Origin of the sequence: Variovorax sp. LG9.2, assembly GCF_035018885.1 — a bacterium.
Taxonomy (GTDB): Bacteria; Pseudomonadota; Gammaproteobacteria; order Burkholderiales; family Burkholderiaceae_C; genus Variovorax.
Genome location: NZ_JASJXB010000015.1, coordinates 1 through 112,861, shown reverse-complemented (window position 1 = coordinate 112,861; position 112,861 = coordinate 1). Strand labels below are relative to the sequence as shown.

The following is a 112,861-nucleotide window of genomic DNA, read 5'->3' as shown; positions in this document are numbered from 1 at the left end:
AAACCTGGCCTGCGCATGGAGGCACCTCCGGTTAAAAGAAGACGCTAGTGCAATGACGGTAGCACGCTTTGTGCCGCCTTGCATTCGTTCGGGCATCATCGGCCGATGGCTCTTTTCATTGATACCCATTGCCATCTGGATGCAGCTGAATTCGGGATCGATGAGCCGGCAGTGCGCGCTCGCGCAGCCGCCAAAAACGTACGGCTGTGTGTTATTCCGGCGGTGGCGGCGTTCAACTTCGCGACCGTGCGCGACCTGGCCCACGCGCAGGGTGACGCCTATGCGCTGGGCATCCATCCCCTCTGCACCGGCGACGCGAAGGACGATGATCTCGACTTGCTGGACGCCGAGCTTGCGGCCCGCATCGACGACCCTCGCCTGGTCGCTGTGGGTGAGATCGGGCTCGATTACTTCGTCGAGGGTCTGGACGACGAACGACAGCAGCATTTCTTTCATGCCCAGCTGGTGCTGGCCCGAAAGTACGATTTGCCGGTGGTTATCCATGTGCGACGTTCGGTCGACAAGGTGCTCAAGCATCTGCGCCAAGTCGCTGCCGGGCGCCCGTGGCAGGGCATCGCGCACGCTTTCAATGGCAGCGAACAGCAGGCGAACGCTTGTATCTCGCTCGGGCTCAAGCTGGGCTTTGGCGGCGCTGTGACCTTCGAGCGGGCCCTCCAGTTGCGGCGCCTTGCCGCCAGCCTGCCGCTCGACGCGCTGGTCATGGAAACAGATTCGCCGGACATTCAGCCGCACTGGCTCTATCGAACCGCAGAGCAGCGTCAGGACGGCTCGCCGCAGGCTCGCAATGAGCCCGGTGAACTGCCGCGCATCGCCGAAGTGGTGGCGAGCCTGCGCGGCATGTCGATAGATGCATTGGCGGAGGCGACAACCCGAAACGCCATCGCATCACTTCCCAAGCTGGGCCCTCTGATCAATTCGCTGATCGACTTGTCGGTTCGGAACCACGAGGCCGCGTAGGCAAACGCCCCGACTTCGAAGCTTGTCTTCAACGTCAAGTTCTTTGGTGTCATCCTTGAAGCACCGTGGTTCGTTAGATCCACACAGTGACAAGTTCGTCACTTCAACTTTCAAGGAGATTCTTCATGAACGCATCTTTCATTCGCACCGTCCCGGCCGTGCTCGCCCTTGCCTTTGCATCGATCGGCCTGTCGGCTCAAGCGCAGACGCCCGCTCCTGCTACGGCACCAGCCGTGGCTCCCGCACCGACGGTGACCGAGCGCGCCAAGGAAGCCACCAAGGACGCTGTCGACGCGACCAAGAGCGGCACCAAGAAGGCCTACAACGCGACCAAGCGCGGCACCAAGAAGGCTTACCACGCGACCAAGCGCGTCGCCAAGAAGGGCGCTAACGTCGTCGAAGACGCAGGCCACAGCACCGCCAACGGCATGCGTGCCGCAGGCGCCAAGATCGGTGAAAAGATTCCCGGCACCGCAGAGAATGCAGCTGCCAAGAAGCAGTGAACCTGAACTGATCGTCGGCTGATCGATTGCCGATCGGCCGCTTGGTTCGACTTAACGAAAAACCCGCCGTGGCGGGTTTTTTGTCGTTCGGATGGCATCATCCGCACCCGCATGGCCACTAAAACGATGTCCCTCCCTGAAGTCAATTTTTCCGATTGGGGCGACGTGCGCTACCTGCACCTGGGCACGGAGTGGGTCCAGGGGTCGATGAAGATCGATGCTCCTTTTGAGATTGAGCTTGAATATGTGCAGCGCATGATGGCCTGGCTGTTGTTCGTCGAGCCCACGAGCGTGGCCAGCAGACATGCGATGCAGCTCGGGCTCGGCGCCGCGACGCTGACCAAGTTCAGCCGCAAGACATTGCGCATGCGAACCACTGCCGTCGAACTCAATCCACAAGTCGTGGCCGCCTGCCGTGGCTGGTTCAAGTTGCCGGCCGACGACGCCAAGCTGCAAATCGTCATCGCCGATGCCGCGGTCGAAATCAAGAAGCCGAAATGGCATGGCACCGTCGATGCGTTGCAGGTCGATTTGTACGACCACGAGGCCGCCGCGCCGGTACTCGACAGCGAAGACTTCTATGCGGACTGCCGCGCTCTGCTGACCGAGGACGGCTGCATGACGGTCAACCTGTTCGGTCGCTCGTCGAGCTATGAGAAAAGTCTGGAAAAGATCAGTGCGGCGTTCGGTGTCGGCGCGGTGTGGGCCTACAAGCCGACCCGCGAAGGCAACACCGTGGTGCTGGCCCAGCGCACGGCCAGTGAACCCAAGCGCGCCGCGCTTGCCGACCGGGCGCAAACCATACAGACTCGATGGGGTCTGCCTGCACCCAAGTGGCTGCGGGTCTTCAAACCTCAGACCTGATTCATGAGTGCCGCTCCCCGCTCCGTTCAACCCGCCGCTGCGATTCCCCCCGGCACCGCGGCCGCAAAGGCGCTGACCCGATACGAAGGGCCGCTCGATCTGCGGCATCTCGTTGAATGGCTGGCACGCGACGGCGTTATCTCGCCCGAAGAAGCCAAGCGCACCATCGCCCGCTGCGCCCAGGCTGAAAGCCGGCAGGCGCCGTTGGTGCGGCTTGCCAACGTTGCGATGACGCGCGAGAAAGACGGCAAGCCGCTCGATCTGGAAATGCTGACGCAGTGGCTGGCCGGTCGCGCAGGCCTGGCCTACCTCCGCATCGATCCGTTGAAGGTCGACGTGGGCAAGGTCGCCGACACCATGAGCGCGGCCTATGCCGAACGCCACAAGGTACTGCCCATTCAGGTGACGCCGAGCGAAGTCGTCATTGCCACAGCCGAGCCTTTTCTGACCGACTGGGTTTCCGAAGTCGAGCGGCAGGCGCGCCGATCGGTGCGCCGCGTAGTGGCCAATCCGACCGACATCCAGCGTTACACGGCCGAATTTTTCGCCCTCGCCAAGTCGGTCAAGGCTGCGCAAAAAGCGGGCGGCAACACGGGCGGCGCGAGCTTCGAGCAGCTGGTCGAGCTCGGCAAGAGCAACAAGCAGCTCGACGCCAACGACCAAAGCGTGGTGCAGGTGGTCGACTGGCTCTGGCAATACGCCTTCGACCAGCGTGCCAGCGACATCCATCTGGAGCCACGGCGGGAACAGGGCGTGATCCGCTTTCGCATCGACGGCGTGCTGCACCCGGCGTACCAGATGCCGATGGGTGTCATGAACGCGATGGTCGCGCGCATCAAGCTGCTCGGCCGCATGGACGTGGTCGAAAAGCGGCGCCCGCTCGACGGCCGCATCAAGACCCGGAACATGCGCGGCGACGAAGTCGAAATGCGTCTGTCGACTTTGCCGACCGCCTTCGGCGAGAAGATGGTGATGCGGATCTTCGACCCCGACACCGCGGTGAAAGATCTGGATGCGCTCGGCTTCGCGCAGCACGACGCCAAGCGCTGGGAGCAGCTCGTGACACGGCCGCACGGCATCATCCTGGTGACCGGCCCTACCGGTTCCGGCAAGACGACCACGCTCTATTCCACCTTGAAGCGCGTCGCGACCGAGCAGGTCAACGTGAGCACCATCGAAGACCCGATCGAAATGATCGAGCCTTCGTTCAACCAGACGCAGGTGCAGCCGCAACTCGACTTCGGATTTACCGAAGGCCTGCGCGCCCTGATGCGGCAGGATCCGGACATCATCATGGTCGGCGAAATTCGCGACCTGGCCACGGCCGAAATGGCGGTGCAGTCGGCACTCACCGGCCACCTGGTTTTCAGCACGCTGCACACCAACGACGCACCGAGCGCCATCACGCGGCTAATGGAGCTGGGTGTGCCGTCGTACCTCATCAACGCAGTGATGCTTGGTGTGCTGGCGCAGCGGCTGGTGCGTACGCTGTGCACGCACTGCAAGCTGCCCGACGCATCGATTACGCGCGAGAAACTCGCCGAGTTCGTCAAGCCCTGGCAGATCACCGGTTCGGTCAGCGCGTACAAGCCGATCGGTTGCGTCGACTGCCGCATGACCGGCTACATGGGGCGCATGGGCCTCTATGAATTGCTCAGCATCAGCGAGGCTTTCAAGGCGCAGGTCAACAAGGAGCCGAACCTCGGCGCCTTGAAGCGTCAAGCCGTTACCGACGGCATGCGACCTCTTCGGCTTGCCGGCGCTCTGCGCGTGGCTGAAGGCCTCACCACCATCGAAGAAGTGCTGAGCGCCACCCCGCCGCTCGACTGAGCTACGGGGTTATCCCTAGGCTTGCATTAGGTGGAATCCACATCGTCCTGACCTCTGCCTGACCACACAATCGCGTGGTTCGAAATATGTCGAGGAGACGGGTTCATGAAAATTAAAAGTCAGAAAGACTTTTTCTCGGGACTGATGTTCGCCATCACCGGGATCGCGTTCGCCTGGGGCGCGACGACCTACAACGTGGGCAGTGGTGCCCGGATGGGGCCGGGTTACTTTCCGCTGATGCTGGGCGTCGTGATGTCAGCTATCGGGCTCGTCATCATCTTCACCGCGCTCACAGTTGAGACCTCCGATGGCGAAAAGATCGGCAGGTGGGCGTGGAAGCAGGTGGTCTTCATCCTGCTGGCCAACTTTGCTTTTGGCGTGCTGCTCGGCGGCTTGCCCAGCATCGGCTTGCCGGCCATGGGTCTCATCGTCGCCATCTACGCGCTCACGCTCATCTCGAGCCTGGCGGGCAACGAGTTCAACCTGGTCAAGGTGATCGTTCTCGCCACGGTGCTGGCTGCGGGCAGCTATGTCGCATTCATCCTGGCGCTCAAGCTGCAAATTCAGGTGTGGCCCACCTTCATCACGGGTTAAGGGAGCACACACATGGACCTGATTCATAACCTCTCGATCGGCTTCGGCGTCGCGTTCACCTTCACGAACCTGCTGTACTGCCTGATCGGCTGCATTCTGGGCACGCTCATCGGCGTGCTGCCCGGCATTGGCCCGGTCGCGACCATCGCGATGCTGCTGCCTGCGACCTATGCGCTGCCACCGGTGTCGGCACTCATCATGCTGGCCGGCATCTACTACGGCGCGCAATACGGTGGCTCGACGACTGCCATTCTGGTGAACCTGCCGGGAGAATCGTCCTCGGTGGTGACTGTCATCGACGGCTATCAAATGGCGCGACGAGGGCGAGCCGGACCTGCGCTCGCTGCGGCTGGCCTGGGCTCGTTCTTCGCGGGCTGCGTCGGTACCTTGATCCTTGCCGCCTTCGCACCGCCGCTGACCGAACTGGCCTTCAAGTTCGGCCCGGCCGAATACTTCTCGCTGATGATCCTGGGCCTGATCGGTGCCGTGGTGCTGGCCTCGGGTTCGCTGTTGAAGGCGATCGCGATGATCGTGCTGGGCCTCTTGATGGGCCTGGTCGGCACCGACGTCAACTCGGGCGTCGCGCGCTACAGCTTCGACATTCCCGAACTCACCGACGGCATCGGCTTCGTCGCCATCGCCATGGGCGTGTTCGGTTACGGCGAAATCATCGCCAACCTGTCGCAGCCCGATGAAGACCGCGAAGTGTTCACCGCCAAGGTGACCGGCCTGTTCCCGACCAAGGAAGACTTCCGCAACATGGTCCCGGCAATCCTGCGCGGCACAGCGCTCGGTTCTGCCCTCGGCATCCTGCCCGGAGGCGGTGCTTTGCTGGCCTCGTTCGCGGCCTACACCATCGAGAAGAAGACCAAGTTGCGCCCGGGCGAAGTGCCTTTCGGCAAGGGCAACATCCGTGGCGTGGCCGCACCCGAATCGGCCAACAACGCCGGTGCGCAAACGTCGTTCATCCCGCTCTTGACGCTCGGCATTCCGCCCAACGCGGTGATGGCGTTGATGGTCGGCGCCATGACCATCCACAACATCCAGCCGGGTCCGCAGGTCATGACCAGCAACCCTGAACTGTTCTGGGGCCTGATCGCATCGATGTGGATCGGCAACGCGATGCTGGTGATCCTGAACCTGCCGCTTATCGGCATGTGGATCAAGCTGCTGTCGGTGCCGTACAAGTACCTGTTTCCGTCCATCGTGCTGTTCTGCGCGATCGGCGTTTACTCGACCAACAACAACACCTTCGACATCTGGCTGGTGGGTATCTTCGGCTTCATCGGCTACCTGTTCTACAAGCTGGGGTGCGAGCCTGCGCCGCTGCTGCTCGGCTTCATCCTGGGGCCGATGATGGAAGAGAACCTGCGGCGCGCGCTCTTGTTGTCGCGTGGCGACTGGAGCGTTTTCGTGTCGCGGCCGATCTCGGCGGGCCTGCTGGCGGCTGCGTTGCTGCTGCTGGTGATCGTGCTGTTGCCGGCAGTCAAGAACAAGCGCGAAGAGGCGTTCGTCGAAGAGTAGGCACAGCGCATCGAAACAAGCGAGCGGCACCTTGGGGTGCCGTTTTGCTTTAATCGACGGCATGCAGCGCAACCACTTTCTTCGAGCGTCGCTCGCCATGGCCGGGGTATTCACCTTCGGCGGCGCCTGGGCGCAGACCTATCCCACCAAGCCGATCCGCCTCGTAGTGCCGTTCCCGGCCGGCGGCGCCACCGATCTTTTCGCACGCACGTTGTCGCAGAAGATGGGCGAAAAGCTCGGCGCCACGCTGGTGGTCGAGAACCGGCCCGGTGCCGGCGGCGCGATCGGGTCCGACATCGCGTCCAAGGCGACGCCGGACGGCTACACGCTGCTGCTCGCCACCACCAGCACGCACTCGATCGGCCCGGCCATGACCGTCAAACTGCCGTACGACACGGTGCGCGACTTCACGCCGATCGCGCATGTCGGCGACGCGCCGAGCGTGATGCTGGTGCCCAACGACGCACCCGCCAAGACGGTGCGCGAGTGGATCGACTACGCCAAGAAGAACCCCGGCAAGCTCAACTACGCATCGAGCGGCAACGGCACCATCGTGCAGTTGACGGCGGAACTGTTCAAGTCGCAGGCCGGCATCTTCGTGACGCACATTCCGTACAAGGGCACGGCGCTGGCCATCCCCGACCTGATCAGCGGCAAGATCGACGTGCTTTTCGATTCATTGCCGACCGGCATGCCGCACGTGCGCGACGGCCGGTTGCGCGCGCTGGGCGTGACGACGCTCAAGCGCAGTCCGTTGGCACCGGATTTGCAACCCATCGCCGAAGTGCTGCCGGGCTTCGAGTCGAACACCTGGTTTGGCCTGTATGGGCCGAAGGCGCTGCCGGCGAATCTGGTCACGCGCATCAACACTGCCGCCAACGAGGCGCTGGCCGACCCGGAGGTGCGCGCCAAGCTGTCGCGCCTCGGCATCGAGCCGACCACCAGCACCCCGCAGGAGCTGGCCAGCATGGTCGCCGCCGACGCGGCCAAGTGGAAAAAGATCATCACCGACCGCAACATCAAAAACGACTGAGCTCCATGAAATTCGACTACGGCAATCCCTATACGTCCACGCGCATTCCTGTCTTCGCGCGCAACGTGGTGTCGACCTCGCACCCGCTCGCGGCGCAGGCCGGGCTGCGCATCCTGCAACAGGGCGGCAACGCAGTAGACGCGGCGGTAGCGGCCGCCGCCGTGATGACCTTGGTCGAGCCGGTAAGCAACGGCCTGGGCAGCGATTCGTTCTGCATCCTGTGGGACGGCAAGAAGCTGCATGGACTCAATGCATCGGGTTGCGCGCCGCAAGCCTGGACGCCCGACTACTTCAAGCGCAAGTACGGTGCCGACGCCCGCACGCCGCCACAGCGCGGCATGGATTCGGTGACGGTACCCGGCGCGGTCGCGAGTTGGGTCGCGCTGAGCGAGCGCTTCGGCAAGCTGCCGTTCGCCGACCTGATGGCGCCCGCCATCGAGACGGCCGAGCGCGGCTATCTGGTGCCCCCGGTGGTACAGCAAAAGTGGGAGGCCGCGACGTCGCTCTTGCAATCGCAGCCGGGCTTTGCACAAGGCTTCTTGCCATGGGGCCGCGCGCCCGAAGTCGGAGAACTCTTCAGGTTTGCCGCGGCCGCACGCGCGTTCAAGTCGATCGCGGCCAGCAAGGGCGAATCGTTCTATCGCGGTGAGATTGCCGCGGCGATCGAGAAGTTTTCGACCGCCAACGGCGGCAGCCTGAAAGCCAGCGACCTCGCCAATTGGAAGCCCGAATGGGTCGAACCGATCTCGCGCGACTACCGCGGTTACACGTTGCACGAGATCCCGCCCAATGGCCAAGGCATCGCAGCGTTGATCGCGCTTGGCATCCTCGAGAAGTTCGACATCGCCTCGATGCCGGTCGACTCGGTGGCGTCGCAACATCTTCAGATCGAGGCGATGAAGCTGGCCTTTGCCGACGTGTACCACCACGTGGCCGAGTCATCGTCGATGGCGGTGACCCACCTGCAAATGCTCGATGACGACTACCTGGCCTCGCGTGCCAAACTGATCGACGTGAAAAAAGCGCAGAACTTCGGCGTCGGCAACCCTGTCAAGGGCGGCACCATCTACCTCACCGCGGCGGACGAGAGCGGGATGATGGTGAGCTTCATCCAGAGCAACTACATGGGCTTCGGGTCGGGCTGCGTCGAGCCTGAGTTCGGCATCAGCCTGCAGAACCGCGGACACGGCTTCAACCTCGACCCGGCAAGTGCCAATGTCGTGGCACCCGGCAAGCGGCCTTTCCACACCATCATTCCGGCTTTTCTTACCAAGGGTGGGCAGCCGGTCATGAGCTTCGGCGTGATGGGCGGCAACATGCAGCCGCAAGGGCATATGCAGACTCTCGTGCGCATGCTCGACTACAAGCAGAACCCGCAGGCCGCCTGCGATGCGCCACGCTGGCGTTTCAACGCGGGACTCGAGATCAACGTCGAGTCGGCGATGAACCCGAAGACGATCGAAGGGCTCGGCGCGCTCGGCCATCGCATGGAAGTCATCAACGACTCGTACCAGGACTTCGGTGCCGGGCAGTTCATCTGGCGCGTCGGTGAAGAAAAGGGCAATCCGGCCGTCGAGGGTTACGTGGCGGCCAGCGATGCGCGACGCGACGGCGTGGCCGCAGGATTCTGATCGCCTGTGTCATCCGCCACGACTGCAGCCGACGCACAGGCACATAGCAAGTCCATCGCCGGCGGGCTCGTGTTGGCCACGGTCGGCGCGATCGCTTTCAGCGGCAAGGCGATCATCGTCAAGCTCGCGTACCGGCATGGTGTCGACGCGGTCACGCTCATCATGCTGCGCATGCTGTTCGCACTGCCGTTGTTCGTGATCATGGCGTGGTGGTCGGGTCGCGGCAAGCCGGCGCTCACCACGCGCGACTGGATCGGCGTGTTCGGCCTTGGTTTTTCGGGCTACTACCTCGCAAGCTTTCTCGACTTTGCCGGGCTGGCCTATATCTCGGCCGGATTCGAGCGCTTGATCCTGTACCTCAACCCGACCTTGGTGCTGTTGTTCGGCTGGCTCTTGTATCGGCGCCGCGCCTCGCGTGCGCAGATCGTGGGCATGGTCATCAGCTACACCGGCGTGCTGCTGGTGTTCGGCCACGAGTTGCTGAGCAGCGGCGCAAGCCGAGGCGGAACCAGCGGAACCGATGCGGCGTGGGGCACCTTGCTGTGCTTCTTGAGTGCGGTGAGCTACGCGGGCTACCTTATCTACAGCGGTGAGTTCGTCAAGCGGCTCGGCTCGCTGCGGCTGGTCGGGCTGGCGACCAGCGTGGCCTGCGTGCTGTGCATCGCGCAATTCGTGCTGCTGCGGCCGATGAGCGCGGCGTTCGAAGTGGCACCGCAAGTCATATGGTTGTCAGTGCTCAACGCGACGCTGTGCACCGCGGTGCCGGTGTTGATGGTGATGATGGCGATCGAGCGCATCGGCGCGGCGGTCACTGCGCAAACCGGCATGGTCGGTCCGGTATCGACCATCCTGATGGGCTCGTTGATATTGGGCGAGCCGTTCACCGCATGGATCGCCGCGGGCACGGCGCTGGTCATCGCGGGTATCTTTGTTTTCACACGGTCGGGCCGTTAGCGCCCAAGGAGCAACCCCATGGATTTTGGAATCGCAGGCAAGACGGCGCTGGTGTGCGGCGCGAGCAAGGGTCTCGGCTTCGGCAGTGCGCTGGCGCTGGTGCAGGAGGGCGTGAACGTGGTGATCGTCGCGCGCGGCGCCGAGGCGCTCGAAGCCGCTGCGGTCAAGCTGCTGGCGGCACGCGCGGGCGGGTCTGCGGCGGCGACGCCGTGGGTCAAGACCGTGGCGGCCGACATCACGACCGAGGCGGGTCGTGCGGCTGCTTTTGCGGTGCACTCCGACTTCGACATCGTCGTCACGAACGCGGGTGGTCCGCCTCCCGGCGACTTTCGCGACTGGGATCGCGAAGCGTGGATCAAGGCAGTCGACGCCAACATGCTGACGCCGATCGAACTCATCAAGGCCACGGTCGACGGCATGGCGGCACGTGGCTTCGGGCGCATCGTCAACATCACATCGAGCTCTGTGAAGGCGCCGATCGACATCCTCGGCTTGTCGAACGGGGCCCGCAGCGGGCTCACCGGCTTCGTGGCAGGCGTGGCGCGCACGAGCCTCGCGGCCAAGGGCGTGACCATCAACAACCTGCTGCCGGGCGCCTTCGATACCGATCGGCTCAAGGGCACCATGGCCGGCACCGCCAAGAAGACCGGGCAAGACATCGACGCGATTCGCGCGGCCCGGCAAAAGTCCATTCCGGCGGGGCGCTTCGGCAACCCCGAGGAGTTCGGAGCCATCTGCGCTTTCTTGTGCAGCATGCAGGCGGGCTACGTGAATGGACAAAACGTGCTGGCCGATGGCGGCGCCTACCCAGGCACTTACTGACGAGCGTCCCGGCCGCGATCGTGGCACCATGCGCCTCTGATTTTTTTGGAGACATCGATGAAGAGCAAAGCCGTCCGCATCGACCGCCATGGCGGTCCCGAAGAACTGAAGATCGTGGAGGTCGATGTCGGCGAGCCCGGCCCCGGTGAAATACGCATCCGCCACAAGGCGGTCGGTTTGAACTTCATCGACACCTACCAGCGCAGCGGGCTCTATCCGTTTGCGATGCCACTGCAACTCGGCATGGAAGCCTCGGGCATCGTCGAGGCGGTGGGCGAGGGCGTGACGCACCTGAAGGCCGGCGACCGTGCGGCATATGCCAGCCAGCCGCCGGGCAGCTACTGCGAAGTGCGGGTCATGCCTGCCAAGTGCGTCTGCAAGCTGCCCGATGCCATCTCGTTCGAGACTGGCGCCGCCATGATGCTGAAGGGGTTGACAGCCCAGTACCTGCTCAAGAAAACACTGCCGGCCGAAGGCTTGCAGGCGGGCGACTTCATCCTTTTTCACGCCGCTGCGGGTGGCGTCGGGCTCATCGCTTGCCAATGGGCGAAGGCGTTGGGACTGCAGTTGATCGGTACCGCCGGCAGCGACGCCAAGTGCAAGATGGCGCTCGACCATGGTGCTGCATTCGCCATCAACTACAGCACCGAAAACTTCGCGGAGCGTGTGAAGGAAATTACCGGCGGCAAGGGCGTGAAAGTGGTCTACGACTCGGTCGGCAAAGACACTTTCGAAGGCTCGCTGGCCTGCCTGCGACCCTTTGGCTTGCTCGCCATCTTCGGCAACGGCTCCGGCGCGGTGCCGCCGTTCAACCTGGGCAAGCTGGCTTCCGGCGGATCGCTGTACGTGACGCGGCCGACCTTGTTCACGCACATCGCCACCCGAGAGGCGACACAAGCGGCGGCCGACGATCTGTTCAAGGTCGTCGAAAGCGGTGCAGTCAAGATCTCGATCGACCAGCGTTACCCGCTCACCGAAGTGGCGCAGGCGCATCGCGACCTCGAAGCGCGCAAGACCACGGGTTGCACGGTGCTGACGCTCTGAACCAGTCTTGGCCATGAACACCGTCAGAACCTACATCGTCGAAGACAACGCGACCATCCGTGAGAACCTCGTCGGCACATTGCGCGAAGTGGCGCGTGTCGAAACGGTCGGTGAGGCCGAGACCGAAGACGAGGGTACGGCCTGGCTCACGCATAACCGCGGCAAGTGGGACCTGGCCATCATCGATCTGTTCCTGAAAGAAGGCAGCGGCATGAACGTGATCGAAGCCTGCCGCGACCGGTCATCCACGCAAAGGCTCGTGGTGTTGAGCAACCATACGACGCGCCATGTGCGCCAGCGCTGTGCCGAGCTCGGTGCCGACGCGGTGTTCGACAAGGCCACCGAAATCGATGACCTGATCGACTTCTGCCTGCGCCAGCGGCAAGAGCAAACTAACCACCACTGACGCACGACGCCCACGCGACGCCGATCAGCTTGCACGAGCTTGGCCGCTAGGGGCGCCTGCGGCTTCAACAGTCTCGCGCACGAGCTTCCATACCCGTTCTGCCACGGGCGACAGCGCCCGGTTGCGCCGCCGTATCAGCATGATGGTGCGCTGCACCCGTGGTGTCAGCGGGCGCACCACCAGGTCGCCCAAGCCCCCGGGCGGCAACGACAACGCCGGCATCACGCTGATGCCGATGCCCGCTTCGACCATGCGAAACACGGTGGTCGGATGGCCGAGTTGCTGCGTCACCCGGCACGATGCACCGTGCTTTTTTAACGCCTCGTCGATCAGGCGTCGACTCCCGGAAGCGTGGTCGAGCAGCACCAGTTCCGCGCCATCGAGTGCCGACCATCGCACGCTCTTTTTTTGCGCAAAGGGATGTTCGGGAAGCGTCACGATCACGAAGGGATCGCTCAACATGGTTTCGAAATGCAGGTCGTCGGTGGCCGAAGGCTCGATCACGACGCCGAAGTCGACTTCGCCACTGCGCACGCTGTCCAGCACGTCTTGCTGAATGCGGTCGAGCAGCATGAAATGGATTCCGGGCGCGGCCGTGGCGCATGCCGCGATGCACGCCGGCATGAGGTTGGCCGAAAGCGTCGGGCTGCTGGCCACACGCACCTTGCCGCCGCTCGCATTCGCGAGCCCGGCCACGTCCTGAAGCGTCTGGTCGAGCTCGTCGAGCACGCGATCGAGCCGCGCCGCCAGCGATTGGCCGGCCTCGGTCAGCGCCACCTCGCGCGTGGTGCGATCGAGCAGTTTCAGGCCGAGCTGTGACTCGAGTTCCAGGATGGCGCGGCTCACGGCCGGCTGCGTCAGGCCGACCTGATCCCCGGCGCGGCTGAAGTTGCGGCCCTCCGCAACCGACCGGAAAACCCTGAGCTGACGCAGCGTGACGTTCATGCACCGGAATCATATATCCATTAGATAAATCGATTTCTCTTTTGAATGCGGTCGCGTTCCAATAGGTGCCATGGCCCGTTCACGCTTCCTCCCCGACAACTTCACGCTCGCGCTGGTTTCGACCGTCGTGCTCGCCAGCCTGCTTCCCGCGAGCGGCGGCGGCGCCGTGTTCTTCGGGCGACTGACGACCTTCGCGATCGGCCTGCTGTTCTTTTTGCACGGGGCCAAACTCTCGCGCGAGGCGATCCTGGCGGGCATCACGCATTGGCGCCTGCACCTTTTGGTGTTCGCCTGCACCTTCATCTTGTTTCCGGTGCTCGGCCTTGCGCTCAAACCGGTGTTGCTGCCGCTCGTCACGCCCGAGCTGTACACGGGCATCCTGTTTCTTTGCGTACTGCCGGCCACGGTGCAGTCCGCCATCGCTTTCACCTCGATGGCGCGCGGCAACGTGCCGGCTGCCGTGTGCAGCGCATCGGCGTCGACGCTGCTCGGTGTCTTCATCACGCCGTTGCTGGTCAATCTTGTCGTGGTGCAGCACGCCAGTGCGGGTGCATCGCTCGACTCCATCGGCCGGATCCTGCTGCAGTTGATGGCGCCGTTCGTCGCAGGCCATTTGTTGCGCCCGCTGATCGGCGGCTGGATCAAGCGCCGCGCGTCCATCCTCACATATGTGGACCGTGGCTCGATCCTGCTGGTGGTCTATACGGCCTTCAGCGCCGCCGTGATTGAAGGGCTCTGGAAGCAGGTGCCGATCGGTGCACTGGCCGGCTTGCTGCTGGTGTGCGGCGTGCTGTTGGCCTTGGCGCTGGTCAGCACTACCTGGCTGGCCCGCAAGCTCGGCTTCGACAAGGCCGACGAGATCACGATCGTGTTCTGTGGCTCGAAGAAAAGCCTGGCCAGCGGCATTCCGATGGCGCAGGTGCTGTTCGCGGCGCACACGGTCGGCGCGATCGTGCTGCCGCTGATGCTGTTCCATCAGATGCAGTTGATGGTGTGCGCGTATCTGGCACAGCGCTATGCGCGGCGGCCGCTGATCGAAGCGTCGTCGAAGGTGGCGGAACAAGCCAAGACCGCAAGGTCGGTCGGCCCCTAGGTTTTCAGCCTTTGAGTTCGCCGAGCCGCGACTCGCGCAGCCGGCTCGGTGAAAGCACACCGGCCGAGTCCAGGATCGGATAGGCGATCGAACAAATGTGCGAGTTGATGCGCTTCAGGTCGCTGATCAGGTCGATGTGCAGCGAGCTGGTTTCGATGCTCAGGGCCGTCTGGTTCGACAGCCTGCCGAGGTGCGTGGTCGCATAGGCGCGCTCCAGGTCGCGAAAGCGTGCTTTCTCTTGCAGCAGCTTTTGCGCATCGCGCACGTTGCCGTTCAGGAATACGCTCATGCTCAGGCGCAGGTTGGCGATCAGCCGCTCGTGCAGTTCGACGATCTCCTTCATGCCGGCGTCCGAAAAATTGCGCTGCGGCTTGATCTTCTTGTCTTCGATGTCGATGATCACGCGCTCGATGATGTCGCCGATCTGTTCCATGTTGATCGTGAAGCTGATGATGTCCGTCCAGCGTTTGCTCTCTTCTTCGCCGAGCGCCTCGCGCGAAATCTTCGTCATGTAGTACTTGATGGCCGAGTAGAGCTCGTCCACCGTGTCGTCGAGCTTGCGAAGCTCTTGCGCGAGCCGCAGGTCGTTGTTGCGCAGTACGTTGAGCATGCCGATCAGCATGGTCTCCACGATGTCGGCCTGGTGCAAGGCCTCGCGCGCCGCGTTCGAGATGGCGAGCGAGGGCGTCGAGAGGGCCGATGGATCGAGATGGTGCGGCCGCTGCGTCGCGGTGTTTGCGACTGGCACCGGCATCGCGCGCGACACCAGGCGCGCGACCATGTCTGTAAAGCCGATGAAGCCGAGGCTCACGAACACGTTGAAGGCCAGGTGATACAGCACCACCAGAGAGGTGGCGTCTGAAACGAAGTGGCGCGCTTCGCGCAAATAGAGGCCGACGAAGGGTGCCGCGATGGCGACACCGGCAATCTTGAAGATCAGGTTGCCGACGGTCACCTGGCGCACCGGTACCGGTGACTTGGCGGTCGTGAGGACCGCCAGCAAGCCGCTGCCCAGGTTGGCGCCGAGCACGAGGCCCAACGCCACGTCGAGCGGGACCACGTTAGAGCTCGCCATGGCCGCGACCAGCAGCACCACCGCCAAACTGGAATAGGCGACCACCGCGAAGACCGCACCGATGGTGATCTCGAGCAGCACGTCGCTGTTGAGCGATGCCAGCAATGCGCGCACCGCCGGTGAAGAAAACAGCGGCCCGGTGGTAGCGACCACCAGTTGCAGCGCGAGCAGCATAAGCCCGAGGCCGATCAGCACGCGACCGACCCGGCCTGCGGCGCTGGCAGAGCGCGTGATGAAGAGCACTACGCCGACGAAGATGAAGAGCGGCGACAGCCACGAAAGGTCGGTGGAAAAAAGTACCGACATCAGCGCCGTACCGACGTCGGCACCGCGCATGACAGCCAGCGCTGCCGGCAGCGTGACCAGCCCCGCGCCGACGAAGGATGAAGTCATCAGCGAGGTCGCGGTGCTCGACTGCACCAGCGCCGTGACGCCGATGCCCGACAGCGCGGCCGTGAAGCGGTTGCGCATACTTCGCACGAGGATCTTGCGCAGGTTGGCGCCGAAGACGCGCAACACGCCGGTGCGAACGAGATGGGTTCCCCAGACCAGCAACGCGATGGCTGCCAGCAGGTTCAATAAATGCTTCATCGGGAAAGGCTAACACCCCAGGTTGCTGCCAATTGCGTGTCGCCTTCGCCTGTCCTCTGCGAAGGGGTGCGTGCCTGTAGTCCTCCGCGGCCGGCCCCGCGTCGAGTCCCAAAGGGAGGGGCCGCGCCTCTACTTGCCTCGTCTGACCCGACGAAGCTCGTCCAGCACCAGACAGATCGCTCCCAACGTGATGGCGCTGTCGGCCACGTTGAACGCCGGGAAGTGCCAGTTGCCGACGTAGAAGTCGAGAAAGTCGACCACGTAGCCATGCATCATCCGGTCGATCACGTTGCCGATCGCGCCGCCGAGGATGGATGCCATGGCAAACGAAAACAGCTTCTGGCCGGCGTGCGTCTTGAGCATCCACAAGATGAACACGGCAGCCGCCACGCCGATGGCGGTGAACAGCCAGCGCTGCCAGCCCGAGTGGTCCGCCAAGAACGAAAACGCCGCACCTGTGTTGTGGGCCCGCACGATGTTGAAGAAGCCGGTGACGGGCGTGTGATCGCCCAGCCGGTAGTAGCCCAGGATCAGCGTCTTGGTGAACTGGTCGACGATCAGCACGATCGCTGCCCAGCCTAGCCAGGGCCACAGGCTGCCGCCGCGCGACAAGGTCATGGTGCGCGCCATGTCAGGCAACGCTCCGCACTTCGCCCGCACCGTACAGGTTGCTGGTGCAACGGCCGCAGATGGTCGGGTAGGCCGCGTCGTGGCCTACATCGGCGCGGTAGTGCCAGCAGCGCTCGCATTTGACTTCGCTCGATGCGACGACCACGGTCGACATCGCTGTGCCTGACAGCAGCGCGACGTCCGACGCGATGAGGACGAACTTCAGGTCGTCGCCGAGGGACTGCAGCAGTGCGTGATCTTCCGGCGGCGCCGTCAGTTGCAGCGTGGCTTGCAGCGACGAGCCGACCTTGCCTTCGGCCCGCACTGTTTCGATTTCCTTGTTGACGCCATCGCGGATCTCCCGGATGCGGCTCCACTTGGCGAGCAACGCGTTGTCAGCGGTGCCGAGGTCGGTGTACGTCTGCGTGAAGATCGATTCAGTGTGGCCCAGCACGCGCCACGCTTCTTCCGCGGTGAAGCTCAGGAACGGCGCCATCCAGCGCAGCATCGCCTGCGAGATGTGCCAAAGCGCGGTCTGCGCACTGCGGCGTGCCAGCGAGCCCGGCGCGGTCGTGTAGAGCCGGTCTTTCAGGATGTCGAGGTAGAAGCCGCCCAAGTCTTCCGAGCAGTAGATCTGAAGCTTGGCGACCACCGGATGGAATTCGTACACCTGATAGTGCGCGAGGATCTCGGCCTGGAATTGCGCTGCGCGGCTGAGCGCATAGCGGTCGATCTCGAGCATGCGGTCCAGCGGCACCGCATCCTTGGCGATGTCGAAATCGCAGGTGTTAGCCAGCAGGAAGCGCAGCGTGTTGCGGATGCGGCGATAGCCGTCGACCACGCGCGCGAGGATCTTGTCGTCGCCCGCGATGTCACCTGAATAGTCGCTTGCTGCCACCCACAGGCGGATGATTTCTGCGCCCAGCTTCTTGCTGACTTCCTGCGGGTCGAGCCCGTTGCCGAGCGACTTGCTCATCTTGCGGCCTTGCGCATCGATGGTGAAGCCGTGCGTCAGCAGCCCACGGTACGGCGCACGGCCTTCGAGTGCGCAGGCGATCAGCAGCGATGAGTGGAACCAGCCGCGGTGCTGGTCGTGGCCTTCAAGGTACAGGTCGGCTTCGGGGCCCGTTTCGTGAAAGCCCGGTGCGTGCGTGCCGCGCAGCACGTGCCAGAACGTCGAGCCCGAGTCGAACCAGACTTCGAGGATGTCGGTGCTCTTGGTGTAGCTCGACGCGTCGTCGGCGCCGAGGATCTCTTCGGTCGTGACGCGGCTCCAGGCCTCGATGCCGCCGGCCTCGACGATGCTGGCCGCCTGGTCCAGGATCTCCATCGTGCGCGGGTGCAACTCGCCCGAATCCTTGTGCAGGAAGAACGGGATCGGCACGCCCCAGCTGCGCTGGCGCGAGATGCACCAGTCGGGCCGGTTGGCGATCATGTCGTGCAGGCGCGACTTGCCGTTTTCTGGGTAGAAGGTCGTCTGTTCGATGGCGTCGAGCGCGGTCTGGCGCAAGGTCTTGGGCGCCTTGTCCTTGGTGAACACGCCTTCGCCTTCGTCCATGCGGATGAACCATTGGGCCGCGGCCCTGTAGATGACCGGCGACTTGTGGCGCCAGCAGTGCGGGTAGCTGTGCGTAATGGTTTCTGTCGTCATCAGGCGGCCGGCATCGCGCAGCGCGGCGATGACTTCGGGCACCGCCTTCCAGATGTTCTTGCCGCCGAACAACGGAAAGTCGGCCGCATAGCTGCCGTTGCCTTGTACCGGATTCAGGATGTCGTCGATCGTCAGCCCGTGTGCGATGCAGGAGTTGAAGTCGTCCACGCCATAGGCGGGCGAGGAGTGGACCAGGCCGGTGCCGTCGGTGGCGGTGGCGTAGTCGGCCAGGTACACCGGCGACAGGCGCTGGTAGCCCGCGTCGACGTCATAGAGCGGGTGCTCGAACTCCAGGCCACCGAGCGCCTCGCCCTTGACGGTGGCCAGCACCTTGCCATCGAGCGCATAGCGCGTCATGCACATCTCGACCAACGAGTTGGCCAGGATCAGCAGACCGCGCTCGGTGTCCACCAGCGAATACTCGAGCTCGGGGTTCAGGTTGATCGCCTGATTCGCCGGGATGGTCCAGGCGGTGGTGGTCCAGATGACGGCGAACACATCGCCCAGCACGTCGGGCCGGCCGAAGGCTTCGAGCACCTTGGTGCGTTCGTGCGCTTTGAAGGCGACGTCAATGGTTTGCGACTTCTTGTCGGCGTATTCGATCTCGAACTCGGCCAGCGACGAGCCGCAGTCGAAGCACCAGTACACCGGCTTCAGGCCGCGGTAGACGAAGCCGCGCTCGATCACGCGCTTGAAGGCGCGCAGCTCGCCGGCCTCGTTAGCGAAGTCCATCGTCTTGTACGGATGCGTCCATTCGCCCAGCACGCCCAGGCGCTGAAAGTCAGTCATCTGCTGCGCGATCTGCTCGGTCGCGAAGGCGCGGCTTTTGGCCTGCATGTCGTCGCGGCTCAGGTTGCGGCCGTACTTCTTTTCGATCGCGTTCTCGATCGGCAGGCCGTGGCAGTCCCAGCCCGGCACATAGAGCGCGTCGAAGCCTTCGAGCTGTCGCGCCTTGATGATCATGTCCTTGAGGATCTTGTTGACGGCGTGGCCCATGTGGATCTGGCCGTTGGCGTACGGAGGGCCGTCGTGCAGGATGAACTTGGGCGCGCCCATGCGGGCGTCACGCAGGCGCTGGTAGCGGCCTTCGTCTTCCCATTCCTTGACCCAGCCCGGCTCGCGTTTGGCCATGTCGCCGCGCATCGGGAAGGGGGTGTCGGGCAGGTTGAGAGTGGCGCGGTAGTCGGTCGAGGAGGGGGTGTCGGACATGATTGGAGTACGGAACAGGGCTTCGACAGGCTCAGCCCGAACGGGTCAGCGTCGGAACGGAGGGGAAAGCCGTTCGCCCTGAGCTTGTCGAAGGGCGGCAGCACGAGCGTGCAAGGCTAAATTCGGTCGCGCGTGGTCTGGCGGTGGGTTTCTGCGTGGGTCTGCACAGGCATGGACGCGAAGAACGCGCGCGCGTCCCGGCCATCCTTCGCGATGCCTGCAGTCAGGGCTTCGAGGCTGGTGTAGCGCAATTCGTCGTGCAGTTTTGAGAGCAGTTCCACGCGAACGATTTTACCGTAGGCACCTTCGATGCCGAGTTGCGAGGGCCACTCCAGGCAATGCGTTTCGAGCAGCACACGACCGGCGTTCACGTCGTTGGCATCGAGCGACGGCCGCACGCCGAGGTTGGCAACGCCCGGCAGCGGCTTGTCGCCGAGGCCGTGCACCAGCACCGCGAAGATGCCACTGGCCGCCGGTTTCCAATGCTTGAACCGCAGGTTGAGCGTGCGAAAACCGTCGTCCTTGCCCGGCGCCGACGCACCCAGGGCCCGACCGAGCTTGCGGCCGTGCACCACATGGCCCGAGATGGCATAAGGGCGACCAAGCAGCGTCTGTACCTCTTTCATGCGTCCGGCCTCCAGCGCCTCGCGCACGGCCGAACTCGACACCCTCAGGCCGTGCACTTCGTAGCTGTTCATGCGCGCCACGTCGAAACCGTTCGCGTCACCGGCAGCGTCGAGCATCGCGTAGTCGCCGGCGCGCTTGGCACCGAAGCGGAAGTCGTCACCCACCAGCACATAGCGGGCGCCGAGGCCTTCGACAAGTACGTCGCGCACGAATTCATCGGGGGTTTGCGAGGCCAGCCGATTGTCGAAAGGCAACACGATGGTCTGCGCCACACCGCCGGCAGCGAGCTCGGCCAGCTTGTCGCGAAGGGTGCCGATGCGGGCTGGCGCGAGCTCCGGTCGCTTCGCAAGCGCCGCGAAGTAATCGCGCGGATGCGGCTCGAAAGTCAGCACGCAACTAGGCAGGCCGCGCTGACGGGCCTCGGTGTTCAAAAGCGCGAGCATGGCCTGATGGCCACGATGGACGCCGTCGAAATTGCCGATGGTCAGGGCGCAGGCTTTAGCCACACCCGGGTGCCGAAAACCGCGAAAAACCTGCATAGGCGTTGTCGAATTGATCTCTTTTTGATAGCAGCCCGCGCCCGTCAAATGGGCTCGCAGCAGCGATTTGTCACAAAGCCGGTATATTGTGACGCAGTGAGTCAATTGCCCTCTGTTCAGGGGTGCCTGCGACTCACCGTGTGCATCCGGTCTTTCCGTGGTTCTTCCCTTTTTTGAGGAGACGTGTGGTGAAGGTCTTGAAACTGTCGGCCCAAGGGCTGCCCCAGTCGTGGATATCGCTCGAACAGGCGGTAATTCACTACGCGGCGGACGAAGTTCGCTGGGAGGTGGGCGCGCAGGTGGCGGTGTATCGCGGTGGGCACAACGCTGTGACCGGGCTGCAGTCGCAGATCGCGATCAACAGCATCATCGGCACGAAGGGCGTGCCGCGCATCAATCCTTTCACGCAGCGCCCCGGGCTGACCAACAGCAAGCTGTTCTCCCGTGACCGGGGTTTCTGCGCCTATTGCGGCGGCCACTTCCACGACGACGAACTCACGCGCGAGCACATCATTCCGTTTGCGCAAAACGGCATCGACGTGTGGATGAACGTGGTCACGGCCTGCAAGCCCTGCAACCACCGCAAGAGCAGCCGCACGCCGGAGCAGGCGAACATGCCGCTGCTCTACGCGCCCTATGTGCCCAGCCTGTGGGAAGACTTCATCTTGCGCAACCGCCGTATCCTCGCGGATCAAATGGAGTTCCTGATGGCGCACCTGCCGCACAGCTCGCGCTTGCACGGCTAGCAGCGCCGCTCTCCAATTCCGCTGCGGCCTCCGGACGACTCAGTACGTCAGTTCGAGCAACGTGATGTTGCCTTGCGCCGCGGGCCAGGTCTGGCCTGCGACGCGCTCACCATTGAACTCGCCGGCGACAGAACGCGGCGCCTCGCTCGTCAGCTTGATCTTCGACGACGAAACACCCGAACCGTGCGGCGGAACGCCCGGCAGCGCAGCTTGCCCGTCGAAGCGCATGGTGTCGCGCTCGGCATCGAAGTAGCCGCGCGGGCGGGTAAAGATCACGATGGCACTGGCATCGCGGTCTGCCGGCGCAATGCGTTCGGGTCGCAGGTTGATCACGCTGCTGCTGCGCGGAAAAGGGCTGCGGTAGACATGTGTGGTGGCATAGCCCGGCGCCGTGATCTCGAACTCGTAGGCGGTGCCGGACTGTGCTCCGAACGGTCCCCAGCGGCCGTCGGCGCCGATCGTCTTGCGATGGACCGGTTCGCCGGTGCGAGCGCCCGTGCTGGCATCCGTTGCATAGACCGCCAACTGCGCGCCCACGATCGGGATGTTGTTGGTGAACTGACCGCTCGCCGGATCGATGCTCGAAAGCCCGAGGCCGGTGAGGCGCCCGTCGAGCACGACTGTGGACTCTGGTGTCACGGCGGTGGTCCTCGGTGCCTCGCCCACCAGAAACTGCCAGGTCGCGGCGAAGGCCGCCGGCGAGAACGACGTCTCGCGGTGATCGACACGCGGTAGCACGATGTTGGTCGCGCCCTTCAGCGCCGGCGCGTCGTAGCCGATGTTCGTCGGCTTGCCGGGCGCACCGATCCACACGCCATCGGGTTGCGCGAACTTGTCGTTGCTGTCGGAGCGCAGCGTGAGCCAACGGACGCCGGACGTGACCTCGTCGCCGCTCGGTCCCTTGGGCATGTTCAGTTGTTGAATGAGGGCCGAGCGCGCCGAAAATTCACTGCGTTCGTTGAAGCCCGGCACGTTCCAGATGCCGTGGGCGGGGTTTCCGCCCAGCACCACGGCGCTGACCTTGCCAGCGCCGCCGTAGTTTTGTACGTAGTTGCGGATCGTGTTGCCGCCACGCGAGTTGCCAAGCAGCACGACCTTGCTGGCGCCCGTCGCTTTCAGCACTTTGTCGACTTCGGTTTGCAGAAAGGCTGCGGACTCCGCCGTCGAAGTGCGGCCCGGTTGAGCGATGGTGTCGTCGTCCCGCGCCAGCGGCATCGGCTGGTCGACGGCGAACAGCCGATCACGTGGCCAGCCGTTCGACTCGAAGCGCCAGATCGTCGTCTGCCAAAGCGCTGCTGAATCGCCATTGCCGTGCATGAACACGATCGGCGGACGCTCGGTCGACGACGGGGAAGGCGCGGTGGCGCAGGCGGTGAGCATGGTGACGGCGACGGCCGTGGCCAAACCCGCAATGAGGACTGTGCGACGTGTGTACGTGGGCATTACAAGCTTCGTTCCAAGTAAATACAAAACGCCCGCCGGCGAGTGCGGGCGGGCGTGTGGTGCGCTGGATGCAAGGGCGCTGGTCGGCAGGTGGCGAGAGAAGTCGCGCCTTCAGGCGAAGACGCCCGCCGTGTCATGCATGCGCGTGGACACTTCTCCCAGGTGATGCAGGGTGTCGCCGAACGTCATTTCGAGCTGCGTGAGCTTGCGAAAGTAATGGCTCGCGATGTATTCGTCGGTCACGCCGATGCCGCCGTGCAACTGCACCGAGTTCGCCGCGACGTAGCGCATCGACGTGCCGAGTTGGTACTTGGCCCGTGCCATTGCCTGCCGGCGTTCCTCTGCCGGGGCATTGAGCTTGAGCGATGCGTAGTAGCTCATCGAGCGCGCAAGTTCAAGCTGCATCTTCATGTCGGCGATGCGATGGCGCAGCGCCTGGAAGGTGGAGATCGTCACACCGAATTGCTTGCGCTGGTTCATGTAGTCGACCGTCAACGCGACCGTCTTGTCCATGACGCCGACCGCTTCGGCACAAATCGCTGCGATGCCGATGTCGACAGCGTGCTCTAGGGCCGTCAGTCCGTCGACCGTGACCAAAATTGCCGCAGCCTTGTCGAACACGACTTCAGCGGCGCGGTCGCCAGCCTGCGTGCCGTAGCCGCGTGCTTCGACACCGCTGGCGCTGCGCTCGACCAAAAAGAGTGCGATCTTTCCGTCGAGCTGGGCCGGCACGAGGAAAGCATCGGCTTCATCGCCGGCAGCCACCAGGCTCTTGGTGCCGTTGACCGTGTAACCGTCGCCCGACTTGGCGGCTTTTGCCTCGCACACGTCGAGTCGGTAGCGTGCCTTGCGCTCCTGGTACGCGAGCACGACGATGGCCTGACCGCCGGCGATGCGCGGCAGCCAGTTTTCCTTGATGTCGGCGCCGGCGTAGCCGCTCAGCACCCCGCCCGCGATCAGCGTCTGTGCAAAAGGCTCGAGCACGATGCCGCGGCCGAGTTCTTCCATGACCACCATGCCTGCAACGGGGCCCATGCCAAGCCCGCCGTCGTCTTCGCTGATGTAGAGACCGCCAAGGCCGAGTTCGGCGATCTCGTCCCATGCTTCGCGCGAGAAGCCACCGGCCGCTTCGATCTTGCGGCGGCGTTCGAAGTCATAACCTTTGTCGACCCACTTGCGAACGGCGTCGCGAAGTTGTTCCTGGTCGTCGGTGAAGTTGAAATCCATTTTTAATTCCTAGCGAAGCTCTTGCTGGAGCCCCCTCGTGGAGGGGGAGTGGGGAGCAGTCCTGTCGCGCTCGCGCGGACGGTTCTAAGGCGTTAGCCGAGAACCGTCTGCGCGACGATGTTGCGTTGCACTTCGTTCGAGCCACCGTAGATGGTGGTCTTGCGCATGTTGAAGAAGGTCGACGTGAGCGGCGCCAGTGCAGGGTTGCCACCGGGAAAGTTGCCTTGGTAGCCAGCTTCCATCGCCTCGCGGATGAGCGGTAGCGAATAAGCGCCGCCCGCCAGCATCATCAGTTCCGTATAGCGCTGCTGAATTTCGCTGCCGCGAATCTTCAGCAGACCGGCGACGTCTAGCGAGTTCTTGCCCGACGTGGCGGCCGACAGAACGCGCAGGACCATCATCTCGAGGGCGACCAGGTCGACTTCGAGCTTGGCAATCTCGTCGCGGAAGCGCGAAGCGTAAGCATCGCCCGCCGCGTCCCAAACGCCTTCGCTCTTCGCGATGCGCTTGAGGCGTTCGAGTTCGCGCTTGGCGCGGTTCACGTCGGCAATGTTGGTGCGCTCGTGGCTGAGCAAATGCTTGGCGTAGGTCCAGCCCTTGTTCTCTTCGCCGACCAGGTTCTCGGCCGGCACTTCGACGTTGTCGAAGAACACTTCGTTGACTTCATGGCCGCCGTCAAGCAACTTGATCGGCCGCACGGTCACGCCTTTCGACTTCATGTCGAGCAGCAGGAAGCTGATGCCGGTCTGCGGCTTGCCTTCGTTGCTGGTGCGCACGAGGTTGAACATCCAGTCGCCATACTGGCCGAGCGTGGTCCAGGTCTTTTGGCCGTTGACGATGTACTTGTCGCCTTGGCGTTCGGCCTTGGTCTTGACCGAGGCGAGGTCGGAACCCGAACCCGGCTCGCTGTAGCCCTGGCTCCACCAGACTTCACCGCTGGCGATGCCAGGCAGAAAGCGCTTCTGCTGTTCGGCATTGCCGAAAGCCATGATCACCGGCGCGACCATCACAGGTCCGAACGGAATGATGCGCGGCGCGCCTGCCAGGGCGGTTTCTTCCTCGAAAAGATGGCGCTGGATGGCTGTCCAACCCGGACCGCCGAATTCCTTTGGCCAGCCGTAACCGAGCCAGCCCTTGGAGCCCAAAATCTTGGCCCACCGCTGGAGATCTTCACGCGTCAGCTCGAGCGCGTTGTGCACCTTGTGCGAAATCTCGGGGGGAAGGTTCTCTTTGACCCAGGCGCGAATATCTTCGCGGAACTTTTGTTCTTCGGGCGTGAAGCTCAAATCCATGCATGCCTCGCTGTGTTGATCGGATCGCCGTTGCGGCTTGATTTCCGGAATTGCGGTTTTTAGCACGGTCGTGCGGTTTTCGGGTGTCCGCGCCGCGACAAAAAGGTCGCAGCTGCGCGCACAGATAATTCGCGCCTCCATGAAAAACATCGTGATCCTGATTTCCGGTGGCGGCTCCAACATGGCGGCCATCGTGCGGGCTGCCGGGAGCGGTCGCTGGGCAGAGCGCTTCAGCGCTCGCATCGCGGCGGTCATCAGCAACCAGCCGACGGCGGGCGGCCTTTCTCTGGCAGCAGCGAACGGCATCGCTACGGCGGCCGTAGACCACAAAGCATTTGCGGTGCGCGATGAGTTCGACGCCGCACTGGCAGCAGCCATCGACGTTCATGCGCCGGCGCTGGTCGTTTTGGCAGGATTCATGCGTATCTTGACTCCCGGCTTCGTGGCGCATTTCGACGGGCGTCTGATCAACATCCACCCGTCGTTACTTCCGGCCTTTCCGGGGCTTCGCACCCACCAAAGAGCGATCGACGCGGGCTGCCAGGTGGCGGGCGTTACCGTGCACCATGTCACCACGGAGCTCGACCACGGCCCGATCCTCGCGCAGGCCGCGGTGCCTGTGCTGCATGGCGATACGGCCGCCACTCTGTCCGAGCGGGTGCTCGCACAGGAGCATCGCCTTTATCCGCTGGCCATCGAGCGCTGGCTCGAAATCGAAGCAACTGCTAGTCTGAAATCCGCTTGAACCTCAGGCGTTCGACGCCATCGAACTGAACGGTTTCGCCAAACATCGCTGTGGGCCGTACCCATAGACCATGCTGGCCGTAAAGCGCGCGATAAAGCGTCATCGGCTCCAAGGTTTCGCTGTGGCGCACGGTGTCGATGACTTCGTATTCGTCGCCTTTGTAGTGGCGGTAGCGGCCGGGTGGCGTCGCAATCAGGGGAGGGAGGTCGTCGTCGGTCATCGTCGGATTGTGGCGGCCGGCGTCTGGGCGCCGGCGCTGCGGAGGCAGGATGGGACAATCGCCCCATGCATCCCCAAGCCCTGTTGCAGGCGACCGCCGATCTGGTCGGCCTTGTTCTGAAATTCGATCATCCGGCCGACCAGGTCGTTTCCCGTTTTTTTCGTGATCACCGTGAGTTCGGGCCGCGCGAGCGCGGCACGCTGGCCGAGACCGTTTACACCGTGCTTCGGAAGAAGCTGTTGTTCGATCACTTGTCGCCCTCGGGCAGCGGTTCCAAGGAGCGGCGCATGGCGATTTTGGGGTTCTACGGACCCCGCGACTTCCTGAAAAGTGCACTCAACGACACCGAAAAGCGTTGGCTGGACAACTGCGACGCCGTCAGCCAGGACGATCTCCTCGAGCGCCATCGCCACAATTTGCCCGAATGGATGGTCGGCCCGCTAAAGGCGCAATTGGGCGATGATTTTTGGCGGTTGGCCGAGAGCTTGCAGCAACCGGCACCGCTCGATCTGCGGGTCAATGTGCTGATCGCCAAGCGGCCCGAAGTCAAAGCGGAACTGAAGAAGGCAGGCATCGCCGCCGTAGAAACGCCGTTCTCGCCTTGGGGTTTGCGCATCGACGGCAAGCCGGCGCTCAACAAGCTGGACGCCTTTGTGCGCGGCGCGGTCGAGGTACAGGACGAAGGGTCGCAATTGCTGGCGTTGCTGCTCGACGCCAAGCGCGGCGAAATGGTGGTCGATTTTTGCGCTGGCGCGGGCGGCAAGACGCTCGCCATCGGTGCCACGATGCGCAACACCGGTCGGCTGTATGCCTTCGACACCTCGGCGCACCGGCTTGACGCTCTGAAGCCACGGCTCGCACGCAGCCAGTTGTCCAACGTCCATCCTGCCGCAATCGCGCACGAGCGCGACGACCGCGTCAAGCGCCTGGCCGGGAAGATCGATCGCGTGCTGGTCGACGCGCCCTGTTCGGGACTCGGCACCCTTCGCCGCAATCCCGATCTGAAGTGGCGCCAGTCGCCCCAGTCGGTGGCGGAAATGACTGCGAAGCAGGCCGCCATCCTGCAAAGTGCGGCACGGCTGGTGAAGTCCGGCGGCAGGCTTGTCTATGCGACGTGCAGCCTGCTGCCGGAAGAAAACGAGGCCATTGCGGAGGCTTTCAGCGCGGCCAACCCGGATTTCGCGCCGATGGACGTGGCAGAGGTGCTTGAGGGGCTGAAAGTCGAGGGCGCAAAAGAATTGTGTGCACGCGGCGAGAGCGGTACCCGCTATTTGCGGCTTTGGCCACACAAGCACGCGACCGATGGTTTCTTTGCAGCCATATGGAACCGCAAATAGGCGCGAGGCTCCAAAGAGGTAGATACCCTTGCGATTTATCAAGGATATAGGGCCTCAAAATGGCCTCGGCCCCTTAAAATTCGACCATATCTTAAGGCTGCACCTTCGTGTGGCCATGGAGTACCTGACTCAATGTTGCTTCCTGACTCTGCCGTTCTGAACGCGGCCATCGAATGGCTCGGACACGGCTTGTGGAATCTGACGTGGTGGGAAGTCGTGCTGTACACGCTCGTTACCACGCACATTACTATCGCGGCCGTCACTATCTTCCTGCACCGGACGCAAACGCACCGTGCCATGGACCTGGGCCCGATCCCGTCTCATTTTTTCCGCTTTTGGCTCTGGCTCGGCACCGGCATGGTGACCAAGGAATGGGTTGCCATTCACCGGAAGCACCATGCGAAGTGCGAGACGGAAGAAGATCCGCACAGCCCGCAGGTCAAGGGCATCGACGAAGTGCTTTGGCGCGGCGCCGAGCTCTATCGCAAAGAATCCAAGAACATGGAAACGATGGAGCGTTACGGCCACGGCACGCCTGACGACTGGATCGAGCGCAATCTGTACACGCGCTTCAGCTGGCAAGGCGTGGGCTTGATGCTGGTCATCAATGTGGCGCTGTTCGGCATGTTGGGCCTGGCTGTTTGGGCCGTGCAGATGCTCTGGATTCCAATCACTGCTGCCGGCATCATCAATGGCATTGGCCACTACTGGGGCTACCGCAACTTCGAGGCGCCCGATGCGAGCCGCAATGTTTCGCCTTGGGGTCTGATCATTGGCGGCGAAGAACTGCACAACAATCACCACACCTACCCGACGTCGGCCAAGTTCTCTGTCAAAAAGTACGAGTTCGATATCGGCTGGGTCTACATCCAGATGATGCAAGCCATCGGCTGGGCCAAGGTCAAAAAGGTTCCGCCAAAGATGCTCATGGGCGACATCCAGCCCGTGGCCAACGAGAAGACGCTCGAGGCCGTCATCGCCAATCGCTATGAAGTTATGGCCGGTTATGCCCGGGGAATGCGTCAAACGACGCGTGACGAACTGGCCGTGCTTAAGGCCAAGGGCGCCGATCTGTCGGTTCTGAAGGCGGCCAACCGCTGGCTGCATCGCGACGACGACAAGGTGCCGGCATCGGCCCGTCCACACTTGGTGCAGGCCCGTGCCGCGCACCCGGTGCTGGACAAGATGGTGACGATGCGTGAGGAACTGCGTCAGCTGTGGCTCAATACATCGCACTCGCGTGAACAGTTGGCCAGCGATCTGGCCGCTTGGTGTCACCGCGCGGAAGCCAGCGGCATCAGCGCGCTGCGTGAGTTCTCGGTGCGCTTGCGGGCTGCTCGTACATAGCAGTACAGATCACCTACTGGCTCGTCTCAATGCGATGGCGCGTGGGACGGGAATGAAAAGCCGGCTCTATGCCGGCTTTTTTGTGTCTGTCACCTTGGTGCGTTGGCGCTCTCCATAGATCGCAGGCGACAAAAAACCCGCTGGATTGCAGCGGGTTTTTAATGGATCCAGCCGAATTACTTCAGCTTGATTTCCTTGTATTCGACGTGCTTGCGCGCCTTGGGATCAAACTTCATGATCGACATCTTTTCAGGCATCGTCTTCTTGTTCTTGCTGGTCGTATAGAAATGGCCGGTACCCGCAGTGGATTCCAGCTTGATCTTTTCGCGTCCGCCTTTGCTCGTTGCCATGATTTAGCTCCTTAAGCTTGGCCGCGTGCGCGCAGATCTGCGAGCACGACGTCGATGCCGTTTTTGTCGATCAGGCGCAAAGCAGCGCTTGAAACACGCAGGCGAATCCAGCGGTTTTCTGTCTCGACCCAGAAACGACGGTATTGCAGGTTCGGCAAGAACCGGCGCTTGGTTTTGTTGTTGGCGTGGGAAACATTGTTTCCGACCATCGGGCCCTTACCCGTGACTTGACATACGCGTGCCATGTGGACGCTCCTTCATGAACAGCTGGCACCGGTCGCAGCGGAACGAAATCCGTTGGGGGTGGTTTGCAGCTTGACCTCGCCAGAAACGGGTGGCGGTACCCCGGTTTGCCGGAGCGCAAAAATGCACCCGAATTCAGCAAAGCCTGCGATTATAGCGTGCCGTCTTGTTCGAGGAAGCGCTGCGCGTCGAGCGCTGCCATGCAGCCCGTGCCTGCGCTGGTGATGGCTTGACGGTAGATGCTGTCTTGCACATCGCCTGCGGCAAAGACGCCCGGCACGCTCGTCATGGTCGCAAAGCCCTGCAGCCCCGAGCGCGTCACGATGTAGCCGCCGTTCATCTCGACCTGGCCTTCGAAAATGTCGGTGTTGGGGTGATGACCGATCGCGATGAAGCAGCCCTGCAGCTTGATGTCTTCGGTCGAGCCTGTTTGCGCATTTTTGAGTCGAACGCCCGTCACGCCCGAGTCGTCGCCCAGCACTTCGTCGAGCGTGTTGTGGACCTTGAGTACGATCTTGCCTTCACGCTCTTTCTCGTAGAGCTTGTCGATCAAGATGGGCTCCGCCTTGAACTTGTCGCGTCGATGCACGAGAGTGACCTTGCTGGCGATATTCGACAGGTAGAGCGCCTCTTCGACCGCCGTGTTGCCGCCGCCAATGACGCAAACTTCCTGGTTCTTGTAAAAGAAGCCGTCGCAAGTTGCGCATCCGGACACACCGCGTCCCATGAACTTCTGTTCCGATTCGAGGCCCAGATACTTTGCCGAAGCACCGGTGGAGATTACGAGGGCGTCGCAGGTGTAGGTTGCGCTGTCGCCGGAGAGAGTGAAAGGTCGCTTGCTCAAGTCGACCTTGTTGATGTGATCGAACACGATTTGCGTCTTGAAACGCTCTGCGTGCTCCAGAAAACGCTGCATCAGTTCGGGGCCTTGAACACCGTGAACGTCTGCCGGCCAATTGTCGACTTCGGTCGTGGTCATGAGCTGTCCGCCCTGAGCCATGCCGGTGATGAGGAGCGGTTGCAGGTTGGCGCGTGCCGCATAAACGGCGGCGGTGTAGCCGGCCGGGCCGGAGCCCAGGATTAGGACCTTGGCGTGTTGTGGGGATGAGGACATGGATAGAAAACCTAAGATTTGCGCTGCGCCAGCGTGTACATTTTCAGGGTGATAGGTATGAAGTATCACCGCCCGGTTCAATACCGGGCGCGCTCCATTTTCAATGCGCACGATTGCTTTAATGAATTGGTTTGCAATTGGTCGAACAACGTGCGGTAGCGAGGATTAATTGAATGTCGATGCTGTCCAATCTTGAGCTGCTCCGGCGCGTCCCACTGTTCGCAGCCCTGACTCCCATGCAGGCTGCAAGCATCGCAGACGCGATCATCAAAAAACGCTTCAAACGCGCGGAGATGGTGGTCGAGCAGGGCAAGAAATCAGATGCGCTGTACATCATTCTCACAGGACGAGCGCGTGTCATGAGCACCGACAGCCGGGGCCGCGAAGTCATTCTCGCCACCTTGCAACCCGGCGACTACATCGGCGAGATGAGCTTGATCGACGACGAGCCGCATTCGGCCACCGTCCGCACTGAAGTGCAGACCGACGTCCTCATGCTGGGCCGCGAAGCGTTCGCGCGCTGCCTGCCCGAGAACTCGTCCATGTCGTACAACATCATGCGAGGCCTGGTGCAACGCTTGCGGCACGCCGATCGCAAGATCGAGTCGCTCGCCTTGATGGACGTTTATGGGCGCGTCGCGCGCTCCCTGCTTGAGTTTGCAGTGGACGATGGCGCGGGTAACCTCAAAGTGCGTGACAAGATTTCCCGCCAGGACCTGGCCAAGATGGTGGGCGCATCGCGCGAGATGGTCAGCCGAGTCATGAAAGACCTCGAAGAGCGGGGCTTTGTCCAGACGCAGCCCGATGGCTCGATGATCGTCAAAGACCGGCTGCTGTCGCTGACCTGAGCGGCCGTGCCGGCTGCGACTTCCGCAGATGGCTTGAAACGGGCACGGCGCCGCGGCGCGTTGCGCGCTTCTGACGGTGCCGTCGCTGACAACGCGACAGGCGCCTTTTTCGTTGTAGTGTTCATGCGGCCGTTGCCCGTTCTTCATTGTCTGGAGTAGCGGGCTGGATGCCGCGTTTTTCATGACCTATTCGCTCAATACGCTTCAATCTTCTTCTCCTGGTGCCGACGCGCAGCCCGTGCGCCTGAAGGCGATGCGCTTCGCCCACGAAATCACGCTGATCGCGGGGTTTGTGGTGCTGCTGTTCTGGCTGCTCGCCATGTTGAGCTTCACCCCCTCCGATGCGGCCTGGTCGACGTCCGGCACGGGCGGTGACGTCAAGAACTGGGGAGGCCGACTCGGCGCGTGGATAGCCGATGGCAGCTACTTCCTGGCCGGCTATTCAGTTTGGTGGTGCCTTGCGGCGGGCCTGCGTGTCTGGCTGTCATCGTTGGCCGGCTGGCTGCGCGGAGGCGAAGTGTCGCCCGCCGAGGAGCCCGTGCGCGGTCGCTTCAACCGCAGCCGTATCGCGTTCTGGGCGGGGCTGGTGCTGCTTCTATGCGCCAGCGCCATGCTCGAATGGTCGCGTTTGTACCGCCTCGAATTCCGTTTGCCTGGTCATGGCGGCGGCATCCTCGGCTATCTCGTGGGGCCGGGGAGCGTCAAGTGGATGGGCTTTACCGGCTCGGCGCTGATCGCCATTGCCTGCGGCGTGATCGGCTCTGCGCTGGTGTTCCGATTTTCGTGGAGCCTGATCGCAGAACGTATCGGCTCGCGGGTGTATTCGCTGTTCGAATCGCGGCGCGAAAAGCGCGAGATTGCGGCCGACATTGCATTAGGCAAGAAGGCCGTCCGGGAGCGCGCGGAGGCAGAAGAGTATCTGGCCTCGCGCGATGGCGATGGCGATGGCGACGACGGCGAGATGGCTGACGACGAGATACGCATCGATCCGCCGCCAAGACGCCGCCCCCCTTCGCCGCCGGTGCAGATCGAACCGGCCATGAGCGATGTGCCCAAGAGCACCCGCGTCGTCAAAGAGCGTCAGAAGCCGCTCTTCAAGGAATTGCCCGACAGCAAGTTGCCGCAAGTCGATTTGCTCGATGCAGCGTTGGTGAGGCAGGAGACGGTTTCGCCCGACACGCTCGAAATGACCTCTCGCATGATCGAGAAGAAGTTGAAGGACTTCGGCGTCGAAGTGCGCGTGGTGCTGGCCTCGCCCGGCCCTGTGATCACGCGCTACGAGATCGAACCGGCGACCGGCGTCAAGGGTTCGCAGATCGTCGGCCTGGCCAAAGACCTGGCGCGTTCGTTGTCGCTGGTGTCGATCCGGGTGGTCGAAACCATTCCCGGCAAGAACTTCATGGCGCTCGAGTTGCCGAACGCCAAGCGGCAGTCGATCAAGCTCAGCGAAATCCTGGGCTCGCAGATCTATCACGAGGGCAAGTCGATGCTCACGATGGGGCTCGGCAAGGACATCATCGGCAACCCGGTCGTCGCCGACCTTGCCAAGATGCCGCACGTGCTGGTGGCTGGCACGACCGGCTCGGGCAAGTCGGTCGGCATCAACGCGATGATCTTGTCGTTGCTCTACAAGGCCGAGGCGCGCGACGTTCGGCTCTTGATGATCGATCCCAAGATGCTCGAAATGTCGGTCTACGAGGGTATCCCGCACCTGCTGGCGCCGGTGGTCACCGACATGCGGCAGGCCGCGCACGGCCTCACCTGGTGCGTGGCCGAAATGGAGCGCCGCTACAAGCTGATGAGCAAGCTTGGCGTGCGCAACCTGGCCGGGTACAACGTCAAGATCGACGAGGCCAAGGCCCGCGAAGAGTTCATCTACAACCCGTTCAGCCTGACGCCGGACGATCCGGAGCCATTGCGCCGCGAGCCGCACATCGTGGTCGTCATCGACGAGCTGGCCGACCTGATGATGGTGGTCGGCAAGAAGATCGAGGAACTGATCGCGCGACTCGCGCAAAAGGCGCGCGCAGCAGGCATCCATTTGATTCTGGCGACGCAGCGTCCCAGCGTCGACGTCATTACCGGACTGATCAAGGCCAACATTCCGACCCGGATTTCGTTTCAGGTGTCGAGCAAGATCGACTCGCGCACCATCCTCGACCAGATGGGCGCCGAAGCGCTGCTCGGAATGGGCGACATGCTCTATATGGCCAGCGGCACCGGACTGCCGGTTCGCGTGCATGGCGCCTACGTCAGCGATGAGGAAGTCCATCGCGTGGTCGCGTACCTCAAGTCGCAAGGCGAGCCCGACTACATCGAAGGCGTACTCGAAGGCGGTTCGGTCGACGGCGAAGACCTGTCTATGAGCGGCGATGCCAGCGCCGAAAAGGACCCGATGTACGACCAGGCGGTCGAGGTCGTGCTCAAAAACCGCAAGGCCAGCATTTCGCTGGTGCAGCGCCACCTGAAGATCGGCTACAACCGCGCGGCGCGGCTGGTCGAAGACATGGAAAAGGCCGGTCTGGTCAGCTCGATGAGCACCAATGGCCAGCGCGAAATTCTGGTGCCGGCGCGCGCCGAGTGAACCTAACGGACGATTGATGAAAAAGCTCTTTGCGACACTGTTGATAGCAACTGCCACATTCGGTGCATGTGGCAGCGCATGGGCCGGCGGCATGGAAAGCCTTGAGTCATTTGTGAAGACCGTGAAAAGCGGCCGCGCCGATTTCACGCAGACCGTGACTGCGCCGCCGCGCGACGGCCAGCTAGGGCGCGTCAAGACGTCGACCGGCACCTTCGAGTTCCAGCGGCCTGGCAAATTCAAGTTCGACTACAAGAAGCCGTTTGCGCAGACCATCGTCGCCGACGGCAAGACGCTGTCGCTGTTCGATGTCGATCTCAACCAGGTCACGCAGCGCCCACAGGCGCAGGCCCTTGGGTCGACGCCCGCCGCACTGATTGCGGCCGCTCCCGACTTGCGCGCACTGCAGACCGACTTCGCGCTCGAAGGCGCGCCGGAGCGCGATGGCCTGCAGTGGGTCAAGGCAACCCCGAAGAGCAAGGACGGCCAGCTCCAGAGCGTGCAGATCGGGTTTCAGGGTGACGCGTTGGCGTCGCTCGAAATCCTCGACAGCTTCGGCCAGCGATCGGTATTGAAGTTCAGCAAGGTCGAGGTCAATCCGACGCTGCCGGCAGGCACCTTCGAATTCAAGACGCCTGCGGGCGCCGATGTTTTGAAGCAATAGCCTCCGCGGTCGCGGTCGGCCTCATCGCTGTCCGCTTTCGACCTTCTCGGCATAGCGCTCCCGTTCTTGTAGCGCGGCATCGCAAAATGTTCCCATGGCCGTCAAATCCCAAGCCACTGCAGCGACATCACACCAACCACTGGCCGAGCGCCTGAGACCGAAGACGCTGGGCGAGGTCATCGGCCAGCAGCACCTGCTCGGACCGGGCATGGCACTGCGCATCGCGTTCGAGTCGGGCCAGCCGCACTCCTGCATCCTCTGGGGACCGCCCGGCACCGGCAAGACGACCATCGCCCGTTTGATGGCGGATTCGTTCGATGCGCAGTTCTTGAGCATCAGCGCGGTGCTCGGCGGTGTAAAGGACATTCGCGATGCGGTCGATCGCGCCACGGTCGCGCGGGATGGCCTGGAACAACGGCGCACCATCGTGTTCGTGGACGAAGTGCATCGCTTCAACAAGAGCCAGCAGGACGCCTTCTTGCCGCACGTCGAGTCAGGCCTGTTCACCTTCATCGGCGCGACGACCGAGAACCCTTCCTTCGAGGTGAACTCGGCGCTGCTTTCGCGGGCTGCGGTGTACGTGCTGCAACCGCTGGGTGAGGACGACCTGAAACAGATCGTCACGCGCGCCCAGCAGATCAACGCGGTGCCGGCCATCGAAGGCGCTGCGATCGACCGGCTCGTTGCCTATGCAGACGGTGATGCGCGCCGCCTGCTCAACACGCTCGAGACGCTGGCCGTTGCCGCTGGTGCCGAAAAGATCGAGCAAATTACCGACGACTGGTTGCTGCGCGTGCTGGGCGAGCGCATGCGGCGCTACGACAAGGGCGGCGAACAGTTCTACGACACCATCAGCGCGCTGCACAAATCGGTCCGAGGTAGCGACCCCGATGCCTCGCTCTACTGGTTCATGCGAATGCTCGATGGCGGCGCCGACCCGCGCTACATGGCGCGCCGCCTGGTGCGCATGGCCAGCGAAGACATCGGCCTGGCCGACCCGCGGGCACTGCGGCTCGCGCTGGACGCAGCCGAAGTCTACGAGCGCCTTGGCACGCCGGAAGGCGAGCTCGCGCTGGCCGAATGCGTGATCTACCTGGCGATGGCGCCCAAGTCGAACGCGGTCTACAAGGCGTACAACGAGATCAAGGCCTTCATCAAGAACGACGGGACGAGGCCGGTGCCGATGCATCTGCGCAATGCACCGACCAAGCTCATGAAGGAGCTCGACTACGGCAAAGGCTATCGCTATGCGCATGACGAGGCCGACGGCTTTGCTGCCGGTGAGAGCTATCTGCCCGACGGTATGGCACCGCCGCCGTTTTATCGCCCTGTCGAACGCGGGCTGGAGATCCGTATTGCCGAGAAGCTGCGCGAGCTCCGCAAGAAAAACGGCGACGCAAAAGACTGACTGGCAGCCGACCAAATGAATGGTCTTTGCAACAGCGATCGACTGCAGACATCAGGCCCGACATCACCGCATGCGCAATCTGCAAAAGGCTGTGGTGAGCGCACGCCACAGCGGGAAAACCCGTGCCCCGAATGCACCAAAGTAGCGTGCATGCGTGCCTACAATCCCGCCCACCTTGCCGCCAACCGATCGGGTCTGGCGGGAATTTTGCTAGGTAGCTGAACGGCGCCAATCCGGTGCGTAGGGACTCGTTATGGAAATATTGCTGCAGCAGATCATCAACGGTCTGGTTCTCGGCAGCATGTATGCCTTGATAGCCTTGGGCTACACCATGGTGTACGGCATCATCAACCTCATCAACTTTGCGCACGGCGAAGTGCTGATGGTCGGCGCGCTCACCAGTTGGAGCGTGATCCGCTTCATGCAGGAGTCGATGCCCGGCATGCCAGGCTGGCTCATGCTCATCATCGCGCTGATCTGCGCCTGCGTCGTCGCGGCCACGCTTAATTTCGTGATCGAGAAGCTGGCTTACCGGCGACTGCGAAACAGCCCCAAGCTGGCTCCGCTCATCACGGCTATCGGCATGTCGATCCTGCTGCAGACGCTGGCGATGATCATCTGGAAGCCGACCAACAAGCCTTATGCGACCTTGTTGCCCTCGGATTCCATCAATGTGGCCGGCGCGTCGATCTCGCCCACGCAAATCATGATCCTGGTCGTTACCGCTATTTCATTGGCCGTGCTGACCTGGTTGGTCAACTACACCAAACTCGGCCGCGCGATGCGTGCCACCGCCGAGAACCCGCGCGTCGCGTCGCTCATGGGCATCCGCCCTGACGTGGTGATTTCAGCGACATTCGTCATCGGTGCGGTGCTCGCAGCCATCGCTGGCGTGATGCAAGCTTCCAACTACGGCATCGCCAACCACTCGATGGGTTTCTTGCCCGGCCTCAAGGCCTTCACTGCGGCGGTGTTCGGCGGCATCGGCAACCTGCCGGGCGCCGTGGTCGGCGGGTTGGTGCTGGGACTGGTCGAAGTGATCGGGGCCGGTTACCTGGGCACGCTCACAGGCGATGTGCTGGGCAGCCAGCATGCCGACATCTTCGCGTTCGTGATCCTCATCATCACACTGACCGTGCGACCATCCGGCTTGCTGGGCGAGCGCGTGGCAGACCGAGCTTAAGGAGTGAACACCATGCAAAAGAAAAAAAGCATTGTTCTCTTCATCCTCGCGGCCATTGCCCTCATCGTGCTGCCGCATATCCTGCAGCAGTTCGGCAATGCCTGGGTGCGCATCGCCGACACCGCTTTGCTCTATTGCCTGTTGGCGCTGGGCTTGAACATCGTGGTCGGTTACGCCGGTCTGCTCGACCTGGGCTATGTGGCCTTCTATGCGATCGGCGCGTACATGTACGCGTTGCTCAATTCCTCGCAGTTGACCGATAACTTCCCGGCCATCGCCGCGATGTTTCCGGGTGGGCTGCACACGCCGCTGCTGGTGGTGATTCCGCTGGCGCTGGGTCTCGCGGGGGTTTTTGGTGTGCTGCTCGGCGCACCCACGCTCAAACTGCGCGGCGACTATCTGGCCATCGTGACGCTGGGCTTCGGTGAAATCATTCGTGTGTTCATGAACACGCTGGACCACCCGGCCAACATCACCAACGGCGCAAAAGGCATCGACGGGATCGATTCGGTGCATTTTTTCGGGCTCAATCTGGGCAAGTCTTTGACCATCGGCGGCTATACGATGTCTTCGGTCACGCTGTATTACTACCTGTTTCTGGTCTTCGTGCTGGTCACGCTCGTCATCTCGCACCGCCTGCAGAACTCGCGAGTCGGGCGTGGCTGGATGGCGATTCGGGAGGACGAAATCGCCGCCAAGGCGATGGGCATCAACACACGCAACATGAAGCTGCTGGCCTTCGGCATGGGCGCCAGCTTTGGCGGCGTGTCGGGTGCCATGTTCGCGTCGTTCCAAAGCGCCATCACGCCGGAGTCTTTCAATTTGAACGAGTCGGTGATGATCGTCGCGATGGTCGTGCTGGGTGGCATCGGCCATTTGCCGGGCGTGATCCTCGGCGCGGTATTGCTGGCGACGCTGCCCGAGGTGCTGCGCTACGTGGCGGGTCCGCTCCAGGCGCTGACCGACGGCCGACTCGATGCATCCATCCTGCGCCAGCTCTTTATCGCGCTTGCCATGATCATCATCATGCTGGTACGGCCGCGTGGCTTGTGGCCATCGCCAGACCACGGCAAGTCGCTCGCGTCGGCCAAGGGCAGCCCGGTGCCGATCGATGGATCGATCCAGCAGCACGGCTCGGGCCTCGAGGCACCATCCGATGAAGTGCCCGGCGGTGCCGCGCGTCCGATGTCGATCAATCCTTGAACGAGCCAGCACATGACTGAAACCATTCTCGAGGTGCGCGGCATCTCCAAACGTTTCGGCGGCTTGCAGGCGCTGTCGGACGTGGGCATCACCATCAAGCAGGGCCAGGTTTACGGCCTGATCGGCCCCAACGGCGCCGGCAAGACGACCTTCTTCAACGTGATCACCGGGCTCTACACGCCGGACAGCGGCAGCTTCGAATTGGGCGGCAAGCCGTACCAACCCACGGCGGTGCATGAGGTGGCGCAAGCCGGCATCGCCCGCACTTTTCAGAACATCCGCCTTTTTGCTGAAATGACGGCCCTCGAGAACGTGATGGTCGGGCGCCATGTGCGCACCCACTCGGGCGTGTTCGGCGCGATCTTTCGCACGAGCAGTTTCAAGACGGAGGAAGCGGCGATTGCCAAACGCGCGATGGAACTGCTCGAGTACGTCGGTGTTGGCAAGTACGCGGACTTTAAGGCGCGCACCCTGAGCTATGGCGACCAGCGCCGGCTCGAAATCGCGCGTGCTCTAGCGACAGACCCGAAACTCATCGCGCTCGACGAACCGGCTGCCGGCATGAACGCGACCGAGAAGCTGCAGTTGCGCGAACTCATCGACCGCATTCGCAAGGACAACCGCACGGTGCTCATCATCGAACACGACGTGAAGCTCATCATGGGTTTGTGCGACCGCGTGACGGTGCTCGACTACGGCAAACAAATCGCCGAAGGCGTGCCCGCCGACGTACAGAAAAACGAAAAGGTGATCGAGGCTTACCTCGGCACCGGAGGACATTGACATGGCCCAGACACTACTCAAGGTCAGCGGCCTGAAAGTCGCGTACGGCGGCATTCAGGCCGTCAAGGGCATCGACTTCGAAGTGCTAGAGGGCGAGCTCGTTTCGTTGATCGGCTCCAACGGCGCCGGCAAGACGACAACGATGAAGGCCATCACCGGCACCTTGCCGCACCTCGGCGGCACCATCGAATTCCTGGGCAAGAACATCAAGGGCCGCGGCGCCTGGGATCTCGTCAAGGAGGGCCTGGTCATGGTGCCCGAGGGCCGTGGCGTGTTCACGCGCATGACGATCACCGAGAACCTGCAGATCGGCGCTTACATTCGCACGGACAAGGTCGAGATCGGCAACGACATCGATCGCGTTTTCACGACGTTCCCCCGCCTGAAAGAGCGCGCGACGCAACTGGCCGGCACCATGTCGGGTGGCGAGCAGCAGATGCTTGCCATGGGACGTGCCTTGATGGCGCGCCCCAAAGTGTTGTTGCTCGACGAGCCGACGATGGGCCTGTCGCCGATCATGTGCGACAAGATCTTCGAGGTCGTGCAAACGGTGGCGTCGCAGGGCGTGACCATCTTGCTGGTCGAGCAGAACGCAAACCGCGCGCTGCAGCTCGCCGACCGTGGCTATGTGATGGAGTCGGGGCTGATCTCCATGTTCGGCGATGCCAAGGTGATGCTGAGCGATCCGAAAGTCCGCGCCGCCTATCTTGGGGAATAGTCGGCGAGTAACCGCTCAGTCCACCTTTGCGCCCGTGGCCTTGACGACTTTCTCGTACTTGGCCATCTCACTTTTCATGAACGCGCCGAACTGATCCGGCGTCGTCGGCACGGGTTCGGCCAGCAGCGATGCAAAACGCGTCTTTGTTTCCGGCGCATTGAGCGCATCGACAAAGGCCTTGTTCAGCTTGGCGATCACGTCGGGCGGCGTACCGGCCGGCGCCACCAAGCCCCACCACGTATCGACCGAAAAGCCCCTGAGCGTTTCGGCCACCGGCGGCACCTCGGGCAGCGACGGGCTGCGTTGCAACGTCGTCACGGCGATCGCCTTCAGCTTGCCGGACCGGATGTTCGGCGCTGCGGTCGCAAGGTTGTCGAAGTTGAAATCGACCTGGCCCGAGACCAGCGCCAGCTGGGCCGGGCTGCCGCCGTTGTAAGGGATGTGTACCGCGAAGATGCCGGCCTCCTTCTTGAACAACTCGCCCGCCAGATGGCCGGCGCTGCCGTTGCCGCCGCTCCCGTAGTTGAGTTTGGCGGGGTTGGCCTTGGCGTAGCGAATCAGGTCGGCCACCGTGTTGATTTTCAGGCGCTCCGCGGCCGCCGCGTTCATCACCAGCACATTGGGCACGCGGACCATCTGCGTGAGGGGTGCGAAGTCGGTCGCCGCGTTGAACGGCATCTTGCTGTAAAGCCACGGGTTGACAGCGTTGGTTGCCGTCGCCGCGATGCCGATCGTCAGGCCGTCCGGTGGCGCTTTGGCGACGATGTCGGCACCGATGTTGCCGCCCGCACCGGGCTTGTTGTCGATGATGACCGGCCCGAGCACGTCTTTGACGCGCTCGGCCAGGATGCGCGCGGTGACGTCAATCGGGCCGCCGGCTGCGTAAGGCACGACGAGACGAATCGGACGGCTGTTCGATTGCGCCTGCGCTGGCGCTTGGACCACGGCAGCGCTGAGCGCCAGCAAGACAAGAAAGGTGCGTTTGTTCATGGCCATGGCGTCAGGGAATTGCCTTGTCCGCCTCTGTCGTGAAGGCGTCTGCGAAGAACTCCTCTTCGGGCAGTCCACCCAGCGCCATGTAATCGCGCTTGGCCGAGTCCACCACGATGGGCGCGCCACAGGCGTACACCTGATAGCCCGAAAGGTCTGCGAAGTCCTCGAGCACGGCCTGATGCACGAAGCCGGTTCGACCGGTCCAGTTGTCATCGGGCACGGCGTTGGAGATGACAGGCACGTAGCGCAGGTTGGGCATTCCGGCGAGCTGTGCCCGCACCCATTCATCCATGTACAAATCCTCGGGCCGGCGGCCGCCCCAGTACAAGATCGCAGCGCGGTCGATGGCCTTGAACTTCATATGCTCCAGCAGTGCCTTGATCGGTGCAAAACCTGTACCCGAGGCGAGCAGCACGATCGGCTTTTCCGAGTCTTCGCGCAAAAAGAAGCTGCCGTACGGGCCTTCGATGCGAAGAATCTCTTTCTCTTTCATCGCGCCGAACACGTGGTCGGTGAACTTGCCGCCGGGCAAGTGCCGAATGTGCAGTTCGATGCCGGTACCCGGCTCACCCAACGTATGCGGCGCGTTGGCCATCGAATAGCTCCGCCGTGCGCCGTCGCGCAGGATGAACTCGACGTACTGGCCGGCATGAAACTGCAGCGGCTCGCCGGCTGGCAACTGCAGGCGCAGCATCACGACGTCGTGCGATTTCTTGACCAGCGCCGCCACGCGCGCCGGCATCTTGCGGATCGGGAAAGCGCCGGCCTCGGTCACCTGGCGCGACTCGAGAACGACGTCGCTCTGCGGGCGCGCGCAGCAGGTCAGCACGTAGCCGGCAAGTTCTTCTTCGGCGCTCAGCGCCTTGCTTTGATGCGTCCCGAGCGTGACTTCGCCGGACAGTTTCTTGCACTTGCACGAGCCGCAGGCGCCGTCCTTGCAGCCGTAGGGCAGGCCGATGCCCTGGCGGATGCCTGCCGCGAGGATGGTTTCGTCGGGTTGCACGACAAAGCTTCTGCCGCTCGGCTCGATGCTGATGGAAAAGCCCGCTTCGTGCGGCGCGGCGCTGGTCATGGGTATTCTTCGGTCAATCTCTGGAAGGGACACGGATTTTGCCTTCAATCAACAGTCCCATTGGCGCGCGGCCTGCGCGCTTTCGGCGAGCAAGGGTACTCATCGTCGGCTGCGGCGATGTCGGGATGCGCGCCGCACTCGCCTTGCGCGGCCGTGTGCAGCTGGTCGCGCTGACTTCTTCGCCCGACAGGGTGCCCGCATTGCGCGCAGCCGGGATCACGCCGCTGGTCGCCGATCTCGATGTGCCGAGCTCGCTGGGGCGTCTTGCCGGCATCGCGACGCGCGTGCTGCATCTGGCGCCACCGGCCAACGTCGAGGGCACGGGATGGTGGCGTGACGCTCGCACCGTCGCGCTCGCGCGAGCACTGCGCCTGCGCTCGTTGCCCGACGCACTCGTCTACGGCTCGACCAGCGGCGTCTACGGCGATTGCGGTGGTGCGCTGGTAAATGAGACGCGCGCGGCAAGCCCACACACGCCCCGCGCGCACCGTCGTGTCGATGCCGAGCGTTCGGTGCGATGGCTCGGCCGCGCCGGCGTGGCAGTGCGTATCCTGCGCATCCCCGGCATCTACGCGCCCGACCGCGAAGGCGGCACGCCGCGCGAGCGTCTCCGCAAAGGCACGCCTGTGTTGCGCAGTGAAGACGACGTCTATACCAATCACATCCATGCCGACGACCTGGCGCGGGCCTGCGTGGTGGCGCTGTGGCGTGGCGGCACGCAGCGCGTGTTCAATGCCAGTGACGACAGTGACATCAAGATGGGTGACTACGTCGACCTGGCGGCCGATCTCTACGGCTTGCCCCGGCCCAGACGCATCGCACGCGAGCAGGCGGGAGCCGAGTTGCCGCTGTCGTTGCTCAGCTTCATGGGCGAATCGCGCCGGCTCGACAACACGCGCATGAAGCGCGAGTTGCGTGTGCGGCTGCTGTATCCGACTGTGGCGACCGGCTTGCAGCCGCTAAAAACTCAGTCATTGCCTTAGCCGTTACCTCTGGAGTTACCGGCCATCAGGCCGGACTCGGCGTTGTCGCAGTTAGTGGCTGCCGCCCAGATACGCGGCCTTCACTGCGGGGTCGTCGCGCAACTTGGCGGCCGGACCATGCACCGAGATGCGGCCGTTCTCCAGCACGTAGCCGTAGTCGGCCACCTTGAGCGCAGCGGCCGCGAACTGTTCGACCAGCAGCATCGTCACGCCCTCGCTTTTCAGCCGCGCGATGATGCGGAACACCTCTTCGACCAGGATCGGCGCGAGACCCATCGAAGGCTCGTCGAGCAACACGACTTCAGGGTTCAGCATGATCGCGCGCGCCATCGCCAGCATCTGCTGCTCGCCGCCCGACAAGGTGCCCGAAAGTTGCATACGCCGTTCTTTCAGCCGCGGAAACAGCTCCAGCGCACGCTCCAGGTCGGCGCTGACGTCGCCCTTGGGCCGGCTGCCAGTCAGCCGTGGAAAGGCGCCGAGGATGAGGTTGTCGGTCACCGTCATCGTCGCGAAGACGCGGCGGCCTTCGGGTGAATGGGCGAGGCCCAGCTTGGCGATGTGATACGACTCGAGCCCGTCGATACGCTTGCCGTTCAGCGTGATCTCGCCGCCGGTCGGCGAGATCATTCCGGACACAGCGCGCATCGTCGTCGTCTTGCCGGCGCCATTCGAGCCGATCAGCGTGACGACCTTGCCTTTGGGCACTTCGATCGAGATGCCTTGCAGCACCTGTACCTTGCCGTAGCCGGCGAAGAGATTCTGGATAGTGAGCATGTTGTTCTCTCGCCGCCTCAGGCGGGTTGCGCTTCGTCGGAGGCTTGCCCGCCGAGGTAAGCCTCGATGACTTTTTCGTCGGCTTGCACCGCGGCGGGTTCGCCCTCGGCGATTTTCTGACCGAAGTCGAGCACCGACACGGTGTCGCACATGCTCATGACCACGTCCATGTGGTGCTCGATCAGGATCACGGTCACGCCGTGGTCGCGGATCTTTCGGATGATCGTGATGAGTTCCTTGATGTCCGGTGCCGTCAGGCCTGCGGCCGGCTCGTCGAGCAGCAGCAGTTGCGGGTCGAGCGCCAGCGCGCGTGCGATCTCCAGCAGCCGCTGCTTGCCATAGGGCAGGTTGCGCGCCTCTTCCTGCGACAGCTCTTCGAGCCCGACGAAGCGCAGCAAGCCGAGCGCCCGTTCGATCGATGCCACGCTCTCGCGCCGGTAACGCGGTGTGTGAATCGATACGTCGATCAGGTTGCTCTCGAATGTGTGGTGAAGGCCGACCTGCACGTTCTGCTGTGCCGTCATTTCGCCGAACAATTGCACGTTCTGAAAGGTCCGTGCGATGCCCGACAAGGCGATGTCCGACGAGGTGCGGCCGACCAGCGAGCGGCCGGCGAAAGAAATGGCGCCCGCGGTCGGCACGTAGATGCCCGTGAGCACGTTCATCATCGTGCTCTTGCCCGAACCGTTGGGGCCGATCAGGCCGTGGATGGTGCCGCGCTTGATGCTCAAGTCGACGTTGTTGAGTGCCTTGAGGCCACCGAACTGCATCAGCACGCCGGTCGCGTTCAGCACTTCGGCGCTGCCGGTGCCGCCAGCCGCCTGCGACACCGCGTCGACCGGTGTGAACTGCACGTCGCCGGTGATATCCGAGCGCGCTTTGGGGCGCTTCAGATTGAGGGCGGTGCGCACGAAGCCGACGATGCCGTCTTGCAGGTAATACACAACGAAGAGGGTAATGATCCCGAAGATCGACAGACGCCAGTCGGTCATGGTCTGCAACCAGAACGACAGGGCCGCCAGCGCGATGGTGCCGACCACCGGAATGGCCATCTGCGCGGGCGTCGACTTGCCGCGCCGTACCGCTACGACAGCGACCGCCAGCACCATGACCGCCAGTCCGACCGACACGTATCGGAACATCGCGATATCGTCCAGCAACTTGGGCAGCAGAACGATGATGGCGGCGCCCACCAGCGAGCCGATGCGGCTCTTGCGCCCACCCATGATCACGGCCAGCAGGAACAGCACGGTGAGTTCGAAGTTGTACGAGTTGGGCGAGATGTATTGCTCGGAGTACGCGTAGAGCGACCCGGCCAGTCCCGCGAAACCGGCGCTGATGACGAACGCATAAACCTTGTAGCGGTACACCGAAACACCCATGCAATCCGACGCGACAGGGCTGCCGCGCAACGCTTCGAAGGCGCGGCCCAGGTGCGAGCGCAGGATGCGATGCACCACGATCAGCGCCAGCACCATGAGCACCGCCACCAGCCAGTAGTACTCGCGTTCGTCGAGCCGATGGCCGAAGAGCGTTGGCTTGTTCAGCTTGATGCCCATCGGGCCTTCGGTCAGAAAGCTCATCTCGTTGATGAGAATCTGGATGATGGTGCCGAAGGCCAGCGTGACCATCGCGAGGTAAGGCCCGGACACGCGGAGCGCGGGCAATGCGAGCAAGGCGCCGAAGCCGGCAGTGAAAAGCACGGCGGCTGGGATGGTGATCCAGATCGGCGCGGTGAGCTTCATGACCAGCACGCCGGCAGTGTAGGCACCGAGGCCGAAGAGGCCTGCGTGGCCGAGAGAAACCTGGCCCGTGTAGCCGACCACGATGTCCAGCCCGAACAGCACGATCGCATAGATCATGATGGTTTCGAGCAGGTGGATGTAGTACGGATTGTCGATACCGATCGGGAATAGCAGCAGCGCGGCGATGCCCGCGATGTACAGAAGGAGGTGTTGCTTTTTCATGGGGATGTCGGTTGAGCTCGCTCAGACCTTCTTGATGGCGGTCTTGCCGAACAGACCCGCCGGGCGCACGGCCAGCACGATCAACAACAGCACCAGGCCGGGCACATCCTTGTAACCGGTGCTCAGATAAAAGCCGGTCGTGGTCTCGGCGATGCCCAGGATGATCCCGCCCACCACGATCCCCATGCCACTGGTCAGCCCACCAATGATGGCGACCGCAAAAGCCTTGAGCCCGAGCACCGCGCCCATGGTGGCGCCGGTGAGCGTCAAGGGTGCGATCAGCACGCCGGCAAAGGCTGCCGTCATCGACGACAGCGCATAAGAAAAGGTGATGACGAGCCCGGTGTTGATGCCCATCAACTTCGCCGCGTCGCGGTCGTTGAAGGTCGCGACCACCGCTTTGCCGTAGATCGTCTTGCGGTTGAAGAACTCGACCGCCAGCATCATGAGCAGCGCGCCGCCGACCACCAGAATTTCCATTGGCAGAACGTTGGCGCCGAGGAAGTGCAGAGGCGATTCGGGCAATGGTGAAGGGAACTTGAGGTCGTCGCGGCCCCAGACGTTTTCAGCCACGTTCTTGAAGATGATGCCGAGCGCGATGGTCGACATGATCCATCCGAACTCCGACTTGATCTTGATGGCTGGCCGGACGCCGATGCGTTCGACCACGGCGCCCTGAAAGGCACCGAACACGCAAACGATCGGGATCATCAGCCAGTAGTTGACGCCCAGGCCGACCAGCGTGAGGCCGACCAGTGCGCCCAGCATGAGCGCATCGCCCTGCCCGAAGTTCAACGTGTCGGATGTCGCGAAGGTGAGTTGATAACCGAACGCGATGACGGCGTAGATCATGCCCAGCGCGATGCCGCTGAAGATGAGTTGGGTCAGGATTTGCATGACGGCTCTTTGGTTAAACGAAAAACGCGCCGCCGCGGGGCTGGACCCCGGGGCGGCGCTCGGCGCGAGGCGCTTTACTTTTTCAGTCGGACGGTGCCGGCCGACTTCTGGTCTTCGGCGTTGGCGAACACCACGCGGCCGCCCTTGACTTCACCGAACACCGGAATGTTCGAGGTGATGGCGTCATGGTCGTCCTTGCTGAACGGCTTGGTGTACGTCGTCACCACGCCTTCGACCGGCGTCTTCAGGTCTTCCAGCGCGGCCTTGACCTTCGGGCCTTCGGTGCTGTCGGCCTGCTTGATGGCGGCGGCCAACAGGTAGATAGAGTCGTAGCCTTGGGCGGCCGACACCGGCGAATCCATCCGGTTGTTCTTCGGCTTGAAGGTCGTCACGAAGTTGTCGATGAAGGCCTTGCGCTTTGGAGTGGTCGGTTCCTGGATGAAGGTTTGCGGCATGCGCGCACCGTCACCGCCGGGGCCCGCGTTGTCGATGAAGTTGGCCATCGCCAGCGTCCAGCTGCCGACCATCGGCACTTTCCAGCCCAGCTTGGTCATGCCGTTGGCAATCTGCGCCAGCTCGGGGCCGATGCCGTAGGTCAGTATGGCCTCGGCGCCGGCTTCCTTGGCCTTGAGCAACTGGGCCGTCATGTCGACGTCCTTGATGTTGAATTTCTCGACGGCGACCGGGGTGATGCCCTTGGCCTTCAGCGCCTTCTCCAGATCTTCCCGGCCGAGCTGGCCGTAGTTGGTGGAGTCGGCCAGGATGGCGACCTTCTTGAAGCCGCGGCGGGTGATGGCTTCTTCCACGATCATCGGCGCCTGAATGCTGTCGTGCGCAGCGTTGCGGAACACGTAATTTTCAGGGTCTTTGTCGAACTGGTGCGTGATGACCGAGCCGGTCGCGACGTTGTTCAGCACCGGGATCTTGGCGTCCTGGAAGAAGCGTTGCGAGGCCAGTGCCACGCCGGTGTTGATGTAGCCGACGACCGCGGTCACCTTTTCCTTGTTGATGAACTCCTGGGCGATTTGTACGCCACGTTCGTTCTTGGCTTCGTCGTCGCGTTCGACCAGTTCGATCTGGCGACCGAGCACGCCGCCGGCCTTGTTGATTTCAGCTGCGGCGAGCCGGACACCGTCGCGCATGCTCACGCCCATCGACGACGAGCCGCCGGTGAACGGACCGTCGACGCCGATCTTGATCGGATCGGCTGCCATGGCGAAAGTGGTGAGGGCTGCCAGCGCGATGGCAGTGGCAATTTTTTTCGGGAAGCGGGTCAAGTCATGTCTCCTGCAGTGGTGATGAAGGGTTCGCGGTTGCGGTTGCGGTAGCGATAACGGTTTTGAGCGGCCCAATTATTGGGCGGCCCTGATTCTTTTTGTATTCGCATGAGTGCGGGGATGCTCTCGGTAGTACTGCCTAAGGGAAAACGCCAAGTCGCCTTGGTGAGTGCCTGAAGCGGCGGCTGCATCGCACAATCACAGCCATGAAACCGAAGGCCAAGATCCTGTTGCTCGCAGTGGCGCCACTTCTCTTTGCCATCGCTGCGATCGGCGGGTTGCTGGTGATCGAGACCCAGCGACTTGAGCAACGTCAGGCTCAGGTGCTCGAAGATGTATTGCTCAGCGCCAAGCGCGAAGAGCTCCGCAGCTACATCGCGCTGGCGCTCACTTCCATCGACAACCTCTACGGAGCAGGGCGCGACGACGAGCCCGCCAAGGAGCAGGTCAAGGCCATCCTCGCGAACATGAACTTCGGCGATGACGGCTACTTCTATGTGTACGACCGCGAGGGCCTGACGCTGGTTCATCCGCGCCAGCCGGACCTCGTTGGCCAGAACCTTTGGAACCGTCGCGATACCGAGGGCACCTACATGATCCGCGAGCTGATCGCACGGGCTCACGAGGGCGGGGGCTACCAGCGCTATCTGTGGCCGAAGCCTTCGACCGGCCGTATCGAACGCAAGCTCGGATATTCGGTCGAGCTCCCGCGATGGGGCTGGATGCTTGGCACCGGTATCTACCTTGATGACGTGGATGCCGCCGCCGCCAAGCTGCGAGGGAGTCTGCTGGCCAGCGTCCGGCAAACGCTGCTCGGCCTGGCGACGGTGGCGATGATCGCGGCCATCGGCGTGTTCGCCGGAGGGCTGGCGCTCAACATCAGCGAGCAGCGCCAGGCCGATCGCAAGCTGAAGGCGCTGGCGCACCGCGTTGTTAGCTCCCAAGAGGACGAGCGCGCCCGGGTGTCGCGTGAGTTGCACGACCATATCTGTCAGCTGCTGGTCTCGATCAAATACCAGTTCGAGCTGGTCGGGCACCGGCTGGCGCATCCGGGCAACGCACCGGTGACGGCGATCGACAAGGAGATCGGCGCGCTGTCGCAAGCCATCGGCGAGGTCCGGCGGATCTCGCACGACTTGCGGCCCGCCTTGCTCGACGACCTGGGATTGCCTGCGGCGCTGGAGCACATCGGCAACGAGCTCGCGCAGCGAAGTGGCCTGACGGTGACCGTGTCGCCGCACGTGCATGAAGAACGGCTACCAGAGCTGCAGGCCGTGAGCCTGTTTCGTGTTGCGCAGGAGGCGTTGCGCAACGCCGAGCGGCACGCCGGGGCCAGTCACATCGACATTCGGCTGGACGATGCACACGACCGGCTCGAGCTTCGAATCACCGACGACGGACGCGGCTTCGATGTGCAGAACGTCGAGCACAGCAAGGACCGCGGCATCGGACTCACGAATATGCGCGAGAGGGTGGAGCGCAACGGCGGGAGCTTTCAGCTCATCTCGCAGCCGGGCCGCACATCGTTGATTGCGAGCTTTCCATTGGCGGTGCCCGCATGACCGGCCCGAACGACATCGGCGGCACGAGCCCTTTGCCCCATGTGAGCCGTATGAGCGACGAGCCTGCGCCGATCCGCCTCGTGATTGTCGACGACCATTCCCTCGTGCGCGACGGACTGCGTGCGCGGCTGGCCGTGGTGCCGCATCTTCGGGTGATCGGTGAAGCGGCGAGTGGCGCCGAAGCATTGGCGCTGGCCGCCGCCGATCCGCCCGACCTGATGCTGATCGATGTCGGCATGCGCGGCATGAACGGCATCGAGCTGGCGACGTTGCTGCGCACGCGTCACCCCGAGGTGCTGGTGTTGATGCTGAGCATGTACGACAACCGCGAGTACGTGCTGAGCGCCATCCGCGCAGGCGCGCGGGGCTACGTGCTCAAGGAGTCGCCGACAGAAGAAATCCTGAGCGCCATCAGCGCGGTGTGTGCCGGAGGCAGTTACTTCAGCGCGCAGGTGTCCGACCTGATGCTGCAGTTCGGCAACACGACGCCGCAGCTCACCGCTCGTGAACACGAGGTGCTGCTGCTGCTGGCGCATGGGCGCAGCAACAAACTGGTGGCGAAGGAGCTGGACATCAGCGTGCGCACGGTGGAGACGCATCGTTTCAGCTTGCGGCGCAAGCTGGGTGTGGATTCGGCGAGCGAGTTGCTGAAGATCGCGGTGACCAATGGCTGGACGACGATCTAACAGCTCTGGAAATCCGTGGTGCCCGGGGCCGGAATCGAACCGGCACGCCTTTCGGCGGGGGATTTTGAGTCCCCTGCGTCTACCAATTTCACCACCCGGGCACGGAAGAGAGCAACCCAAAATTATGGCACAGTGTCTTGTATGAATTACCCGACGATCGAAGAAGCCATCGGTAAAACGCCGTTGGTCGCATTGCAACGCATCGACGCAGCCGAAAACGCCAAGCGCAACAACGTGATTCTCGGCAAGCTGGAAGGCAACAATCCGGCCGGCTCGGTGAAAGACCGGCCAGCGCTTTCGATGATCAAGCGCGCCGAGGAGCGCGGTGAAATCAAGCCCGGCGACACGCTGATCGAAGCGACCTCCGGCAACACCGGCATCGCGCTGGCAATGGCTGCGGCTATCAAGGGTTACCGCATGGTTTTGATCATGCCGGAAGACCTCTCCATCGAACGCGCCCAGACCATGAAAGCCTTCGGCGCTGAACTCATGCTGACGCCCAAGAGCGGCGGCATGGAATACGCCCGCGACCTGGCCGACCAGATGGTCGCGCAAGGCAAGGGGCGGGTGCTCAACCAGTTCTCCAACCCGGACAACCCGCGCATCCACTACGAAACAACCGGGCCCGAGATCTGGGCCGATACGGACGGCGAAGTGACGCACTTCGTGAGTGCCATGGGCACGACCGGCACGATCACCGGCGTCTCGCGGTTCCTGAAGGAAAAGAACGCGGCCGTGCAGATCATCGGCGCCCAACCCGACGAGGGTTCTCGCATTCCGGGCATCCGTAAATGGCCGGAGGAGTATCTGCCCAAGATCTACGAGCCGAGCCGGGTCGACACGGTGGTCAACGTGAGCCAGGACAACGCCGAAGAGATGTGCCGGCGACTGGCGCGCGAAGAGGGTATTTTCGGTGGCATCTCCGCGGCGGGCGCGCTCTGGGTGGCGCTCGACATCGCGAAAAAAGTCGAGAACGCTGTCATCGTTTTCATTGTTTGCGACCGCGGTGACAGGTATCTGTCGACTGGCGTTTTCCCCGCGTAGCTCTCCTAAGGCGTCCGCCGACGCTTCCTTAAGGTTCCCATGCCAGATCCCAAGTTTTGCCAGGTTTGCGCCACGCCACTCGAGTGGATTGCGCTGAACGAAGACGGTGGCCCCAAGTCGCGCCTGCGTTGCCCCAACTGCGGCCACACGCACTGGAACAACCCGACGCCCGTGCTCGCGGCCATCATCGAATACCGTGGGCAGGTGCTGCTGGCACGCAACGCGGCCTGGACCAACAGCAAGATGTACGCACTCATCACCGGCTTCATGGAAGCCGGCGAGACGCCAAAAGAAGGCATCGCACGCGAGATCAAGGAGGAGACCAACCTCGACGCGACCGAACTCAATCTGGTCGGCGTGTACGACTTCCAGCGGATGAACCAGATCATCATCGCGTACCACGCGGTAGCCGATGGCGAGGTGTCGTTGTCGCCCGAACTGGTCGACTACCGGCTCTACGATCTGCCGAATTTGCGTTGCTGGCCCGCGGGCACCGGCTACGCATTGGCCGACTGGCTGCGCACGCGCGGCATCGAGCCGCAGTTCGTCGATTGGCCAAAGCCGGCGGCTGCACCTGCAGTGCCCGCAACGTCCGACATGCCTGCCGCCTAAAATCGGTGCCAACGCGCAAGACTATTTCCAGCGTACTCGAAAGACGGCGATGCACATCCACAAAGAGCTCGACACCCGCGGCCTGAACTGCCCGCTGCCCATCCTCAAGGCCAAGAAGTCGCTCAACGACATGGCCAGCGGCCAGTTGCTGAAGGTGGTGGCGACCGATGCGGGCTCGGTGCGCGACTTTCAGGCTTTTGCGCGGCAAACGGGTAACGATCTCGTCGAACAGCAGACGGTCGGCGACGAGTTCATCCACATCATTCGCCGGCGCTGAAGATCATGCGCACCGGCTTTCGTCGCGTCGGCTTCGCCGCGTTCGTCACGGCCGGCCTGATGCTGGCTTTCAATGTCTGGAGCCAGGACGTGCCCGACAACGCACTCAACCGAAAGGTGTCGCCGACCGCCATTCCATTTGCGGTCATCGGCGATTCCAACAGCCACTCGTTCCAGGACCGCGTTGCGTTTCCTGCCGGCACCGGCGAGCGCGGCGGCCCTTTTCATGCGCGAACCTTCAATTGGACCGAAGTTCTCGACAAGCTGCGTGGCAAGGAAATCGACAGTGGTCCATGGGTTGTCTGGGGCAGTTCGGGCTTGCTCGCGACCGGCCGTGAGGCACTGGGTTTAAGTGGCGGCCGTGCACCCAAGAAAGAAGACTTTCTTTACAACTTCGCCAACTCGGGTGCGAGCTGCGCTAATTTGATGGATGGGCGATTCCGCCAGGCACCGCGACTGGTTGCCTTGATGGACAAAGAGCCTGAGCGCTGGAAGCGCGGCGTTGTCCTGATCCGCATGGGACTGAACGACTGGTCGAGTTCGCTCGACCTGCAGTCGCGGGAGCCCGATTCGCCCAAGCTGGCGGAACTGACTTCGCGCTGCGTCAAGCAGATCGGCGCGACGCTCAAGCTCATCCACGAATCGCACCCGCAGACGCTCATTCTGGTGGCCGGCATCGCGAACGAAGCGGACGACGCGGCACAAAATAACAATTGGGTTTCGGAAGCCGAGCGAAACAATATCTGGAAGGCGCTCGACAGTTTCAACGCCGGAGTCCGAAAGCTCGCGGAGAGTGAGCCCAACACGGCGTTCTTCGACGATGCGGCCTGGCTGGTGCAACGGTGGGGTACGCGAGGCGGCGCCCCCAAGCCGGCGTTCAAGACCGTGACCATCGGCAAAAGCTTCGTTGTGACCAACTCCATCGGAGACGACCCGCACAACTTATTGCTTGCAGACGACCATGCAGGGTTGGTGTGCAACGCGCTGTGGGCGCAATCGCTTGTGGCGCGACTGCGCGAGGCATTCAAACTGCCGCTGACGCCGATCAGCGACGACGAGGTCGCACGCTTCGTTTTGCCGCTGGTTCAGCCGGCGAAGTAGGAACTCGTCGTTTCGAAGCTCAGAGCGCGAGACTCTTCAGGTATTCGCGGAACGACGCGCCGACTTCCGGGTGCGCCAGCGCCAGTTCCACAGTGGCTTGCAAAAAGCCTTCCTTGCTGCCGCAGTCGTATCGCACGCCCTTGTACGAGTAAGCGTAGACCGCCTCTTTCTTCATCAGCGCGGCGATGCCATCGGTTAGCTGGATCTCGCCACCCGCGCCCTTGGGCTGCAGGCGAATCTCTGCGAAGACGCCGGGCGTCAGGATGTAGCGGCCGGCCACACCGAGACGCGAAGGCGCTTCTTCGGGCTTAGGCTTCTCGACCATGCGGTTGACCTTGACCAGACCGTCTTCAACCGAATCACCTGCCACGATGCCGTAGCGCTTGACCTGGTCGAGCGGCACTTCTTGCACCGCGAGCAGCGAGCTGCCGAGGCGCTCGAACATCTTCGTCATCTGGGCCAGCACGGGCTCGCCGTCTTTGGGGCCGACCATCAAATCGTCTGCCAACAGCACGGCGAAGGGCTCGTCGCCCACCAGGTGCTCGGCGCACAGCACGGCGTGGCCCAGGCCGAGCATGCGCGATTGGCGCACATACGAGCAGGTCATGTCGTCTGGCATGACCGAGCGCGCGATGCGCAGCAGTTCGGTCTTGCCGCTGGCTTCGAGCTGGCTCTCGAGCTCGTAGGCGGTGTCGTAATGGTCTTCGATCGCGCGCTTGTTGCGTCCCGTCACAAAAATCATGTCGCGGATGCCAGCGGCGTAGGCTTCTTCGACCGCGTACTGGATCAACGGCTTGTCCACCACAGGCAACATCTCTTTCGGCTGGGCCTTGGTGGCCGGCAAAAAGCGGGTGCCGAAGCCGGCGACCGGGAACACAGCTTTACGGATGCGGGTCGAAGAATTGGACATGAGATGGGACGTCGGTTCGAAAGTGGAAAGGGAAAGACTGACCGAAAGGGACTAACCGGCGCGCACGTGCCTGCAACAGCCACGGGCCAAGCCTAAATGGCGAGCGCCGGGCGGTCTGTCAGCCGAGGCGCACAACCTGGTCACGCAGTCTTTCGATGGTGCTGCTGAAATCGGCCAGCCGCTTTCGCTCCTGGTCGATCACTGCTGGCGGCGCCTTGGCGACGAACGCTTCATTGCCGAGCTTGCCATTCACCCGGACGATCTCGCCTTCGATCCGGGCGATCTCCTTGGCGATACGTGATTTTTCTTCACCTTTGTTAATTTCCATGTGGAGGCACAGTCGCACTGCCCCCACAACGGCCACCGGGGCCGCGTCGGCCGCTGCCGACCAAGCTGCTTCGTCGTCGAAAACCTTGACCTCTTTGAGCTTGCCCAGCGCTTGCAGCACTGCCGCCGAGTCCCGCAGGAAGGCGGCGCCTTCGGCGTCGTCGGCCACCGCGTAAAGCGGCAGGCGTGTCGCAGGGGACACGTTCATTTCGCCGCGCAAGGTGCGGCAGGCATCGACCAGCGCCTTCAGCCTTGCGACGTGCGCCTCGGCTGCAGGATCGATCTTTCCGGGTTGGCTCTCCGGGTAGGCGGCGATCATGATCGACTCGCCTTCGCGACCGGCCACGCCGGCGACCTTCTGCCAGAGCGCCTCGGTAATGAAGGGGATCACCGGATGGGCGAGTCGCAGCAGCGTCTCCAGCGTGCGGATCAAGGTGCGGCGGGTAGCGCGCTTTTGTGCATCGGTGCCGGTCTGGATCTGCACCTTGGCGATCTCAAGATACCAGTCGCAGAACTCGTCCCAGGCGAACTGGTAGATGGCGCTGGCGACGTTGTCGAGCCGGTATTCGGCAAAGCCCTTGGCGACTTCGGCCTCGACGCGCTGCAGCTGTGAGGTGATCCAGAAGTCGGCACGGCTGAACTTCAGGTAGCCATGCGCCGGCCCGCCGACCTTGCAGTCTTCCTTGGTGTGCTCCATCAGGCCGCAGTCCTGGCCCTCGCAATTCATCAAGACGAAGCGGGTGGCGTTCCAGAGCTTGTTGCAGAAGTTGCGATAGCCCTCGCAGCGCTTGCTGTCGAAGTTGATGCTGCGGCCGAGCGAGGCGAGCGACGCGAAGGTGAAGCGCAACGCATCGGCGCCGAAGGCCGGAATGCCTTCGGGAAATTCCTTTTGCGTGTTCTTGCGCACCGTCGGCGCCGTCTCGGGCTTGCGCAAGCCTTGCGTGCGCTTGTCGAGCAAACCGGGCAGCGCGATGCCATCGATCAGGTCGACGGGGTCGAGCACATTGCCCTCCGACTTGCTCATCTTCTTGCCCTGCGCATCGCGCACCACGCCGTGGATGTACACGTCCTTGAAGGGAACGCGGCCGGTGAAGTGCTTGGTCATCATGATCATCCGGGCGACCCAGAAAAAGATGATGTCGTAGCCCGTGACCAGCACGCTTGAAGGCAGGTAGAGGTTGTAGTCGGCCAGCGGCGCTTCGGTGGCGTCGGGCACGTTGGGCCAGCCCATCGTCGAGAAAGGCAGTAACGCCGACGAGTACCAGGTGTCGAGCACGTCTTCGTCGCGCGTGAGCGTCTTGCCCGGCGCGACCTTGTCGGCCTTGGCTTGCGCTTCGGCCTCGTCGTGCGCCACGTACACATTGCCGTCCTGGTCGTACCAGGCCGGAATCTGATGGCCCCACCACAACTGGCGCGAGATCGTCCAGTCCTGAATGCTCTCCATCCAGTGGTCATAGGTGTTGACCCAGTTCTCGGGAATGAAGCGGACTTCGCCCGACTTCACCACGTCGATGGCCTCCTGCGCGATCGAGCGGCCGTTGGCGCCGGCCTTTGTCATCGCCACGTACCACTGGTCGGTCAGCATCGGCTCGACGATGGCGCCACTGCGGGCACAGCGCGGCACCATCAGCTTGTGCTTCTTGACCTCGACCAGCAGGCCGAGCGCATCGAGGTCGGCGACCACGGCTTTGCGCGCCACGAAGCGGTCCATGCCGCGGTACTTTTCAGGCGCGTTGTCGTTGATGGTGGCGTCGAGCGTCAGCACGCTGATGACATCCAGGTTGTGCCGCTGGCCGACCGCATAGTCGTTGTAGTCGTGTGCGGGCGTCACCTTGACCACGCCGGTACCGAAGGCCCTGTCGACATAGTCGTCGCCGATGATCGGGATCAGTTTGTCCACGAGCGGCAGCTTCACGCGCTGGCCGATCAAATGCTTGTAGCGTTCGTCTTCCGGATGGACCATCACCGCGGTGTCGCCGAGCATCGTCTCAGGCCGCGTGGTCGCGACCGTCAGTGTGCCGTTGTCGTCTTCGAGCGGGTAGGCGATATGCCAAAGAAAGCCGTCTTCTTCTTCGCTCTCCACTTCGAGATCGCTCACCGAGGTCTTCAGCACCGGGTCCCAGTTGCCCAGGCGCTTGCCGCGGTAGATCAGGCCTTGGTCATAGAGCTGCACGAAGGTTTGCGTGACGGTGGTCGAGAGGCCCTCGTCCATCGTGAAGTATTCGCGGCTCCAGTCGACCGAATCGCCCATGCGGCGCATCTGCTCGGTGATGGTGTTGCCCGACTTTTGCTTCCACTCCCACACACGCGCGACGAAGTTCTTGCGGCCCAGTTCGTGGCGGCTCTGCTTTTGTTCCTGCAATTGCCGCTCGACCACGATCTGCGTGGCGATGCCGGCATGGTCGGTGCCCGGCACCCACACGGTGTTGTCGCCCTTCATGCGGTGGTAGCGCGCCAGGCTGTCCATGATCGTGTGATTGAACGCATGCCCCATGTGCAGCGTGCCGGTCACGTTCGGTGGTGGCAACTGGATAGAGAACGCGTCGGCGCCCGCCTTGGCTTGCTGCGTGCCGCAAAAGCCGGCCTTGGCATAGCCACGGCGTTCCCACTCGGGGCCCCAGTGGGCCTCGATGGCCGTGGGTTCGAAGGATTTGGAAAGGCTGTCGAGGCCGGGCTGGACGATGGGGGAAAGTTCGCTCATGGATCATCGATTTTACCGGCGCCCCGTCGGGTCATCGCTGCCGCAGATAATTGAACGATGCTGTTTTTGCTCTCCCCCGCCAAGTCGCTCGACTACGTCACGCCGGTGCCGGCCGATGTGCCCGCGACCCTGCCGCATTTCGAAGGGCCACGCGGTCCTTCGGTCGAACTCATCAAGCTTCTGCGCACCCAATCGCCGCAGCAGATCGCCGAGCTCATGCATCTCTCCGACAACCTGTCGGCGCTCAATGTGGCGCGCTACACCGCATGGTCGAGCAAGAGCACGCCGACCAACGCCAAACAGGCGGCGCTGGCCTTCGACGGCGATGTGTACGGCGGCTTCGGTGCCAAGACCCTGAGCACGGCGCAACTGGCCTGGGCGCAAGACCATGTGTGCATCCTGAGCGGGCTCTACGGCGTGCTGCGGCCGCTCGATCTGTTGCAGCCTTACCGGCTCGAAATGGGCACGCAACTCGTCAACAAGCACGGCAAGGACCTGTACGCGTTCTGGCGCCCGCGCATTGCAGGTCATCTGAACGAGCGGCTGGCGGCAGACCACACGCCGGTGGTCGTCAACCTGGCGTCGCAGGAGTATTTCAAGTCGGTCGATCTGCGCTTGCTGAGCGCACGCGTGGTCGAGTGCGTCTTCGAAGAGTGGAAAGCCGACAAGTACAAGATCGTGAGCTTCTTCGCCAAGCGGGCGCGTGGCCTCATGGCGCGCTGGGCGGTGTTGCACACGGCAGCCACGCCCCGAGCGCTGGAGAAGTTCGATCTCGAAGGCTATGGTTTTGCCGCAGCCGTGTCGTCGCCCGAGCGGCTCGTTTTCCGCAGAAAGACCGCGTGACCCAGCCGGTCAGCCCCGAACTGCGCGCGTGGGTAGTGGCCCAACTCGCGATCGGCCATTCGCCGGCCGCGTTGCGCATCTCTATGCGGGATGCCGGCTGGCAGGACGATGCAGCCGAGGCTGCGCTGGCCGAGGTCTTTGCGCTTGCCGGCGCCGCTCCCATCGAGCGCAGCGCGAGTGAAGACCGACCCAAAGCATTGCCCGGCCCGAATCTGGAAGGCTCGCCGCTCCACGTCGATGCTGGCGACCGGCAAGTGCAGATCATGCAGACGATGCGTCATCCGCGCGTGGTCGTCTTCGGCAATCTGCTGTCGCAAGAAGAGTGCGACGCGCTCATCGCCATCGCTCGCGTGCGGCTGGTGCGCTCGCTCACGGTCGAGACGCAGACGGGCGGCGAAGTGATGAACGTCGATCGCACCAGCGACGGCATGTTCTTCGAGCGCGGCGAAAACGAGATCGTGGCGCGGCTCGAAAAGCGCATCGCCAGATTGCTGCAGTGGCCGCTCGAATTCGGCGAAGGGCTGCAGGTGTTGCGCTATTCGCCGGGCGCGCAGTACCGGCCGCACTACGATTATTTCGATCCGTCCGAGCCCGGCACGCCGACCATTCTTCGGCGCGGCGGCCAGCGCGTCGGCACCCTGCTGATGTATCTGCAGGCGCCGGAGCAGGGCGGCGCCACCACCTTTCCCGATGTCGGCCTCGAAGTGGCCCCGCTGCCCGGCACCGGCGTCTTCTTCAGCTACGACAGTCCCGATCCCGCCACCCGCACGCTACACGGCGGCGCGCCGGTGTTGATGGGCGAAAAGTGGGTCGCGACCAAATGGTTGCGCGAACGCGAATTCACCTGAAACCATCCAATGAAACTGACAGCCAACGGACTGAACATCGAAGTCGACGACACCGGCAACCAGGGCGATGTCGATCGTCCCGTCGTCTTGCTCATCATGGGCCTCGGCATGCAATTGATCGGCTGGCCGGAGCCCTTCGTGCAGGGGCTGGTGGATGCCGGCTTTCGCGTGGTGCGACACGACAACCGCGACATCGGGCTGAGCCAGGGGTTCGAGTCGGCCGGCAACGGCAACCTGATTTGGCAAACCATCCGGCAGCGCCTCGGCCTGCCGGTCCAATCCGCATACAAGCTGCAGGACATGGCCGCCGATTCGATCGGCGTACTCGACGCACTCGGTATCGCCAGGGCGCACATCGTCGGCGCGTCGATGGGCGGGATGATCGCGCAGCACGCGGCGTCGATCGCGCCCTCGCGCACGCTGAGCCTGGTCAGCATCATGAGCTCCAGCGGCGCGCGCGGGTTGCCGGGTCCGCGGCGCGATGTCGGTGCAGCCCTGCTGCGTCGGCCGCTCGGCAAGACCGAGGCGGATCTGGTCGGCTACAGCCTGCGCCTCGTCAAGCTCATTGCGAGTCCCGCCTATCCGCAGCCAGATGCCGTGTTGGCCGATCGCATCGCGACCGGCATCCGGCGCGCCTACCGGCCGCAAGGCGTGGTGCGACAGATGCTGGCGATCGGCGCCGATGCTGGCCGCGAGAAGCTGCTGCCGAGCATCAAGTCGCCGACCCTCGTGCTGCACGGCGATGCCGATGCGCTAGTACCGATGCCCTGCGGCGTCGACACCGCACGCCGCATTCCGGGCGCGAAGTTCGTGGCCGTTCCGGGTATGGGCCACGACCTGCCGCCAGAGGTGCAGCAGATCCTCCTGAACCATATGGTGCCGTTCATGAAGTCGACCGAGACCAGCAGGGCTGCAGCATGACGATCGACAACACCGCCGCTCAATCGCAACTCGGCAAATCGTCGGCCTACGTCGACCAGTACGACCCGACGCAGCTGTTCCCGATCTCACGCGCCACGCAGCGCGAAGCCATGGGCATCAAGCCCGGCGCGCTGCCGTTCTTCGGCGCCGACCTGTGGACCGCCTTCGAGCTGAGCTGGCTCAACCCGCGCGGCAAGCCGCAGCTCGCCATCGTGCATTTCACGGTGCCGTGCGAGACGCCCAACATCATCGAGAGCAAGTCGTTCAAGCTCTACCTCAACAGCTTCAACGGCAGCACGTTCGCGACGGCCGACGCGGTGCGCGAGCGTCTGCGTGCCGACGTCGCCGAGGCGTTGTGGCGCGGCAGCGATCGCATCGAGGGTATCGGCGTCAAGCTCATCGCGCCCGACCAGTTCGACACCGAGCCGGTGCATGAACTCGACGGCCTCAACCTCGACCGGCTCGACATCGAGTGCACGCACTACCAGCCTGCGCCGGAGCTTCTCACCAGCGACGTCACGCAGATGGCAGTGACCGAAACCCTCACCAGCCGCTTGCTCAAAAGCAACTGCCTGGTCACCGGCCAGCCCGACTGGGGCAGCGTGCAGATCCGGTACAGCGGGCCGCCGATCGAACAGGCGGGCTTGCTCGCGTACATCGTGAGCTTTCGCAATCACAACGAATTCCACGAGCCATGCGTCGAGCGCATGTTCACCGACATCTTGCGGCAGTGCCGCCCGACCAAGCTCGCCGTGTATGCACGCTACACGCGGCGCGGCGGGCTCGACATCAATCCGTTTCGCACCAGCTGGCCGCAGGCTTTGCCGGCCAATGCGCGCACTGCGCGGCAGTAGCCACGCTCCTACATCACCGGTCTGCCGGGGCGCCGATACTCTTTAGCTTTGTGTGTCAGGAATTGCCCCAGTGAACGTGCTGATCGTCGACGACAACGAACCCGCTGCCGACCTCTTGCAGGAGTTGCTCTCGCTGCAGGACCATACGGCGCGATGTACCTACACCGCGCAGCAGGCCTTCGATGCTTCGGCCACCGAAGTGTTCGATGCGGCGCTGATCGATCTCACCTTGCCGGACCAGCCTGGCACCGAGGTAGCACGGCGTCTGCGCGTCGAGGCCGGCAACCGTCCTCTGATGCTGGTCGCCATCTCGGGCTTCGCGGCCACTGATGCGACAGGTGCGGCCGGCCTGTTCGACCATTACTTGCAAAAGCCTATCGACTTCGACGCGCTCGACCGCATCCTCGCGGCGGCGGTTGCGCGCCCCGCGTCCGCTCGATGAAAGCTTCGCCGGGCGCCCGCAGCTGGATCGCCGCCGGGGTGCGGCACGAACTGTTGACGCGCGCGTTGCCCGCCCTGCGGCACGACATGGCCGCGCCGGTGTCGGTCATACGCATGGCGCTGCTGATGCTCAAGCGCCAAGTGGCCGCGCCGCAGATCGACGCTGCGGCCGTGGAGCAGCGTGTGTCTCTCATCGACAACCAGATCGGCGAATTGGTCATCGGCGTGCGCTCCTTGCGCGACTGGGAGCTCGCCATCGACGACGACGGCATCACGCGCAGCGTGCTGGTCGCCGAGTGCATCGGCCTGATGCGCGCCGCGTTCGATTTGAACGGCGTGCGCATCGAGATCGATCCGTCGCTCGAGGCTGCGACAGCACCGGCCGACGAGCCACGTTGGCCGAACGGTGCAGCGTTGCGCTACCTTTTTCTGGGCGCGATGGCGCACCTGCACGACAGCGTGGACGAGGTCGGCAGCATTGCCGTGAGCGCCGACGGTGCGAACGCCTTGCAGCTCACAGCCTCCGTGCGCTCCGCCGAGATCGCCGATCGGGTGGCCGATGCGCATCGCGCACCGCGGGCGCTGGCCATCGATGCAATAGCAATGCAATCGCTCGCCGATGATCTTGGCTATGCGGTCTCCGTCGCGCCGGACTCGGTGCGGCTGGTGCTCGCGCCCGGCTGAGCCGGCGCCGAAGCAAACGACTTCCTGTTCTGATCGCAGGCCAGTCCCCGAGTTTGGCGTGCCGTTCCAGGCTGAAGCCGGTTAGCCTTACAAGATGTATCAATCCATCCAGGCCTGCCGTGCGGTTGCAGCGATCCTTGTCGTTTGTTTTCACCTGGCGGCCAACCTTGCCAAGGACAAGTACTTCGGCGCTGACGCAGCATCCATCGAGCGGTTCTGCTCCTTCGGCGGCACCGCTGGCGTGGCCTTCTTTTTCGTGCTGAGCGGCTTCATCATCGTGTTGATGCACCGCAAGGATTTCGGCGTGCCCGAGCGCCTGGTCTCCTACTTGCGCAAGCGCGCTGTTCGCATCTACCCCACCTATCTTTTCGTCTTTGCCGGGGTGTATTTGCTGGCGTTGACGGTTCCTGCCTTGCGCGATGCGATGCCGACTGCCGCTGGGGTTCTCGTGAAAGCACTTCTCCTATTGCCGCAAGACCCGGCGGTGGTGGGCGGCACCGGTGCGCCGGTGATCATCGTGGCTTGGTCGTTGCAATACGAGTTGATTTTCTATGCCGTTGTCGGGCTTGCCATCGTTCATCGCTTGTTCTTCGCTGGTGCCGTCGTGTTGTTCGCAGCAAACTTCATCTGGCACGTTTTGTCGGGCAGCCAAGCCTTTCCGGGCGCGTTTTTCGCCAACGATTTGATGCTGCTGTTCGGCATCGGTGGCGCAACGGCGTGGGTGGTCCAGAGCGGCTGGCGCATGCCGCACCCGATGCTCGCGGCGGTGCTGGCAGCTGGCGCGTTTTTCACGGTGGGTGCCATGGAAGTGGTGTTCCGTGACGCCTGGCCAAAGCCCGCACTCGACCTCGGCTATGGGCTGTGCGGCGCAACCCTGATCGTGGCCCTGGTCCAGGCCGAGCAGCGCTGGCCCGAGCGATTTCGCAATCGTTTCGTGTCGCTGCTCGGCGATGCCTCTTATGCGCTCTACCTGATCCACTTCCCGCTGATCGCGGTGCTCTGCAAGCTCGCCGTGGCCGGCGGGTTGCGCGGTGGCTCCGGCATGGTGCTGTCATTCGTCGGCATCTTTGCCGCCTGCATTGCGACTTCGGTGCTGTTTCATCTGTGGATCGAGCGGCCGACGCTCAGGGCGCTGTCGCCCGCAAAGCCGGCCCGGATGGCCGCAGATCCCGCATTGCGCTGAGTCGGAGGCTTGCTGTGTCGCCTGCGCGCGCGCTGCACACGTCAAAAGAGTGAGGGCGTACGGGCGGCGAGGTCGTCGTCGGTGCGCGGCCGGTTCGCTGTCGCTGAGGCGGCGAGAGCCAGAGTTCCTACGCGCACGCCCAGCAGCCGGAGCGGGCGTTCCAGCGACACCCGTTTCAAGCATTGGCCGGCGATCTGACGAATGGTCTTTCCGTCGGCGGTGAAGGCGACCATCGTCTGGTCGCGCGTGGCGATTTTGAAGTCGTCGTAGCGCAACTTGATGCCGATCGTTTTGCCGACATAGCCCTTGCGTTGCAGGTCGTCGGCCAGCTTCTCGCAGAGCTGCGTGAAGATGGTGCCGAGCTGCGCCCGATCGCGCACCGCGTGCAGGTCGCGCTCGAAGGTGGTCTCGCGGCTCATCGACACCGGCTCGCTCTCGGTCACGACGGGCCGGTCGTCGCGACCCCACGACACCTCGTGCATCCAGGCGCCGCTCGCCTTGCCGAAATTGGCGATGAGCCAGTCGCGGTCTTTGGCGGCGATCTCGCCCACGGTGCGAATGCCGAGGCTCTCCAGCTTGGCATCCGCCTTGGGCCCGATGCCGTTGACCTTGCGTGCGGCCAGCGGCCAGATTCTGGCCTGGACGTCTTCTTCGTAGACGATCGAGATGCCGTTGGGCTTGTCGAACTCGCTCGCCATCTTGGCGATCAGTTTGTTTGGCGCGACGCCGATCGAGCAGGTCAGGCCGGTCGCCTGGAAAATCGTCTTCTGGAGGAGCCGTGCCAGCACCCGCCCGCCTTCGCGCTGGCCACCGGGCACTTCGGTGAAGTCGACATACACCTCGTCGACGCCGCGGTCTTCGACCAGCGGGGCGATCTCGCGGATCGTGGCCTTGAACAGCCGCGACAAGCGCCGCACTTCGTCGAAATCGACCGGCAGCACGATGGCCTGCGGGCACAGTTTGGCGGCCTTCATCATGCCCATGGCAGAGCCGACGCCGAACTGCCGCGCCGCGTAGGTGGCGGTGGTGATGACGCCGCGGCCAACATAGTCCTTTAGCAATGGAAACGCGGCGACCGGGATCTCGTCCAGCGCCAGTTCTCGCCTGTGTTCGCCTTCACCCTGCGCCTGTCGCAGCGCTTCGTCGACACGCCGCCGGCCGCCACCGATCACCATCGGCAAGCCCTTCAACTGCGGGTAGCGCAGCAGTTCGACGGACGCGAAGAAGGCGTCCATGTCGAGATGCGCGATACGGCGAATCGGCGGTGGCGACGGTGTAGGTGTAAGGGTCGGTGTCGGTGAATTGGATGAAGTCGCGGGAGTCACAGTGCATCGATTTTCGCTGCAGTGACAACATGCTGCCGACGCGCTGCTCGGCGTGACCGCCGACGGCTTCGTGCGCAACTATCCGGCGCTGTGGCGGGCGGCGAGTTGAGCCTTGGCTTGACTCCGAATGGGCAGCGCGCGGCCCGACTGTATGCGCCGCCAGGCGGCCGGTGGCGCGCCGTACTCGCGACGGAACGCCCGGCTGAAGGCGGTGTCGGTCTGGTAGCCGACGTCTTGCGCGATGCTCGCTAACGGCGCATTGCTGCGCGACAGCAGATTGGCCGCGAGCAGCATGCGCCATTGCGTCAGGTATTGCATCGGCGAGGCGCCCACGAGTTGCTGAAAGCGCTCGGCCAGCACCGACCGTGAGGTGGTCGCGGCGCGGGCCAGTTCGTCGAGCGTCCAGGCTTGCACCGGGTTCGCGTGCAGCGCATTGAGTGCAGCGCCGACGATGCGGTCGCCGACGCCGGCGAGCCAGCCGGTGCGGCCTTCGGCCTGCTGGTTCACGTAGAGCCGCAGCACTTCGATGAACAGCACTTCGGCCAGCTTGGCGAGCACGCCGGCGCCGCCGGGCCGCGGCGACCGAGCCTCCGCCAGCGCGTAACGCACCGAGGCCTCCAGCCAGGTGCCGGCACTGGAGCCGCGCACGTTCACTTTGACCAGCGACGGCAGGCCTTGCAACAGCATCGCGGCGAGACGCGCATCGCACGCCAGATAGCCGCAAACCAACCGCGTGCGCGCACCGCCGCCGCCATAGGCGAGTTGCCCCGGACGTCGCGAAAGAACTTCGGCCAGCCGCCCGCCGCCAGTGGCCGGTGGCAGCCCGGGCTGCGACGTCATGAGGTGGGCGTCGCCATGCGGGAACAGCACCGCGTCGCCGGCGACCAGGCGCACCGGCGGCTGGCCGTTCATTTCGACGAAGCACTCGCCCTCGGTGATGAGATGAAAGATGACCACTCGCTCGGCGCCTGGTTCGAGCAGCGGCGCCACCGTGTCGGCACGCGGTGATTGATAGCACCACGGCGCGGTAAAGCGCGCGTTGATGAAGATGGCGCCTACCAGCCGCACCACGCGCAGGGTTTCCGATAGCGCATCCATCATTCGTCGGCCATCACGCGTCGTCCACCTGGACGTGCAGCGACATCGGCGATGCGATCTGCACGGCGCAAGGGATCGGCGATTGCCCGCAGCCGGTCTCGACCAGTGCACGCAAACGCGCCTTCGACACACCGCGCGCGGCGATGCGGATGTGCAATCGCATGTCGCACGGCGCCGCGCTCACGGGCCTGCCGTCGAGCTCGACCATGCCGAACATGCCGCGGGCATCGGACGTGCTCTCGACCCGGGCTTCGAGCTGGTCGAGTGCGACGCCTTCGCGCGCCGCGAGCAGGGCGACGGATGTGACCGCGCACGATGCTATGGCCGCACGGAACAGCCATCCCGGGCTGACCTGATCGCCGGTACCGCCCAGCTCTTTCGGCATGTCGGTCGCCATCTCCTTGCCGTTGGCATGGCGTGCGACGACGCGGGTGCGGCCTTGCCACTCGGCGGTCGCGGGAGCGTCGTCGGCAAGGCCTTTGTCGGGCCGGCGCCGCAGCACGGTTTCGACGCGTTCAAGCGCGGCCGCGATCGAGTCGGCAATGTTGTCGGAGACGGTGTCTGCGCCCATGGTCATTCCTTCCGCTTCGAGCGGGACCTTTGATTTTGTCGATAGCAGTCGGCTCTGACCATCGGCCCCTCGGCCTATGCCGTCGCGCGGACGATCGGACAGTCGCGAGCGACGCCGGGGCAGGACTCGACGGTGCTTGCGGCGCGACAGTGGGCCTCCTTAAAGGAGAACCGATATGAACACCCCCATCGACTTCGATGCCCTGAAGAGCCGCCAGAAAACCGCGTGGGCCAGCGGCGATTACGCCGTCATCGGCACCACCCTGCAGATCGTCGGCGAGGAACTGGCCGAAGCCTGCGACCTGTGCACTGACGAGCGGGTGCTCGACGTGGCCGCCGGCAACGGCAACGCCACGCTGGCCGCGGCGCGCCGCGGCTGCAAGGTGACGTCGACCGACTACGTCGCCTCGTTGCTCGAACGCGGTGCCGAGCGGGCGAAGGCCGAGCGGCTCGACGTTGCGTTTCAGACCGCCGACGCCGAGGCATTGCCTTTCGAAGACGCGAGCTTCGACGCAGTGGTCTCGACCTTCGGCGTGATGTTCGCGCCCAACCATGCGCAGAGTGCTTCGGAAATGGCGCGTGTGTGTCGGCCCGGAGGTCGCATCGGGCTGGCCAACTGGACGCCGGAAGGTTTTATCGGCCAACTCTTCAAGGTGCTGGGCCGCCACGTGCCGCCGCCATCCGGGCTGCAGCCGCCATCGCTGTGGGGTGTCGAGTCGCATCTGAACTCGCTGTTCGGCGAACGTGCCGCGGGCATCGTGGCGACGAAGCGGATGTTCAACTTTCGCTACCGTTCGGCTGCGCATTTCATCGAGGTGTTTCGTACCTGGTATGGGCCGGTGCACAAGGCTTTCGGCGCGCTGCCCGCGGAGAGTGCGGCGGCGCTGGAGACAGACCTGACGGAGTTGCTGATGCGGCTCAACGTCGCCGGGCCGCGCTCGCTCGTGGTGCCGAGCGAATACCTCGAAGTGGTGCTAACGCGGCGCTGAGACGGCGCTGACGCTGCATCGAACCGACCGAGCGCGCTCGACGTTACAGTGGCTCGCGGTAGCGACCGCGATCCTCTGGAGTGAGCCTTTGAATTTTTCCTATCGACCGCTGATGCGCACGATCGTTGCGCGTTGCGTGCCCGCCCTGATCGCGACCACTGCGCTCTTTGCCACGGTCGGTATCGCGCACGCCGCCGAGCCCGTGCCGCCCCGATCCGCCGGCTGCCCCGCCAGCGTACCAACCGATGCGCAGTGCTACACCGGGCGCGACACCGAAGGCGCGCTCTACTGGATCGCCATCCCCGCGCAATGGAATCGCGTGCTGGTCATGCATTCGCACGGCGGCCCGAAGACCGGCGCCCCCACGCTGGAGCGCGGTGCCGAAGACCTGAAACGCTGGTCGGTCATGGTCAAGGCCGGCTATGCATGGGCCGGCTCGACCTACCGGCGCGGGGGCTACGGCGTGACGATGGCGGCAGAAGACACGGAGCGGCTGCGCAAGATTTTCATCGCGCGTTTCGGCCAGCCGCGACGCACCATCCTGCACGGACAGAGTTACGGCGGCGGCGTTGCGGCGAAAGGTGCCGAACTTTATGGACCGGTAGCTGGCGCAACACCCGGCGCGCCATCTGAACTGCAGCCGGCCTACGACGGTGTGCTGCTCACCAGCGGCGTGCTGGGTGGTGGCGGCAACGCCTATGAGTTCCGGCTCGATCTGCGCGTGGTCTACCAATACGTGTGCCGCAACCATCCACGGCTCGACGAGGTGCAATACCCGCTCTGGATGGGACTGCCGCTCGACTCGAAAATGCATCGTGCCGACCTGGCTGCGCGGGTCAAGGAATGCACCGGCGTCGGCTTGCCAGCCGCGCAACGCAGCCCCGAGCAAGCCGCGCATCTGAAGACGATTCTGTCGGTGGTGAAAGTGCCGGAGCGCACGCTGCTGTCGCACTTGCAATGGGGTACTTCGCTCTTCCAGGACCTGACGCAAAAGCGTCTCGGCGGACGCAATCCTTTCGGCAACGCGAAGGTGGTCTACAGCGGTTCCGACGACGATGCGGCGCTCAACGCCGGCGTGCTTCGCTACGAGGCCGATCCGCAAGCCGTCGGCGCACTGGCTGAAGACAGCCGGCCGACAGGGCGTCTCCGCTTGCCGGTTCTGACGCTCCACGCCATTCACGACCCGACCGCCTTCGTCGAGCTTGAAAGCACGTACCGCGAAATCGTGGAAAGCGCCGGTGCGTCGCAGTGGCTGGTACAGACTTTCGCCGACGAGGCCGAGCACAGCTACCTGAGCGATGCCGAATACCCGGCGCTGATGACGGCGTTGCTCGAGTGGATCGACAAGGGCGACAAGCCCTCGCCGCAAAAGGTGGCGGCGCTGTGGGCTCAGTACGAAGCAGGCTTCGGCACAGGTTGCCACCTGCAGCCGGACTACCGACCGCCGCCGCTGACTTCGCGGGTGCCGGCGCTGGGTCGCTGAATTCGGCGATCGAAAATCGAGCCATACAGAAAGGCATATTTCATGGGCAATCGAAAAGTCTGCATCGTCACCGGCTCGTCGTCGGGCATCGGGGCTGCCACTGTGCGGCTCTACGCCGGGCACGGCTGGGACGTGGTCGTCAACTACTCGCGCGACCCGGCGCCAGCCGAGGCGGTCGCAGACGAATGCCGGGGACTCGGCGTCGATGCGCTGGTCGTCAAGGCCGATGTCTCGTCCGACGCCGATTGCCGGCGGCTGGCCAGCGAGGTCGATGCCCGCTTCGGTCGCGCCGACGTGCTGGTCAACAACGCCGGCACCACCAAGTTCGTCGCGCTGAAAGACCTCGACGGACTCGATGCAGAAGACTTCCAGCGGATCTACGCGGTCAACGTGATCGGCCCATACCAGATGAGCCGCGCACTGGTTTCGCTGTTGAAGCGCAACCCGGTGACCGGCATCGTCAACGTCTCGTCGATCGCGGGCCTGATGGGCACGGGATCATCGATCGCCTACATGGCGAGCAAGGGCGCACTGAATGCGATGACCGTGGGACTGGCGCGTGCGCTCGGCCCCGATATCCGCGTCAACGCGATCGCGCCGGGACTGGTCGAAACGCCGTGGCTGCAGAACGGGCTTGGCGCCGAACGCTATGCGCAGACGGTGCAGGGCTACAAGGCGCGCTCGGCACTCGATGCGGTGATGTCGCCGGAGGATGTCGCCGACGCGGCATGGTGGCTGGGCGCCGGCGCGGCCAAGACGACAGGCGAAGTGCTCTTGCTCGACGCCGGGCTGCGGCTCACCCGTGGTTGAGGTATGGGCGCTAGTGATCGTGGTGCAGGTAGCTCGCGGTGCGCGGCAGGCGCAGGCTCACGAAGAACGCGATGACCATCATCGTCGTCACGTACCAATAGAAGGCCGACTCGTGACCCAGTGACTTGAGACCTAGCGCAACATATTCGGCCGAACCGCCGAAGATCGCATTGGCCACGGCGTAAGCCAGGCCGACACCCAGCGCACGCACTTCAGGCGGGAACATCTCGGCCTTCACGATGCCGCTGATGGACGTGTAGAAGCTGACGATCGCCAGTGCCAGGATGATGAGCACGAAGGCCATCACCGGGCTTGTCACATGCTGCAGGCCGGTGAGGATGGGCACGGTGGCGAGCGCACCGAGCGCGCCGAAAAGCAGCATGTTGTTGCGTCGTCCGATGCGGTCGCTCAGCATGCCGAACAGCGGCTGCATGCACATGTAGACGAACAGCGCGCAGGTCATGATGTAGCTGGTCGTCTTGATCGGCAGATGCACCGTGTTCACCAGGTACTTCTGCATGTAGGTGGTGAATGTGTAGAAGATCAGCGAGCCGCCGGCCGTGTAGCCGAGCACGGTAAAAAACGCAGCCTTGTGGTTGCGGAAAAGGCCGGCCAGCGAGCCCGCGTCTCTATTGCCACGTGCCTCGGCGCTTTGCGTTTCTTTCAGCGTACGACGCAGCAGCAGTGCGATGACCGCGGTGATGGCGCCGATCGCAAAGGGAATGCGCCAGCCCCACGCCTTGAGTTCGGCCTCGCTAAGCAACTGCTCCAGGATCACCACCACCAACACCGCCAGCAACTGCCCGCCGATGAGCGTCACGTACTGAAACGAAGAGAAGAAGCCGCGCTGGCCCTTGAGCGCAATCTCGCTCATGTAGGTCGCTGTGGTGCCGTACTCGCCACCGACCGACAGCCCCTGGAACAGTCGTGCCACGAGCAACAGAAATGGAGCCCATGCGCCGATCTGCGCGTATGTCGGCAAGCATGCGATGGCGAGCGAGCCGGCGCACATCATCGTGACCGAGATCACCATCGAATTCTTGCGACCGTAGCGATCTGCCACGCGGCCAAAGAGCCAGCCGCCGATGGGCCGCATCAAGAAGCCCGCGGCGAACACGCCCGCGGTGTTCAGCAACTGTGCGGTCGGGTCCGCCTTGGGAAAGAACGATGGCGCGAAATAGAGCGCGCTGAAAGCGTAGACATAGAAGTCGAACCACTCGACCAGGTTGCCGGACGAGGCCGCCATGATCGCGAAGATGCGGTGGCGCTTTTCGGCGGCGGTGTAGTCGGGTTCGGTGTATGCGACGGGCTCGGTGGACCCCTTGAAAGCCGGCGGAATGGCGGTGCTCATGCTGCTTATTCTGTGCCGATCATGCGTGCGGCGCTGTCGGCGCGAAGCGCATTCCTCTCGCCGTCAGCATAGGTGGAACGTTCGGCGGACGCTGGCAGGGCGGTGGCGGTGGTCGGCGGGGCCGTTGAGCGTCGCCAACCTTGAAACCGTGTCGGCCATCGCCCCGGCACACTTCTTTTTGTCGGCGCTGGCGGGCCTTGTATTCGCTTGGCGCGACCCCAGTTTCGAATCATGAAAACCAGCCAGACCTTCACCACCAATGCCGTGCTCGTTGCCCAGCTGCTGGAGCGACTGGAGCACGGTGGACATCCCGATGCCGGGCAATACCGCCTCGTCGCCGAGCGGCTCGGCCAGGAGCTTTCGCGCATTGCCGATATCGACGCGCTCAACGCCGTGCTCGAAGCCCATCCGTCGGCTGCGGAGGTTTACGAGAACATGAACTACCAGCATGCCGGCCTGTCGCGCTCGCGGCTGGATGCATCGGTGGCTGCGGAATTGAAAGCGCGTGAGGCGATTGCCCGCGCGATGAAGCCGACGACAGCCGGCTCGGCACACGGCCCGGCCGAAGGCGGGACTTCAAGCGAGGGCTGATTTCCATGAGCGAGTCGCTTCACATCGTTTGCCCGCACTGCCACACCACCAACCGGGTTCGCAGCGATCAGCTCGCGAGCGCGCCCGATTGCGGGAGCTGCCACAAGGCGCTGTTCACGGCGCACTCGACAGCGCTGAACGAGTCCGCCTTCGACCGGCATGTCGCGCGCAACGACCTGCCGGTGCTCGTTGATTTTTGGGCGCCGTGGTGTGGGCCGTGCCGTCAGATGGCGCCTGCTTACGAGCAGGCCGCAGCGCAGCTGGAGCCGCGGGTGCGGCTGGCCAAGGTCGATACCGAAGCGGTGCCCGCTCTGGGGTCGCGCTTCAACATTCGCAGTATCCCGACGCTGGCACTGTTCGTCGGTGGACGCGAGGTGGCGCGGCAGGCCGGCGCGATGGGCGCGGCCGATATCGTGCGATGGGTGCAGGCGAATACACCTGCAGCACCTGCAGCACCTGCAGCACCTGCTTCGGCTACTTAAGCTACAGCGTGACGGCGTGCGGCCCAGTAGGTCGCGCCTTCTACGCCATAGCGCTCCGAGTGCGGCGTGCCGTATTCCAGCGCAAAGGTGTCGCCGGCCAACAGATGGCGCGTGTCGTCGCCGACCTTCAGCCACATCTCGCCTTGCACCACCAGCGCTTCGACGCTGAACGGATGTGTGTGCAGGTCGACCGTCTGGGCGGCGTCCCAGACCCGCGGCGCGACCTCGTCGAAGCCCTTGGCGAGGGCATCGACTTCGAATTGCTGAAACGTAGGAAGGCTCATGGTGTTCTCCATCAGAAAGTGCCGGGTAGCAGGATGCTCGAATCGACCTGGTCGATCTGCGTTCGCCCGCAAAACGCCATCGTGATGTCGAGCTCGCGGTGCAGGATTTCGAGCGCGCGGGTCACGCCGGCTTCACCGTAGGCACCGAGCGCGTACAGAAAACTCCGGCCGATCATGGTGCCGCGAGCGCCCAGCGCACGCGCCTTGAGCACGTCCTGGCCGCTGCGAATGCCGCCGTCCATCCACACCTCGATCTCGGTCCCGACCGCTTCCGCGATGGCCGGCAGCGCCTCGATGGACGACTGCGCGCCGTCGAGCTGACGGCCGCCATGGTTGCTGACGATCAGCGCATCGGCGCCGCTCGACGCCGCCAGCCGCGCGTCTTCGACATCCATGATCCCTTTCAGGATCAGCTTGCCGCCCCATAGCTTCTTGATCCACTCGACATCGGCCCAGCTGAGCGTCGGGTCGAACTGCTCGGCCGTCCATGACGACAGCGACGACAGATCGCCGACGTTCTTCGCGTGGCCAACGATGTTGCCGAAGCTGCGGCGCTTGGTGCCCAGCATGCCCATGCACCAGCCCGGCTTGGTCGCGAGGTTGATGAGGTTGGCGAGGGTCGGCTTGGGCGGCGCGGTCAGGCCGTTTTTGATGTCCTTGTGGCGCTGGCCCAGCACCTGCAGGTCGAGCGTCAGTTGCAGCGCGGAGCAGTTGGCCGCCCTGGCGCGTTCGATCAGCCGCTCGATGAAGTCGCGGTCTTTCATGACGTAGAGCTGGAACCAGAACGGATGCCGGTCGGTGCTCTCGGCGATGTCCTCGAGCGAGCAGATGCTCATGGTCGACAGCGTGAACGGAATACCGAAAGCCTTGGCCGCCTTGGCGCCGAGGATCTCGCCGTCGGCGTGCTGCATGCCGGTCATGCCCGTGGGGGCGATGGCGACAGGCATCGACACCGGCTGGCCGATCATGGTGGTGGCGGTCGAGCGGCCTTCCATGTTGACGGCCACGCGCTGGCGCAGCTTGATCTTCTGGAAGTCGCTTTCGTTGGCGCGGTAGGTGCCTTCGGTCCATGAGCCCGAGTCGGCGTAGTCGTAGAACATGCGCGGCACGCGCCGCTTGGCGATCACTCGCAGGTCTTCGATGGTGGTGATCTTGGAAAGGTCGAGCACGTGTGGGTTTCCTTCGGCGTTTGTCTCTTTTTCGCCGTCATTCATTATCATGGCTCGGCCGTTGTCCCGCCTTGCAACACCCCGACTGAAAGCCGTTCATGGAAGCCATCTCCCGCCCGCCGCTGCCGCCGTTCACCCTTGAATCGGCCCGCCAGAAAGTGCAAGCCGCCGAAGACGGATGGAACACGCGCGACCCGGTCCGCGTGAGCCTCGCCTACACGCCCGACACCGAATGGCGCAACCGCGCCGACTTCCTCACCGGGCGCGAGAAGGTCGTCGAGTTTCTGACGCGCAAGTGGGCACGCGAACTCGACTACCGCCTGAAGAAAGAGCTCTGGGCCTTTACCGACAACCGCATCGCGGTCCGCTTCGAATACGAGTGGCACGACGACAGCGGCGACTGGTTTCGCAGTCACGGCAACGAAAACTGGGAGTTCGCGGAGAACGGATTGATGCACCGGCGCTTCGCCAGCATCAACGACCAGCCGATCAAGGCCGAAGACCGCAAGTTTCTCTGGGCTCGCTAGCAAGCGTCGATCGGCACGGCAGTTGCTTGCGCGAACCTCTGTCTGCATCTGTATCTCAACCCATCCCAAAAGTAACCTTTATGAACCGCAACGACATCACTGAGAAGATCATCACCGTCAAAGTGTCCAAGGGCATTCAGTGGGCCGATGTGGCCCAGAAGGTCGGCCTGTCGAAAGAATGGACCACTGCCGCCTGCCTCGGCCAGATGACGCTCGACGCACAACAGGCCGCGACGGTCGGCGAAATCTTCGGGCTTACGGAGGAAGAGCAGAAGTGGCTGCAGGTCGTGCCCTACAAGGGGTCGCTGCCAACCGCCGTGCCGACCGATCCGCTCATCTACCGCTGGTACGAAATGGTCAACGTGTACGGCACCACCATCAAGGAACTCATCCACGAAGAGTTCGGCGACGGCATCATGAGCGCGATCGACTTCAGCATGAACATCCAGCGCCAGGGCGACCCGAAGGGCGACCGGGTGAACGTGGTGTTGTCGGGCAAGTTCTTGCCTTACAAGACGTATTAGAAGCCTCGAGAGATCAGTGCCTGAGGCCGCATGGCCTCGCTCGGCAGACTTGGATTCATGCTTGAGTCGATAGGATCGCCGCACCCCCTCAAAGCCAACATGACCAAGCGAAACACCGAAAAGATCCTGCGTACCTACGGCTTCTGGATCCTGTCGTCGCTGCGCGATGAGTGCCGCGAGTTCCTCGAAGCAACGACGCTGAAAGAATTGATCGGGAGTCCGGGCAATCTAAGGTCGGTGGCACTGTTTCGCGATCAGGAGGACGGGACGGTCGAAGTGGTCATCATGGCGTTGTGGGACTCGATGGACAGCGTCAAGGCATTCCTTGGCAAGCAGGACTTGCGCAAGCCCAGGATCGACGCGACGATCGACGCCAAGCTTTTCGACCGCGAGCCCTATGTGCGGCAGTACTCGCTCTCCGACCCGGACGCGCTCGCGCTGATCCCGCCGAGTTGGCGGTAGGGCGCAGTTCGCTCTCAGCAGCCAAACGGCGCCCAAGAACGAAGGTCGTTGGAACTTCTGCAAATAGCTCGCAGATGTGCGAGAAGTGGCTCTGACCCGTTGCATGGCCACTGTCTGCTGCAGACATCTCACTCGCGTCGCAGCAGGTAAATGTCCATGATCCACCCATGTTCGACGCGCGCCTCGGCACGGGCCGTCAAAATGCGCGGCCCGGTACTGGCCAGCGGACCGGCCAGCAGCAACTCGTGCGGCATGCCGAGATAGGCGGCCCAGTAGATGTGCAGACGCTCCGGAGCCAAGGTCTGGAAGGCGCAGGCGCCGTCGAGCATCACCACGACAGTCTCCAGGCCGACCGGCCAGCCGCCTTCGCGCAGCTGACGCCCAGTCGTGATCAGCACCGGGCCGCCCAGCGTGTTGAGCGGGATGGCGTGCGCAGCGGTCAGCAATTGCAGGCTGCTCAGGCCAGGGATCACTTCGACGCGAAGTGCCATGCCGGCGGCCTTCAGTTGCCCGGCGATGCGAAGACTGGAGTCGTACAGCGAGGGGTCGCCCCAAACGAGCAGGGCGACACGGCCGCCCTGTGGCCGGTGGGCGGCAATCTCGCGCGCCCACGTCGCGGCAATGGCCGCGTGCCAGTCGTGCACGCCGTCGAGGTAGCGTGGCGTGGCGCTGTCGCGCACCGGCAGATCGAATTCCACCAGCCGGGCCGGGCCATCGAGATGCGTTGCACAGATCGTGCGGCGGAGTTCAGCCAGATCGGCCTTGTCGGCGCCCTTGCGCGGAATCAGGATCAGGTCGGCCCGGTTGAGGGCACCGATGGCCTGGAGCGTCAGGTGCTCGGGATTGCCGGTGCCGATGCCGATCAACATCAGCTCGATCAGCGGCGCGGCAGGCATCGGCACCTTGCGTGGCTCAAGCAGCGTGGTGCAGACGATGTGTCAGCAGCACCGACCCACGCGCGCCGGAGCGAGCGCGCAGCCATTTGGCGGCGGCCAGCACGCCGAGATCGATCAGCGGCTCCAGCAGCACGACGCTCATGTACGCGGCGCCGAAGCTGCCGACGCTTTGCAAGGTTTCAGCGCCGATGCCACGACCATAGAGGGTCCAGAAGGCCACCCACGCGACGATGCCGCCCTGGAACACCACCGACATCTTGAGCACGTGCGCGTAGCCAAGATCGACATAGGCCAGCTTGGCCGGCAACACCCGCTTGGCCACTGCCTGCATGGCGAAGAGCGCGGCCAGCAGCGTGGTGACGTTCATGCCATATTGCGCCAGGTCTTGCGGCTCGAAGAACAAGCTTTGCAGTGCCAGCCCTGCGGCCAGACCGATGGCAGTGGGCGCAGCGCCCAGAATCAGGAACAGCGACGAGCCGAGGATCAGATGGACCTCGGACACGCCGACAGGCACGTGCGGGAACACTTCGAAGAAGACGAACACAAGCACTGCGGCGATCACACTGCGCAGCAGCAGTGAGAGCGCTCCTTCCTGGCGAACGTGGTCGAGCGACAGCTTGGCGGCATAGAACGCGCAGGCGCTCGCTGTGACGTAAGACAGCACGATCTTGCTGCTGTCGACGATTCCGGGTTCCATGTGCATGGCTAGGATTCCTTGGGGTTGAGTGCGGCATTTGGCGCCGCGAGAGGTGGAAAAAAATGAAAACAGAGCGGGCGGGCATAAGACCTTGCGGTCAGCCCGCTCCGGCTGCTGATGGCCGGAATCTTCGGTCGTAGTCGGTCGCATACAGCCGGCTGTCACTGAAGCCTTCGGCCGCCAGCGCAGGCCCGACCAGGATCAGTGCGGTGCGCTCCACACCCTCGCCCATGGCGGCCTCGATGGTGGCCAGCGTTGCGCGAAAGATCTGTTCATCGGGCCAACTGGCACGGTAGACCACGGCGACCGGGCAGGCAGCGCCGTAGAACGGCGTCAGTTCGGCGACCACTTCGGCCAGCTTGTGGATCGACAGGTGCAAGGCCAGCGTGGCACCGGTAGCGGCAAAGTTGGCCAGGCTTTCGCCGGCTGGCATCGGCGAGGCCCGGCCCGATGTGCGCGTCAGCACCACCGATTGCGCCAGCCCTGGCAGCGTGAGTTCGGCACCCAGTGCGGCCGCGGCGGCCGCAAACGATGGCACGCCGGGTGTCACGGTGTACGGGATGCCAGCCGCGCGCAACCGGCGCAGTTGCTCGCCCATGGCCGACCACACCGACAGGTCGCCTGAATGCAGCCGCGCTACATCGTGCCCGGCGGCGTCGGCGGCCACGAACTCGGCGACGATTGCATCGAGGTCGAGCGGCGCGGTATTGACGATGCGCGCTCCGGGCGGACAGTGCGCCAGGATTTCTTCGGGCACCAGCGAGCCGGCATAAAGACAAACCGGACAACGGTTGATCAGGTCGCGTCCGCGCAGGGTCAGCAGGTCGGGTGCACCGGGGCCGGCGCCGATGAAATGGATGGTCATGAGTCAGGTTTTCCGTTGTGGGGCCAGCGCAGCGATGGCGCAGGTGGCGAGGCGATCGGTCGACACGACGCGCGGGTGCAACAGCATGGCGCCCGGACCGCCGTGCATCAGGGCAGCGGCCAGTGCCGCGGCCTCGGCGGTGCTGCCGCTGCCGCGCAGCGCGCGGACTGTGGCGCTGTCGGTCAAGGTCGGTGTGCTGTTGAGTTGCGTCGCACCGACGGCATGCACGGGCAGGCCCAGTTCGTCGGCCAATGCGCGCAGGCTCAGTGCTTCAGCCTTGTCATGCGCTACGGCGATCAGCGCGATAGAGCGCAACGGCATCACACGAGGCATGGCTGAAATCGCTTGGGCCAGCGCATCTCGCAGCGACGCCAGCGTTGCGCCGTGTCGAAATCCAAATCCGGCCACCGTCATCGCGTGGCACTCCACTGCACCACCGGGTACGCGGCACGCCATCCGCGCCGCGTGCCCAGTGGCGCGGCCTCGGCCAGTTCGATGCGCAGCAGGCTGCCGCCGGCGCGCGCGTGCCAATGGCCCAACAGTGCTTCGGATTCAAGTGTCACGGCATGGGCCACCACACGGCAGCCTGCAGGCAACAGGTTCCACAGCGCCGTCAGCAACTCGTCGCTCAGACCACCGCCGATGAACACCGCATCGGGCGACGCCAGGTCCGTCATGACGTCGGGTGCGCGTCCCGTTACCAGCACCAATCGGTCGACGCCCAAGCGGTCGGCGTTGCCGCGCAGTCGGGCGGCGCGCTCTGGGTCGGCCTCGACAGCTACAGCCTCGCACCGGGGGTGCGCCAGCAGCCATTCGATGGCGATGGAACCCGACCCGGCACCGATGTCCCACAGTCGCTCACCCGGGCGCGGTGCCAGCGCGCACAGTGCCAAGGCACGCATCCTTTGCTTCGTGATCTGGCCATCGTGCGCAAACACACTGTCGGGCAGGCCGGCGCTGCGCGGCAGGGCCAGGCCGGTGCCAGCCACCTCCAGCGCCACGGCCACCGGATGACTCACATCGGTCAGATTGAAGTCGCAGGCGATCACGTCGCGCCGCTGCTCACGCGGGCCACCCAAGGCTTCGAGCACGCTCATGAGACTGTCACCGAAATCGTTATCGACCAGGTAGCGCGCCAGCTCTGCGACAGCGGTCCCGTCGCGCAACAGCAGCACCAACCGTGCGCCCGGGCACAGATGGGGGCGCAGGCGGGTCAGCGGCGCCGCGTGCAGGCCAAGGCAGGTCACGAGTTCCAGCGCCCAGCCCAGACGCGAGGCAGCCAGACCGAAGGTCGATACGGCGGGCAAGGCATGCCATTCGTACGCGCCAAGATGGCGCGTCACCGAGCTGCCCGCGCCAAACCAGAACGGATCACCGGAGGCCAGCATCACCACGCGGCGCCCCCGCTGCGCCAGCAGCATCGGGATGCCCTCGGCAAAGGGCACCGGCCATTCGAGCCGCTCCGCGCGCAGAGTGGGCAACAACGCCAGATGGCGCGCGCTGCCGGCCACCAGTTCGGCCTCGTCGAGGGCCGCACGGCTGGCCGGCGGCAGGCCCTGCCAGCCGTCTTCGCCCAACCCGATAATTGTCAGCCACGGTGCTTTTTTGATGACTTCAACCACGCGCAATATCCTCATCCTCGGCGGTACGCTGGAAGCGAGCGCAATGGCGTCGGCGCTGGCCGAACGTGGCGAGCGCGCCGTGTTGTCGTATGCCGGCCGGGTGGCCCAGCCCAGGGCACAGCCGGTTGCGGTGCGCGTCGGCGGCTTCGGCGGCGTCCCCGGCCTGGTGCGCTATCTGCAGGCCATGCAAGTGACGCACTTGGTGGATGCCACGCACCCCTTCGCTGCGCGCATGAGTGCCAATGCCGTCGCCGCCTGCGCGCAGGCCGGCGTTCCGTTGCTGGCGCTGACACGCGACGCCTGGCAGCCCGGCCCCGGCGACCGCTGGCAGCCGGTCGCCGATCTGCCGGCGGCCGTTGCGGCGCTGGGTGGTCCGCCGCAGCGCGTCCTGCTGGCCTTGGGCCGCATGCATCTGAACGTTTTCGCAGCGCAACCACAGCATCACTACATCCTGCGGCTGGTCGATCCCCCCGAGCAGCCGCCACCGTTGCCGCACCACACCGTCGTGATCTCGCGTGGCCCGTTCGACGTGGCGGGCGACATCGCACTGCTGCGCGATCACCAGGTCGAACTCATCGTCTGCAAGAACGCTGGAGGCAGCGGCGCGCAGGCCAAGCTGCATGCGGCTCACGAGTTGGGCCTGCCCGTGCTGATGGTGGCGCGGCCGTGGCTGCCGGCCCGGCACGAGGTCACCCAGGTGGCCGAGGTGTTGCAATGGCTCTGGCATGGGGAGCGCGGTGTGCAGCTTCATGCAGCCACCTCGCGCGGCGCCGAACGCGGCGTGTAGACCCAGGGCTGGCCGTCACGGGCGATGACGCGCGTCAGGCTGGAACCGACGATGACCACGGTGCGCATGTCGGCCATCTCCGGCAAGGCGTCTTGCAGTGCGATAACGCGCACGGTCTCGTCGGGGGTGGACACGGCGCGGGCAAAGATCACCGGGCGGTCCGGGCTTCCGGCCGCAGCGCAAGCCTCGCGCAGCACTGCCAGCGTGCGGACAAAGCCCTCGGGTCGTGAGACCGAGCGCGGGTTGTAGAAGGCCATCGCGAAGTCGGCCTGCACGGCAAGTCGCAACCGGTGTTCGATCAGCGCCCAAGGCTTCAGGTTGTCGGACAGGTTGATGGCGCAGAAGTCGTGACCCAGCGGGGCGCCGGCACGTGCCGCGGCCGCCAGCATCGCCGTGATGCCGGGCAGCACCCGCACGTCCAGTCGGCGCCACTCGGCCGGACCCGCTTCGACAGCCTCGAACACAGCCGATGCCATGGCGAACACGCCCGGGTCGCCTGAGGACACCACGACCACGCGCCGGCCTGACGCGGCCATCTGCAAGGCATGTGTGGCACGGTCCAGCTCGACCCGGTTGTCGCTGGCATGCAGCGTCAGCCCTACGCGCGGCGCCACCCGAGCCACGTAAGGGATGTAGCCCACCACGTCGGTGGCATCGACCAGCGCAGCGCTCACTTCCGGCGTCACCCAGTGGTCGGCACCCGGCCCGAGCCCGGCGACGACCAGCCAGCCCGCCGCATTCGCCATCACGGCATGACCGCTCATGGCGTGGTCACTCATGGCCGGCGCCCCTGCCCATGCACCAACACGATCGAAAAGTAAGGCGTGATGCGCCCTTCGACTTCGACCAGCCGCACCACCTTCTGGCCCGGCATGGTGGCGTATTCGACCAGCCAGGCGTCGTCCAATCGGCCGGCCGTGGCGAGTGCGCGGCGCACCTTGTCGATGTGGCGCCCGATCTTCATCACCACCAGCGCGTCGCTGTCGGCCATGTGGCGCACCAGTTTGGCCTCCGGCAGCGTGCCCATCAGGACAGTCAGCACATCGTCGCCCCAGGTGATGGGCTGGCCGGTGGCGGTCCAGGCGCCCGACATGCCGGTGATGGCCGGCACCACCTGCACCGGGTGCGTGCCGACCAGCCGGGTGTACAGGTGCATGAAGGAGCCGTAGAAAAACGGATCGCCTTCGCACAGCACCACCACGTCGTGACCGGCGTCGGAGAGCGCGCGCAGGTGCGCCGCGCAGTCGGCATAGAAGGCGGACAGGGCCCGGTTGTAGGCCGGGTCTTCCAGCGCAATCTCGGTGGTGACCGGGTACTCCATCGCGTGTTCCACCACGCCGTCGGGCAACAGGCCCTCGACGATGCGGCGCGCCTGACCGGGCCGGCCGGCCTTGCGAAAGAACGCCACGTGGGTCGCGCTGCACAGCAGACGGTGCGCGCGCACGGTCATCAGGTCCGGCTCGCCCGGGCCCAGGCCCAGTCCGTAGAGGGTGCCGCGTGCGCTCATTCCAGACGACTCCCGAGCGCATTGATGGCCGCCACCGTGATGGCGCTGCCGCCCAGGCGGCCGACCACGATGCAGCAGGGGACAGGTTGTTCGGCCCACAACGCATCCTTCGATTCCGCCGCGCCGATGAAACCGACCGGACAGCCGATGATGGCCGCAGGTCGTGGGCAGGTCGGGTCCTGCAACATGTTGAGCAGATGGAACAAGGCCGTCGGGGCATTGCCAATCGCCACCACGGCGCCCTGCAGGTGAGGCCGCCAGAGCTCCAGCGCCGCGGCGGAGCGGGTGGTCGACATGGCTTGCGCCATCCCGGGCACGGCCGGATCGTGCAAGGTGCACAGCACGTCGTTGCCGCCGGGCAGGCGCGAGCGGGTCACGCCCTCGCTGACCATGCGCGCATCGCACAGGATCGGCGCGCCCGCCGCCAGCGCCGACCGCGCCGCGTGCACGAAGCCAGACGAGAAGCGCAGCATCGCTTCAAGCCCGATCAGGCCCGCTGCGTGAATCATGCGCACCGCTATCGGCTCGTCGTCGGCATCGAAGCGTGCGAGGTCGGCCTCGGCGCGGATCATGGCAAAGGAACGGCGATAGATCTCGGCGCCGTTGGTTTCAAAGCTGTGGTTCAAGGGGCTCCAATGCACAGGCGCAAGTTTTCAGGAGACAGCCCAGTTTGCGCAGGCGCGTCCCCGGCGCGGCCATTGCGCACCAGGTCGAAGGTCCCGCTGCGGCCGACCAGCGTCAAGTCGGCGGCACCGGAACGAGCGCACCCTTTGGCGCAGCCGGACACGTGCAGGCTGCGTGGTGCCTCAGGGCTGTCAGTGAGCAGTTGCCGAGCGAGTGAAAGGGCGAGGGCGCGCGTCGCCACCGTGGCCGACGCACACGCCGGAGCACCGGGACAGGCGTCCACGCGCAGCAGGGGATCGTCAGCCACCGTGATGAATGCGGTCGATTCCCGCCACTCGCCTCCTTCCAGAATCAGGCCGCGTTGCGACGTCAAGCGCAGGGCGACGGCACCGCTGTCTTGCAGCAAGTGGCCCAGCGCAGTCGCCGCAATTTGACCAAAGGCCACGCCGTAGACCGGTCCGAGCTGCGACATGCCAGGCCTCGGCAGCGCGGCCGAAGGGGCCGCGGTGTCGAGCGGCGCGTCTCCACGGGGCACTGCGCACACCTGCTGAAGCCCGCGCATGCGTCTCGATGGTGGCGCCACGGACCCCGCAGTTGCCGCAAACCAAACGGCCATCGCGAGTGCCATTGCAACAGCTTCCGCTACGTCGTCTCGCGGTACCAGATGGCCGGCCGCAGCACCATCGGCGCGGACGATGAGTCCGCCCGAGCGGGCACGCTCGATGCGGATGTCAGCCGAGGCCTCCGTCAACACTGGTGCCGGCCCCGCATCCACGGCAAAACCGAATTTGGAGGGCAAGGCTGGCAACTCACCCAGACGCGCCAGCAGTGCACTGGCGATGCGTTGCGTGTCATCGCCGGCCTGCCAGCAGGGCGCGACCAGAACGGCGGGCCAGGCTTCGTGTGTGGCGTCGACATCGACCAGCCCCAACCTGCAAAGCGCCTCCACCACGGCGTCGTGGTCTTCTGGCCGGACACCGCGAAGTTGCAGATTGGCACGGTGAGTCAGGTCGATCATTCCCGAGCCCAGGCTTTGCGCAAGCTCGCACAGCCCCAGCGCCTGATCGCGCGTCATTCTTGCCAGTGGCGGCCGCACCCGCAGCAACAGCCCATCGCCCGAGGCCATGGCGCGATGCGCACCAGGGCACCAGCCTTTGGCTTGAGGACGCACACCAGAAGACCCCGGAACGCTGGCCGGTTCCGAAGGCGTTGCCATCGGGAGCATGACGCGGATCGAAGCCATCAGCGTCAGGCCACCGCAGCCATTGCTGCAACGACTTCCACTGCGGTTGGCAACGACGTCATCAGCGGAGGCAACTTGCCCAGGATGCCACCGCGTAGCCGCTCCGGGCGCTGGCTGCGCAGCAAGGCGCCGTCGGCGTTGTCTGCGTGCAGCTGTCCGCAAGCCAAGACTTGCGCGGCAGTTTCGATATCGGCGACGAGGTCTCCGAAATAGTAGGTGGGTTTGCCTGCTGCCTGGAATGCGACGGTGCAGGCCCTTTCGCAACCGCTCATGCAGGCAATGCCGCGCACATGGATGCCGGCCCGTCGTGCCTCGTGTTGCAGCGCCAGCACGGCGTCGAACAGGATCGTTCCGGCAGCGGGCAACTCGCGTGAAGCGCCGGCAGGTCGGCAGGTCGTGCAGATAACGATTTCAGTAGCCTGCGCAGGGGGAACTTCAAGGGGCATGGTCATCGGTATTCAGGGTTCAGGTAGGCCGGCTGGCAAGACGATGTTCGACGCCCCAGCGCAACGCCCAAGCGGTACAGCGGCCGATGGAGCTCGCAGGTTCGTCGAAGTCAACGATCACGACACGCCCGGCGAGTTGCGGTGCGACCGGCTGTTCCAGCGTGCGGCCATCGGTCAGCAGCCACAGCCAGGTTTCGGACGGGCCATTGCGACGCTGCGCGAGACGCAGCAGCTGGTCGGACTCGGCCAGAGCATGCGTCAGCGGAGTGCCCCCGCCACCGCCCAGCGGTCGAAGCTTCGCGCGGCCGGAGGCGCGGGCCGGCCCGGGTGGCAGCTGCAACGCCACGCCCTGACCGCCGAAGCACAGCAGTGCCACGTGGTCGCCAACGCGGGCGGCCTGCTCGATCAGCCACTGCGCATGTCCTTTGGCCAGCGCAAGGCGCCCACGCTGGCGCATCGAGCCAGAGGTGTCGAGCACGATGAGGTGCAACCTGGCGTGCTTCACCAGCCGCTCGGCATAGCGCAGGTGGAGACTCTGGAGCGGCTGTGGGCCTTTGGCCAGCAACGTAGGCAACCACGCAACAGGGCCACGCGCCAAGCCCTCGACGGGCTGCCTTGGCGCATGGAGCGTCGATGAGGGATGGGGTTTCGGCCCCCGCAGACCGGCGCGCCCGGGGCGCACGAGGCGGCTACGGGGGCTCAGGCTTTTTTTGATGGCCATCCTCCAACGCCGGTCACGCGTGTGGTGGTTTCAGGTCGTGGCGGCAGGGCACCCCAGTCGCCGATCGGCGCCCCCGTGGCCAGGGCGTCGGGTGATGCACGTTCGGGGTCGGGACCGGGTGCCGTGGACGCAGCGTGGCGATCATCTGCTTTGTGCTCGGACGGGGCGCGAGACGCTGGGGGTGGGGGGAGGGCATGTGCCTTGTCACCACGACGGTGCGCCAGTGCCAGTTCAGCCACCGCGTCGACATCGAGCGTCGTCACCTCGTCACGGCTTTCAAAGGCCGCCAGTGCACGCGCCGCCCGCAGCATCACCAGGTCGGCTCGCATGCCATCGACCCCGGCCGCCAGCGCGCAGGCCGCAGCATGGTGCAGCACCGCATCCGACCACGCCAAGCGCGGCAACGCAGCACGTGCCGTGGCGACAGCATCGACCAGACGGGCCTGCTCACCAGCATGTTGTTCGACCAGACCGTGCGGATTCTCGTCAAAGCCCAGGCGCGCCCGCACGATCGCCGTGCGCAGCGCAGCATCGGTTGGATTGGCCAGCGAAACGGACAAACCAAACCGGTCCAGCAGTTGAGGGCGCAACTCGCCCTCTTCCGGGTTCATGGTGCCGATCAGCACGAAGCGCGCGGCATGCTGACGTGAGATGCCGTCACGCTCGACGGTGTTGACACCACTGGCCGCGACATCGAGCAAAGCATCGACCAACGCATCGGGTAGCAAGTTCACTTCGTCGACATACAGCACGCCGTGGTGGGCCCGCGCGAGAAGGCCCGGGGCCAGACGAAGTCGGGCATCGCGCAGCACGTCTTCGACGTTGAGCGTGCCGACCAGCTGCTCGACCGTGGCCGACAGCGGCAGCGTGACGAAGGGTGCTGGCAACTTCGCCGGCGTCGGAGGCGCCAGTGCCGCCAACGCACGCGCTGCCGTGGACTTGGCGGTGCCACGCGGACCGCTGATCAGCACCCCGCCGATACCGGGGTCGATCGCGGCGAGCAGCAAAGCGCGCTGCAACAGCGGCTGGCCGACCAACGCGCTGAAGGGGAAGGTCGCGCGGGTGGCGGGTTCGACGAGGCAGGCATTCGAGTCGGCAGTCGGCCCGGCAATCGGTTCGTCAGAGTTCAGTGTCATCAGAGCGGCCCTTCGCCGTGTTCTTCAAGCCGGCGCTCCAGCGCCAGCAGGTGGTGTTCGATCCGCTCGCGCTGGTCGCCAGGCTCGGCCCACAGGCCACGCCGCATTGCGTCGAGCAGCCGCTCGCCGATGCCGCGCAGCGCTAGCGGGTTGTGTTGCTGCAGAAATTCGCGCGTGATGTCGTCGTGCAGGTAGGCATCGGCCACCAACGCGAATTGGTGGTCAGCGACCACACCGGTGGTCGCGCTGTAGGCGAACAGGTTGTCCACCGTGATGGCGATCTCCGAAGCACCCTTGTAGCCGTGGCGACGCACGCCTTCCAGCCACTTCGGGTTGACGGCGCGCGAACGGACCACGCGTGCCACCTCTTCGCGCAGCGTGCGAATGCGCGGCGAACCCGGAACGCTGAAGTCGCCGTGGTACAGCGCTGCCGGGGCGCCTGAAAGGTGCTGCACGGCTGCCGCCATGCCGCCCTGGAACTGGGCGTGGTCGGCAGCGTCGAGCACATCGTGCTCGCGGTTGTCCTGGTTGTGCAGCACCGCATCGAGTTGCGCCAGTCGCCGCTCGAACGGCGCGCGGGCCGCGACGCCATGGTCGCCCTGGCCATAGGCAAAGGAACCAGCCTGAACGTAGGCCTGGGCAATATCGGCGCCATCTTTCCAGTCGCCACTGTCCAACACCTCCTGCACACCGACGCCGTAGCCGCCGGGGCGCGGGCCGAACACGCGCCAGGTGGCCTGACGTTCCGCTTCGTCGGCCGCCTGGCCGGCCGCCAGGGCAGCCGCCGCTTCACGCTGGACGCGGGCACGAATCGGATTCACGTCATCTGGTTCGTCGTCTTCGCTGATGGCGGCGACGGCACGCACTGCCGTGTCGAACAGATCGATCACGTTGGGGAAAGCATCGCGAAAGAAGCCCGATACACGCAAGGTCACGTCGACGCGGGGTCGGTGACGGATGGCCATTGGCAGCACTTCTACGTCGACCACCCGTGCACTGCCATCGGCCCACTTGGGCCGCACACCCAACAACGCGAAAGCCTGCGCCACGTCTTCGCCGCCGGTGCGCATGGTGCTGGTGCCCCATACCGACAGCCCGACCTCGCCGGGCATCGTGCCGTGGTCCTGCAGATGGCGTTCGATGAGCCGTTCGGCGGCGGCCGCACCCATGGCATAGGCCGTGGGTGTCGGCACGGCGCGGGTATCGACGCTGTAGAAATTGCGCCCCGTCGGCAGCACGTCGGGCCGACCACGCGATGGCGCACCGCTGGGGCCGGGCGGCACGAAGCGACCGGAGAGTCCGCGTAGCAACTGCGTCATCTCTTGCGGCCCGCAGGCGTCGAGCCGGGGGAGCAGTACTTGGCGCAGGCGTTGCAGCACCGGGGCGGTGTGTGGCCAGGCTGTGGCATCGAATGCCTCCGGATCGGCCTTTGGTGTAGCTTGATCGGACATCACCTGTTCGGCCACCAGACGCGAGGCCAGCCTTTCCAGCCGTTCGCGTGTGTGTCCGGCATGACGCCAGACATCGTCGCTGAGCTGCTGCAGCGCCGGCGGGCGCGGTCCCTGCCACGGCGCGGCCCAGTCCGGGCCGAGCACGTTGAACCCGTCCACCCCGTCGAGTGCCAAGTCTTGTGCCAGCGCCAGCAGCAGACTTTTCTGACCCGCCACCGTGCCTGCTGAAAAGCGCGCTAGCGCGACCAGCGTGTCGATGCGTTGCCGACCCTGTGGAGAGCTGCCGAGGGTGTGCAGGCCGTCGCGAATTTGCGATTCCTTGATCTCGCAAAGATAAGCGTCCAGTCCCTTCAACAGGCTGTCGCGCGCGGTGTCGTCTGCCGGCCGGGCAAAGCCCAGCTCCTCGTGCAAGCCTTCTCGCAGCGTGCGTTCGAGGATGTCCTCACGCAGCCGCCGCGCGCGCCGCGGGTCGAGAGACAAGGCCTCGTAGTACTCGTCCATCTGGCGCTCGATCTGCTGCAGCGGGCCGTAGGTCTCGGCGCGCGTCATGGCAGGCATCAGGTGGTCGATGATCACGGCCTGGGTGCGTCGCTTGGCCTGGCTGCCTTCGCCTGGGTCGTTGACGATGAAGGGGTACAGGTGCGGCAGCGGGCCGAGGATGGCATCGGGCCAGCAGGCTGCGCTCAGCGCCACGCTCTTGCCGGGCAACCATTCGAGGTTGCCGTGCGTGCCGACATGCACCATCGCATCCACCGCGAAGGCGCGACGCAACCAAAAATAAAACGCCAGGTAATGGTGCGGTGGCACCAGGTCGGCGTCGTGGTAGCTGGCCGACAAATCCATGTCGCGTCCGCGCGCCGGCTGGATGCCGACGAAGACATGGCCGAAGCGCAGACCGGCGATGGTGAAACGACCGCTGCGCAGCGTGGGGTCCTGTTCCGGCGCGCCCCAAAGGGCGTTGACGGCAGCGCGGCTGTCGGCTGGCAGCAAAAGGAAGTCTTCCAGGTAATCAGCCATGGCGAAGCTCTGAGCGGCGGGCCGGGCGTCGTTGGCGACACGGTCGTTGGTGATGCCGCGCAACAGCGAAGCGATCAGCGCGTCACCGCTGGCCGGCAATTCTCCGGTGGCGTAGCCTGCCGCTTGCAGCGCATGCAGCGCAGCCACGGTCGAGGCGGGTGTGTCGAGCCCCACGCCGTTGGCAATGCGTGAATCGTCGATCGGGTAATTGGCCAGGATCAGCGCAATGCGCTTGTCGGCATTGGGCTTCTCGCGCAGCACGCACCAGCGGCGTGCCAGTTCGGCCACGAAGGCCATGCGCTCGGGTTCGGCTTCGTAGCGCACCACGTCGAGTTCGGTGCGTTCGCAACGCCAGGCCATGCCCTTGAAGCTGATGGCGCGCGTAAGGATGCGGCCGTCGACCTCGGGCAGCACCACCTGCATGGCCAGGTCGCGCGGCGCCAGACCGTGTGCGTCCGCCAGCCACTGCTCATGCGAGCAGCCGGCGGTGATAAGTTGCAACACAGGGGCATCGCCGGCCAGGGTCGCGGACGCTGCATTCGCATCTCTTTCATCGCCCAGATCGCTGCCGTCGATCGACGCGGTGGCAAAGTTGGTCGCGTTCAGCACGATCGCCACTGCGTGTTCCGCGACCAGCGCTTGCACTGCGGCATGGCTTTCAGGGTTCTTGAGGGAATCGACGGCAAGAGCCACTGCGTTAAGGCCGGCGGTGGCCAGCGCTTGCAACATCACATCGAAAACCGCCGTGTTGCCGGCGAGCAAATGGGCGCGGTAGAACAGCAGGAGGGCCACGGGTGCGCCCGATTTCCACGGTGTGCGGCTGGTGATGGCCTGGGGCTCGTACCGCACGGCGCTGGGCAACGGCACCGGCACCGGCGGCCGCCCGCCGAGGCCGAATGCGGCATGGGCGATCAGCGAAAAAAAGGCCTTTGCGTTGTCGCGCCCGCCTTCGCGCAGGCAGCGCCACAGGTGGCGGCAATCGTCTTGCTGTGCGGTGCTGCGGATCAGTAGTTGCGCGTCCTCGAAGGCATCACCCGAGAACATCGCCAGCCACTGGCCCCGCTCGCGCGCCAGCGACATCGCACGTTCCACCACGTAAGCCCAGTCGCTGGGGCTGCCGAGGTGGTCGATCACGATCACGCGGGCATGGCGCAGCACGTCGTCGACGTACATGTCGACGGAGGCTGGCTGGCGCAGCCACATCAGGTTGGCCAGGCGAACGCTGGGGTAGTCGGGCCCGAGCTGGGCGGCCACATCGGCGAGCAGCGAGAGCGTGGTGTCCGCCGCGCTCAGCACCACGATCGAGGCGGGCGTCTGCTCGACGCGCACGACGCCCTGGCCACCGTCTTCAACGTGGCCGCCCGGGCGTGTGGACATCAGGTGCATGAGAGTCCTTGGGTGATTTCAGGAATGAACGCTGGCCGACAGGTCGCGGTCCAACTCGGCCTGCAGCACTACAGCGTTCAGACCGGCGCCGATCAGCACCAGGCGCGACTGGCGCATCTCGTCGCCGCGCCACGCCCGGTCGAAGTAACTGTCGAAGCGCGTGCCCACGCCCTGAATCACCAGTCGCATGGCCGCACCGGGCAGCGAGACAAATCCCTTGACGCGGTAGATCTCGTGGCGTCCGACCAGGTCTTGCAGCACCGTCAGCAGCCGCGCCCGATCAAGCACCTGCAAATTCACCGAGACGGAATCGAAGGCATCGTGGTCATGGTCTTCTTCCGCGTCATGGTGCGTCTTGCGTTGGTCGATCACGTCTTCGACCGCACGCTCCAGGCCCAGCAGCACGGCCAGGTCGATGCGGCCATGCTGGGCATGCAGCAGCTTGACGCCCGGCGCTGTCTCCAAGCGGATGGCAGCTTCGACGACGGCCAGCGCTGCAGTGTCCATACCGTCGGTCTTGTGCACGATCACCAGGTCGGCGGTAGCGAGCTGGTCTTCGAACAACTCGTGCAATGGCGAGTCGTGGTCCAGGTTGTCGTCGGCGCGGCGCTGGGCGTCAACCGCCACCGGATCGTCGGCGAAGCGGCCGGCCGCCACGGCAGGCGCATCCACCACCGCGACCACGGCATCGACGGTGAAGGCGTTGCGCAACGCGGGCCACTGGAAGGCCTGTACCAGCGGCTTGGGCAACGCCAGGCCGGAGGTCTCGATCACCAGGTAGTCGATCTGGTCGCGGCGGGCAGCAAGCTGCTCCATGACCGGGGCAAACTCTTCCTGCACGGTGCAGCACAAGCATCCGTTGGCCAATTCGAACAACTGGCCGTTGGGCGCGCCGGTCTCGTCGCAGCCGATGCCGCAGCCTTTCAGCAATTCGCCGTCGATGCCTAGCTCGCCGAACTCGTTGACGATCACTGCGATGCGCAGGCCTTGGGCGTTTTGCAGCAGGTGACGCAGCAGAGTGGTCTTGCCACTGCCGAGAAAACCCGTGACGATGGTGGCGGGGATCTTGCGGGATTGCATGGTCGATTCCTGAATGGGCTGAGTGAGCGTAGAGAAGTCAGGCGAGCGACGAAGTGACTAGTCCTCGATGCCGCGTTGTGCCGGCACACCTGCCTTGAAGTGGTGTTTGATCAATGCCATCTCGGTCACTGAATCGGCGATGTCGATCAGTTCCTGCGGCGCATTGCGGCCAGTGAGCACCACATGCACATGCGATGGGCGCTCGCGCAGGCAGGCCAGTACCGGGTCGAGCGACATCCAGCCATAGCGCAGCGGATACATGATTTCGTCGAGCACCACCAGGGAGTGCGCGCCGGCTCGCACTGTGGCCTCGGCACGGGCCCAACCCGCGCGCGCGAGTTCGGCCGAATGTTCCAAGTCGCGGCTCTTCCAGCTAAAGCCGTCGCCCAGACCTTCGATAGGCATGCCCAGTTGCTCGAATAAGCGGTGCTCGCCAAAGCGCGCCGTGGGCACTTTCATGAACTGGTAGATCTTGACTGTTTCGCCTTGGCCGGCAGCGCGCAGCGCGAGCCCGAACGCGGCTGTGCTCTTGCCTTTGCCGGGGCCGGTGTGCACGGTGACGCGGCCGTGCGATGCACCCTGTGGTGGTTGAGTGTCGTGCAAGGGCTGCGGTGCTCGCTCGGTGGACATTGGAGACAAGGTCATGGCTTGAACAACGCGGCGATGGCCAGTGGGTTGCTCGGAAAGTACAGGTGCATGAACGAAGCGAACAAGCGGCCTTGGTGGAATACGGCTTCGGGCCGACCATGTTGGCGCTGAGCCACGGTGTGCAGCGTGGCCGGCAACGTTGTCGCAATGCGTCCATGGTGGAAGGTATGACCGCGCACCTGGCCTTGAGGCAGCACCAGGCTGTGCATGCCGAGATTGACGAGCCGATCGGTCATGACGCCCTGGCCGGGCAGCAGGCCCATCATCGGCGAGCTGTGGCCTGCCTTGTCGCTGAGCGTCTCAAGCAGTGCGAGCATGCCGCCGCACTCTGCGACCAGGGGCCGGCCAGCAGCGTGGTGCGCATGGATGGATTGGCGCGCGGCGGTGTTGTTCGCCAACGCCTGCAAGTGCAATTCCGGATAACCGCCGGGCAGGTACAGCGCTTGAGCTGCAGTCGGCACCGGTTCGTTGGCTAAGGGCGAGAAGAAGCACAGCTGTGCGCCCAGGGCACGCAGTGTGTCCAAATTAGCGGGGTATAAAAATGAAAAGGCAGCGTCTCGCGCGATGGCAATCGTGGTGCCGCTCAGCAGTGCAGGGAGCACCAGATTGTCCGAGGCGAGCGGTGTCTCGAACTGAACAACTGGCGGGATGGGCAACTCCCCGTTCTCGCCGAGCGCCAGTGCGGCAGCTGCAATCCGCTCGGCCATGTCACCGACTTCTGCAGCCTGCACCAGCCCTAAGTGACGCGCGGGCAACCCGTAGTTTCCGCCACGCGGCAGCGTGCCATACCAGGTCATGCCGGCAGGCAAGCTTTCCCGCAACATCTGCGCATGGCTCGAGCTGCCGACTCGGTTGGCCAGCACGCCGATCAGTTGCAGGCCGGCTCTGTAAGTGGCAAGCCCGTGCGCCACGGCACCGAAGGTTTGCGCCATCGCCGAGGCATCGATCACGGCCAACAGCGGCAGGCCGAAACGCAATGCGAGATCAGCACTCGACGGCGTCCCGTCATGCAAACCCATCACGCCTTCGACCAGGATTAGATCGGCCTGAATGGCGGCGTCGTAGAGCAATTCAGCACAGTGCGCTTCGCCACCCATCCATAGGTCGAGCTGCTGCACTGGCGCGCCGCTGGCGCACTCCAGCACCATGGGGTCGAGAAAGTCTGGGCCGGTTTTAAACACCCGCACGCGGCGGCCTCGGCTGCGGTGCCAGTGCGCCAGCGCGGCAGTGACCGTGGTCTTGCCTTGGCCCGAAGCCGGGGCAGTGATCATCAGCGCGCGGCAGGACACGGCAGTGGCTGTGCTCATCCCGTGACCTTCGTTTGCACGGGGACAGCATTTCGGACCATGCGTAGATGCATGGCGTCGCCATCGCCCACAAACTGGCGGAGCAGCGTCACCTCAAGCGACCTGAAAGGGAAATAAATGATGATGGAAACACCGCACTGGACATGCTCGCCCGCTTCCCCGCAGGCATGCACCGCAAGGCGCATCATTCGCATGACGCACCACCTCATTGGCCGGTATCCGGGCTGGCGAAGACGACCCGTATTCCCTTCCCGGGCCGTCGCTTTCGCGGCGTTCACCTAGTGGGCACTTAATACGAGCTGCAAGCACTAGGCTTGCGTCCGCTTACCGTTGCGGGGGCAGCTCAGGTTCGGGCGCCGAAGCACGTCCACTCAGACATACACGGCATCCCATCCTGATTCCCGTTGAACTGCTTTGACCTGAAAACCAAAGCGAGCACCAACCGTTAAATTATAGGGGAGCCTGCCTTGGTGACCTCACCCAAACGGCCCACCGAGCGCGCCCCAGCCTGATCCTGTCCAGGCCTCCGTGACAGATGCGCCCATCCCCTGCAGCGCCAGGTCGTGGATCTCAAGGGGCAGCGCAATGCTCATGCGGCCATACGCTTCAAAGCAACGCCCAGCCGATTCTTAAAAAATCGCCGGCATCGACACCCGCACCGCGCTCTAGCGACTGCCGCCCAGCGCGGGCACCGTCACCGCCCCCACGTGCAGCATGCGACCCGCGCCAAGCCCGGCCACCACCAGCGCCACGCCGAGCCCCACGAACAGCCACGCCGCCGCCGCGAACCCGCCGGTCCACCCGCGCAGCAGACCCACCAGCAGCGGGCCGAGGGCCGCGACCATATAGCCCACGCCTTGCGCCATGCCCGACAGGTGCGCCGCCACATGTGCATCGGGCGAACGCAGCACGATGAAGGTCAACGCCAGTGCGAATGAGCCGCCTTGCGCAATGCCGAGCAGCACGGCCCAGACCCAGATGCCCGACAGCGGCGCCAGCAGGCAGCCCAGCATGGCCGCGACGATGAGCACGGCCAACACCACGGCCACTCCGACCTGATTGCGGAACTTGACTGCGATGGCCGGCACGACGAGGCAGGTGATCACCTGCGTGATGATCGACAGCGACAGAACGTAGCCTGCCGCCGCATCGCCAAGGCCACGCTCCCTCAGGATTGGCGCGAGCCAACTCATGACGATGTACGCGAGAGCCGATTGCAGTCCCATGAAGAAAGTGACCTGCCACGCCAGCTTGTCGCGCCACAGGCCACGCACGGTGTAGGCAGCTTCGCTGGCGACTGGAGCCAGCGACCATGCTTGCGGCGCCCACAGCAGGGTGACCACGCCGGCCGGCACGGCCCACAGCGCCAGGGCCCAGGTCCATCCACCGCCCATGGCATGTTCGAGCGGCACGGTAAAGCCGGCTGCGGCAGCGGCACCGCCACAGACCGCCATGGTGTAGAGCCCCATCATCAGCGCGGCCTGCTTTGCGAAGTCGCGCTTGACCAGGCCCGACAGCAGCACGTTCGACACCGCGATGCCAGCGGCCGCGATGGCCGATGCGACGAACAGCAGCCCGACACTGCCGCTGCCGCGCAGCAAGGTGCCGATGAAGATCAGCGCCATGCAACCGAGCAGCGTCCGCTCGGTGCCGAAGCGGCGGCCCAGCGATGGCGCCAACGGCGCGAAGACGCCGAGGCAGACCACGGGCAAGGTCGTCAGCAAGCTCGCTGCGGTGGACGACAAACCGGTGGCAGCGATGATCTCGGGCAGCACCACCGAGAGGCTCGCAAACACCGGGCGCAGGTTGAACGCGATCAGCACGACGCTGAGGCCGAGCAGCAAGCGACTGGAGCGGGTGATGGCAGGGGTGGGGGATGGTGCCGGTGCGTTGTCGCACTCGGCATCGATCAGCAGGTCGACGGAACTCATTGCTTCGATTAAAGCGCACGCGACGAAGTCTGTCCGGACAGCGGCCCAGGCACTGCAGCGGCTCAGCGTTTCGGTGCGGGTGAAATGACGCCGGCGCCGCGTACTTCAAGCTTGATCTCGTCTTGCACCTTGCCGGCCGCATCGACCAATTGAATGGCGTGCCGTCCCGGCCAAGGCAACCATTGCGCGCTGGCACCGCGCGCAAACGGCTTGCCGTCGATCTGCCAACGCAGGGCCGAGCCTTCGCCCGCTCCGCTCTCGAAGCGCACGCGCTGGCGGTTCGGCGGGATGTCCGGGTCGAGCGCGATGATGGTGCCGGTCGATGGTGACGTGATGCGTGCGGAGCCACCGTCGCGCCCCGACTTTCCGGGGGCCGAGTCGAGCGCGAATTCGGCCTGCTCGGTGCCTTGCAGAAACCACTCGTCGCGTGCCGCTTCGAGCAGCCCGCCGTCGTTGCCGTTGCCGCTCCCGAACGTCACATGCGTGCGAACGAGCCCGGTCGGTGGCGTCGGCGCACGGCTCGGTTCGTTGGCATGGAGGAAGCGCATCACCTCGGCCCACACCGGCGCCGCGCCGCTGGTGCCGCTCACGTCCCACATCGGCGCGCCGCTCGCGTTGCCGACCCATACGCCGACGGTGTAGCGCTGCGACCAGCCGAGTGCCCAGTTGTCGCGCATGTCTTTGCTGGTGCCGGTCTTCGCTGCTGTCCAGAAGCGCGTCGACAAAATGCTGTCGAGCCCGAAGGTCCGTGCCCGCGCGTTGGCGTCGGAAAGGATGTCCCCCACGATAAACGCCGCACCCGCATCGACCGCGCGCACGGCTTGCACCTCTTCTGTTTTGCTCCTTCCCCCGATAGGGGAGGGCAGGGATGGAGACAGCCCCGCAACGACTCGCGTCTCCCCGAACCGTCCCCCGTTCGCCAACGTCCGATACCCGTTGGTCAACGCCAGCAACGACACCTCCGCACTCCCCAACGCCAGGCTGTACCCGTAGTAGTCGCCGCTCTCCTTCAACGGCACGCCCGCGACACGCAGTTGCCGCGCGAAGGCTGCCGGCGACACCATGACAAGCGTGCGCACTGCCGGCACGTTGAGCGATGCAGCCAGCGCGGTGCGCACCGACACCGGCCCCTTGAATTGCCGGTCGTAGTTCTGCGGGATGTAGAGTCCGCCGGCCGTGGCGATCTGTGCCGATGAATCATCGAGCAGCGATGCGGCGGTGAGCCGCCGCTCGGCCAATGCTTCGGCATAGAGCAGCGGCTTCAAGGTCGAGCCCGGCTGCCGCTGCGCTGTCACGCCGTCGACCTCCGCTGCCCGGCTCAACACACCCGACGAGCCGACCCATGCGAGCACATCACCGTTCGCGTTATCGAGCACGACGAGTGCGCCGTCTTCGACATGGCGTCCGCGCAGTTCGCGCAAGTGGCGTTGTAGCGAGGCGAGAGCAAAGCGCTGCAACGGCGCCCGCAAGGTGGTGGTAATTTCGTCTTTCTCCCGCTCCCTCAACACTCTTCGCGCCAGATGCGGCGCAATCCCCTCGTTCGAATCGAACGCCCGCTTCTGCAACGCCGCACTAGCGAACATGTCCATCACTTCGCAATCCGACTTGCTTCGCTCCGGCTCCATCACGCGCAGTACTTCGCAAGCGCGTTGCGCCACGACGCCCGGCTTCGCGTTCGGAGCCCTCACCAACGCCGCGGCCACTGCCGCCTCGCGCGCATCGAGCCCGTGCGGCGCCTTGCCGAACAGCGTGCGCGAGAGCGCATCGATCCCGACGATCTCGCCGCGAAACGGCACGGTGTTGAGGTACGCCTCCAGCAGCTGGTCTTTGCGCCAACTGCGTTCCAGCTGCGCCGCAGCCACCGTTTGCCCGACCTTCTGAGAGAAGCTGCGCCCGCTGCTCGTGCGTCGCAGGTCGTCGTCGAGCAGGCCGGCCAATTGCATGGTGATCGTCGAGGCGCCGCGCGTTTTCGTGTTCCACAGATTGCCCCATGCGGCCGACGATGCCGCGCGCCAGTCGACACCGCTGTGTTCGTAGAAGCGCTTGTCTTCGCTCAGCACCATCGCGGTACGAAGGGCGGGCGATACGTCGTCGAGCGTGATCCATTGCCCGCGCCGCACGGTCGGATCGATGCGCACCCGTTGCAGTAGTTCGCCATGGCGATCGAGCACGGCGACGTCGGATGAGCGGAAGTCGCGCTTCACTGCATCGAACGTCGGGACCGCAGCGGCCGTTGTGACTGCCGCCAACATGCACAGCAGCGCAGCGAGCGGTCTGGCGATGGTGGCGCGCATGTGAATCCAGGCGGGTATTCGGTGGCTATTGCTTCGCCTGCAGCAGGACGCCCATCTTCTGGTGAATCAGGTTGATCGCCTTGAGTGGCCGCAACATCACCTTGAACTCGACGATCTTTCCCTCGTCGTTCCACTTGATCATGTCGACGCCGTTGACCGCGATGCCATCGATGTTCACCTCGAACTCCAGCACTGCATCGTTCGGTCCGACAACTTCGCGGACGTAGCGGAACGTTTCGTTGAAGAACACGTGAAAGGCGGCGGACAGGTACTGCGCCGTGACCGCTTTGCCGGCCTGCGGTGTGTGCACTACGGGCGAGTAGAAAACGACGTCGTCTGCCAGCAGATCCTTCAGCCCTTTGGTGTTGCGAGTCTTGACCAGCTCGTGCCAAGTGGTGAGCGTTGCATGTGTCATTTGGAGCCGATGTAGTGCGCGATCGCGATGATGAAAGGCAGGACCAACTCAGGGATGAGATAGCCCAACCAGACGGCTGTCGGCTTCGGCAAACCGACCTTGCTGATGGAGACCAGTCGACCCACGCCAGCCAGCAGCACACCGAGCGCGAGCAGGTATACCAGTGTGTCTTGCTGGCGAATGGTGATGCCGGCCCACAGGCTGATGACGCCAGTGGAGAAGTACACGCCCGCCATGAATCGGTGAACGTTGTCCAGCCGCGGTGACGTGTCGGGCTGGCCTAAAAACATTTGCAGCGTACCGCCGGACAGGGCGATCGCCGCGACGAGAAAGAGGCAGACCCGAACCACGAGTTGGCTGGCAAGTAGCGGGTCGCTGGCAGTCATGGGGCAGTCTTTCGAAGGGCCAGCCGTTTTAGTTCACCGGCTTGCCGAACGCAAGCGGGCAGCGCTGGACGCTGCACCGCTTGCTTGCCTATGTCGCCGCCCCTGCAGCGGCGCGAACTCAGTTCGTGCTCGACGCGGAGAGTGGACGCGCCAGAGCCATTTGGGCAGGCGTCAGCGTCTCAGTCGAGACGATCGTCAACGAGTCGTTCGATTGCGAGACCTTGCCGGTCTTGGGCACCAGCGTGCCGGTGACCGAATCCGGGAAGGTATACATCGCGCCGCTGACCGGATCGACGGCCAGCATGCCGATCAGTCCACCGAACAGGATGTTGCCGATGTACCAGCCACTCACTGCGCTGGTGAGCGTCACCTCTTGTGGCGCGAAGCCGTCCTTGGCCAGGGAGACCACGTAGGTTTCCGACTTGAAGTAGCCCGCGCCGCGGTTGAGCGTCACTGTGACGGGGGTCGTTCCGGTGTGGATCTTTTCGCCGGCACGGTTGGTCACTGAAACATTCGCTCCAGGCGGAACGCTGTTCAGCGTGATGCTCTGGGTCTTGCCATTGAAGATGCTCGCGCAGCCCGACAAGGCAAGCAGGGCCATAGCGGCCACCAAGGTCTTTTTCATTTATCACTCCCTTTTGTTGAAGGAGCGAGCCTAGTTCGCCCCTTCACCGTCACAAAGGAAGCGATGCCAGATTTGTCACGGTTCGGGGAGTTGAAACAGAAAGCCTTTCTGCTTTCTGCTGGCTCTCCGGTCCGGACCGGTGCCGGATGTAAACCTTTTACTTCGCTTGTTCCACCTTCACCCGCGCATTCGGCATTTCGCCGAACATCTCGGGCGCATACATCGCCTCGACGCGGCTTGGCGGCAGCGCGAAGTCGCCGACGTTGTTCAGGCGCACGGTGTACTCCATCTTGACCACGCCCTTCGGCATGTACTCGTAGTAGCTGCGGAAGGCTTCGAAGCTGCGTTCTTCAAAAGCCGCCCAACCCGCGCCGTTCTTCTTTTCGCCTTGCGTGGCGATCTGCGAATCGCGGCCGAGGCCACCGCCGAGGATGGTCGCGCCACCGGGAATCGGGTCGCTGATGACGACCCAGGTCATGCCGGCACTGGCGTTCACTTCTAGGGCGATGCGCAGGATGTCGCCGCGGGTGTAGACGCCCGGCGTGGCCTGCTCGACCGGCGTGATGGTCTTCTTGATCTGGTAGCCGGCCGCGAACGGCGCCTTGAGTTGGACCGCGGCGATCGACTGCAGCGTGAGCCACGGCTTGCCGGTGCCTTGCTGCGTCACCAGAAGCGTGTCGTGCGAAGCAGGCGTGACTGCCTCTGCGGCTGCGCCGGCGACTGCTGGTGTCGCTGCCGGCCACGGCAGGAACATGCTGTTGTTGCGCAGGTTGCCAGGCGAGGCGGGCGCGCCGAAGAACGTCCTTTGGTTCGGTACGCCGGCCGCATCGCTCGCTTTCACACGCTCGACCTTGCTCCAGTCGACCTGCGCCTTGATGGTGCCGAGCGTCGCCGCGGTGATGCCGGTCACCGGCGCGCTCTCGAAGGCCTTGGAGAATTTCTCCAGCGCGAGGCCGCCCCACAGATTGGCGGTGGTCGTGTGCCAGGCACCGTTCTGCTGGCGGCCGATGAAGCCGTTGGCCAGCTTGCCGATGTCGTCTTTCCATGCCGGGTCGTCCATCACGCTCAACAGCAGGCGCGCGGTGTTGACATCGCCATTGGTCATGAGCCACCACCAGTAGTCGTCCTGCTCGGTGCTGAAGATGAGCTTGGTGCCCTGGTAGCTGAGGCGCGCCTTCAGCACGTTATTTGCTTCGGCCAGGCGCTGCTGCCGCTGCGGCACATCGGCCACGCGCTTCAGGATGTTTATCCAGTCGATGACCGCGCTGGTCGGCCACTGGTTGGGCGCGATGGTGATGCTGGTCGTCATGCGGCCCTGCGCCTTGCCATAGCGCGACAGCGCCTCGAGCGCCGCGAGCTTACGCACATCCAGGTCTTTGCGCGGGCTCCAGAACTCGCGCTGGATCTTGCCTTCGACGAAGGCGATCAAGCCGGCAAGCATCGGCGCTGCGACGTCGTCGGGCAAGGCGAAGGCAGGGTTGAGCGCAGCTGCTTCCTGCGTCGCCGCCAGCAGGTACGAGGTGAGGATGTCGCTGCCGCGATTCGCCTCGCCATCGCGTGGCGGAAAGTAGTTGGCGAGGCCGTCGCTGTCGAGGTAGCTCGGGATCTGCGCGACCACGCCTTGCCACAGCTTGCCGTCGCGCAGTCCGACCGATTTACTGGTCTTCTGCTCGAGACAAATGAAGGGGTAGTTGGCGAAATAGTCGCGCACGCCGGGCAGGCCTTCGGCCAGCTTGGGTTGCAACGACATCTTCAACCCGCCGCGGCCGGGCAAGGCGTCGGCAGGCATCGCGACGTCGAGCGTGAAGGGCCCATCGAGCTGGACCAGCGTCGCTTGCTGCACCGTCAACGGCACCGCTGGAATGATGCGTTGCCGCACCTTCAATGCATCGCGTGCGGCGCTGTTTCCGGTACTGCCGGTACTGCCGGCGGTGATGTCCCTGGCCTCGATCTCCCACAGGATCGCCTCGGCCCGCGTTTGCGCGAGTTGCGCCGGCGCGGTCACCATCCACGCGACTTCACGCGATTCGCCGGCGGGGATGTCGACCGTTTGCGGCGCCAGCGTGAGCAACGTCGCACGCGGTGCCGCCTCGACCTTCATCGGCTTCTGCGTGGTGTTGCGCAGGGTGAACTGCGCGCGGAACTGATCGTCTTCGCGCACCAGCGGCGGCAGGCCACTGATGATCTGCAGGTCTTGCGTGGCCTGGACCGTGGTCTGGCCCGTGCCGAAAAGTCCGGTGCCTGCATCGGCCACCGCGACGATGCGGAAGGTCGTCAGCGCATCGTTGAGCGGCACCGTCACCACGGCCTGGCCGTTGGCATCCAGCACCACGCGCGGGTTCCACAAAAGCAGCGTGTCGAGCAGCTCGCGCGCTGCGCCCTTGCCGCCACCGCCGCCGGCCGGCACGGCCTTGCGCCCGTAGTGCCGGCGCCCGACGATTTCCATTTGCGCCGTCGAGGTGCTCACGCCCCAGCTGCGCCGTTGCAGCATCGCTTCGAGCAGGTTCCAGCTGTCGTTGGGCATCAGTTCGAGGAGCGCCTGGTCGACCGCGGCCAGGGCCACTTCGGCGCCTGCGGCCGGTTTGCCATCGGGCAGCTTGCCTGTGATGGTCACTTGCGCCTTGCCACGCACGGGGTAGCTCGGCTTGTCGCTCGTCACCTTCACGTCGATCTGGTGCGCACGCGTGCCGACACGAATCTCGGCCAGGCCCAGTCGATAGGCCGGCTTGCTCAGGTCGACCATCGCCGTCGGCGCGACGTACTCCTTGCCCTCGTACCAAAAAGCGGTCCACCACTCGCGCGGCGCCTTGAAGCCCCAGGTGAAGAAGCTGTACCACGGCACTTCACGCAGGCGGCCGCGTAACGCGAGCACGCTCACATAGGCGTTCGGTCCCCACTCGGACTTGACTGTGAGGCTCACTGTCGGGTCTTGCCCGTTAAGTTGAACCACGTGCGTTTCGATGATGCCCTCCCGCTCTACCGAGACCAGCGCGGTCGCAAAGCGGAATGGCATGCGCACCTGGAACTTGGCGACCTCGCCCGGCTGGTAGCTCTTCTTTTCGGGCAGCACGTCGATGCGGTCGTTGTCTTCGCCGCCAAACCAGATTTCTCCCTGCTTGGTCACGTACACCGAGTTGGCGGCGACGCTGGCGTTGCCATCCTTGTCCTTTGCGCTGACGATGAGTTCGACACGTCCCGGCTCGGTCAGCGATGCATCGCACAGCAGCAGGCCACGGCTGTCGCTCTTGCCGCTGCACACGGTGCCAAGATCCTTGGTTTCGGTCTTGTTGTCGTAGGTATAGAAGCCGCCGACCATGCGCTTCCGACTGCTGGTCGTGATGCGCGCGACGGCCTTGACGTCGAGCGCGACGTCGGCTTGCGGTTTGCCGCTCAGGTCGAGTGCGAGTGCCTGGAACTTGAGCTTCTGGCCGACCGAGATCCAGCTCTCGGTCTTGACGCCGGCAATCACTGCGGCGGGCCACAGGGTCTGCGTGCTGCGGATGGTTTGCACCTCGCCGTTCGGGTCGGCGTAAGTGGCCTCGAGCAGCAGTTCGCGCGGTGCGATGTTCTTAGGAACTTTGTCGACCGTCACCTTGCCGGCACCGTTCTTGTCGAGCGTCACCGGCAGCTTGTCCGCGATGACGCGCGCGTCTTGCGATGCGTCGGCTTCTTCATCGGCACCGGCGGCCGAAGCGTCCTGTTTTTGCGGCGGCGTGAAGGTAAAGCTGTCGTAGTCGCCGAAGCTTAGGTTCTTGCCACGCACCAGCGCCGACACGCGCACCGGCAGGTTGGCCGCGCCGCCGCCCGCCACGTAGTTGATCTGCACGTCGGTCGGCACCGTGGTCGCGTTGACCAGCGGCTTCTTGTCGGTCGGCGTGACCCGGCCTTCGAGCACCGGCAGGCGGAACTCTTCGACGCGGAACGAGCCGGTCGATAGGGCGCGGCTGTCGTCGTCGCTCTCGCCGCCGGACTTTCCGACTTTTGCTTTTCCACCCGAAAGCGCCACTGTGTACAGCCCGAGCTTGGCCGCTGGCGGAATGGCGAAGGTGTTCTCTGCACTGCGTCCGCCCGTCGCGGTCTTGCGCCAGGTGATCGGCTGGTCGTAGTCCTGCCCGCTGCCGACGTGGGTGATGACCAGCGTGTCGGGCAGGTCGTCCGTTACGCCGAAGCCGGCGCTGGTCTGCGTGCGCATCAGGTGCTTCATCGACACCGTCTCGCCGGCGCGCAACAGCGTGCGGTCGAAAAGGGTGTGGGCCACGCGATCGGGCTCGGCCTGCAGGCTGGTCGGTACGTTGAAGCGATAGGGCTCGATGCCGCGCTGCCAGTCGGTCCAGGTGAAGGCGAGATCGTCGCCGGCGCGTGCGCTGACAAAATAGGCGCCGGTGCCGTAGTCGTTGCCGTCGCTGTTGCCGTCAATGCTCCCGGCGCCGTTGCACTTCGGCGCGTCCGGCGAGATGCCCTTCAGCGTGACGACACCGCTCGCATCGGTGGTGCCGGTCGCGACTTCCTTGCCGCGGCAATCGGACACGCGCACCTTCGCGTTGGCGACGACTTGGCCCTTGTCGAGCGTTGTCACCCAGGCCAGCGCGTTCTCGCGGCCGAGCTTGAAGTGCACCGCCAGATTGGTGGCCAGCGCGGTGGTGCGCACGTACATCGTGCGGCCCGCGCCATAGCGCTCGTCGAGCAGCGAATCACCCAGCTTTTGAGAGGCGATCTCCAGCACGTGGAAGCCCGGCGTGAGCGGGATGCCGATCACTTCGAAAGGACGAGGATCACCGCCTTCGGTCTTCGGCATGTCGAGCGTCTTCACGCCGACTTGTCCGCTGAGCAGCGACAGCATGCGCGTCTGCACGTTGTCTTTTTCGTCCTTGTCGATCACCTTGGGCAGCGCACCCTTTGTGTCGGCACGCGCCAGCTTGCGGTCGACCGTGTAGCTGTTGTCGTAGAACCTGACCTTGCGATACCAGGCGATGATCTCGGCATCGGTCTGCGGGTTCATGTCGCTGACCTTGCCAGGCGTCAAAGCGTTGACCCGCAGGGCGGGCTCGACACGTCGCACCGTCACCGGCATCAGCGCCACACCGCCGGGTTCGGCAAAGCGCTCGATCACGCCGAAGGGCGAGGCGGCGAACTTGGCGAGTGGCGGCATCAGACCAGTGGCCGTTTTCATCGGGAAGCTGCCCGGCGCTGCGAGCGCGCGGCCCGATGCATCGACGAACTTCGCGGGCAGCGCGATGGTGAAGGGCGTGCTCTCGGCAAAAGGCGGCGCAAAGGCGACGGACTCGACCACCGTATCGTCGTCGGCGTTGTCCTCGTCGGCCTTCGGCATGAGGGTCTTGTCGCGGCCCTTCATCGTGATCTGCATTGCCAGCTTGCGCGCCACCGGCGCGTTGAAGCGCAATTCCATCGGGCGCAACGGCAGGCAGGCCGCCTGCGCGTTCTCGCGCTCGCAGGTGAACGACACCGCGAACGGTTCGCGCACTTCGAAGGCGAATCGCTTTTCGATCGTGTTGGCAATGCCCGACGGCGTCGCCACGCCTTTGCCGTAGACGATCTGCACGCGGCTTGCCGGCGTCAACGTGCGGTTGCATTGCATCGTGACGAAGCGCAGCGGCTCCTTCTCGGCGGCCTTGTCCTGCCCGAACGACTTGAGCAGGCCGGTACGGTCTGCCCCTTCGATCAGGCGCACCGGCACGCGTTCACCGACGCCATCGACTGCGCACCAGACGTTCTGGCGGACGCTGGCCAGCGTGGCCGGGCCGCTGAGTTCGAGCGCGAAGAGTTGTTGCTCGTCGATCTTTCCGTAGCTCGGCTGCACGTTGCGCACGAACGGGCCCCCGCTGTTGAACTGGTAGCGCTCCGGGCCGGTCAGGTCGGCCCCGGTACCCGACTTGAAATCGGCGATGCGCGTGACCGTGCAGCGCACGCCGGGCGGCAGATCGTTCTCGAAGTCGTAGACCCATTGCTTCTCGCCGGTCCAGCGACCGGTGCCCTTGCCTGCGGCGGCGTCGGTGCAACTCACCACGAGCGGCGCGGGTGCTTTGGGGTCGCCGAACTTGACTGCGGGCTGATCGAACTTGGCGACGATCTGGCGCACACGCGCCACTTCGCCTTGGGGCGTGAGACTGCTGATCTGCAGCGCGTGGGCGGGTAACGCCATCATGGCCAGCGAGACGCCTGTGCCCAGCGCCCATTTGGAAAGCAATCGGTTCATCGGGTTCCTCCCTCTTTGTGGGCCGCAGCGTAGCCGATTCATACAATCGACGCGACCAATGAAACGCCTCTGGGAAATCGATGCACTGCGCGGGCTGATGCTCGTGCTGATGACCGTCACCCACTTGCCGACACGGCTCACCGACCCGCTCGGCCAGCCTTTCGGTTTTGTCTCTGCGGCGGAGGGTTTCGTGCTGTTGTCGGCCTTTGTGTCGGGGCTGGTGTACAGCCGCATCGGTTACAGCCAGGGCGTGGATCCGATGCGGCGTGCCTTCTGGAAGCGCGCGCTCAAGGTTTATCTGAGCCAAGCCGCAACGCTGCTGTTTCTGTTCTTCGTGATCACCGCGGTGAGCCTGCGCATCGACCAGGCGGCGGTGAAGAACCTGGTGTCGTACTACCTCGCGCAGCCGCATCGAGGCTTCATCTACAGCCTGCTGCTGATCTACGAACCGGCGCTGCTCGACATCTTGCCGATGTACATCTTTTTCATGCTGTTGAGCCCGTGGGTCATGGCCTTCGGCCTGCGCCACGGCTGGCTCGGCGTGATGGCGATGAGCACGGCGCTCTGGGTGCTTGCGCAGTTAGGGCTGAGCGAATGGATCTATGCCTTCACCGTGCACTGGACGGGCTTGCCGGTGCCGTTCCAGGAAATGGGCGCGTTCAACACCTTCGGCTGGCAGTTCCTGTGGTTTACCGGGCTGTGGCTGGGCGCCAGCCGCAACGCGCCCGATGCCAGGCCGTTACGCTTTCCGTCATGGCTGGTGTCGCTCGCGGCGGTGGTCGCGCTGTACGGCCTGGTGTGGCGGCACTTCGGCGCGCACGGGCAGGCGCCTTTTGGCGGCGATGTCGAACTCAACCTGCTGTTCGACAAGTGGCAGCTCGGCCCGCTGCGCCTGCTCGACCTGGCTGCGCTGGGCATCCTCGCGGTGCGCTTCGGGCCCGCCATCATCGAACGCCTGCCGCGCTTTCGATGGCTCGAGGCGATGGGCTCCGCGTCGTTGCCGGTTTTTTGCGCGCACCTGGTCGCGGTGCTCACGGTGCTGGCTTTCTACGGTGACAGCCAGACCGCCCGGCCCTGGTGGGGCGACGCCTTGTTGTTGCTCGCGGTGTTCGGCTGGCTCTACGCGGTGGCGTGGGCGGTGTTGCGCTGGGACCGGCGCAAGTCAGCCGTCAACGCGGCGGCGCGGCTGCCGTCGGCGATGTCACGATTGCAGAATCCGGCGGCACCAGATGCGAAGCGATGAGCGACTGCCACAGCGCATAGCCGGTCGCGTTCATGTGCAGCTGGTCGCCGCGAAAGAGCTCGGTTCGCGGGCGTCCATCGGCACCCAGCATGGGAGTGAACACGTCGACGTAATCGCTGTTGCCCAACGTGCGCAGATACGCTGAGACGATGTTGTTGGTCTCGCGGACCTGCGGCAAGACCTTCTCGCGCGACGGGCTCGGCTTGACCGAAATGAAGGTGATGCGCGCATCCGGGGCGTCGGCCCGCACCGCATTGGCAAAACGCGCAAAGCTGTGCAGCACTTGCAGCGGCGTTTGGCCTTCGACGAGGTCGTTGTCGCCAGCATAGACCACCACCTGCCTCGGTTTGTATTGGCCGACGAGCTGATGCTCGAGCACGCTGTGCTCGGCCAGTGTCGAGCCGCCCACGCCGCGCTGGATCACATTGGGAACCTGCGAAAAGTCTTGCGCCAGATGCGGCCACAGGCGGATGGTCGAGCTGCCGACGAACACCACACCCTCGAGCGGCGGCGGTTGTGCGTGGTCGGCGGCTGCGATAGCGTCCAGCTCCTGACGCCACCGTGCGTGCGCGGCCAAGGATTGCGTGGCCGTGGCTTGCTCGGCGGCAGTAACCGCCGCATCTGCTGCGGCTGCGTCCGCGATGGACTTGGTGACGGGCTGCGCGTAGAGATTCGTCGCGCCCAGCAGGAATGCGCACGAGAACGACAGGGCAAGCTGCAGCTTCAGTCGCTGCCCGTGCGCGATCAAGCGCATCGCATCACAGCATTTTCTCGATCAGCGCACCCTTGAACAGCACCGGGCCGGTCGGTCCGCTGCCGGGTGGCACGCCGCCTCGCGGCTCCAGGGTGATCGCCAGTGTCGGCACGGCCTGCATCTCCGATGCCGAGGCCGCGAGCTTCAGGGCCGGCTGGTCGCCCAGCACGCCGAGTGACCGCGGCGCGGCGCCCGGTGGCAAGGCCCAGAGTTGCAGCGAGTGGTCGGCGGCTGTTTGGTAGCTGCCCACGCGCTGCAGCACCAGCTGACGGCTCTTTGGATCGAAGGTGACGAGCATCGACGCGGCGGACTTGTCGTCTTGCAGCACGGCCACGTACTGCACGGCCGGCGCATTGCGCAGCTCATCGCGCAGGTTGATGCCGACGACCACCGCCAGCACCGTGGCCAAAGCGCCAGCGGCCGCGGCACTGCGCCACAACGCCAGGCTGCGCAGCCAGCCGACCGGACCGACAGCCGCCGGGATGGCTGCAGCCGCAGATCGCTGCCGTTGCATGGCGTGATCGCTTTGTTCGGCCTCGATCATGTTGCGAATGCGTGTCCACACAGCGGGGTCGGGCGTGACCGATGCCTGCAACTCGGTCATGCTGGACAGGCGGCTCTGCCAGACCAGCGCCGCGGCGCGCACTGGTGCCTGCTCCCGCGCAATCGATTCGAAACGGCGCCGGGCGCCGCCACGCAGCGTGCCGAGCGCGTGGCTTGCAGCCAGCAGCTCGAGCAATTCAGGATGCGAAGAAAGGTTCATGGATAAGTCCCTGTGCGTCTCATGTTTTGCTTCAGGCGAAGCGGCCCATACAGACGCGCAGCTTCTCGAGGCCGCGGCGAATCCAGGTTTTGACGGTGCCGAGCGGCAGCTTGAGCTGCTCGGCCAGTTCACTGTGGCTCAAGTCGCGCAGGTAAGCCAGGCTCACCACCTCGCGTTGCCGGCCTTCGAGTTGGCTCAGGCACTGATGCAAGGCCCACGCCTGCTCGCTCGCATCGGCTATCGCGGAAGGGTCCGGCGCATCCGACTGCATCGTGCCCTCCATGATCTCGTCGAACTCCTGCGTGAGATGGGCGCGATCGGCGGTGCGCTTGCGCAGCAGGTCGAGCGCCCGGCTGCGCACGATCAGCCCCATCCACGCCATCGGCGGGCTCAGCGTGGCACGGTAGTCGCCCGCAACGCGCCAGATGGTCATGAAAGCCTCCTGCACCACGTCTTCGGCCCACTCGCGCTGGCGCACGACGCGCAGTGCGAGCCCGAAGAGTTTGGGCGCGGTGCGGTCATACAGAAGGCGCAATGCCGTCTCGTCGCGCTGGCCGACACGGTCGATCAACGCCATCAGTTCGGCGTCGGGGCTGAGTGCTGTCATTGGCGAATTGTCGAACATGGGGCGTCATGTAGAAGGTACGAGCGGGCTTGCGTGTCGGATTCAGCGTGCCACATGTTGCACCGAGGCGTGCAAACGCGACGCTTTGAAGGTGATCAGCCCAGGCGTGCGCGGTGCCTTGCGATTTGCGCCCGCACCTGCACCGGGGCCGTGCCGCCGAGCGTGTTGCGTGCGTTGAGCGAGCCGCGCAGGCTCAGCACGTCGTACACATCTTTTTCGATGTTCGGGTTGAACTGCTGCAGCACCGTGAGTGGCAACTCCGACAAGTCGACCTTGTGCGATATGGCCGCCTTGACCGCGTGCGCTACGGTTTCGTGCGCATCGCGAAACGGCAGGCCCTTCTTCACCAGATAGTCGGCGAGGTCGGTCGCGGTGGCGTAGCCGCGCAGCGCAGCGGCTTCCATCGCCTCCGGTTTGACGGTGATGCCGCCGATCATTTCGGCAAAGATGCGCAGCGTGTCTTTCAAGGTGTCGACCGTGTCGAACAGCGGTTCCTTGTCTTCCTGGTTGTCCTTGTTGTAGGCCAGCGGCTGGCCCTTCATCAGGGTGATGAGCGCCATCAGATGGCCGACCACGCGGCCGGTCTTGCCGCGCGCCAGTTCGGGAACATCCGGGTTTTTCTTCTGCGGCATGATCGACGAGCCGGTCGTGAAACGGTCGGCGATCTGGATGAACGCGAAGTTCTGGCTCATCCACAACACCAGCTCTTCGCTCATGCGGCTGATGTGCACCATGCACAGGCTGGCCGCAGCGGTGAACTCGATCGCAAAGTCGCGGTCGCTCACTGCGTCGAGGCTGTTCTGGCAGACGTTGGCATGGCCGTGCTCGTCGACCATACCGAGCGTCTTAGCGACCATCTCGCGATCGAGCGGGTAGCTGGTACCGGCCAGTGCGGCGGCGCCCAGCGGCAGCCAGTTGACGCGCTTTCGCACGTCGAGCATGCGGGCCGCATCGCGGGCGAACATCTCGACATAGGCCAGCATGTGGTGGCCGAAGCTCACCGGCTGGGCCACCTGCAAATGGGTGAAGCCAGGCAGGATGACCTCGACATTCTTGTCGGCAATGTCGACCAGCGCCTTCTGAAATTCGATCAGCAGGGCGGAGATCAGGTCGATCTCGCCACGCAGCCACAGGCGCACGTCGGTCGCGACCTGGTCGTTGCGGCTGCGGCCGGTGTGAAGGCGCTTGCCCGCATCTCCGACCAGCTGTGTCAAGCGTGCCTCGATGTTCAGGTGCACATCTTCGAGGTCCAGCTTCCATTCGAAAGCGCCGGATTCGATCTCGGCACGAATCTGTGTCATCCCGCTTTGAATCGCGGCGTGGTCCTGCGCGCCGATGACCTTTTGTGCGGCGAGCATTGCAGCATGCGCCAGCGACCCCTCTATGTCAGCCTCCCACATCCTTTTGTCGAAGAACACGCTGGAGGTGTAGCGCTTCACCAGATCGCTCATGGGTTCGGAGAAGAGAGCCGACCAGGCTTCGGATTTCTTGTCGAGTTGGTTTTGGGTCATACGGGCCTGTCGAGGGGCGTGCCGGGAGGCAATAATGGGTTAGTCACCCACCGTTTCTGCGATGCGCAACCCGTCGATTTTATCGGGCACCTCTCCCAAAACCGCAGCGGCAACGCTCATGAAGACGCGTGCGTCCGCAATGGCCTCTGCAGCGCGGTCGGCGGGAAGAGCGCCGAACGGTGGCGCTGCGCTGTTCGACGCCTGCCAGATCGGGGTGGTGCTGCGGGCCGTGCTTTTCGTCGAAGCGGTGGTGGCGATTGCCACGCTCTTCGTTGCACCGACTCCGGCCGACTGGCTCACCTTGGCGGCTACGGTCACGGGGGGCGCGTTGCCGGCCACGTTGCTGTGGCTGGTGTTGGCCTGTGCCTTGAAGAAGGTGCTCGGACGCCTGCCACGGCCCGCGCAGTACGCTGTCGGCAGCTTGCTTGGTTCGCTGTCGGCGCTCTATGGCTGCGGCCTGCTGCGCCTGACCGGCGTGCTGGCGTCGGCGCCGTGGATCGCCAGCGTGCTGGCCGGTGGGCTGTTCGCTGCGGTGGTGATGGTGACGCTGGTTCTGCGCGCCCGTGGTCGCACGCCGGCCGCCACCACGGCACGACTCGAAGAACTCCAAGCGCGCATTCGACCGCACTTCCTGTTCAACACGCTGAACAGTGCGATCGCCCTCGTACGCGACGAGCCGGCCAAAGCCGAAGCGATGCTGGAAGACCTGAGCGAGCTGTTTCGGCAAGCCTTGGCCGAGCCACGGGAGTCGGTCACGCTGGCCGACGAGATCGCGCTGGCCGAGCGCTATCTGGCGATCGAGCAGGTGCGCTTCGGCAATCGCTTGCGCATTCGCTGGGATCTGGATGCGGCAGCGAGTGGCGCGCGCCTGCCGCCCCTGCTGCTGCAGCCGCTGGTGGAGAACGCGGTCAAGCACGGCGTCGAGCCCAGTCCGGACGGCGCCAAGCTGCGAATTCGCACGGAACGGCGCGGCAGCATGGTGGTGATCGAGGTCATCAACAGCCTGCCGCCGTTGCGTTGGGCCGACCAGCCCCTGCCGCGCGGCCACGGCATTGCGCTGGACAACGTGCGCGACCGGTTGCGCCTGCTGCACGACATGCAGGCGCAGTTCAGCGCCGGGCTCGATCAGCAGAATTACCGCGTGCGCATCGCCATTCCGGCGGAAGCCGACTGACTTTCATGAACGGACGCCACTCCAAGAGCGCCGCAAGCGAGACGAACCGATGAACTTGAAGACTCTCATCGTCGACGATGAAGCGCTCGCACGATCGCGTCTGCGCACCTTGCTCGGCGAGTGCACTGAGCCGGGCGCCGAAGTGGTTGCGGAAGCGGCACAGGGCGCGGAAGCCCTGCAGCATCTGGCCAACACGCCCCTCGACCTGGTGCTGCTCGACATCCACATGCCGGGCATCGACGGACTCGAAGTCGCGCGCAGCCTGAAGGCGCGCAGCGACGCGCCAGCCGTGGTGTTCGTGACCGCGCACGCTGCGCATGCGGTAACCGCCTTCGAGCTCGATGCCGTCGACTACCTCACCAAGCCGGTGCGCGTCGAGCGCCTCCAGCAAGCGCTGCAAAAAGTCGAGCGCTACCTGAAAGACCGCCGCGGACAACAGCCCGAGGCGCCGCAAGAAACGTTGTTGATCCAGGACCGCGGCCGTGCCGAACGCGTGCCGCTGTCGGAGGTGCTGTACCTCAAGTCGGAGTACAAATACCTGACGGTGCGCACCGCCACACGCAGCCATATCCTGGACGGTTCGCTGGTCGAGTTCGAAGAGCGCTACGCCGACCGCTTCGTGCGCGTGCACCGCAACGCGCTGGTGTCGCGTGCGGCCATTCGCGCACTCGAGAAGTACGACGACGGTGAAGACATCGACGGCTGGGCCTTGCGCCTCGAAGGCATTCCAGAGCCGGTCGTCGTGTCTCGACGGCAACTCAGTGCCGTGCGCGAGGCGATGAAGGAAGCACCGTGACACCGCACGCCGCAGACGAGTCTCCGGTCGAACTGCCGGCAGTCATCGAGGCGGCGCTGGAACCGCTGATGGGGCCACCGCCTGAGGCACCGAGTTCTACTGAGGGAGCGAAGAAAAACGGTGAGCGCGTGCTGCTTCACATGCCGGTCGATGTGCGCAGTGCCTCGCTCGTGGTCCTGGCCGTGCTGGCCACGGTTTTTGCGTTGCAATGGGCTTCCGCGGTGTTCATTCCGCTGATGGTGAGCCTGCTGCTCACCTACGCTCTGGCGCCGCTCGTCACGCGACTCGAGCGGATAAAAATTTCTCGCTGGTTCGGTGCAGCCGCAATTCTGTTGATATTGGGCGGTGCGATCGCATGGACCACCTATTCCCTCGCCGGTAGCGCGTTACAGCTTGTCGACTCGCTTCCCCTTGCGGCGCAAAAGCTGCGGGCGCAAGTGCGTCAGGGCGCAGCCGCGCGCACCGGCACGCCACTCGACAGCGTGCAGCAGGCGGCTTCGCAACTGGAGCGGGCAGCCGAAGAAAATTCGGCCAAGGTCGCAAGCCGAACCGGCGCCACGCGCGTGGTCGTCGAGCGCCCGGCGTTCAATGTGCGGGACTACATGTGGACCGGGACCGTCGGGCTGCTATCGGCAACCGGGCAGCTCACCTTGGTGGTGTTTCTCACGTTCTTTGCGCTCGGGTCGGGCAATACATTCCGGCGCAAGCTGGTGAAGATCACCGGACCGAGCCTGGAGAAAAAGAAGATCACCGTGCACGTGCTGGACGACATGTCCAAGCAGATCGAGCGCTACCTGCTCGTCCAGATTTTCACCAGCGCATTGGTCGGCCTGGCGACCGGCTTGTCGTTCTGGGCGCTGGGGCTTGGCAATGCCGCGGTGTGGGGCATCCTGGCCGCTGTGACCAATCTCATCCCCTACATCGGCTCGGTGATCGTCATGGGCGCAGCGGGGCTGGTCGCCTTTTTGCAGTTCAACAGCATCCAGATGGCGCTCGTGATCGGCGGTGTCTCGCTGGTGATCCACACCCTCGTCGGCAATCTGCTGCTGCCGTTTTTGACCAGCCGCACCAGTCGCATGAACCCGCTCGCCGTCTTCGTCGGTGTGATCTTCTGGGGCTGGCTGTGGGGCGTGTGGGGCCTGTTGCTCGGCATCCCGATCATGATGGTCTTCAAGGCCGTCTGCGACCGCGTCGAAGACCTCCAGCCTATCGGTGAACTGCTGGGCGATTGACGTCGCTGGCGCGGTCGACGATGAAGCTCAGTGCGTGCCGGTAACTCGGCGTGTTGTTCTGGCCTGGCGCCGACGGTGCGGGCAGCGTAGTTTGCGATGCCGCCTTCACCGGCAATGTCACCCTGACCGTGCTGCGGTCGCCATCGAGCCCTTCGGTTTCGATGCGGAGGCCGACGATGCCATCGCCGCCTTTCAGTTGCGCCAGTGCGGCCCCGAGCGGCACTGCGCAGCTGTAGTGGCCGGGAGTCTTGCTGCCGCAGGCCGTGCGACCGGGCACATCTTTTGGCTCGCTTTGCGCTGAAGTCGAATACATGAAGACATTCACGTAACTCAACACGTCGGTCGCGACGAACATCAGCGACGCCTCCCTGGGGTCAGCGGCGCCAGCTGTCGGCTCCAGCTTTCTGGGAGAGACATCGAACACCACGAAAGGCGCATCGTTGGATGCATATTCGACCTTGGCGGGATAGGTTCCGAGGGCAGCAGCAAAGGCATTCGGATCGGCTGCGGGAGGCTTCGCAAAGCCTTTTTCAGCGGCATGCGTTCGTGGCGCTTTGCCCTGCGGTTTTACGCGTGCCGTCTCAGCCGCCGTAACGCTGAGTGGAAGAACAGTCGCCAGTGCCAACGCCGTGATCGTGCGCAACATGGAAGTCTCCGAAAGCTTTGCCGGAGTGTCCGCCTGCGGCGGCTTTCTGTCTCGACCGAAGGGTCAGGCTTAACCCTGTTGACGCGGTAACTTCGAGGGGCTGACTGCTGGGATGGCCTTCGTGCCGCTGATCTCAAGCCGGTGCCTGATGGCGATCGGCGCGTGAAGGATGTCATCAAGGACTGGGGCCTGAAGTGGCCTGAAAACGATTGAGCTTTGCAGCG

General features: G+C 64.3%; 106 protein-coding genes, 1 tRNA gene and 1 riboswitch (1 of these 108 cut by a window edge). Of the genes, 52 read left to right on the top strand and 55 right to left on the bottom strand.

Annotated features, from left to right (window positions below; genetic code table 11):
- Positions 1 to 17, bottom strand: the start of a protein-coding gene (locus tag QN413_RS16535) for a S1C family serine protease (RefSeq protein ID WP_323497673.1). Its footprint begins 985 nt before the window's first position; only the first 17 of its 1,002 coding nucleotides appear in the window; its start codon is at positions 15 to 17; the stop codon falls past the left edge of the window.
- Positions 18 to 105: 88 nt separating this feature from the next.
- Here QN413_RS16535 and QN413_RS16530 point away from each other — a divergent pair, with 88 nt between their 5' ends.
- The 12 genes from QN413_RS16530 (at position 106) to QN413_RS16475 (ending at position 12,183) form a co-directional block, all read left to right on the top strand.
- Positions 106 to 978, top strand: coding sequence for a TatD family hydrolase (locus tag QN413_RS16530; protein ID WP_323497672.1), 873 nt, complete (start codon positions 106 to 108; stop codon positions 976 to 978).
- Positions 979 to 1,103: 125 nt separating this feature from the next.
- Positions 1,104 to 1,481, top strand: coding sequence for a hypothetical protein (locus QN413_RS16525; RefSeq protein WP_323497671.1), 378 nt, complete (start codon positions 1,104 to 1,106; stop codon positions 1,479 to 1,481).
- 111 nt (positions 1,482 to 1,592) lie between these two features.
- A complete protein-coding gene (locus QN413_RS16520) occupies positions 1,593 to 2,345 on the top strand; it encodes a spermidine synthase (RefSeq protein ID WP_323497669.1) in 753 nt (250 codons plus the stop codon).
- A gap of 3 nt (positions 2,346 to 2,348) precedes the next feature.
- Positions 2,349 to 4,175, top strand: a complete 1,827-nt coding sequence (locus QN413_RS16515) for a GspE/PulE family protein (RefSeq protein WP_323497668.1) — start codon at positions 2,349 to 2,351, stop codon at positions 4,173 to 4,175.
- Positions 4,176 to 4,280: 105 nt separating this feature from the next.
- Entirely contained in the window at positions 4,281 to 4,769 is a 489-nt protein-coding gene (locus QN413_RS16510) for a tripartite tricarboxylate transporter TctB family protein (protein WP_323497667.1), read from the top strand.
- Between the two features lie 12 nt (positions 4,770 to 4,781).
- Positions 4,782 to 6,293 carry a tripartite tricarboxylate transporter permease gene (locus QN413_RS16505; RefSeq protein WP_323497666.1) on the top strand — a complete coding sequence of 504 codons (1,512 nt, stop codon included), beginning with the start codon at positions 4,782 to 4,784 and terminating at the stop codon, positions 6,291 to 6,293.
- 61 nt (positions 6,294 to 6,354) lie between these two features.
- Complete coding sequence (locus QN413_RS16500; protein ID WP_323497665.1) at positions 6,355 to 7,326, top strand: tripartite tricarboxylate transporter substrate binding protein; 972 nt, start codon at positions 6,355 to 6,357, stop codon at positions 7,324 to 7,326.
- Positions 7,327 to 7,331: 5 nt separating this feature from the next.
- The gene (locus tag QN413_RS16495; RefSeq protein ID WP_323497664.1) at positions 7,332 to 8,957 is read left to right on the top strand and encodes a gamma-glutamyltransferase family protein; all 1,626 of its coding nucleotides are present in this window, start codon (positions 7,332 to 7,334) and stop codon (positions 8,955 to 8,957) included.
- 6 nt (positions 8,958 to 8,963) lie between these two features.
- Entirely contained in the window at positions 8,964 to 9,911 is a 948-nt protein-coding gene (locus QN413_RS16490; protein ID WP_323497663.1) for a DMT family transporter, read from the top strand.
- An 18-nt stretch (positions 9,912 to 9,929) separates the two neighbouring features.
- Positions 9,930 to 10,733 (top strand): SDR family oxidoreductase, encoded by an 804-nt coding sequence (locus tag QN413_RS16485; protein WP_323497662.1) that lies wholly within the window; start codon positions 9,930 to 9,932, stop codon positions 10,731 to 10,733.
- Between the two features lie 57 nt (positions 10,734 to 10,790).
- Entirely contained in the window at positions 10,791 to 11,777 is a 987-nt protein-coding gene (locus QN413_RS16480; protein ID WP_323497661.1) for a quinone oxidoreductase, read from the top strand.
- Positions 11,778 to 11,790: 13 nt separating this feature from the next.
- Positions 11,791 to 12,183, top strand: a complete 393-nt coding sequence (locus QN413_RS16475; RefSeq protein WP_323497660.1) for a response regulator — start codon at positions 11,791 to 11,793, stop codon at positions 12,181 to 12,183.
- A 24-nt stretch (positions 12,184 to 12,207) separates the two neighbouring features.
- Here the strand turns inward: QN413_RS16475 and QN413_RS16470 are convergent, their stop codons facing one another.
- A complete protein-coding gene (locus QN413_RS16470; RefSeq protein ID WP_323497659.1) occupies positions 12,208 to 13,128 on the bottom strand; it encodes a LysR family transcriptional regulator in 921 nt (306 codons plus the stop codon).
- A 70-nt stretch (positions 13,129 to 13,198) separates the two neighbouring features.
- Here QN413_RS16470 and QN413_RS16465 point away from each other — a divergent pair, with 70 nt between their 5' ends.
- Positions 13,199 to 14,221 (top strand): bile acid:sodium symporter family protein, encoded by a 1,023-nt coding sequence (locus QN413_RS16465; protein ID WP_323497658.1) that lies wholly within the window; start codon positions 13,199 to 13,201, stop codon positions 14,219 to 14,221.
- A 4-nt stretch (positions 14,222 to 14,225) separates the two neighbouring features.
- On the opposite strand, the gene QN413_RS16460 is transcribed toward QN413_RS16465, so the two are convergent.
- From QN413_RS16460 to QN413_RS16445, 4 genes are all read right to left on the bottom strand, one after another.
- Positions 14,226 to 15,887: a Na/Pi cotransporter family protein gene (locus QN413_RS16460; RefSeq protein ID WP_323497657.1), complete on the bottom strand. Its 1,662-nt coding sequence runs from the start codon at positions 15,885 to 15,887 to the stop codon at positions 14,226 to 14,228.
- 129 nt (positions 15,888 to 16,016) lie between these two features.
- Positions 16,017 to 16,505: a signal peptidase II gene (lspA, locus tag QN413_RS16455; protein WP_409051580.1), complete on the bottom strand. Its 489-nt coding sequence runs from the start codon at positions 16,503 to 16,505 to the stop codon at positions 16,017 to 16,019.
- A 13-nt stretch (positions 16,506 to 16,518) separates the two neighbouring features.
- A complete protein-coding gene (ileS, locus tag QN413_RS16450) occupies positions 16,519 to 19,356 on the bottom strand; it encodes an isoleucine--tRNA ligase (protein ID WP_323497655.1) in 2,838 nt (945 codons plus the stop codon).
- A 116-nt stretch (positions 19,357 to 19,472) separates the two neighbouring features.
- Entirely contained in the window at positions 19,473 to 20,522 is a 1,050-nt protein-coding gene (locus QN413_RS16445) for a bifunctional riboflavin kinase/FAD synthetase (protein WP_323497654.1), read from the bottom strand.
- Between the two features lie 188 nt (positions 20,523 to 20,710).
- On the opposite strand from QN413_RS16445, the gene QN413_RS16440 reads away from it, so the two are divergent.
- Positions 20,711 to 21,268 (top strand): HNH endonuclease, encoded by a 558-nt coding sequence (locus tag QN413_RS16440; protein ID WP_323497653.1) that lies wholly within the window; start codon positions 20,711 to 20,713, stop codon positions 21,266 to 21,268.
- A 39-nt stretch (positions 21,269 to 21,307) separates the two neighbouring features.
- On the opposite strand, the gene QN413_RS16435 is transcribed toward QN413_RS16440, so the two are convergent.
- The 3 genes from QN413_RS16435 to QN413_RS16425 all read right to left on the bottom strand — a co-directional run bounded on the left by QN413_RS16435 (position 21,308) and on the right by QN413_RS16425 (position 25,230).
- Positions 21,308 to 22,711, bottom strand: a complete 1,404-nt coding sequence (locus tag QN413_RS16435; protein ID WP_323497652.1) for an alpha/beta fold hydrolase — start codon at positions 22,709 to 22,711, stop codon at positions 21,308 to 21,310.
- A gap of 111 nt (positions 22,712 to 22,822) precedes the next feature.
- Positions 22,823 to 23,938: an acyl-CoA dehydrogenase family protein gene (locus QN413_RS16430; RefSeq protein ID WP_323497651.1), complete on the bottom strand. Its 1,116-nt coding sequence runs from the start codon at positions 23,936 to 23,938 to the stop codon at positions 22,823 to 22,825.
- Between the two features lie 92 nt (positions 23,939 to 24,030).
- Complete coding sequence (locus tag QN413_RS16425; RefSeq protein ID WP_323497650.1) at positions 24,031 to 25,230, bottom strand: acyl-CoA dehydrogenase family protein; 1,200 nt, start codon at positions 25,228 to 25,230, stop codon at positions 24,031 to 24,033.
- A gap of 139 nt (positions 25,231 to 25,369) precedes the next feature.
- Here QN413_RS16425 and purN point away from each other — a divergent pair, with 139 nt between their 5' ends.
- Complete coding sequence (purN, locus tag QN413_RS16420; protein WP_323497694.1) at positions 25,370 to 25,975, top strand: phosphoribosylglycinamide formyltransferase; 606 nt, start codon at positions 25,370 to 25,372, stop codon at positions 25,973 to 25,975.
- On the opposite strand, the gene QN413_RS16415 is transcribed toward purN, so the two are convergent.
- Positions 25,956 to 26,195: a DUF1653 domain-containing protein gene (locus tag QN413_RS16415; RefSeq protein WP_323497649.1), complete on the bottom strand. Its 240-nt coding sequence runs from the start codon at positions 26,193 to 26,195 to the stop codon at positions 25,956 to 25,958. The genes purN and QN413_RS16415 overlap by 20 nt on opposite strands.
- A gap of 65 nt (positions 26,196 to 26,260) precedes the next feature.
- Here QN413_RS16415 and QN413_RS16410 point away from each other — a divergent pair, with 65 nt between their 5' ends.
- Positions 26,261 to 27,532, top strand: coding sequence for an RsmB/NOP family class I SAM-dependent RNA methyltransferase (locus QN413_RS16410; RefSeq protein WP_323497648.1), 1,272 nt, complete (start codon positions 26,261 to 26,263; stop codon positions 27,530 to 27,532).
- A 132-nt stretch (positions 27,533 to 27,664) separates the two neighbouring features.
- Positions 27,665 to 28,879, top strand: a complete 1,215-nt coding sequence (locus tag QN413_RS16405) for a fatty acid desaturase (RefSeq protein ID WP_323497646.1) — start codon at positions 27,665 to 27,667, stop codon at positions 28,877 to 28,879.
- Positions 28,880 to 29,055: 176 nt separating this feature from the next.
- Here the strand turns inward: QN413_RS16405 and rpmG are convergent, their stop codons facing one another.
- From rpmG to trxB, 3 genes are all read right to left on the bottom strand, one after another.
- Positions 29,056 to 29,229 (bottom strand): 50S ribosomal protein L33, encoded by a 174-nt coding sequence (gene rpmG / locus QN413_RS16400; protein WP_007830291.1) that lies wholly within the window; start codon positions 29,227 to 29,229, stop codon positions 29,056 to 29,058.
- Between the two features lie 11 nt (positions 29,230 to 29,240).
- Positions 29,241 to 29,474: a 50S ribosomal protein L28 gene (gene rpmB, locus QN413_RS16395; RefSeq protein ID WP_323497645.1), complete on the bottom strand. Its 234-nt coding sequence runs from the start codon at positions 29,472 to 29,474 to the stop codon at positions 29,241 to 29,243.
- A gap of 149 nt (positions 29,475 to 29,623) precedes the next feature.
- Entirely contained in the window at positions 29,624 to 30,586 is a 963-nt protein-coding gene (trxB, locus tag QN413_RS16390) for a thioredoxin-disulfide reductase (protein ID WP_323497644.1), read from the bottom strand.
- A 173-nt stretch (positions 30,587 to 30,759) separates the two neighbouring features.
- On the opposite strand from trxB, the gene QN413_RS16385 reads away from it, so the two are divergent.
- The 8 genes from QN413_RS16385 (at position 30,760) to QN413_RS16350 (ending at position 39,974) form a co-directional block, all read left to right on the top strand.
- On the top strand, positions 30,760 to 31,434 hold the full coding sequence (locus tag QN413_RS16385) for a Crp/Fnr family transcriptional regulator (protein WP_187052830.1): 675 nt from the start codon (positions 30,760 to 30,762) through the stop codon (positions 31,432 to 31,434).
- A gap of 181 nt (positions 31,435 to 31,615) precedes the next feature.
- On the top strand, positions 31,616 to 34,018 hold the full coding sequence (locus QN413_RS16380) for a DNA translocase FtsK (RefSeq protein ID WP_323497643.1): 2,403 nt from the start codon (positions 31,616 to 31,618) through the stop codon (positions 34,016 to 34,018).
- A 16-nt stretch (positions 34,019 to 34,034) separates the two neighbouring features.
- Positions 34,035 to 34,679: an outer membrane lipoprotein chaperone LolA gene (gene lolA / locus QN413_RS16375; protein WP_323497642.1), complete on the top strand. Its 645-nt coding sequence runs from the start codon at positions 34,035 to 34,037 to the stop codon at positions 34,677 to 34,679.
- A 94-nt stretch (positions 34,680 to 34,773) separates the two neighbouring features.
- Entirely contained in the window at positions 34,774 to 36,087 is a 1,314-nt protein-coding gene (locus QN413_RS16370) for a replication-associated recombination protein A (protein ID WP_323497641.1), read from the top strand.
- A gap of 253 nt (positions 36,088 to 36,340) precedes the next feature.
- A complete protein-coding gene (locus tag QN413_RS16365) occupies positions 36,341 to 37,270 on the top strand; it encodes a branched-chain amino acid ABC transporter permease (protein ID WP_187052826.1) in 930 nt (309 codons plus the stop codon).
- 12 nt (positions 37,271 to 37,282) lie between these two features.
- Complete coding sequence (locus QN413_RS16360) at positions 37,283 to 38,473, top strand: branched-chain amino acid ABC transporter permease (RefSeq protein ID WP_323497640.1); 1,191 nt, start codon at positions 37,283 to 37,285, stop codon at positions 38,471 to 38,473.
- A gap of 12 nt (positions 38,474 to 38,485) precedes the next feature.
- Entirely contained in the window at positions 38,486 to 39,256 is a 771-nt protein-coding gene (locus tag QN413_RS16355) for an ABC transporter ATP-binding protein (RefSeq protein ID WP_323497639.1), read from the top strand.
- A gap of 1 nt (position 39,257) precedes the next feature.
- Positions 39,258 to 39,974: an ABC transporter ATP-binding protein gene (locus QN413_RS16350; RefSeq protein WP_187052823.1), complete on the top strand. Its 717-nt coding sequence runs from the start codon at positions 39,258 to 39,260 to the stop codon at positions 39,972 to 39,974.
- Between the two features lie 15 nt (positions 39,975 to 39,989).
- Here the strand turns inward: QN413_RS16350 and QN413_RS16345 are convergent, their stop codons facing one another.
- Positions 39,990 to 40,964, bottom strand: a complete 975-nt coding sequence (locus QN413_RS16345) for a tripartite tricarboxylate transporter substrate binding protein (protein ID WP_323497638.1) — start codon at positions 40,962 to 40,964, stop codon at positions 39,990 to 39,992.
- A gap of 10 nt (positions 40,965 to 40,974) precedes the next feature.
- On the bottom strand, positions 40,975 to 42,039 hold the full coding sequence (locus tag QN413_RS16340; protein WP_323497637.1) for a CDP-6-deoxy-delta-3,4-glucoseen reductase: 1,065 nt from the start codon (positions 42,037 to 42,039) through the stop codon (positions 40,975 to 40,977).
- Positions 42,040 to 42,077: 38 nt separating this feature from the next.
- Here QN413_RS16340 and QN413_RS16335 point away from each other — a divergent pair, with 38 nt between their 5' ends.
- On the top strand, positions 42,078 to 43,022 hold the full coding sequence (locus QN413_RS16335; RefSeq protein ID WP_323497636.1) for an SDR family oxidoreductase: 945 nt from the start codon (positions 42,078 to 42,080) through the stop codon (positions 43,020 to 43,022).
- Positions 43,023 to 43,073: 51 nt separating this feature from the next.
- Here QN413_RS16335 and QN413_RS16330 read toward each other — a convergent pair whose 3' ends face one another.
- From QN413_RS16330 to QN413_RS16315, 4 genes are all read right to left on the bottom strand, one after another.
- Entirely contained in the window at positions 43,074 to 43,796 is a 723-nt protein-coding gene (locus tag QN413_RS16330) for an ABC transporter ATP-binding protein (protein ID WP_323497635.1), read from the bottom strand.
- A 17-nt stretch (positions 43,797 to 43,813) separates the two neighbouring features.
- Positions 43,814 to 45,763 (bottom strand): branched-chain amino acid ABC transporter ATP-binding protein/permease, encoded by a 1,950-nt coding sequence (locus QN413_RS16325; RefSeq protein ID WP_323497634.1) that lies wholly within the window; start codon positions 45,761 to 45,763, stop codon positions 43,814 to 43,816.
- A gap of 21 nt (positions 45,764 to 45,784) precedes the next feature.
- Positions 45,785 to 46,660 carry a branched-chain amino acid ABC transporter permease gene (locus tag QN413_RS16320; protein WP_323497633.1) on the bottom strand — a complete coding sequence of 292 codons (876 nt, stop codon included), beginning with the start codon at positions 46,658 to 46,660 and terminating at the stop codon, positions 45,785 to 45,787.
- A 74-nt stretch (positions 46,661 to 46,734) separates the two neighbouring features.
- Positions 46,735 to 47,874, bottom strand: coding sequence for an ABC transporter substrate-binding protein (locus QN413_RS16315; protein WP_323497693.1), 1,140 nt, complete (start codon positions 47,872 to 47,874; stop codon positions 46,735 to 46,737).
- Positions 47,875 to 48,143: 269 nt separating this feature from the next.
- Here QN413_RS16315 and QN413_RS16310 point away from each other — a divergent pair, with 269 nt between their 5' ends.
- Both QN413_RS16310 and QN413_RS16305 read left to right on the top strand, forming a co-directional pair.
- Positions 48,144 to 49,499 (top strand): cache domain-containing protein, encoded by a 1,356-nt coding sequence (locus QN413_RS16310; RefSeq protein WP_323497631.1) that lies wholly within the window; start codon positions 48,144 to 48,146, stop codon positions 49,497 to 49,499.
- A 50-nt stretch (positions 49,500 to 49,549) separates the two neighbouring features.
- Entirely contained in the window at positions 49,550 to 50,185 is a 636-nt protein-coding gene (locus QN413_RS16305) for a response regulator transcription factor (RefSeq protein ID WP_323497692.1), read from the top strand.
- A gap of 16 nt (positions 50,186 to 50,201) precedes the next feature.
- Here the strand turns inward: QN413_RS16305 and QN413_RS16300 are convergent.
- Positions 50,202 to 50,286: transfer RNA gene (locus tag QN413_RS16300), tRNA-Leu, on the bottom strand.
- Between the two features lie 40 nt (positions 50,287 to 50,326).
- On the opposite strand from QN413_RS16300, the gene cysM reads away from it, so the two are divergent.
- From cysM to QN413_RS16280, 4 genes are read left to right on the top strand one after another with little or no spacing between them, the layout of a single operon-like run.
- The gene (cysM, locus tag QN413_RS16295) at positions 50,327 to 51,229 is read left to right on the top strand and encodes a cysteine synthase CysM (RefSeq protein ID WP_323497630.1); all 903 of its coding nucleotides are present in this window, start codon (positions 50,327 to 50,329) and stop codon (positions 51,227 to 51,229) included.
- Between the two features lie 39 nt (positions 51,230 to 51,268).
- Positions 51,269 to 51,841, top strand: coding sequence for an NUDIX hydrolase (locus QN413_RS16290; RefSeq protein WP_323497629.1), 573 nt, complete (start codon positions 51,269 to 51,271; stop codon positions 51,839 to 51,841).
- Positions 51,842 to 51,890: 49 nt separating this feature from the next.
- Positions 51,891 to 52,118 (top strand): sulfurtransferase TusA family protein, encoded by a 228-nt coding sequence (locus QN413_RS16285; RefSeq protein ID WP_323497628.1) that lies wholly within the window; start codon positions 51,891 to 51,893, stop codon positions 52,116 to 52,118.
- Between the two features lie 5 nt (positions 52,119 to 52,123).
- Positions 52,124 to 53,218: an SGNH/GDSL hydrolase family protein gene (locus QN413_RS16280; protein ID WP_323497627.1), complete on the top strand. Its 1,095-nt coding sequence runs from the start codon at positions 52,124 to 52,126 to the stop codon at positions 53,216 to 53,218.
- 19 nt (positions 53,219 to 53,237) lie between these two features.
- On the opposite strand, the gene galU is transcribed toward QN413_RS16280, so the two are convergent.
- Positions 53,238 to 54,128, bottom strand: coding sequence for a UTP--glucose-1-phosphate uridylyltransferase GalU (gene galU, locus QN413_RS16275; RefSeq protein ID WP_323497626.1), 891 nt, complete (start codon positions 54,126 to 54,128; stop codon positions 53,238 to 53,240).
- Positions 54,129 to 54,246: 118 nt separating this feature from the next.
- Positions 54,247 to 57,156 (bottom strand): valine--tRNA ligase, encoded by a 2,910-nt coding sequence (locus QN413_RS16270; protein ID WP_323497625.1) that lies wholly within the window; start codon positions 57,154 to 57,156, stop codon positions 54,247 to 54,249.
- A gap of 57 nt (positions 57,157 to 57,213) precedes the next feature.
- Between QN413_RS16270 and yaaA the strand changes: the two genes are divergently transcribed.
- From yaaA to QN413_RS16235, 7 genes are all read left to right on the top strand, one after another.
- A complete protein-coding gene (gene yaaA / locus QN413_RS16265; RefSeq protein WP_323497624.1) occupies positions 57,214 to 57,999 on the top strand; it encodes a peroxide stress protein YaaA in 786 nt (261 codons plus the stop codon).
- On the top strand, positions 57,996 to 58,847 hold the full coding sequence (locus QN413_RS16260; RefSeq protein ID WP_323497623.1) for a 2OG-Fe(II) oxygenase: 852 nt from the start codon (positions 57,996 to 57,998) through the stop codon (positions 58,845 to 58,847). The genes yaaA and QN413_RS16260 overlap by 4 nt, the downstream gene beginning before the upstream one ends.
- 9 nt (positions 58,848 to 58,856) lie before the next feature.
- A complete protein-coding gene (locus QN413_RS16255; RefSeq protein ID WP_323497622.1) occupies positions 58,857 to 59,768 on the top strand; it encodes an alpha/beta hydrolase in 912 nt (303 codons plus the stop codon).
- Positions 59,765 to 60,622 carry an NADPH-dependent 7-cyano-7-deazaguanine reductase QueF gene (gene queF / locus QN413_RS16250; protein ID WP_323497621.1) on the top strand — a complete coding sequence of 286 codons (858 nt, stop codon included), beginning with the start codon at positions 59,765 to 59,767 and terminating at the stop codon, positions 60,620 to 60,622. The genes QN413_RS16255 and queF overlap by 4 nt, the downstream gene beginning before the upstream one ends.
- 70 nt (positions 60,623 to 60,692) lie before the next feature.
- The gene (locus QN413_RS16245; RefSeq protein ID WP_323497620.1) at positions 60,693 to 61,064 is read left to right on the top strand and encodes a response regulator; all 372 of its coding nucleotides are present in this window, start codon (positions 60,693 to 60,695) and stop codon (positions 61,062 to 61,064) included.
- Positions 61,061 to 61,747: a hypothetical protein gene (locus tag QN413_RS16240; RefSeq protein WP_323497619.1), complete on the top strand. Its 687-nt coding sequence runs from the start codon at positions 61,061 to 61,063 to the stop codon at positions 61,745 to 61,747. Before QN413_RS16245 ends, QN413_RS16240 begins: the two co-directional genes overlap by 4 nt.
- 94 nt (positions 61,748 to 61,841) lie before the next feature.
- The gene (locus QN413_RS16235) at positions 61,842 to 62,930 is read left to right on the top strand and encodes an acyltransferase (protein WP_323497618.1); all 1,089 of its coding nucleotides are present in this window, start codon (positions 61,842 to 61,844) and stop codon (positions 62,928 to 62,930) included.
- A 41-nt stretch (positions 62,931 to 62,971) separates the two neighbouring features.
- Here the strand turns inward: QN413_RS16235 and QN413_RS16230 are convergent, their stop codons facing one another.
- The 3 genes from QN413_RS16230 to QN413_RS16220 all read right to left on the bottom strand — a co-directional run bounded on the left by QN413_RS16230 (position 62,972) and on the right by QN413_RS16220 (position 65,924).
- A complete protein-coding gene (locus QN413_RS16230) occupies positions 62,972 to 64,165 on the bottom strand; it encodes a DNA polymerase IV (RefSeq protein ID WP_323497617.1) in 1,194 nt (397 codons plus the stop codon).
- Between the two features lie 168 nt (positions 64,166 to 64,333).
- The gene (locus tag QN413_RS16225; protein WP_323497616.1) at positions 64,334 to 65,353 is read right to left on the bottom strand and encodes an AraC family transcriptional regulator; all 1,020 of its coding nucleotides are present in this window, start codon (positions 65,351 to 65,353) and stop codon (positions 64,334 to 64,336) included.
- Between the two features lie 13 nt (positions 65,354 to 65,366).
- A complete protein-coding gene (locus QN413_RS16220; RefSeq protein ID WP_323497615.1) occupies positions 65,367 to 65,924 on the bottom strand; it encodes an OsmC family protein in 558 nt (185 codons plus the stop codon).
- Between the two features lie 175 nt (positions 65,925 to 66,099).
- On the opposite strand from QN413_RS16220, the gene QN413_RS16215 reads away from it, so the two are divergent.
- The 3 genes from QN413_RS16215 (at position 66,100) to QN413_RS16205 (ending at position 69,205) form a co-directional block, all read left to right on the top strand.
- On the top strand, positions 66,100 to 66,912 hold the full coding sequence (locus tag QN413_RS16215) for a class I SAM-dependent methyltransferase (RefSeq protein WP_323497614.1): 813 nt from the start codon (positions 66,100 to 66,102) through the stop codon (positions 66,910 to 66,912).
- A gap of 112 nt (positions 66,913 to 67,024) precedes the next feature.
- Positions 67,025 to 68,395, top strand: coding sequence for a hypothetical protein (locus tag QN413_RS16210; protein WP_323497613.1), 1,371 nt, complete (start codon positions 67,025 to 67,027; stop codon positions 68,393 to 68,395).
- Positions 68,396 to 68,437: 42 nt separating this feature from the next.
- Entirely contained in the window at positions 68,438 to 69,205 is a 768-nt protein-coding gene (locus QN413_RS16205) for an SDR family oxidoreductase (protein WP_323497612.1), read from the top strand.
- Positions 69,206 to 69,215: 10 nt separating this feature from the next.
- Here QN413_RS16205 and QN413_RS16200 read toward each other — a convergent pair whose 3' ends face one another.
- Entirely contained in the window at positions 69,216 to 70,556 is a 1,341-nt protein-coding gene (locus tag QN413_RS16200) for an MFS family transporter (RefSeq protein WP_323497611.1), read from the bottom strand.
- 231 nt (positions 70,557 to 70,787) lie between these two features.
- On the opposite strand from QN413_RS16200, the gene QN413_RS16195 reads away from it, so the two are divergent.
- Together QN413_RS16195 and trxC are read left to right on the top strand one after the other, a co-directional pair.
- Positions 70,788 to 71,147 (top strand): hypothetical protein, encoded by a 360-nt coding sequence (locus QN413_RS16195; protein WP_323497610.1) that lies wholly within the window; start codon positions 70,788 to 70,790, stop codon positions 71,145 to 71,147.
- Between the two features lie 5 nt (positions 71,148 to 71,152).
- The gene (gene trxC / locus QN413_RS16190; RefSeq protein ID WP_323497609.1) at positions 71,153 to 71,629 is read left to right on the top strand and encodes a thioredoxin TrxC; all 477 of its coding nucleotides are present in this window, start codon (positions 71,153 to 71,155) and stop codon (positions 71,627 to 71,629) included.
- Here the strand turns inward: trxC and QN413_RS16185 are convergent.
- Entirely contained in the window at positions 71,626 to 71,913 is a 288-nt protein-coding gene (locus QN413_RS16185) for a cupin domain-containing protein (RefSeq protein WP_323497608.1), read from the bottom strand. The two genes, trxC and QN413_RS16185, sit on opposite strands and share 4 nt — an antisense overlap.
- A gap of 11 nt (positions 71,914 to 71,924) precedes the next feature.
- Positions 71,925 to 73,082 (bottom strand): alpha-hydroxy acid oxidase, encoded by a 1,158-nt coding sequence (locus tag QN413_RS16180; RefSeq protein WP_187052796.1) that lies wholly within the window; start codon positions 73,080 to 73,082, stop codon positions 71,925 to 71,927.
- A 98-nt stretch (positions 73,083 to 73,180) separates the two neighbouring features.
- On the opposite strand from QN413_RS16180, the gene QN413_RS16175 reads away from it, so the two are divergent.
- The 3 genes from QN413_RS16175 (at position 73,181) to QN413_RS16165 (ending at position 74,595) form a co-directional block, all read left to right on the top strand.
- Positions 73,181 to 73,609 carry a nuclear transport factor 2 family protein gene (locus tag QN413_RS16175; RefSeq protein ID WP_323497607.1) on the top strand — a complete coding sequence of 143 codons (429 nt, stop codon included), beginning with the start codon at positions 73,181 to 73,183 and terminating at the stop codon, positions 73,607 to 73,609.
- Between the two features lie 80 nt (positions 73,610 to 73,689).
- Positions 73,690 to 74,133: a cyanase gene (gene cynS / locus QN413_RS16170; RefSeq protein WP_187052794.1), complete on the top strand. Its 444-nt coding sequence runs from the start codon at positions 73,690 to 73,692 to the stop codon at positions 74,131 to 74,133.
- A gap of 99 nt (positions 74,134 to 74,232) precedes the next feature.
- Positions 74,233 to 74,595 (top strand): hypothetical protein, encoded by a 363-nt coding sequence (locus QN413_RS16165; protein ID WP_323497606.1) that lies wholly within the window; start codon positions 74,233 to 74,235, stop codon positions 74,593 to 74,595.
- Positions 74,596 to 74,723: 128 nt separating this feature from the next.
- Here QN413_RS16165 and cobF read toward each other — a convergent pair whose 3' ends face one another.
- The 5 genes from cobF to cbiE form a co-directional block, all read right to left on the bottom strand.
- Entirely contained in the window at positions 74,724 to 75,491 is a 768-nt protein-coding gene (gene cobF / locus QN413_RS16160; protein ID WP_323497605.1) for a precorrin-6A synthase (deacetylating), read from the bottom strand.
- 16 nt (positions 75,492 to 75,507) lie between these two features.
- Complete coding sequence (locus QN413_RS16155; protein ID WP_323497604.1) at positions 75,508 to 76,194, bottom strand: energy-coupling factor ABC transporter permease; 687 nt, start codon at positions 76,192 to 76,194, stop codon at positions 75,508 to 75,510.
- A gap of 91 nt (positions 76,195 to 76,285) precedes the next feature.
- Positions 76,286 to 77,053: a precorrin-4 C(11)-methyltransferase gene (cobM, locus tag QN413_RS16150; protein ID WP_323497603.1), complete on the bottom strand. Its 768-nt coding sequence runs from the start codon at positions 77,051 to 77,053 to the stop codon at positions 76,286 to 76,288.
- Positions 77,054 to 77,056: 3 nt separating this feature from the next.
- Positions 77,057 to 77,467, bottom strand: a complete 411-nt coding sequence (locus tag QN413_RS16145; protein WP_323497602.1) for a cobalamin biosynthesis protein — start codon at positions 77,465 to 77,467, stop codon at positions 77,057 to 77,059.
- Positions 77,464 to 78,675: a precorrin-6y C5,15-methyltransferase (decarboxylating) subunit CbiE gene (cbiE, locus tag QN413_RS16140; protein ID WP_323497601.1), complete on the bottom strand. Its 1,212-nt coding sequence runs from the start codon at positions 78,673 to 78,675 to the stop codon at positions 77,464 to 77,466. The genes QN413_RS16145 and cbiE overlap by 4 nt, the downstream gene beginning before the upstream one ends.
- On the opposite strand from cbiE, the gene QN413_RS16135 reads away from it, so the two are divergent.
- Positions 78,662 to 79,462, top strand: coding sequence for a cobalt-precorrin-6A reductase (locus tag QN413_RS16135; protein WP_323497600.1), 801 nt, complete (start codon positions 78,662 to 78,664; stop codon positions 79,460 to 79,462). The two genes, cbiE and QN413_RS16135, sit on opposite strands and share 14 nt — an antisense overlap.
- Here the strand turns inward: QN413_RS16135 and cobJ are convergent.
- The 17 genes from cobJ to QN413_RS16050 form a co-directional block, all read right to left on the bottom strand.
- Positions 79,423 to 80,241 carry a precorrin-3B C(17)-methyltransferase gene (gene cobJ / locus QN413_RS16130; protein WP_323497599.1) on the bottom strand — a complete coding sequence of 273 codons (819 nt, stop codon included), beginning with the start codon at positions 80,239 to 80,241 and terminating at the stop codon, positions 79,423 to 79,425. The two genes, QN413_RS16135 and cobJ, sit on opposite strands and share 40 nt — an antisense overlap.
- On the bottom strand, positions 80,238 to 80,969 hold the full coding sequence (locus QN413_RS16125; RefSeq protein WP_323497598.1) for a precorrin-2 C(20)-methyltransferase: 732 nt from the start codon (positions 80,967 to 80,969) through the stop codon (positions 80,238 to 80,240). The genes cobJ and QN413_RS16125 overlap by 4 nt, the downstream gene beginning before the upstream one ends.
- Positions 80,966 to 81,595, bottom strand: coding sequence for a precorrin-8X methylmutase (locus QN413_RS16120; protein WP_323497597.1), 630 nt, complete (start codon positions 81,593 to 81,595; stop codon positions 80,966 to 80,968). The genes QN413_RS16125 and QN413_RS16120 overlap by 4 nt, the downstream gene beginning before the upstream one ends.
- Positions 81,592 to 82,719, bottom strand: coding sequence for a hypothetical protein (locus tag QN413_RS16115; RefSeq protein WP_323497596.1), 1,128 nt, complete (start codon positions 82,717 to 82,719; stop codon positions 81,592 to 81,594). Before QN413_RS16115 ends, QN413_RS16120 begins: the two co-directional genes overlap by 4 nt.
- 122 nt (positions 82,720 to 82,841) lie before the next feature.
- Positions 82,842 to 83,288, bottom strand: a complete 447-nt coding sequence (locus QN413_RS16110; protein ID WP_323497595.1) for a DUF1636 domain-containing protein — start codon at positions 83,286 to 83,288, stop codon at positions 82,842 to 82,844.
- A 13-nt stretch (positions 83,289 to 83,301) separates the two neighbouring features.
- Positions 83,302 to 83,856, bottom strand: coding sequence for a vWA domain-containing protein (locus QN413_RS16105; protein WP_323497594.1), 555 nt, complete (start codon positions 83,854 to 83,856; stop codon positions 83,302 to 83,304).
- 125 nt (positions 83,857 to 83,981) lie between these two features.
- Positions 83,982 to 85,139: an ATP-binding protein gene (locus tag QN413_RS16100; RefSeq protein WP_323497593.1), complete on the bottom strand. Its 1,158-nt coding sequence runs from the start codon at positions 85,137 to 85,139 to the stop codon at positions 83,982 to 83,984.
- A complete protein-coding gene (gene cobN, locus QN413_RS16095; protein WP_323497592.1) occupies positions 85,139 to 88,993 on the bottom strand; it encodes a cobaltochelatase subunit CobN in 3,855 nt (1,284 codons plus the stop codon). The genes QN413_RS16100 and cobN overlap by 1 nt, the downstream gene beginning before the upstream one ends.
- Positions 88,994 to 89,011: 18 nt before the next feature.
- Entirely contained in the window at positions 89,012 to 90,073 is a 1,062-nt protein-coding gene (cobW, locus tag QN413_RS16090; protein WP_323497591.1) for a cobalamin biosynthesis protein CobW, read from the bottom strand.
- Positions 90,074 to 90,130: 57 nt separating this feature from the next.
- Complete coding sequence (gene cobO / locus QN413_RS16085; protein WP_323497691.1) at positions 90,131 to 90,703, bottom strand: cob(I)yrinic acid a,c-diamide adenosyltransferase; 573 nt, start codon at positions 90,701 to 90,703, stop codon at positions 90,131 to 90,133.
- 11 nt (positions 90,704 to 90,714) lie between these two features.
- Positions 90,715 to 92,028, bottom strand: a complete 1,314-nt coding sequence (locus QN413_RS16080; RefSeq protein ID WP_323497590.1) for a cobyrinate a,c-diamide synthase — start codon at positions 92,026 to 92,028, stop codon at positions 90,715 to 90,717.
- A gap of 192 nt (positions 92,029 to 92,220) precedes the next feature.
- Positions 92,221 to 92,486: riboswitch (cobalamin riboswitch) on the bottom strand.
- Between the two features lie 207 nt (positions 92,487 to 92,693).
- Positions 92,694 to 93,959: an MFS transporter gene (locus QN413_RS16075; protein ID WP_323497589.1), complete on the bottom strand. Its 1,266-nt coding sequence runs from the start codon at positions 93,957 to 93,959 to the stop codon at positions 92,694 to 92,696.
- A 62-nt stretch (positions 93,960 to 94,021) separates the two neighbouring features.
- A complete protein-coding gene (gene pbpC / locus QN413_RS16070; RefSeq protein ID WP_323497588.1) occupies positions 94,022 to 96,253 on the bottom strand; it encodes a penicillin-binding protein 1C in 2,232 nt (743 codons plus the stop codon).
- Between the two features lie 25 nt (positions 96,254 to 96,278).
- On the bottom strand, positions 96,279 to 96,668 hold the full coding sequence (locus QN413_RS16065; protein WP_323497587.1) for a nuclear transport factor 2 family protein: 390 nt from the start codon (positions 96,666 to 96,668) through the stop codon (positions 96,279 to 96,281).
- Positions 96,665 to 97,054, bottom strand: coding sequence for a DUF4345 family protein (locus QN413_RS16060; RefSeq protein WP_323497586.1), 390 nt, complete (start codon positions 97,052 to 97,054; stop codon positions 96,665 to 96,667). The genes QN413_RS16065 and QN413_RS16060 overlap by 4 nt, the downstream gene beginning before the upstream one ends.
- 118 nt (positions 97,055 to 97,172) lie before the next feature.
- Complete coding sequence (locus tag QN413_RS16055) at positions 97,173 to 97,679, bottom strand: hypothetical protein (protein WP_323497585.1); 507 nt, start codon at positions 97,677 to 97,679, stop codon at positions 97,173 to 97,175.
- 157 nt (positions 97,680 to 97,836) lie between these two features.
- Positions 97,837 to 103,893, bottom strand: a complete 6,057-nt coding sequence (locus QN413_RS16050) for an alpha-2-macroglobulin family protein (RefSeq protein ID WP_323497584.1) — start codon at positions 103,891 to 103,893, stop codon at positions 97,837 to 97,839.
- Between the two features lie 58 nt (positions 103,894 to 103,951).
- Here QN413_RS16050 and opgC point away from each other — a divergent pair, with 58 nt between their 5' ends.
- The gene (opgC, locus tag QN413_RS16045) at positions 103,952 to 105,136 is read left to right on the top strand and encodes an OpgC domain-containing protein (RefSeq protein WP_323497583.1); all 1,185 of its coding nucleotides are present in this window, start codon (positions 103,952 to 103,954) and stop codon (positions 105,134 to 105,136) included.
- Here opgC and QN413_RS16040 read toward each other — a convergent pair.
- The 4 genes from QN413_RS16040 to argH all read right to left on the bottom strand — a co-directional run bounded on the left by QN413_RS16040 (position 105,063) and on the right by argH (position 108,789).
- Positions 105,063 to 105,890, bottom strand: coding sequence for an SGNH/GDSL hydrolase family protein (locus tag QN413_RS16040; RefSeq protein ID WP_323497582.1), 828 nt, complete (start codon positions 105,888 to 105,890; stop codon positions 105,063 to 105,065). The genes opgC and QN413_RS16040 overlap by 74 nt on opposite strands.
- A gap of 4 nt (positions 105,891 to 105,894) precedes the next feature.
- Positions 105,895 to 106,653 (bottom strand): anti-sigma factor domain-containing protein, encoded by a 759-nt coding sequence (locus QN413_RS16035; protein WP_323497581.1) that lies wholly within the window; start codon positions 106,651 to 106,653, stop codon positions 105,895 to 105,897.
- A gap of 31 nt (positions 106,654 to 106,684) precedes the next feature.
- Positions 106,685 to 107,278 (bottom strand): sigma-70 family RNA polymerase sigma factor, encoded by a 594-nt coding sequence (locus QN413_RS16030; RefSeq protein WP_323497580.1) that lies wholly within the window; start codon positions 107,276 to 107,278, stop codon positions 106,685 to 106,687.
- Between the two features lie 95 nt (positions 107,279 to 107,373).
- A complete protein-coding gene (argH, locus tag QN413_RS16025; RefSeq protein ID WP_323497579.1) occupies positions 107,374 to 108,789 on the bottom strand; it encodes an argininosuccinate lyase in 1,416 nt (471 codons plus the stop codon).
- A gap of 118 nt (positions 108,790 to 108,907) precedes the next feature.
- Here argH and QN413_RS16020 point away from each other — a divergent pair, with 118 nt between their 5' ends.
- From QN413_RS16020 to QN413_RS16010, 3 genes are read left to right on the top strand one after another with little or no spacing between them, the layout of a single operon-like run.
- On the top strand, positions 108,908 to 109,963 hold the full coding sequence (locus tag QN413_RS16020) for a sensor histidine kinase (RefSeq protein ID WP_323497578.1): 1,056 nt from the start codon (positions 108,908 to 108,910) through the stop codon (positions 109,961 to 109,963).
- Between the two features lie 49 nt (positions 109,964 to 110,012).
- Positions 110,013 to 110,759, top strand: coding sequence for a LytTR family DNA-binding domain-containing protein (locus tag QN413_RS16015; RefSeq protein ID WP_323497577.1), 747 nt, complete (start codon positions 110,013 to 110,015; stop codon positions 110,757 to 110,759).
- Positions 110,756 to 111,991, top strand: coding sequence for an AI-2E family transporter (locus QN413_RS16010; protein ID WP_416352193.1), 1,236 nt, complete (start codon positions 110,756 to 110,758; stop codon positions 111,989 to 111,991). Before QN413_RS16015 ends, QN413_RS16010 begins: the two co-directional genes overlap by 4 nt.
- Here QN413_RS16010 and QN413_RS16005 read toward each other — a convergent pair.
- Positions 111,966 to 112,637 carry a hypothetical protein gene (locus QN413_RS16005; RefSeq protein ID WP_323497576.1) on the bottom strand — a complete coding sequence of 224 codons (672 nt, stop codon included), beginning with the start codon at positions 112,635 to 112,637 and terminating at the stop codon, positions 111,966 to 111,968. The two genes, QN413_RS16010 and QN413_RS16005, sit on opposite strands and share 26 nt — an antisense overlap.
- Positions 112,638 to 112,861: the final 224 nt, after the last annotated feature.

Excerpts from the sequence above, each read along its gene's own strand:
- QN413_RS16530 (WP_323497672.1), top strand. The coding sequence starts at position 106 with ATGGCTCTTTTCATTGATACCCATTGCCATCTGGATGCAGCTGAATTC.
- QN413_RS16525 (WP_323497671.1), top strand. The coding sequence starts at position 1,104 with ATGAACGCATCTTTCATTCGCACCGTCCCGGCCGTGCTCGCCCTTGCC.
- QN413_RS16520 (WP_323497669.1), top strand. The coding sequence starts at position 1,593 with ATGGCCACTAAAACGATGTCCCTCCCTGAAGTCAATTTTTCCGATTGG.
- QN413_RS16515 (WP_323497668.1), top strand. The coding sequence starts at position 2,349 with ATGAGTGCCGCTCCCCGCTCCGTTCAACCCGCCGCTGCGATTCCCCCC.
- QN413_RS16510 (WP_323497667.1), top strand. The coding sequence starts at position 4,281 with ATGAAAATTAAAAGTCAGAAAGACTTTTTCTCGGGACTGATGTTCGCC.
- QN413_RS16505 (WP_323497666.1), top strand. The coding sequence starts at position 4,782 with ATGGACCTGATTCATAACCTCTCGATCGGCTTCGGCGTCGCGTTCACC.
- QN413_RS16500 (WP_323497665.1), top strand. The coding sequence starts at position 6,355 with ATGCAGCGCAACCACTTTCTTCGAGCGTCGCTCGCCATGGCCGGGGTA.
- QN413_RS16495 (WP_323497664.1), top strand. The coding sequence starts at position 7,332 with ATGAAATTCGACTACGGCAATCCCTATACGTCCACGCGCATTCCTGTC.
- QN413_RS16485 (WP_323497662.1), top strand. The coding sequence starts at position 9,930 with ATGGATTTTGGAATCGCAGGCAAGACGGCGCTGGTGTGCGGCGCGAGC.
- QN413_RS16480 (WP_323497661.1), top strand. The coding sequence starts at position 10,791 with ATGAAGAGCAAAGCCGTCCGCATCGACCGCCATGGCGGTCCCGAAGAA.
- QN413_RS16475 (WP_323497660.1), top strand. The coding sequence starts at position 11,791 with ATGAACACCGTCAGAACCTACATCGTCGAAGACAACGCGACCATCCGT.
- QN413_RS16470 (WP_323497659.1), bottom strand. The coding sequence starts at position 13,128 with ATGAACGTCACGCTGCGTCAGCTCAGGGTTTTCCGGTCGGTTGCGGAG.
- QN413_RS16465 (WP_323497658.1), top strand. The coding sequence starts at position 13,199 with ATGGCCCGTTCACGCTTCCTCCCCGACAACTTCACGCTCGCGCTGGTT.
- QN413_RS16460 (WP_323497657.1), bottom strand. The coding sequence starts at position 15,887 with ATGAAGCATTTATTGAACCTGCTGGCAGCCATCGCGTTGCTGGTCTGG.
- lspA (WP_409051580.1), bottom strand. The coding sequence starts at position 16,505 with ATGACCTTGTCGCGCGGCGGCAGCCTGTGGCCCTGGCTAGGCTGGGCA.
- ileS (WP_323497655.1), bottom strand. The coding sequence starts at position 19,356 with ATGTCCGACACCCCCTCCTCGACCGACTACCGCGCCACTCTCAACCTG.
- QN413_RS16445 (WP_323497654.1), bottom strand. The coding sequence starts at position 20,522 with ATGCAGGTTTTTCGCGGTTTTCGGCACCCGGGTGTGGCTAAAGCCTGC.
- QN413_RS16435 (WP_323497652.1), bottom strand. The coding sequence starts at position 22,711 with ATGCCCACGTACACACGTCGCACAGTCCTCATTGCGGGTTTGGCCACG.
- QN413_RS16430 (WP_323497651.1), bottom strand. The coding sequence starts at position 23,938 with ATGGATTTCAACTTCACCGACGACCAGGAACAACTTCGCGACGCCGTT.
- QN413_RS16425 (WP_323497650.1), bottom strand. The coding sequence starts at position 25,230 with ATGGATTTGAGCTTCACGCCCGAAGAACAAAAGTTCCGCGAAGATATT.
- purN (WP_323497694.1), top strand. The coding sequence starts at position 25,370 with ATGAAAAACATCGTGATCCTGATTTCCGGTGGCGGCTCCAACATGGCG.
- QN413_RS16415 (WP_323497649.1), bottom strand. The coding sequence starts at position 26,195 with ATGACCGACGACGACCTCCCTCCCCTGATTGCGACGCCACCCGGCCGC.
- QN413_RS16410 (WP_323497648.1), top strand. The coding sequence starts at position 26,261 with ATGCATCCCCAAGCCCTGTTGCAGGCGACCGCCGATCTGGTCGGCCTT.
- QN413_RS16405 (WP_323497646.1), top strand. The coding sequence starts at position 27,665 with ATGTTGCTTCCTGACTCTGCCGTTCTGAACGCGGCCATCGAATGGCTC.
- rpmG (WP_007830291.1), bottom strand. The coding sequence starts at position 29,229 with ATGGCAACGAGCAAAGGCGGACGCGAAAAGATCAAGCTGGAATCCACT.
- rpmB (WP_323497645.1), bottom strand. The coding sequence starts at position 29,474 with ATGGCACGCGTATGTCAAGTCACGGGTAAGGGCCCGATGGTCGGAAAC.
- trxB (WP_323497644.1), bottom strand. The coding sequence starts at position 30,586 with ATGTCCTCATCCCCACAACACGCCAAGGTCCTAATCCTGGGCTCCGGC.
- QN413_RS16385 (WP_187052830.1), top strand. The coding sequence starts at position 30,760 with ATGTCGATGCTGTCCAATCTTGAGCTGCTCCGGCGCGTCCCACTGTTC.
- QN413_RS16380 (WP_323497643.1), top strand. The coding sequence starts at position 31,616 with ATGACCTATTCGCTCAATACGCTTCAATCTTCTTCTCCTGGTGCCGAC.
- lolA (WP_323497642.1), top strand. The coding sequence starts at position 34,035 with ATGAAAAAGCTCTTTGCGACACTGTTGATAGCAACTGCCACATTCGGT.
- QN413_RS16370 (WP_323497641.1), top strand. The coding sequence starts at position 34,774 with ATGGCCGTCAAATCCCAAGCCACTGCAGCGACATCACACCAACCACTG.
- QN413_RS16365 (WP_187052826.1), top strand. The coding sequence starts at position 36,341 with ATGGAAATATTGCTGCAGCAGATCATCAACGGTCTGGTTCTCGGCAGC.
- QN413_RS16360 (WP_323497640.1), top strand. The coding sequence starts at position 37,283 with ATGCAAAAGAAAAAAAGCATTGTTCTCTTCATCCTCGCGGCCATTGCC.
- QN413_RS16355 (WP_323497639.1), top strand. The coding sequence starts at position 38,486 with ATGACTGAAACCATTCTCGAGGTGCGCGGCATCTCCAAACGTTTCGGC.
- QN413_RS16350 (WP_187052823.1), top strand. The coding sequence starts at position 39,258 with ATGGCCCAGACACTACTCAAGGTCAGCGGCCTGAAAGTCGCGTACGGC.
- QN413_RS16345 (WP_323497638.1), bottom strand. The coding sequence starts at position 40,964 with ATGAACAAACGCACCTTTCTTGTCTTGCTGGCGCTCAGCGCTGCCGTG.
- QN413_RS16340 (WP_323497637.1), bottom strand. The coding sequence starts at position 42,039 with ATGACCAGCGCCGCGCCGCACGAAGCGGGCTTTTCCATCAGCATCGAG.
- QN413_RS16330 (WP_323497635.1), bottom strand. The coding sequence starts at position 43,796 with ATGCTCACTATCCAGAATCTCTTCGCCGGCTACGGCAAGGTACAGGTG.
- QN413_RS16325 (WP_323497634.1), bottom strand. The coding sequence starts at position 45,763 with ATGAAAAAGCAACACCTCCTTCTGTACATCGCGGGCATCGCCGCGCTG.
- QN413_RS16320 (WP_323497633.1), bottom strand. The coding sequence starts at position 46,660 with ATGCAAATCCTGACCCAACTCATCTTCAGCGGCATCGCGCTGGGCATG.
- QN413_RS16315 (WP_323497693.1), bottom strand. The coding sequence starts at position 47,874 with ATGGCAGCCGATCCGATCAAGATCGGCGTCGACGGTCCGTTCACCGGC.
- QN413_RS16310 (WP_323497631.1), top strand. The coding sequence starts at position 48,144 with ATGAAACCGAAGGCCAAGATCCTGTTGCTCGCAGTGGCGCCACTTCTC.
- QN413_RS16305 (WP_323497692.1), top strand. The coding sequence starts at position 49,550 with ATGAGCGACGAGCCTGCGCCGATCCGCCTCGTGATTGTCGACGACCAT.
- cysM (WP_323497630.1), top strand. The coding sequence starts at position 50,327 with ATGAATTACCCGACGATCGAAGAAGCCATCGGTAAAACGCCGTTGGTC.
- QN413_RS16290 (WP_323497629.1), top strand. The coding sequence starts at position 51,269 with ATGCCAGATCCCAAGTTTTGCCAGGTTTGCGCCACGCCACTCGAGTGG.
- QN413_RS16285 (WP_323497628.1), top strand. The coding sequence starts at position 51,891 with ATGCACATCCACAAAGAGCTCGACACCCGCGGCCTGAACTGCCCGCTG.
- QN413_RS16280 (WP_323497627.1), top strand. The coding sequence starts at position 52,124 with ATGCGCACCGGCTTTCGTCGCGTCGGCTTCGCCGCGTTCGTCACGGCC.
- galU (WP_323497626.1), bottom strand. The coding sequence starts at position 54,128 with ATGTCCAATTCTTCGACCCGCATCCGTAAAGCTGTGTTCCCGGTCGCC.
- QN413_RS16270 (WP_323497625.1), bottom strand. The coding sequence starts at position 57,156 with ATGAGCGAACTTTCCCCCATCGTCCAGCCCGGCCTCGACAGCCTTTCC.
- yaaA (WP_323497624.1), top strand. The coding sequence starts at position 57,214 with ATGCTGTTTTTGCTCTCCCCCGCCAAGTCGCTCGACTACGTCACGCCG.
- QN413_RS16255 (WP_323497622.1), top strand. The coding sequence starts at position 58,857 with ATGAAACTGACAGCCAACGGACTGAACATCGAAGTCGACGACACCGGC.
- queF (WP_323497621.1), top strand. The coding sequence starts at position 59,765 with ATGACGATCGACAACACCGCCGCTCAATCGCAACTCGGCAAATCGTCG.
- QN413_RS16240 (WP_323497619.1), top strand. The coding sequence starts at position 61,061 with ATGAAAGCTTCGCCGGGCGCCCGCAGCTGGATCGCCGCCGGGGTGCGG.
- QN413_RS16235 (WP_323497618.1), top strand. The coding sequence starts at position 61,842 with ATGTATCAATCCATCCAGGCCTGCCGTGCGGTTGCAGCGATCCTTGTC.
- QN413_RS16230 (WP_323497617.1), bottom strand. The coding sequence starts at position 64,165 with ATGGACGCCTTCTTCGCGTCCGTCGAACTGCTGCGCTACCCGCAGTTG.
- QN413_RS16225 (WP_323497616.1), bottom strand. The coding sequence starts at position 65,353 with ATGGATGCGCTATCGGAAACCCTGCGCGTGGTGCGGCTGGTAGGCGCC.
- QN413_RS16220 (WP_323497615.1), bottom strand. The coding sequence starts at position 65,924 with ATGGGCGCAGACACCGTCTCCGACAACATTGCCGACTCGATCGCGGCC.
- QN413_RS16215 (WP_323497614.1), top strand. The coding sequence starts at position 66,100 with ATGAACACCCCCATCGACTTCGATGCCCTGAAGAGCCGCCAGAAAACC.
- QN413_RS16210 (WP_323497613.1), top strand. The coding sequence starts at position 67,025 with ATGCGCACGATCGTTGCGCGTTGCGTGCCCGCCCTGATCGCGACCACT.
- QN413_RS16205 (WP_323497612.1), top strand. The coding sequence starts at position 68,438 with ATGGGCAATCGAAAAGTCTGCATCGTCACCGGCTCGTCGTCGGGCATC.
- QN413_RS16200 (WP_323497611.1), bottom strand. The coding sequence starts at position 70,556 with ATGAGCACCGCCATTCCGCCGGCTTTCAAGGGGTCCACCGAGCCCGTC.
- QN413_RS16195 (WP_323497610.1), top strand. The coding sequence starts at position 70,788 with ATGAAAACCAGCCAGACCTTCACCACCAATGCCGTGCTCGTTGCCCAG.
- trxC (WP_323497609.1), top strand. The coding sequence starts at position 71,153 with ATGAGCGAGTCGCTTCACATCGTTTGCCCGCACTGCCACACCACCAAC.
- QN413_RS16185 (WP_323497608.1), bottom strand. The coding sequence starts at position 71,913 with ATGAGCCTTCCTACGTTTCAGCAATTCGAAGTCGATGCCCTCGCCAAG.
- QN413_RS16175 (WP_323497607.1), top strand. The coding sequence starts at position 73,181 with ATGGAAGCCATCTCCCGCCCGCCGCTGCCGCCGTTCACCCTTGAATCG.
- cynS (WP_187052794.1), top strand. The coding sequence starts at position 73,690 with ATGAACCGCAACGACATCACTGAGAAGATCATCACCGTCAAAGTGTCC.
- QN413_RS16165 (WP_323497606.1), top strand. The coding sequence starts at position 74,233 with ATGACCAAGCGAAACACCGAAAAGATCCTGCGTACCTACGGCTTCTGG.
- cobF (WP_323497605.1), bottom strand. The coding sequence starts at position 75,491 with ATGCCTGCCGCGCCGCTGATCGAGCTGATGTTGATCGGCATCGGCACC.
- QN413_RS16155 (WP_323497604.1), bottom strand. The coding sequence starts at position 76,194 with ATGCACATGGAACCCGGAATCGTCGACAGCAGCAAGATCGTGCTGTCT.
- cobM (WP_323497603.1), bottom strand. The coding sequence starts at position 77,053 with ATGACCATCCATTTCATCGGCGCCGGCCCCGGTGCACCCGACCTGCTG.
- QN413_RS16145 (WP_323497602.1), bottom strand. The coding sequence starts at position 77,467 with ATGACGGTGGCCGGATTTGGATTTCGACACGGCGCAACGCTGGCGTCG.
- QN413_RS16135 (WP_323497600.1), top strand. The coding sequence starts at position 78,662 with ATGACTTCAACCACGCGCAATATCCTCATCCTCGGCGGTACGCTGGAA.
- cobJ (WP_323497599.1), bottom strand. The coding sequence starts at position 80,241 with ATGAGTGACCACGCCATGAGCGGTCATGCCGTGATGGCGAATGCGGCG.
- QN413_RS16125 (WP_323497598.1), bottom strand. The coding sequence starts at position 80,969 with ATGAGCGCACGCGGCACCCTCTACGGACTGGGCCTGGGCCCGGGCGAG.
- QN413_RS16115 (WP_323497596.1), bottom strand. The coding sequence starts at position 82,719 with ATGGCCTCGGGCGATGGGCTGTTGCTGCGGGTGCGGCCGCCACTGGCA.
- QN413_RS16110 (WP_323497595.1), bottom strand. The coding sequence starts at position 83,288 with ATGACCATGCCCCTTGAAGTTCCCCCTGCGCAGGCTACTGAAATCGTT.
- QN413_RS16100 (WP_323497593.1), bottom strand. The coding sequence starts at position 85,139 with ATGACACTGAACTCTGACGAACCGATTGCCGGGCCGACTGCCGACTCG.
- cobN (WP_323497592.1), bottom strand. The coding sequence starts at position 88,993 with ATGCACCTGATGTCCACACGCCCGGGCGGCCACGTTGAAGACGGTGGC.
- cobW (WP_323497591.1), bottom strand. The coding sequence starts at position 90,073 with ATGCAATCCCGCAAGATCCCCGCCACCATCGTCACGGGTTTTCTCGGC.
- cobO (WP_323497691.1), bottom strand. The coding sequence starts at position 90,703 with ATGTCCACCGAGCGAGCACCGCAGCCCTTGCACGACACTCAACCACCA.
- QN413_RS16080 (WP_323497590.1), bottom strand. The coding sequence starts at position 92,028 with ATGAGCACAGCCACTGCCGTGTCCTGCCGCGCGCTGATGATCACTGCC.
- QN413_RS16075 (WP_323497589.1), bottom strand. The coding sequence starts at position 93,959 with ATGAGTTCCGTCGACCTGCTGATCGATGCCGAGTGCGACAACGCACCG.
- pbpC (WP_323497588.1), bottom strand. The coding sequence starts at position 96,253 with ATGCGCGCCACCATCGCCAGACCGCTCGCTGCGCTGCTGTGCATGTTG.
- QN413_RS16065 (WP_323497587.1), bottom strand. The coding sequence starts at position 96,668 with ATGACACATGCAACGCTCACCACTTGGCACGAGCTGGTCAAGACTCGC.
- QN413_RS16060 (WP_323497586.1), bottom strand. The coding sequence starts at position 97,054 with ATGACTGCCAGCGACCCGCTACTTGCCAGCCAACTCGTGGTTCGGGTC.
- QN413_RS16055 (WP_323497585.1), bottom strand. The coding sequence starts at position 97,679 with ATGAAAAAGACCTTGGTGGCCGCTATGGCCCTGCTTGCCTTGTCGGGC.
- QN413_RS16050 (WP_323497584.1), bottom strand. The coding sequence starts at position 103,893 with ATGAACCGATTGCTTTCCAAATGGGCGCTGGGCACAGGCGTCTCGCTG.
- opgC (WP_323497583.1), top strand. The coding sequence starts at position 103,952 with ATGAAACGCCTCTGGGAAATCGATGCACTGCGCGGGCTGATGCTCGTG.
- QN413_RS16040 (WP_323497582.1), bottom strand. The coding sequence starts at position 105,890 with ATGCGCTTGATCGCGCACGGGCAGCGACTGAAGCTGCAGCTTGCCCTG.
- QN413_RS16035 (WP_323497581.1), bottom strand. The coding sequence starts at position 106,653 with ATGAACCTTTCTTCGCATCCTGAATTGCTCGAGCTGCTGGCTGCAAGC.
- QN413_RS16030 (WP_323497580.1), bottom strand. The coding sequence starts at position 107,278 with ATGTTCGACAATTCGCCAATGACAGCACTCAGCCCCGACGCCGAACTG.
- argH (WP_323497579.1), bottom strand. The coding sequence starts at position 108,789 with ATGACCCAAAACCAACTCGACAAGAAATCCGAAGCCTGGTCGGCTCTC.
- QN413_RS16020 (WP_323497578.1), top strand. The coding sequence starts at position 108,908 with ATGAAGACGCGTGCGTCCGCAATGGCCTCTGCAGCGCGGTCGGCGGGA.
- QN413_RS16015 (WP_323497577.1), top strand. The coding sequence starts at position 110,013 with ATGAACTTGAAGACTCTCATCGTCGACGATGAAGCGCTCGCACGATCG.
- QN413_RS16005 (WP_323497576.1), bottom strand. The coding sequence starts at position 112,637 with ATGTTGCGCACGATCACGGCGTTGGCACTGGCGACTGTTCTTCCACTC.